Annotated in this window: 88 protein-coding genes, 2 tRNA genes and 1 pseudogene (2 of these 91 running past the window's edge); 61 read left to right on the top strand and 30 right to left on the bottom strand. The window is 44.8% G+C overall.

What is annotated here, in order from left to right; translation table 11 throughout:
• The 3 genes in view from H8S64_RS08280 to H8S64_RS08270 are tightly spaced (at most 12 nt apart) and all read left to right on the top strand, a layout consistent with a single transcriptional unit that may run on beyond the window.
• Positions 1–1,107, top strand: the 3' portion of a protein-coding gene (locus tag H8S64_RS08280; RefSeq protein ID WP_366482539.1) for a M48 family metallopeptidase. 159 nt of this gene lie to the left of the window's left edge; only the last 1,107 of its 1,266 coding nucleotides appear in the window; its start codon lies off the left edge, out of view; its stop codon occupies positions 1,105–1,107.
• A 12-nt stretch (positions 1,108–1,119) separates the two neighbouring features.
• Entirely contained in the window at positions 1,120–2,358 is a 1,239-nt protein-coding gene (locus H8S64_RS08275; RefSeq protein ID WP_186975701.1) for a competence/damage-inducible protein A, read from the top strand.
• Positions 2,345–2,755, top strand: coding sequence for a DUF3795 domain-containing protein (locus H8S64_RS08270; RefSeq protein WP_222621162.1), 411 nt, complete (start codon positions 2,345–2,347; stop codon positions 2,753–2,755). The genes H8S64_RS08275 and H8S64_RS08270 overlap by 14 nt, the downstream gene beginning before the upstream one ends.
• Before the next feature lie 198 nt (positions 2,756–2,953).
• Here H8S64_RS08270 and H8S64_RS08265 read toward each other — a convergent pair whose 3' ends face one another.
• The 3 genes from H8S64_RS08265 to H8S64_RS08255 all read right to left on the bottom strand — a co-directional run bounded on the left by H8S64_RS08265 (position 2,954) and on the right by H8S64_RS08255 (position 6,229).
• Positions 2,954–3,727, bottom strand: coding sequence for a class I SAM-dependent methyltransferase (locus tag H8S64_RS08265; protein ID WP_186975700.1), 774 nt, complete (start codon positions 3,725–3,727; stop codon positions 2,954–2,956).
• Positions 3,728–4,027: 300 nt separating this feature from the next.
• Positions 4,028–5,110, bottom strand: a complete 1,083-nt coding sequence (locus tag H8S64_RS08260) for a TFIIB-type zinc ribbon-containing protein (RefSeq protein WP_186975699.1) — start codon at positions 5,108–5,110, stop codon at positions 4,028–4,030.
• 3 nt (positions 5,111–5,113) lie between these two features.
• On the bottom strand, positions 5,114–6,229 hold the full coding sequence (locus H8S64_RS08255) for an SPFH domain-containing protein (protein WP_186975698.1): 1,116 nt from the start codon (positions 6,227–6,229) through the stop codon (positions 5,114–5,116).
• Between the two features lie 361 nt (positions 6,230–6,590).
• On the opposite strand from H8S64_RS08255, the gene H8S64_RS08250 reads away from it, so the two are divergent.
• The 6 genes from H8S64_RS08250 to H8S64_RS08225 all read left to right on the top strand — a co-directional run bounded on the left by H8S64_RS08250 (position 6,591) and on the right by H8S64_RS08225 (position 15,742).
• The gene (locus H8S64_RS08250) at positions 6,591–7,172 is read left to right on the top strand and encodes an RNA polymerase sigma factor (protein ID WP_186975697.1); all 582 of its coding nucleotides are present in this window, start codon (positions 6,591–6,593) and stop codon (positions 7,170–7,172) included.
• 61 nt (positions 7,173–7,233) lie between these two features.
• Positions 7,234–8,346, top strand: coding sequence for a FecR family protein (locus H8S64_RS08245; protein WP_255469478.1), 1,113 nt, complete (start codon positions 7,234–7,236; stop codon positions 8,344–8,346).
• A 170-nt stretch (positions 8,347–8,516) separates the two neighbouring features.
• Positions 8,517–11,909 carry a SusC/RagA family TonB-linked outer membrane protein gene (locus H8S64_RS08240; protein WP_186975696.1) on the top strand — a complete coding sequence of 1,131 codons (3,393 nt, stop codon included), beginning with the start codon at positions 8,517–8,519 and terminating at the stop codon, positions 11,907–11,909.
• Positions 11,910–11,927: 18 nt separating this feature from the next.
• Positions 11,928–13,424 (top strand): RagB/SusD family nutrient uptake outer membrane protein, encoded by a 1,497-nt coding sequence (locus tag H8S64_RS08235; protein ID WP_255302050.1) that lies wholly within the window; start codon positions 11,928–11,930, stop codon positions 13,422–13,424.
• Positions 13,425–13,440: 16 nt separating this feature from the next.
• Positions 13,441–14,136: a DUF4843 domain-containing protein gene (locus tag H8S64_RS08230; protein WP_176555090.1), complete on the top strand. Its 696-nt coding sequence runs from the start codon at positions 13,441–13,443 to the stop codon at positions 14,134–14,136.
• A 16-nt stretch (positions 14,137–14,152) separates the two neighbouring features.
• Positions 14,153–15,742, top strand: coding sequence for a PKD-like family lipoprotein (locus H8S64_RS08225; protein WP_186975695.1), 1,590 nt, complete (start codon positions 14,153–14,155; stop codon positions 15,740–15,742).
• A 29-nt stretch (positions 15,743–15,771) separates the two neighbouring features.
• Here H8S64_RS08225 and H8S64_RS08220 read toward each other — a convergent pair whose 3' ends face one another.
• The gene (locus tag H8S64_RS08220; protein WP_186975694.1) at positions 15,772–16,329 is read right to left on the bottom strand and encodes an RNA polymerase sigma-70 factor; all 558 of its coding nucleotides are present in this window, start codon (positions 16,327–16,329) and stop codon (positions 15,772–15,774) included.
• A 350-nt stretch (positions 16,330–16,679) separates the two neighbouring features.
• Between H8S64_RS08220 and H8S64_RS08215 the strand changes: the two genes are divergently transcribed.
• The 9 genes from H8S64_RS08215 to H8S64_RS08175 all read left to right on the top strand — a co-directional run bounded on the left by H8S64_RS08215 (position 16,680) and on the right by H8S64_RS08175 (position 29,831).
• Positions 16,680–17,837: a FecR family protein gene (locus H8S64_RS08215; protein ID WP_186975693.1), complete on the top strand. Its 1,158-nt coding sequence runs from the start codon at positions 16,680–16,682 to the stop codon at positions 17,835–17,837.
• 78 nt (positions 17,838–17,915) lie between these two features.
• On the top strand, positions 17,916–21,557 hold the full coding sequence (locus tag H8S64_RS08210; RefSeq protein WP_255469477.1) for a SusC/RagA family TonB-linked outer membrane protein: 3,642 nt from the start codon (positions 17,916–17,918) through the stop codon (positions 21,555–21,557).
• A gap of 12 nt (positions 21,558–21,569) precedes the next feature.
• Entirely contained in the window at positions 21,570–23,120 is a 1,551-nt protein-coding gene (locus H8S64_RS08205) for a RagB/SusD family nutrient uptake outer membrane protein (protein WP_186975692.1), read from the top strand.
• Between the two features lie 21 nt (positions 23,121–23,141).
• Positions 23,142–24,284, top strand: a complete 1,143-nt coding sequence (locus tag H8S64_RS08200) for a hypothetical protein (protein ID WP_186975691.1) — start codon at positions 23,142–23,144, stop codon at positions 24,282–24,284.
• A gap of 73 nt (positions 24,285–24,357) precedes the next feature.
• Entirely contained in the window at positions 24,358–25,464 is a 1,107-nt protein-coding gene (locus tag H8S64_RS08195) for a TlpA disulfide reductase family protein (protein ID WP_186975690.1), read from the top strand.
• A gap of 5 nt (positions 25,465–25,469) precedes the next feature.
• Positions 25,470–26,585, top strand: a complete 1,116-nt coding sequence (locus H8S64_RS08190) for a TlpA disulfide reductase family protein (protein ID WP_186975689.1) — start codon at positions 25,470–25,472, stop codon at positions 26,583–26,585.
• 353 nt (positions 26,586–26,938) lie between these two features.
• Positions 26,939–27,775 (top strand): AraC family transcriptional regulator, encoded by an 837-nt coding sequence (locus H8S64_RS08185; RefSeq protein ID WP_186975688.1) that lies wholly within the window; start codon positions 26,939–26,941, stop codon positions 27,773–27,775.
• Between the two features lie 91 nt (positions 27,776–27,866).
• Complete coding sequence (locus H8S64_RS08180) at positions 27,867–28,454, top strand: DUF417 family protein (protein WP_186975687.1); 588 nt, start codon at positions 27,867–27,869, stop codon at positions 28,452–28,454.
• Positions 28,455–28,460: 6 nt separating this feature from the next.
• Positions 28,461–29,831 (top strand): FAD-dependent oxidoreductase, encoded by a 1,371-nt coding sequence (locus H8S64_RS08175; RefSeq protein WP_186975686.1) that lies wholly within the window; start codon positions 28,461–28,463, stop codon positions 29,829–29,831.
• Positions 29,832–29,875: 44 nt separating this feature from the next.
• Here H8S64_RS08175 and H8S64_RS08170 read toward each other — a convergent pair.
• Positions 29,876–29,949 (bottom strand) — tRNA-Asp (locus tag H8S64_RS08170).
• Positions 29,950–30,305: 356 nt separating this feature from the next.
• Between H8S64_RS08170 and H8S64_RS08165 the strand changes: the two genes are divergently transcribed.
• From H8S64_RS08165 to H8S64_RS08115, 11 genes are all read left to right on the top strand, one after another.
• Positions 30,306–31,478: an OmpA family protein gene (locus tag H8S64_RS08165; protein ID WP_227214931.1), complete on the top strand. Its 1,173-nt coding sequence runs from the start codon at positions 30,306–30,308 to the stop codon at positions 31,476–31,478.
• A 133-nt stretch (positions 31,479–31,611) separates the two neighbouring features.
• Positions 31,612–32,157: an FKBP-type peptidyl-prolyl cis-trans isomerase gene (locus H8S64_RS08160; RefSeq protein WP_099292802.1), complete on the top strand. Its 546-nt coding sequence runs from the start codon at positions 31,612–31,614 to the stop codon at positions 32,155–32,157.
• A 165-nt stretch (positions 32,158–32,322) separates the two neighbouring features.
• Positions 32,323–33,390 carry a chorismate synthase gene (aroC, locus tag H8S64_RS08155; protein WP_099292800.1) on the top strand — a complete coding sequence of 356 codons (1,068 nt, stop codon included), beginning with the start codon at positions 32,323–32,325 and terminating at the stop codon, positions 33,388–33,390.
• Positions 33,391–33,637: 247 nt separating this feature from the next.
• Entirely contained in the window at positions 33,638–33,928 is a 291-nt protein-coding gene (locus H8S64_RS08150; RefSeq protein WP_099292798.1) for a hypothetical protein, read from the top strand.
• 66 nt (positions 33,929–33,994) lie between these two features.
• Positions 33,995–34,708: a M48 family metallopeptidase gene (locus H8S64_RS08145; RefSeq protein ID WP_255469476.1), complete on the top strand. Its 714-nt coding sequence runs from the start codon at positions 33,995–33,997 to the stop codon at positions 34,706–34,708.
• A 12-nt stretch (positions 34,709–34,720) separates the two neighbouring features.
• Complete coding sequence (locus H8S64_RS08140; RefSeq protein ID WP_186975685.1) at positions 34,721–35,257, top strand: NUDIX domain-containing protein; 537 nt, start codon at positions 34,721–34,723, stop codon at positions 35,255–35,257.
• Between the two features lie 4 nt (positions 35,258–35,261).
• Entirely contained in the window at positions 35,262–35,777 is a 516-nt protein-coding gene (locus H8S64_RS08135; protein WP_099292794.1) for an O-acetyl-ADP-ribose deacetylase, read from the top strand.
• Between the two features lie 26 nt (positions 35,778–35,803).
• Positions 35,804–36,886, top strand: coding sequence for an Mrp/NBP35 family ATP-binding protein (locus H8S64_RS08130; protein ID WP_099292792.1), 1,083 nt, complete (start codon positions 35,804–35,806; stop codon positions 36,884–36,886).
• 105 nt (positions 36,887–36,991) lie between these two features.
• A complete protein-coding gene (locus H8S64_RS08125; RefSeq protein WP_186975684.1) occupies positions 36,992–38,014 on the top strand; it encodes an HPP family protein in 1,023 nt (340 codons plus the stop codon).
• 409 nt (positions 38,015–38,423) lie between these two features.
• Positions 38,424–39,065, top strand: coding sequence for a DUF6266 family protein (locus H8S64_RS08120; RefSeq protein ID WP_186975683.1), 642 nt, complete (start codon positions 38,424–38,426; stop codon positions 39,063–39,065).
• A gap of 12 nt (positions 39,066–39,077) precedes the next feature.
• Entirely contained in the window at positions 39,078–39,704 is a 627-nt protein-coding gene (locus H8S64_RS08115) for a DUF6266 family protein (RefSeq protein ID WP_186975682.1), read from the top strand.
• Between the two features lie 120 nt (positions 39,705–39,824).
• Here the strand turns inward: H8S64_RS08115 and H8S64_RS08110 are convergent, their stop codons facing one another.
• From H8S64_RS08110 to H8S64_RS08100, 3 genes are all read right to left on the bottom strand, one after another.
• Positions 39,825–43,016 carry a golvesin C-terminal-like domain-containing protein gene (locus H8S64_RS08110; RefSeq protein WP_186975681.1) on the bottom strand — a complete coding sequence of 1,064 codons (3,192 nt, stop codon included), beginning with the start codon at positions 43,014–43,016 and terminating at the stop codon, positions 39,825–39,827.
• Between the two features lie 136 nt (positions 43,017–43,152).
• Positions 43,153–43,542 (bottom strand): fibronectin type III domain-containing protein, encoded by a 390-nt coding sequence (locus tag H8S64_RS08105; RefSeq protein WP_186975680.1) that lies wholly within the window; start codon positions 43,540–43,542, stop codon positions 43,153–43,155.
• A gap of 68 nt (positions 43,543–43,610) precedes the next feature.
• Positions 43,611–44,000 carry a fibronectin type III domain-containing protein gene (locus H8S64_RS08100; protein ID WP_186975679.1) on the bottom strand — a complete coding sequence of 130 codons (390 nt, stop codon included), beginning with the start codon at positions 43,998–44,000 and terminating at the stop codon, positions 43,611–43,613.
• A 107-nt stretch (positions 44,001–44,107) separates the two neighbouring features.
• Here H8S64_RS08100 and H8S64_RS08095 point away from each other — a divergent pair, with 107 nt between their 5' ends.
• Entirely contained in the window at positions 44,108–45,244 is a 1,137-nt protein-coding gene (locus tag H8S64_RS08095) for a hypothetical protein (RefSeq protein ID WP_255469475.1), read from the top strand.
• A gap of 82 nt (positions 45,245–45,326) precedes the next feature.
• Here H8S64_RS08095 and tpiA read toward each other — a convergent pair whose 3' ends face one another.
• The 3 genes from tpiA to H8S64_RS08080 are packed head-to-tail and all read right to left on the bottom strand — an operon-like array spanning position 45,327 to position 47,935.
• Entirely contained in the window at positions 45,327–46,097 is a 771-nt protein-coding gene (gene tpiA / locus H8S64_RS08090; RefSeq protein WP_186975678.1) for a triose-phosphate isomerase, read from the bottom strand.
• A gap of 29 nt (positions 46,098–46,126) precedes the next feature.
• Positions 46,127–47,374, bottom strand: a complete 1,248-nt coding sequence (locus H8S64_RS08085; RefSeq protein WP_222621161.1) for a BT_3928 family protein — start codon at positions 47,372–47,374, stop codon at positions 46,127–46,129.
• Between the two features lie 24 nt (positions 47,375–47,398).
• Positions 47,399–47,935 carry a DUF1599 domain-containing protein gene (locus tag H8S64_RS08080; protein ID WP_186975677.1) on the bottom strand — a complete coding sequence of 179 codons (537 nt, stop codon included), beginning with the start codon at positions 47,933–47,935 and terminating at the stop codon, positions 47,399–47,401.
• 102 nt (positions 47,936–48,037) lie between these two features.
• Here H8S64_RS08080 and folP point away from each other — a divergent pair, with 102 nt between their 5' ends.
• Positions 48,038–48,868: a dihydropteroate synthase gene (gene folP / locus H8S64_RS08075; protein WP_186975676.1), complete on the top strand. Its 831-nt coding sequence runs from the start codon at positions 48,038–48,040 to the stop codon at positions 48,866–48,868.
• Here the strand turns inward: folP and H8S64_RS08070 are convergent.
• On the bottom strand, positions 48,811–49,386 hold the full coding sequence (locus tag H8S64_RS08070; RefSeq protein WP_099292774.1) for an RNA methyltransferase: 576 nt from the start codon (positions 49,384–49,386) through the stop codon (positions 48,811–48,813). The genes folP and H8S64_RS08070 overlap by 58 nt on opposite strands.
• 138 nt (positions 49,387–49,524) lie before the next feature.
• On the bottom strand, positions 49,525–50,856 hold the full coding sequence (miaB, locus tag H8S64_RS08065; RefSeq protein ID WP_186975675.1) for a tRNA (N6-isopentenyl adenosine(37)-C2)-methylthiotransferase MiaB: 1,332 nt from the start codon (positions 50,854–50,856) through the stop codon (positions 49,525–49,527).
• Between the two features lie 318 nt (positions 50,857–51,174).
• On the opposite strand from miaB, the gene htpG reads away from it, so the two are divergent.
• The 10 genes from htpG (at position 51,175) to H8S64_RS08015 (ending at position 66,530) form a co-directional block, all read left to right on the top strand.
• Positions 51,175–53,226, top strand: a complete 2,052-nt coding sequence (gene htpG, locus H8S64_RS08060) for a molecular chaperone HtpG (protein WP_186975674.1) — start codon at positions 51,175–51,177, stop codon at positions 53,224–53,226.
• Positions 53,227–53,324: 98 nt separating this feature from the next.
• Positions 53,325–53,939 (top strand): HdeD family acid-resistance protein, encoded by a 615-nt coding sequence (locus tag H8S64_RS08055; protein ID WP_099292758.1) that lies wholly within the window; start codon positions 53,325–53,327, stop codon positions 53,937–53,939.
• Positions 53,940–54,026: 87 nt separating this feature from the next.
• Positions 54,027–54,683: a uracil phosphoribosyltransferase gene (gene upp / locus H8S64_RS08050; protein ID WP_176555087.1), complete on the top strand. Its 657-nt coding sequence runs from the start codon at positions 54,027–54,029 to the stop codon at positions 54,681–54,683.
• A gap of 72 nt (positions 54,684–54,755) precedes the next feature.
• Positions 54,756–55,076 carry a hypothetical protein gene (locus H8S64_RS08045; protein WP_176555086.1) on the top strand — a complete coding sequence of 107 codons (321 nt, stop codon included), beginning with the start codon at positions 54,756–54,758 and terminating at the stop codon, positions 55,074–55,076.
• A gap of 98 nt (positions 55,077–55,174) precedes the next feature.
• A complete protein-coding gene (gene secA, locus H8S64_RS08040) occupies positions 55,175–58,465 on the top strand; it encodes a preprotein translocase subunit SecA (RefSeq protein ID WP_186975673.1) in 3,291 nt (1,096 codons plus the stop codon).
• A 138-nt stretch (positions 58,466–58,603) separates the two neighbouring features.
• The gene (gene lgt, locus H8S64_RS08035; protein ID WP_099292750.1) at positions 58,604–59,440 is read left to right on the top strand and encodes a prolipoprotein diacylglyceryl transferase; all 837 of its coding nucleotides are present in this window, start codon (positions 58,604–58,606) and stop codon (positions 59,438–59,440) included.
• A 17-nt stretch (positions 59,441–59,457) separates the two neighbouring features.
• Positions 59,458–59,931 carry a nucleoside deaminase gene (locus H8S64_RS08030; RefSeq protein WP_186975672.1) on the top strand — a complete coding sequence of 158 codons (474 nt, stop codon included), beginning with the start codon at positions 59,458–59,460 and terminating at the stop codon, positions 59,929–59,931.
• Positions 59,932–60,162: 231 nt separating this feature from the next.
• Positions 60,163–62,262, top strand: coding sequence for a KamA family radical SAM protein (locus tag H8S64_RS08025; RefSeq protein WP_186975671.1), 2,100 nt, complete (start codon positions 60,163–60,165; stop codon positions 62,260–62,262).
• A gap of 61 nt (positions 62,263–62,323) precedes the next feature.
• Positions 62,324–63,958 carry a beta-N-acetylhexosaminidase gene (locus H8S64_RS08020; RefSeq protein ID WP_186975670.1) on the top strand — a complete coding sequence of 545 codons (1,635 nt, stop codon included), beginning with the start codon at positions 62,324–62,326 and terminating at the stop codon, positions 63,956–63,958.
• Entirely contained in the window at positions 63,951–66,530 is a 2,580-nt protein-coding gene (locus tag H8S64_RS08015; RefSeq protein ID WP_186975669.1) for a beta-mannosidase, read from the top strand. Before H8S64_RS08020 ends, H8S64_RS08015 begins: the two co-directional genes overlap by 8 nt.
• A 43-nt stretch (positions 66,531–66,573) precedes the next feature.
• Here H8S64_RS08015 and H8S64_RS08010 read toward each other — a convergent pair whose 3' ends face one another.
• Positions 66,574–69,405, bottom strand: a complete 2,832-nt coding sequence (locus H8S64_RS08010; RefSeq protein WP_099292740.1) for a TonB-dependent receptor — start codon at positions 69,403–69,405, stop codon at positions 66,574–66,576.
• Positions 69,406–69,519: 114 nt separating this feature from the next.
• Positions 69,520–70,092, bottom strand: a complete 573-nt coding sequence (locus H8S64_RS08005; RefSeq protein ID WP_255469474.1) for a phosphatase PAP2 family protein — start codon at positions 70,090–70,092, stop codon at positions 69,520–69,522.
• Between the two features lie 118 nt (positions 70,093–70,210).
• On the opposite strand from H8S64_RS08005, the gene H8S64_RS08000 reads away from it, so the two are divergent.
• Positions 70,211–70,283 (top strand) — tRNA-Thr (locus H8S64_RS08000).
• Positions 70,284–70,467: 184 nt separating this feature from the next.
• A complete protein-coding gene (locus H8S64_RS07995) occupies positions 70,468–71,091 on the top strand; it encodes a DUF4923 family protein (RefSeq protein ID WP_186975667.1) in 624 nt (207 codons plus the stop codon).
• A 10-nt stretch (positions 71,092–71,101) separates the two neighbouring features.
• Here H8S64_RS07995 and H8S64_RS07990 read toward each other — a convergent pair whose 3' ends face one another.
• Both H8S64_RS07990 and H8S64_RS07985 read right to left on the bottom strand, forming a co-directional pair.
• Positions 71,102–71,410: a DUF3784 domain-containing protein gene (locus tag H8S64_RS07990; RefSeq protein WP_186975666.1), complete on the bottom strand. Its 309-nt coding sequence runs from the start codon at positions 71,408–71,410 to the stop codon at positions 71,102–71,104.
• Positions 71,411–71,422: 12 nt separating this feature from the next.
• On the bottom strand, positions 71,423–73,000 hold the full coding sequence (locus H8S64_RS07985; protein WP_186975665.1) for a peptide chain release factor 3: 1,578 nt from the start codon (positions 72,998–73,000) through the stop codon (positions 71,423–71,425).
• 449 nt (positions 73,001–73,449) lie between these two features.
• On the opposite strand from H8S64_RS07985, the gene nfo reads away from it, so the two are divergent.
• The 6 genes from nfo (at position 73,450) to H8S64_RS07955 (ending at position 81,648) form a co-directional block, all read left to right on the top strand.
• Complete coding sequence (gene nfo, locus H8S64_RS07980) at positions 73,450–74,295, top strand: deoxyribonuclease IV (RefSeq protein WP_186975664.1); 846 nt, start codon at positions 73,450–73,452, stop codon at positions 74,293–74,295.
• Positions 74,292–75,509 carry an exonuclease SbcCD subunit D gene (locus H8S64_RS07975; RefSeq protein WP_186975663.1) on the top strand — a complete coding sequence of 406 codons (1,218 nt, stop codon included), beginning with the start codon at positions 74,292–74,294 and terminating at the stop codon, positions 75,507–75,509. The genes nfo and H8S64_RS07975 overlap by 4 nt, the downstream gene beginning before the upstream one ends.
• Before the next feature lie 89 nt (positions 75,510–75,598).
• Positions 75,599–78,673, top strand: a complete 3,075-nt coding sequence (locus H8S64_RS07970) for an SbcC/MukB-like Walker B domain-containing protein (RefSeq protein ID WP_186975662.1) — start codon at positions 75,599–75,601, stop codon at positions 78,671–78,673.
• Between the two features lie 99 nt (positions 78,674–78,772).
• A complete protein-coding gene (locus tag H8S64_RS07965) occupies positions 78,773–79,261 on the top strand; it encodes a metallophosphoesterase family protein (RefSeq protein ID WP_186975661.1) in 489 nt (162 codons plus the stop codon).
• A gap of 95 nt (positions 79,262–79,356) precedes the next feature.
• On the top strand, positions 79,357–80,946 hold the full coding sequence (locus H8S64_RS07960; protein WP_186975660.1) for a S41 family peptidase: 1,590 nt from the start codon (positions 79,357–79,359) through the stop codon (positions 80,944–80,946).
• Between the two features lie 90 nt (positions 80,947–81,036).
• Positions 81,037–81,648, top strand: a complete 612-nt coding sequence (locus H8S64_RS07955; protein WP_099292716.1) for a porin family protein — start codon at positions 81,037–81,039, stop codon at positions 81,646–81,648.
• A 71-nt stretch (positions 81,649–81,719) separates the two neighbouring features.
• Here the strand turns inward: H8S64_RS07955 and H8S64_RS07950 are convergent, their stop codons facing one another.
• Positions 81,720–83,324 carry an OmpP1/FadL family transporter gene (locus H8S64_RS07950; RefSeq protein WP_186975659.1) on the bottom strand — a complete coding sequence of 535 codons (1,605 nt, stop codon included), beginning with the start codon at positions 83,322–83,324 and terminating at the stop codon, positions 81,720–81,722.
• Positions 83,245–84,429, bottom strand: a complete 1,185-nt coding sequence (locus H8S64_RS07945; protein ID WP_186975658.1) for a hypothetical protein — start codon at positions 84,427–84,429, stop codon at positions 83,245–83,247. The genes H8S64_RS07950 and H8S64_RS07945 overlap by 80 nt, the downstream gene beginning before the upstream one ends.
• Before the next feature lie 256 nt (positions 84,430–84,685).
• Here H8S64_RS07945 and proS point away from each other — a divergent pair, with 256 nt between their 5' ends.
• The 3 genes from proS (at position 84,686) to H8S64_RS07930 (ending at position 88,456) form a co-directional block, all read left to right on the top strand.
• A complete protein-coding gene (gene proS, locus H8S64_RS07940; protein WP_186975657.1) occupies positions 84,686–86,161 on the top strand; it encodes a proline--tRNA ligase in 1,476 nt (491 codons plus the stop codon).
• Positions 86,162–86,263: 102 nt separating this feature from the next.
• Positions 86,264–87,487, top strand: coding sequence for a peptidase T (gene pepT, locus H8S64_RS07935; RefSeq protein ID WP_186975656.1), 1,224 nt, complete (start codon positions 86,264–86,266; stop codon positions 87,485–87,487).
• 96 nt (positions 87,488–87,583) lie between these two features.
• Positions 87,584–88,456 (top strand): DUF3078 domain-containing protein, encoded by an 873-nt coding sequence (locus H8S64_RS07930; protein WP_186975655.1) that lies wholly within the window; start codon positions 87,584–87,586, stop codon positions 88,454–88,456.
• A 632-nt stretch (positions 88,457–89,088) separates the two neighbouring features.
• Here the strand turns inward: H8S64_RS07930 and H8S64_RS07925 are convergent.
• Complete coding sequence (locus H8S64_RS07925) at positions 89,089–90,648, bottom strand: peptide MFS transporter (protein WP_099292696.1); 1,560 nt, start codon at positions 90,646–90,648, stop codon at positions 89,089–89,091.
• Positions 90,649–90,763: 115 nt separating this feature from the next.
• Here H8S64_RS07925 and H8S64_RS07920 point away from each other — a divergent pair, with 115 nt between their 5' ends.
• The 4 genes from H8S64_RS07920 (at position 90,764) to H8S64_RS07905 (ending at position 95,617) form a co-directional block, all read left to right on the top strand.
• On the top strand, positions 90,764–92,296 hold the full coding sequence (locus tag H8S64_RS07920; RefSeq protein ID WP_186975654.1) for an NAD(P)H-hydrate dehydratase: 1,533 nt from the start codon (positions 90,764–90,766) through the stop codon (positions 92,294–92,296).
• 11 nt (positions 92,297–92,307) lie between these two features.
• Entirely contained in the window at positions 92,308–93,420 is a 1,113-nt protein-coding gene (locus tag H8S64_RS07915; protein ID WP_186975653.1) for a DUF4831 family protein, read from the top strand.
• Positions 93,421–93,444: 24 nt separating this feature from the next.
• The gene (locus H8S64_RS07910) at positions 93,445–95,232 is read left to right on the top strand and encodes a chloride channel protein (protein WP_099292693.1); all 1,788 of its coding nucleotides are present in this window, start codon (positions 93,445–93,447) and stop codon (positions 95,230–95,232) included.
• A 163-nt stretch (positions 95,233–95,395) separates the two neighbouring features.
• Positions 95,396–95,617 carry a DUF2795 domain-containing protein gene (locus tag H8S64_RS07905; protein ID WP_009135471.1) on the top strand — a complete coding sequence of 74 codons (222 nt, stop codon included), beginning with the start codon at positions 95,396–95,398 and terminating at the stop codon, positions 95,615–95,617.
• A gap of 257 nt (positions 95,618–95,874) precedes the next feature.
• Here H8S64_RS07905 and H8S64_RS22515 read toward each other — a convergent pair whose 3' ends face one another.
• The 10 genes and pseudogenes from H8S64_RS22515 to H8S64_RS07860 all read right to left on the bottom strand — a co-directional run bounded on the left by H8S64_RS22515 (position 95,875) and on the right by H8S64_RS07860 (position 109,273).
• Positions 95,875–96,411 carry an NUDIX hydrolase gene (locus H8S64_RS22515; protein WP_255469489.1) on the bottom strand — a complete coding sequence of 179 codons (537 nt, stop codon included), beginning with the start codon at positions 96,409–96,411 and terminating at the stop codon, positions 95,875–95,877.
• Positions 96,412–96,915 (bottom strand): annotated as a pseudogene (locus tag H8S64_RS22510) (septation protein IspZ); the annotation flags it as partial. It abuts the gene before it with no gap.
• 97 nt (positions 96,916–97,012) lie between these two features.
• Entirely contained in the window at positions 97,013–99,463 is a 2,451-nt protein-coding gene (gene pheT, locus H8S64_RS07895) for a phenylalanine--tRNA ligase subunit beta (RefSeq protein WP_186975651.1), read from the bottom strand.
• Positions 99,464–99,710: 247 nt separating this feature from the next.
• Positions 99,711–100,637 (bottom strand): quinolinate synthase NadA, encoded by a 927-nt coding sequence (gene nadA / locus H8S64_RS07890; RefSeq protein ID WP_099292690.1) that lies wholly within the window; start codon positions 100,635–100,637, stop codon positions 99,711–99,713.
• 9 nt (positions 100,638–100,646) lie between these two features.
• Positions 100,647–101,483 carry a carboxylating nicotinate-nucleotide diphosphorylase gene (gene nadC / locus H8S64_RS07885; protein ID WP_186975650.1) on the bottom strand — a complete coding sequence of 279 codons (837 nt, stop codon included), beginning with the start codon at positions 101,481–101,483 and terminating at the stop codon, positions 100,647–100,649.
• Between the two features lie 27 nt (positions 101,484–101,510).
• Entirely contained in the window at positions 101,511–103,109 is a 1,599-nt protein-coding gene (gene nadB, locus H8S64_RS07880) for an L-aspartate oxidase (protein WP_186975649.1), read from the bottom strand.
• Positions 103,110–103,304: 195 nt separating this feature from the next.
• The gene (locus tag H8S64_RS07875; RefSeq protein ID WP_186975648.1) at positions 103,305–104,717 is read right to left on the bottom strand and encodes an AfsR/SARP family transcriptional regulator; all 1,413 of its coding nucleotides are present in this window, start codon (positions 104,715–104,717) and stop codon (positions 103,305–103,307) included.
• Positions 104,718–104,956: 239 nt separating this feature from the next.
• Entirely contained in the window at positions 104,957–106,456 is a 1,500-nt protein-coding gene (locus tag H8S64_RS07870; RefSeq protein WP_186975647.1) for a potassium/proton antiporter, read from the bottom strand.
• A gap of 20 nt (positions 106,457–106,476) precedes the next feature.
• Positions 106,477–107,736: a DEAD/DEAH box helicase gene (locus tag H8S64_RS07865; protein ID WP_186975646.1), complete on the bottom strand. Its 1,260-nt coding sequence runs from the start codon at positions 107,734–107,736 to the stop codon at positions 106,477–106,479.
• A 136-nt stretch (positions 107,737–107,872) separates the two neighbouring features.
• A complete protein-coding gene (locus H8S64_RS07860) occupies positions 107,873–109,273 on the bottom strand; it encodes an alanine/glycine:cation symporter family protein (protein WP_186975645.1) in 1,401 nt (466 codons plus the stop codon).
• A 792-nt stretch (positions 109,274–110,065) separates the two neighbouring features.
• Here H8S64_RS07860 and H8S64_RS07855 point away from each other — a divergent pair.
• The 5 genes from H8S64_RS07855 to H8S64_RS07835 all read left to right on the top strand — a co-directional run.
• A complete protein-coding gene (locus tag H8S64_RS07855) occupies positions 110,066–110,782 on the top strand; it encodes an ABC transporter ATP-binding protein (protein ID WP_186975644.1) in 717 nt (238 codons plus the stop codon).
• Positions 110,783–110,792: 10 nt separating this feature from the next.
• Positions 110,793–112,067, top strand: coding sequence for an ABC transporter permease (locus tag H8S64_RS07850; protein WP_186975643.1), 1,275 nt, complete (start codon positions 110,793–110,795; stop codon positions 112,065–112,067).
• A gap of 2 nt (positions 112,068–112,069) precedes the next feature.
• Positions 112,070–113,329 carry an ABC transporter permease gene (locus H8S64_RS07845; protein WP_099292683.1) on the top strand — a complete coding sequence of 420 codons (1,260 nt, stop codon included), beginning with the start codon at positions 112,070–112,072 and terminating at the stop codon, positions 113,327–113,329.
• A gap of 276 nt (positions 113,330–113,605) precedes the next feature.
• Positions 113,606–114,709, top strand: coding sequence for an efflux RND transporter periplasmic adaptor subunit (locus tag H8S64_RS07840; RefSeq protein WP_186975642.1), 1,104 nt, complete (start codon positions 113,606–113,608; stop codon positions 114,707–114,709).
• A protein-coding gene (locus H8S64_RS07835) for a TolC family protein (RefSeq protein ID WP_410025539.1) crosses the window boundary here: on the top strand, positions 114,709–115,343 show its 5' end (the start). 685 nt of this gene lie beyond the right edge of the window; 635 of the gene's 1,320 nt are visible here — the first part of the coding sequence; the start codon lies at positions 114,709–114,711; its stop codon lies off the right edge, out of view. The genes H8S64_RS07840 and H8S64_RS07835 overlap by 1 nt, the downstream gene beginning before the upstream one ends.

The following is a 115,343-nucleotide window of genomic DNA, read 5'->3' as shown; positions in this document are numbered from 1 at the left end:
GAGAGGGAATACGGGCGTTTCCAGTCGTACAAGCGGGAAAACGGACGGTTGGACAGTTGGAGTTCCGGGTTCGGCTTTGCCGTGATGATGATTTTCCTTCTGGCGGGCGGTTTCGGGTGGTACAATGATTGGGTGGTGTCCGTGACCGATAGTGCCGTGTGGCAGACGCTTCTTTTCGTGGTCGGGTTGTCTTTGGCTTCATCCGTGTTGGATATCCCTTTCGATTATTACGCTACCTTTCATATTGAAGAAAAATACGGGTTCAATAAAACCACGAAGAAGATTTTCTGGCTCGATGCCGTGAAGGAATTACTGGTTTCTCTTGTCATGGGAGGCGTGTTGCTGGCACTTGTCGTGTGGTTCTACACGTGGGCGGGCGCTTCTTTCTGGCTGTACGCTTGGGGAGTCGTGATCGTGTTTTCGCTTTTCATGGGGATGTTTTATTCCCAGTTGATAGTGCCTCTGTTTAATAAACAGACTCCTTTGCCAGAGGGGAGTTTGCGGGATAAGATTCAGGCGTTTGCCGGGAAGGTGGGATTCAAGTTGGATAATATATACGTGATCGACGGCTCGAAACGTTCGACAAAGGCTAACGCTTATTTCACGGGACTGGGGCCCAAGAAACGGGTGGTGTTGTACGACACGTTGATTGACGATTTGACGGAAGAGGAGATCGTTGCCGTGCTGGCGCACGAGATCGGGCATTACAAGAAACGGCACACGTTACAGTCCATGGGACTTTCGATAGTGCAAACGGGTATTATACTCTGGCTGTTTTCCCTGTGTGTCAACAATGCGGCATTGTCCGGGGCGTTAGGAGGCGATAAGGCATATTTCCAGTTGGGATTGATGGCTTTCGCTATACTTTATTCTCCGGTTAACTTGATTTTGAGTATCGGCATGAACGTGTGGTCACGGAAGAACGAGTACGAGGCGGATGCTTTCGCCGGGACTCATTACGAGGGGGAGTATCTCGTGTCGGGATTGAAGAAAATATCGGTGAAGTCTTTGAGCAATCTGACGCCTCACCCGCTGTACGAGTATATTCATTATTCTCATCCTTCTTTATTGAAACGGATTAAGGCAATTAAACGTATTCACGAATAAAAATGTAAATCCATGAAAGCGATCATTATTACAATCGGTGATGAAATCCTGTTAGGACAGATACTGGATACCAATTCACAATATATTTCGAAACAATTGACTCGCCTCGGGGCGGAAGTGATTGATATTTTATCTATTGCCGACGATCGGGAGGAGATATGCCATTGGGTGGATTACGCCATGAAGCGGGCGGAGCTGGTTATCGTGACCGGTGGGCTCGGACCGACGAAAGATGACGTGACGAAGAAGGTGTTGGCGGATTATTTCAATACCCGCTTGGTGATGAACGAGGAGGTGTTGAAGTGGATCGAGAAGTTGTTGGAGAACGGGGGAATGAGTATGAATGAGGCGAATCGCGGTCAGGCTCTTCAACCCGAATCGGCAAAGATTCTGTTCAACCGCAAGGGGACGGCTTCCGGCATGTGGTTCGAACGGGACGGGAAAGTATTGGTTTCTTTGCCGGGCGTGCCTTTCGAGATGGAGGATTTGATGATGCAAAGTGTGGTTCCCGGGTTGCAACACTTGTTCCCGCACCTGCAACTGGATTACAGGATGCTGAAGGTGTATGATATCCCGGAGTCGGAATTGGCTATCCGATTGAGTCAATGGGAAGAAACGCTTCCCGAGGGATTCAGTCTGGCTTATCTGCCTTCCCCGGGATTTGTTATGTTGCGATTGACGGCTAAGGGAAAGCAGGTGTATAATTTGGATGCCCGTTTCGACGGGTTGAAAGAAACACTGGAGGGATTGCATTACACGGAAGGAGAGAACGGGGGGACGGAGCGGGAATTGGGAGAGTTGCTGTTGATGAAAGGAAGGACGATCGCTACCGCCGAGAGTTGCACGGGTGGGAATATTGCCGCCCAATTGACTTCCATTGCCGGGGCTTCGGCTTATTTCAGGGGAAGCGTGGTCGCTTATGCCAATGACGTGAAGGAACGGGTGCTTGGAGTGAGCCGGGAGGATCTGGAACAATTTGGTGCCGTTAGCGAACCCGTGGTGCGACAAATGGCAGAAGGTGTACGCCGCCTGATTGGAACCGACTACGGGGTGTCCACGTCCGGCATCGCGGGGCCCACGGGTGGTACGCCGGAGAAACCGATCGGTACGGTCTGGATCGGTGTTGCCGGACCGGGAAGGACGGTCGCCCGCAAGTTTACCTTTTCTTTTACGCGGGAAAGGAATATCGGCAAAGCTACCGTGAAAGCGATAGAGTTGGTTATTGAAGAAATTCGCGGTGGAAATAGATAATTTTTTCAAGGAAAATTCGGTTGCCCCGTGTGGGGTGAATTGTGGGGTGTGTATGGCTTATTTGAGAAAGAAAAAGCCATGTAGGGGATGTTGGTCTGATGGTGTGAAGATGAAACATTGTACCTCCTGTCGTATTAAGAATTGTCTTCTTTCGCGGGAATCCGGGGGGCATTATTGCCACGAATGCGAGAAGTTCCCTTGCTTGTCGGTGAAAGGATTGGATAAACGATACCGGACTAATTACGGGATAAGTCTTATCGATAATCTTAGACGGGTGCAAGAAGTTGGTGAAGTTCGTTTCTTGGAAGAGGAACGGGAAAAATGGAGATGTAAAGTGTGTGGGAATGTCCTGTCCGTACATTTGAAAGCGTGTATGTTTTGTGGTGGAGAGAGATGAGAAAAGTGGGTGTCAAAAGTCATTTTAAAACTCCCTCCCCCCTTCGGGGTACTCCCTCTATAAACAGAGGGAGAGCTAAAATACTCACCGTCTTCGGTAAGTGTCACCAGCTCCTCCTCTGTTTATAGAGGAGGTGGATGCGAAGCAGACGGAGGAGTTTTTAGAGGTAAATGACTTTTGACACATTCTTTTGGTATTTTAATTTTTTATTCCGATGTAGAATACATAACCGTAATACGATTTGTATCGTTGATAGAGATTGCTCTCGTTCAATTGTCCGGTCACGAAGGTTTTGGCGTCATCGCTGTACTTGTATTTTTGCAGGAATGATTCCGCATGTTCTTGCGCGGGACGGAAGAAGTTTTCTGTCCAACAATTTTCGGGTAACACGAAATGTGCCGCGGGAGTATATCCCGCCTGTTCCATTTGTTTTATTTTGGTCGAGATCAAATCGATTTCACTGTAATGGAATGTCCAGAAACGGTCTATTTCTTCGGGACGTGTCGGCGTGAACCATGATGCTTCCGAAACGGCAATTATTCCCCCCGGTTTTAGAAATTTTTTCCACTCGTTCAATCCTCTCTCGTACCCGATGTTGTAAATTGAACCCTCCGCCCAAATCAAGTCCAGTTCGTTTTCTTTAAACGGTAATTCTGCCATAGAACCCGTGATTCCGGATACCCGGTCGCTGAATCCATGTTGTTTCATGCGATCGTTTACTCTGGCAATCATCTTGGGTAGTAAATCAATAGCCGTGATTTTCCCTCGCGTATTCGCCGCGAGGGTTAGGGTTTGTCCTCCCGCCCCGCAACCGATATCGGCGATTTTTGATTCCGGGGATAGATTCCCGACGAAGCTTAACGCCAGTTTTGTTACCTCTTCACTTCCGGGACCTTGACGATCCAATGGTGAGAAAAAGTCTTCGATCATGTTCATGTCGAAGTCCGCGATTAATTTCAATTCTTCTTTCATGATGTACTTGTTTTTTGAATAATGAATAATATGTTTTGAATCACGTGCTTTTCGGGCACAAGGATTCAAATGATGATTTTCGAGGCACCCGTGGATGTGCTTCAAAACCTTAAAAGTATTTTCAATAAGAAATCATTCCGGGTGGAATACCCGAATCGAAAAGCCCAGTCTGAAAAGATTACAGACTGTTAATTACGCATTTATCTTCTTAGAATTTGTTGTTTTCAAAAAGCAATTGTATTATTTCCGGGAGTAAAGATAGTGCTTTTTGGGTTATTTCCAATAGTATGTGTCATTTACTTACCGGTTGTAGTATATTATTCCCCCGATTAGCAAAAGTCCCAAGAGGATTGTGAACACGATTTTCAGGGTACTGTAGGGGCGATCCCCCGTGACTTCTCCCGTTCTTCCGTTCACGAAGAAGTGGTATACTTTTTTGCCATACAAGTAAGACGACATGTAAACAGGCAGTAATATCAATTTGAATTTGATGTTGTCGTACCGTGTGTTTTTTGATAAAATCCGCTGTTTGTCGCCACCGATGTCCCGTCGGATGGCAGAGTCTATTTGTGTTGCCATTTTGCCTTGGGCAATCTCGAATCCTTGGGTGAGGTTGATGATGTATTTTTCCGTGATGAACCCGCTTAGGAAACGGTTGTCCATTTCCACGAGGTTTTCCGTGTCCCAGTCTTCGATTTTTGCCACGGTTCCCGAGGCGATTAATTTGGACGCCGGAACCATTACATCGTCGAAAAAGAGGGATATGTTTCCGTCGCGGTAACTCCACGCCGTGCGGATTACCGTGCGTCGGTTTTTGCCTGTTCCTACCGAGGTCGTGTAGGTAACACCCCGTTGTCCCGTGTATTGGGTTTCCGTTTGTGCGTCGTATGTCCAACAAGGGATATACACGCCTTGCATTTTTTCGGAGCAACGGGCTTGTTGTTTCAAGTTACCGGGTGCGAACCATAATTTCCGTAACCATTTGTGGAGGCAGGCATCGATTTCCTTGCCGGAGATTTGGAACGGTAGCAGGTAGGATGGTTTGAACAGTCGTTCATAATGCGCGTCGGCTTCAATCAAGGGAGTACCGCAGTAGGGGCACTCCATGGATTTCACGTTTTCGTCGAATGTCGATTCGGCGCCACATTTCCGGCATTTGATGATGTTTGTGTTGCGCGTGTTGAGTTCTTCAACGTGCCGGATGTGTTGCATGTAGTCCAGTTCGTTGATATTGACCACCACTTTCGTTTGGATTGGGGTGTCCGCCCCGCAATATTCACAATGCAGGAATGTTGTTCCCGGTTTGTATTTTAGCACGGCTCCGCAACATTCACACGGGAATGTGTCACCGATCGTCCGGTTGTCCTCGGTTTCTTCCGTCATACTTTATTTCTGTTTTGGAAGCGGCGGGGGTGTTGTTGTCCATAAACTCTGTAAGTCAGCTTGCTCTCCGGCCGGAACCCACTCCGGTAATCCGTTTTTCCATACCAGAGACTCCCGGTTCAGAACTTGTTGCTTTACCAGTTCGAGTAATCGCGCGAGGTTATAGGGACCGGACTGTTGACCGTTGATGGCGACGTAGTACAGTGTTTCTCCCGGTAATGGCGGGGGGGGGGCAGGGGTATTCTGCCCGTTTTGTCTGTCCGACGGGTTCATCATGTTTTGAGTCATCTGTTGGGCCATTGCTATACCCGCTCCCAGACCGACGCCCATTCCGGCTGTGCCCGACGGATTCTCCGCGGCTGCTTCCATGGCTTTGGCGGCTTTTAGTTTAGTCAATTTATCCAAGTCGATTTTTTCCAGACGGCTGAGTTCGAATATTTCTTTTTTCACATCTTCGGGCATAGAGATGTTTTCAATCAGGAATTTCGTTACTTCCATGCCGTAGGCGGCAAAGTCACTTTGCATGTAACCGAAGATGGCTTCCGATAATTCGTTCAAGTTGGAAGCGTAACTCTCGATCGGTAAATTTGACTCTCCCGTGGCATCGGAGAAACGGGTGACGATGATACTCTTCAATTGTTCGCTGATATGCCGGGTGGTAAACGATTGGTTTGTGCCCACGATCTCCCGGATAAAAACGGGAGCATCGGTAATCTTGAACGAGTATATTCCGAATGCCCGTATTTCAACCATCCCGAATCGATTATCGCTTAGGATAATGGCGTTTTTTGTTCCCCATTTCTGGTCTAAGAAGTTTTTCGTGCTCACGAAGTAAACTTCAGCCTTGAACGGGCTGTTGAAACCGTATTTCCAGCCCTTCAACGTGCTTAATACCGGGAGGTTCTCGGTGTTAAGGGTATAAGTTCCCGGGGTGAATATATCCGCTATTTGTCCCTCGTTGACAAAAACAGCCGTTTGTCCTTCCCGGACGATGAGTTTAGCGTTGTTTTTTATCTCGTTGCCATGTCTTTCGAAACGGTACACGATGGTGTCTTGGGTGTTGTCCAAGAATTCGATGATGTCAATAAACTCGCCTCTAAGTTTACTAAATAGCCCCATGTGTTTTATCTTTAGTGTTATTTTAATTTCACGTCAAAAGTATATTTTTTTGTGCAATGTTGTCGATTTGCTTTCTGTAAATTTATCTTTTTTCACGGAAATTCTCTCGTTATCCTAAGGTAATACTACCTCAACTTGCTTATCAGCCGGATGTAAGGCGGTTATCGCGTCCTTTGCCAACGGGGAGATAAGAGGGGTAGAAGTATTTTGTGACGGAGTAGGGGTTGTATTACGGTAGGATTGCCTTGGAAATTCAACAGGTAGATTTATTGAATGTAGACAAGAATTTTCTGTTTAACAGATGTTGGTTATTGATATTTAAAATTTAATTTTATCTTTGCTTTTCCAAAGAATGTTGGATATGACAGATGAACAAAATACGGTGCAGCGACTGATTGCCGGGGATGTGAAGGCTTTCGAAAAAGTGTTTCGTGATTATTCCCGGGAGTTGTATTTTGTCGCGTTGGGATTAAGTCGTGATCAAGCGGTGGCGGAAGATGCCGTGCAGGAGAGTTTTGTTTATTTGTGGAGTCACCGGGAACAGATAAACGTGAAACATTCGCTCGTGAATTACTTGCGGAAAATGGTTAGGAATTACGTGTTGAATTATATGCGTCACCAGAAGGTGCGGGCGGAAAAGGAAGCGGATATTATTCGGGAACAGGTGTTCCTGAACGAAGAGGAGGAGGATATAACGCCAAAGATCGAGGCTATTCGCTCGGTGGTTGATTCTTTGCCGGAGGGATGCCGCAAGATATTCGTGATGGCGGTAATCGAGGGAGTGAGTTATGCCGAAACGGCGGAATCCATGGGAGTTGCCGTGAATACAGTGAAATCTCAGGTCAGGATAGCCTATAAGAAAATAAAGGAGTCGGTGCAGAATAATCCCGATAATACGGCGCTTACTATGTTATTTTTACTTTCCTTGAAAAAAATGTTATAATCTTTTCACCCTTTCGGGCAGTTCGAGTGCATTTATTATGCAACGAAAAATGAATGTATTCATGAAAACAAAGGATGAATTGTTCGAGAGTTTATGGAATGTGTTGTATCCCAAGGAGTATTCCCCGGAAAAGAAGATAGATCCGGATGTGCGGGAGGCGATAGAGAAGCTGTATGACTTGACGTCTATGCCGGAACCCGATTATGACAGGATATGGAATCGGGTGGTGAAAGACCCGGTTATCGTGCGGCGTCACAAGATACGGCGGGTATTAAGGTATGCTGCCGTGATTATTTTGCCGTTTATATTACTTTTAAGCGGGGTATTCCTGTTAAATCGGGATAAGCCGTCCGGTGAAATGGCAGTGTCGTTTGAGCGTCCCAAGAATGCTATTCTTCTGACATTGTCCGACGGTTCGGAGTTGAATCTGAGGGAAATGCAACAGAAGTATCTGACGAGAGAGAGTATGGTGGAGATACGGCAGGATAGTACGAAGGGATTGGTTTATGAAACAAAAGCCGAGGATGATACGGTTCGGCGATATCATACTCTTGAAATTCCGGTAGCTGCCGATTTTCGTTTGCAGCTTTCCGACGGGAGCGTGGTGTATTTGAATTCCGGTAGTAAGTTGAGGTACCCGGTGACTTTCGGGGGAGCGGAACGGAAAGTGTACTTGGAGGGAGAAGGTTATTTTGAAGTGGTCAGAGATGAGGAGCATCCTTTTAAGGTGGAAGTCCGGAATATGGAAGTGGAGGTGTTGGGAACGAGTTTCAATATAAATGCTTACCCGGAAAAACCGGATGTACAAACCACGTTGGCGAGCGGTAAGGTACAAGTGACGAGCGGAACGAAACGGGTGGTATTGTCGCCCGGGGAACAGGCCGCGTGCGTGAATGGCGATATTCACGTGAGGGAAGTCGACGTGCGGGAGTATACCAGTTGGAAAGACGGTATGTTTATTTTCAACAAAATGTCGCTACGGGATATTATGATTCAAATGGAGCGTTGGTATGGTTTAAAGGTTACTTTTTTCGGTAGTGGAATCGAGGAGTACACTTTTACGGGGATGATTGATAAGAATCTGCCGGCAGCGGAAACGTTCAAGGTGATCGAAAAGGTGGTAGATGTTCGATTTTCTCTGAAAGACAGGAATGTAGTCGTCACCAGACTGTAATATAAAAAATTACCGATAGTTGTTGGTAGCGTCTATCGGTAAGTTTCATGTTCCGGTAATTTGTTGGTAGCAAACCCGGATATTGTCTAACTTTAAAGTTCAAATTTATGAAAAAAAAGCAATTACACGTTGCTAGGTCAAGTTTTTTATTAAAAAAAATGCTTCGTGTTATGAAATTAACATTTTTTATTCTGTGCGTGTGTTTTATACACGTGAGTGCGGCAACTTACTCTCAACAGCAGAAAGTGTCGCTAAAATGCGAGAACGAGGTACTTTCGAAAGTACTGAAAGAATTGGAGAAGCAGACGAGTTTGTATTTCTTTTTCAATGACAAGGCGTTGGACGTGGAACGTAAGGTTTCGCTTTCCGTGGAGGACAAGGAGTTGGGAGAAGTTTTGGGAAAGTTACTGGGAAAAGATTACCGGTGGGAGATCATGAATAATTTGATCGTGGTGACTTTCAAACCGATAACGGATGAGAAGAAGGAGATAAGGATCGTGGGGAAGGTGACCGACGAGAAGAAACTGCCACTGGCGGGCGTGACCGTTTTGGTGAAAGGATTAACCGTGGGTACTGCCACGGATATGGATGGTAAATACGCTTTGACGTTACCCCGGATGGATGGTTTTTCTTTACTTTTCTCGTTTTTGGGTATGGAGACTCAAGAGGTGAAATACTCGGGAAAAGACACGATCAACGTGGTGATGCGGGAGGATGTGAAAAGCGTGGAAGAGGTGGTCGTGACGGGATATGCCAATATCAAGAAATCCAGTTTCACGGGTTCTGCCACGCAAGTGAGCCGGGAGGAGATATTGAAAGTGTCCTCTTTTAATTTGATAAGTGCCTTGGCGGTATTCGATCCTTCGTTGCGGTTGGTCAAAAATAACGAGATGGGTTCCGACCCGAATACTTTGCCGGAGTTTTACGTGCGGGGGCGTTCGGGAATAGCCAGCGTGAAGGAGTTGGATGAGATGGGAAGTTCTTCCAGTGTTGCGAAATTCGCTTTGACGAGCAATCCGAATATTCCTATTTTTATTTTGGATGGTTTCGAGGTGAGTGTTGAGAAGGTGTATGATTTTGATATTAACAGGATTGCCAATATTACGATTCTGAAAGATGCGGCGGCAACAGCCATGTATGGTTCTCGGGCTTCCAACGGGGTGATCGTGATCGAATCGGTGGCTCCTGCCCCGGGAGAGTTGAGGATTAGTTATAGCGGGAATTTGAGTATTACCGCCCCGGATTTGTCGTCTTACAATATGATGAATGCCAAGGAAGCCTTGGAAACCGAGGTGGCAGCCGGGTTGTTTGATTATGATCCGGGAGATGCTTCTCAGACACCGATAGCGCAGATAAGAATAAAGAATCAATATTATATAGAGAAACTCAATAAGGTTTCCAAGGGGGTGGATAATTATTGGTTGTCGCAACCTTTGCGGACGGAGGTTAATGCTAACCATAGTGTTTATGTGGAGGGTGGAAGCGAGAGCGTGCGTTTTGGTATAGATTTGCGTTATAATAATCAAAACGGTGTGATGAAGGATTCCTACCGGAATCGGTTGGGTGCCGGGTTTGCGTTGGATTACCGGTATAAGGGATTGCAGGTGAGGAATCAAACGACTTTCGATATCACGCGTACGAAGGATTCTCCTTACGGTACTTTTGCTGATTATACCCGGCGTCACCCGTATGACGAGTGGGTGGATAAAGACGGGAATTATGTACAAACGTTGCCTAGCTATGGTTTGACCGGAACAATAGAGAAAAATCCTTTGTACGAGGCAAGATTGGGAAATTATTCCAAGGCAGGGTATAAGGATTGGACGAATAATTTGACGATAAACTGGTATATCAGTAATTATTGGCAGATTAAGGGGCAGTTGGCTTTGAATTATAATATTTCGGATACGGATAAGTTCACGGATCCGGCTTCTTCCTCTTATAGCGTGACGGCTTCCGCTTTTACCAAGGGAGAGCGGAATCTGACCGAAACGAAGAGTTTTGGATGGAACGTGAATTTATTTACATCGTACAACCGAAGTTTGGGAAAGCACAATGTTAATCTGTCGGTGGGTATCAACGTGAAGGAGGATCAGAGAGAATTCGAGGAGTCCGCGTACAAAGGTTTTCCCAATGCCAAACGTCACGCGATTTCTTATGCCTACGAGATCGTGAAGAAACCCACGGTAACGGATAATAAAACCCGTTTGTTTGGTTTCTTTACCACGTTGAATTATAGTTATGATGATATTTATTTGTTTGATTTTTCTTTCCGGGGTGACGGTTCGTCCGAATTCGGGAGCGATAAGAAATGGGGACCTTTCTGGTCTTCCGGTGCCGGGGTGAATATCCACAAGTACGCATTCGCCGAACAATGGAGTTTCTTGGATCAATTGAAGGTAAAAGCTACTTACGGGCAGACGGGTAAGTTGAACTTCCCGCCTTATGCCGCCCGACATTCTTTCGAAACCAAGCTGGATCAATGGTATCCTACCGGAATCGGGGCAACTTTGATTGCCATGGGAAATGATAAGTTGACGTGGGAGAAAACGCTTTCTTGGGATCTGGGGATGGAAGTCGGTGTTTTTCATGGAATTTTGTTCGGTCGGTTTAACTGGTATAACCGGAAGACGATTGACGGTATCACGGATGTTTCTTTACCGGCTTCCGCAGGTTTTTCCAGTTACAAGAGTAATGCCGGAGAGATCCAGAACAGGGGTATGGAGTTCTATCTGAACGTGAAACCTTATACTTCCAAGAAGTTGGATATCGTGATATACGGTTCTCTGTCACATAATGAAAATAAGATTCTAAAGTTGTCTAAGGCTCTGGAGGAATATAATGACCGGGTAGACGAGCATTTTAAGAAATATGCCAATGCCGATGCCAATTCCCCGTTGACTTCTATTCTGTGGACAGCGGATGATAACCGGGTGTACTCGAAGCCGGTGATGAAGTATGAGGCGGGTAATTCAACGACGTCGATTTACGGGATGAAGTCAAAAGGGATAAATCCGGCTGACGGGCAGGAAATCTATCTCAAGCGTGACGGAACTATCAGTTACGAGTGGTCAACTTACGAACAACAGAAGATAGGGGATACCGAACCTTGGGGAAATGGTTCGCTGGGTATTAATGTACGGTTTATGAACTTTACTTTCTATACCACATTTATGTTTGAATTCGGGGGTGACAAGTATAACCAGACGTTGGTGGATAACGTGGAAAATGTCAATTTGTGGCGGAATAACGCAGATCGCCGGGTGCTTTCCCAACGTTGGCAGAAGCCGGGGGACGTGACTTCTTTGAAGTCTTTGAAGGATCGTTATTATATTACCCGTCCGACTTCCCGGTTCGTGCAAAAAGACCGTACTTTGACGTTCAATTCGTTGAACGTGGGATATGATTTCAATCGTGGTTTAATTCAACGTATCGGTCTGGATATGTTAAGGCTTCAGTTTAGCATGAATGATATAGCCACGGTTTCTTCTATCAAGCGGGAGATGGGGTTAAGTTATCCTTTTGCCAGAACCTTTACTTTTACTTTAAATGCAAGTTTCTAATCTAAAAAATAGAGTGAAATGAAAATGAAGAGATTGATGCAGTGGTTGTTGGCGGCGATGGTGTTGACATCGTGCAATGATTGGCTGGATATAAAGTCCGACAGTGTGTTACTGGAAGAGGAGATTTTCGGCGATTATACCGGGGTGCAAATGGCAGTGAACGGTGTGTACCGGGAAATTAGTGTTACGAATTTGTACGGGAAGAACTTGAGCTGGGGATTTACCAGTGCTTTAGCCCGGAATTACCTTACTTCGGGGTTGCCCACGGAGTTGGTGGAGGCTTCTAATTATAATTGGAAAAATTCGAGTGTACAGGAGGTGACGGAAAGTACATGGGCGAAAGCCTATAATGTGATAGCTAGTTGTAATAATATCATACAGCAGGTGGAGAAGAAGGATAGTTCTTTTTTTAATAACAAGGATATAGAGAAACAGTTGATTCTTGCCGAGATGCGCGGCTTGCGGGCGTTGTTGCATTTTGATATGTTACGCTTGTTTTGCCCGGTGCCCTCGGGAACGAATCAAGGCAGTCCGGCAATTCCTTACGTGACGAGGTATCCGGAGCATCAGCCGGAGCGAATGACTATGGAGCAAGTGCTTGAGAATATTGTTTCGGATATGGAGTTCGCGCAGGAGAAGTTGGGACCTTTGGATACCTTGAAATTCGTGGCATGGACGAAAGGAAGGCAACATCGTTTCACGTCGGGAGCTCATGCAACCCCGTTAGGAGGAGATGATTTCCTGAATTACCGGGGATTGCGAATGAATTATTGGGGTGCAACCGCATTGTTGGCACGGATATACATGTGGATGGGTAACGAGGAGATGGCTTATAAAAATGCGGAGGCTATCAAACGATTCGTGGATACGGGATGGTTTAAGTGGACACCTGCCAATAATCACGGGAATTATGATGCGTATCCGGAAATGTCCGATCCCAAACGCTGGGAAGAGCTTCTGTTGGGATTCTATAATAAAGATAATCTGGAGAATTTCGAGAAGGCAGCTTCGTATGATCATTATTTTAGAATGAATGAAATGGAGAAACTTTTCGGGTTGGAAACGGATGATTATCGTTATAAATTTTATAACCGGTATAATGATAATCACCGCTATCTGGTGTGGGAACGTCCTATCGCATCTATAACTAATATGAGTGGTACCGTAACCACGAATATTACCCATCAGTGTCCGCTTATTCCCGTGGTCCGTTTTCCGGAGATGTACCACATCATGATCGAGTGTCTGATTAACAAGGGACAGATCGTGGAGGCGAAAGCGTTGTTCTCCACGTTGAGAATCCAGCGGGGCGTGAAGGAGTATGCTTTGCCGGATGATCCGGATGACTTGAAGGAAAAGTTGGTGTACGATATGATTCGCGAAGGGTTGACAGAGGGGCAAACGTTTTTCATGTACAAGCGATTGAATCATGATATTTTTAACGGGGATAGGGATATTCCGATGACAGCGGATAAGTTTATTGCCGAATATCCTAATAATGAAACGTCTTATTAATTTAATGGAAGAATTTATGAAACGAATACTATTGATATTAGGAATGTTGTATCTCTTCTCGGGTTGCGAGCGGGAACATATCATGACTTATGGTAATGATGCCTACATTCAGTTCACGGGTAAGATGGCGGATTCTTTAGAGTTTTCTTTTACTTTTTACCCGAACCGGGATACGATAGATTACGGTTTAGGCGTGAAATTGGTCGGGCTTCCGGAGGACAGGGAGAGAGAGTACAAGGTTGTTGTCGTGGATGATTACACGACTGCCGCCTCGGGAAATTATATACTGCCGGAACGTTGTGTGCTGGGAAAAAACGAGGAACAATGCGAGTTGGTTGTGAAACTTGTTAAAACTCCGGATTTACAAACGACACCGGTAAGACTGACCGTGCGTCTGGAACCGACTCGGGATTTTATGCTTGGGGAAACATCCCATATCGCTCGCATTATTTGGATAAATGATAAGATTTCTAAACCGGATTGGTGGAATAGTGTAATCGTGAATAGTTATTTGGGTACCTATTCAGATGAAAAGTATCGTTTGTTTATTGAAATTACCGGGGTCGGGTATTTGAATCCGGAGGATGCCGTGGACTGCCGTTTCAACGCGTTGCTTTTGAAAAAACATTTGAATGAAAAAGAGGCAAACGATGAAACCGTGTACGAGAAGGACGGGCACACGAAAATGACTGTTACAGTAATTGGAAGTTGATTAAATGGAATATATGATGAGAATAGCGATTATATTTTTGGGAATAGTGTTTTCGTGGTTATTAAGCGGATGCTACGAGGACAAGGGAAACTATGATTACGCGGAAGTTAACGAAGTGATTGTTAATTTGAAACCGGCGAATACGTACACGATTTACGGTTATCTTGGTGAAGAGCTTGTGATTGTTCCTGAATTGACATTCCAAAACCCGTCGGATACGTTAGAGTTTGATTACACTTGGAAAATCGATACGATGGTTATTTCGCGTGAGCGTGTGTTGAGATACACGCATCAAGGGAAATGTGAAATTTATTCACTAAATCTGTTCGTGACAGACCGGAAGTCCGGGCAGGTGTATTATGATCGTAACGGGGTGGCCTTGCAGATAGACTCCCCGTATAAGTATGGCTTTGTTCTTTTGGCAGAAAAGAGCGACGGGGCGACTGAGCTTCATTATTTGCGATTGGAAAAGCCCACGGATGAGCCTTTTTACTATCTTCCTTTTTATAATCTTTACAGTTCCTTGCATCCGGGCGATCCTTTAGGACGGAAACCGTATTATATCACGGAGAATTTTACAACTCCTAATAATGGAGGGGACGAGTTGACGATACTTCAAGAGGGAGGTGGATGTGTTTCTTTGAACGGTACGTTGTGGAATAAAGAGGTTGCTTTGGAAGAGGAGTTTTATGGAGGTTATCCGGAGGGTGTGTATCCGAAACTTTTGTTATTCGGTAATGTTGTCGATTTAATGATAGGTGATAACGGGAAGGCTTATTCCCGGTATATTTATCCACAATCAAGTCAGCCGACAGGTTTTCATCTGACTCGTTTTATGAATATTCCTTTTGATTTCGATAAGCCCAATACTTATATTGACAGGATAATACCCGCTACTTATTTTTGGGTGGGTTTGCAGTTGATGCACGATAAAGCGAATAACAGATTCGTGGCTATCGCTGCCAATGGAGATCCGTCTGCGGGGTTACAGGGGGTCATTCGGGATAATTCGACAGATCCTGATGAGTTCGTGGATTTGACGGATTTTGGTGATTATTCCTTGGTTTGGGCGACATGCGAGAGAGGTGATTACGGTACCGGGCATTACCGGTGTATATTCAAAAAAGACGGTGAGTATTATGTTCAAAAGTTCTCGTTGTCCAAGGACTATTATTACGCGACGATGAACGTGTCGAATAGAGGTAAGTGGCTGTTTGCCGGTTCTGATATTGTATCCGATCAAGCGGTGTATGCTATGTTGAGAAGTGGAAATTACATGTACTTCGCGGAAGGGAAGTCGCTGTACTATTGTGAATTTCGTAATGAAGCAGGGGGAATACGACAAATCGTGAAGAAAATTCATGATTTTGATAAGAATGTTACACATTTAACCCCGGATTACAATGGCGATCGGTTGTTGATAGCGTTGGAGGGAGGAAAAATCTTTATTTTCTACACGATTGATCAAGTGTTGGGTTCACCGGATCCGTGGGCAGCGGGAAATATGTACGAATCACCTGATAATGTTGATTTGGGAGAGATTAAACAGGTGATATTCAAGTACGGTAATTTTATGAGTAGTAGTGGCGGAAGTGCCCCATGGTAGCAAGGATGAGGGGGGAATACCCCCTCATTTTATAATAATGTTTCCAGATATAGTATCACGGCTATGGATGATAGGTTCCCCAGTTCATCTTGTAAACGTTTTAAGGCTATCGTTTTTTGTTTTTTCACGGTGTCCACGGCAAGGTCTAATTCTTGGGCGATTTCGGAAGGTTTTTTCCCATCGAGTGTCATGAGGCAGATTTTTTTGCATTGCGGGGGGAGATGGTCAATTGAATTTAATAGCTGACGATATACTTCTTCGCGAATGAGAACGTGTAACACGGAAGGATTTTCTTGCTCTTCTATTTCATCGGATATTTTTTTCTCGTGTTGTTGTTGAATCTTTTGCTTTCGGATGTGGTTTATACATTTGTGTTGTACGGAGCGATATAAATAGGTACGGAGAACTAATTCATTTGTGAATTTGAGTTCCTTTTCCCAAAGTTGCACGAATAAATCTTGAACTATATCCTTTGCAGCCTCGTTGTCGTTGATTATTTGAAAGGCGAATTGCACTAAAGGGGTATAAAATTCTTTAAATAGAATCTCATATTCGGACTCGTCGTATATGTTGCGGAAGTTTTTCATTATCAGTTTAATCCACCTCTGAAGTGTAATATGAATAAATGTTCATTTAATAATACTCTTTTCGTGCTTGAAAATCATTAGTTGAATTTTGATATCAAGTAAATGAAAGACTTTGATTATGAAATAGATCGAAAATACATTCATACACTTGTTTAGAAATAAAAAAACACTAATTTTGAATTTTATTAAATGAACGTTTTTATATATTATCTGTATGGTTTCTAGCTTATTTTATTTTTTTAGAAATCCGATCTATTGGAGTGATGTATCGCTATAATCTATGAATTTTTTGAGTTTCTTTTACCACTTTTTATCTCTTGATGTGTTTGTATTATAAAGAGAGATAAGAAATGGATAAGAATTTTGAGATTGCAGATATAATAGTTGCTTTTATCAAGAATGAGGCGACTCCTCGACAGATAAGCGTGTTAGATGATTGGATAAATGAATCGGAGGCTAATAAACGCTTGTTTATTTCATTATTGGATGAGGTGGCATTTGAACAAAGGCTGAGTAGTCCGAGTATGTTGGAAGTGGAAGATGCGTTTGGAAAGGTGCGTGCAAGAGTAAGAAAATCCAAACGCGGCTATTGGCGATATGTTGCTGTAGCGGCTTCTGTTGCAGTGGTTGTTGCTATCGGTGGCATTATGGCATATTGGGTAGGAATACCGGAGAAACAGGGTATTGTCACTCGGCAACAATCTATATCCGTGGGGAAGAGTCGGGCATTTTTAACTTTGGGTACGGGTGAAAAAGTGGCTTTGGAAAGTCAGGATACATTGTTGAGGGGAAAAGCAATGAATATCCGGATACAGGAAAACGGGGAAGTCTTTTACGAGATGGCGGATTCCATTGCACCCGCGGAGGTTGAATACAATATAATGGAAACACCGCGGGGGGCGGAATTTCAATTGGTGTTGTCCGACGGGACAAAAGTGTGGTTAAATGCCGGGACAAAATTACGTTATCCCGTGAAATTCATTGGAAAAGAGCGAAGAGTGGAGTTAACGGGAGAGGCTTATTTTGACGTGACTCGTGACGAGGATGTGCCTTTTGTCGTGGAGACTTCCCGCTCTGCTGTGACTGTTTTGGGGACGGAGTTCTGCGTAAGGGATTACGCGGGTGAGGCAAATCTGACTACTTTGGTGCAAGGGAGCGTTTCTGTCGAAGATCAGCGGGGCAATGCTTATCTGATACGTCCGGGGCAACAAGTGAATATCGGCAAGGAGGATTCTCGGGTATTGGACGTGGAAACTATTTATTTTACTTCATGGAAAGACGGGTATTTTATATTTAACGAGGCGACATTGAGCGAAATTATGAGCGAGTTGTCTAAATGGTATGATTTCGATTGTTTCTTCCTCAACCCGGATGCCGGTAATGAAAGACTAACTGCAAGACTGAAAAAATATGATGATATAAGCGTTATTCTGGATATTTTATCCCGGACAGGTAATATACAATTTACCCAAAAGGGAAGAGCTATTACGGTAAGAAGCGCTTGGTAAGAAAAACTTCGGGGAACAGGCACCACCCAAATTCCCCGTAAGTAATTATTAATTAACGTACAATTAATACGCAAATTTATGAAAAAAACGGAGAATGCGGGTAAATGCCCGCGAGAAAAATTGAAACATCTGATGAGGCTCTTGAATGTCTTGTTGCTGATGACTTTATTATGTATGCCTTCGCGAGGATTCTCGCAAGAAAAAAGGTTCACGTTTGAATTTAAACATGTGCCGGTGAGTACGGTTTACCTTCACATCGAGAAGAATAGTGATTATTCTTTCGTGTACAATACCCAAGAACTTCAACGGATCGGGTTGAAAGATTATAAATTTGAAAATGCCACGATTCAGGAAATTCTGGATTATTGTTTGAAGGGAACCGATTTGAAATACGAGATTCGGGACAAACATATTATTATCAGTCGTACGCGTGAAATTCGGGGGCCGGAGGATATGCAGCAAATTCGGGGAAGGGTGATCGGTAAGGATAGCATTGCACTGCCGGGAGTAACGGTTATGTTGAAAGGAACGACCATGGGAATCACGACTGACCAAAGAGGGTATTACTTTTTTTATATCCCGAAGCGTGATGATGCCGTGTTGGTGTTTTCTTTCGTGGGAATGAAAACACAAGAAGTTCCTTGTAAGGGGAAAAATATTATAAACGTGGTCATGGAGGAAGACGTGGCGCAAATGGAAGAGGTGGTCGTGACCGGGTATCAGACGATGCGGAAAAGTGATGTCGTGGGTTCTGTCACTACAATAAAGGCTTCGGATATCATGATGCCAGCCTATACTTCAATCGATCAGATGTTGCAGGGGCGTGTTGCCGGAATGATGGTGATGAACACGAGTTCCCGCGTGGGGACGAGTCCGAAGATTCGGGTTCGGGGAACTTCAACTATTTTAGGTAATCAAGACCCGTTGTGGGTAGTCGATGGGATTATTCAGCCGGACCCGCTTCCCATAGACCGGAGTGACGTGATGGTGGATGATTTGAAAAATATTCTGGGGAATCAAATATCATGGTTGAATCCGGCGGATATTGAAACGATCACGGTGTTGAAGGATGCTTCTGCAACAGCGATTTATGGTTCAAAGGCGGCAAACGGGGTTATCGTGATAACGACGAAACGGGGGCAACAAGACCGTATGACCGTGAATTATAGTGGTACTTTTTCTTTTAGAGCCCGTCCGAATTACGGTTTGTTCAATTTGATGAATTCCAAGGAACGAATCCAGTTTAGCCGGGAAGCGTTTGACGAGGGTGCGATTTACTCATCGACACCTATTGGTTCTATGGCTACCTACGAGGGAATTATGCGTTTGTTCTATGACAGAAGAATAACTAAAGATGAAGCCGAAGAAGCAATATTAAAATTAGAGAAAACGAATACAAATTGGTTTGAATTGTTGACTCGAAATTCTTTCAGTCACAATCATAATTTGAGTATTTCGGGTGGAAGTACGAAAGTTACTTATAACGCTTCCTTGGGATACAGCGATCAAGCCGGAATAGAATTGAATAATGATGCAAAGAATTTAAGCGGGAGAGTGAATGTCGGGGCACAATTACATCCTAAAGTTCACGTGGATGTGAATTTGATAGGTTCAATTAATAAAACGTGGGGGTACGCGGCGGAAGTAAGCCCGATGAAATACGCGACGGAAACAAGTCGTTCGGTATTGGCTTATGATGATAATGGTGATCGTTACTACCAGCAGAAACGCGGAGGATATCGATATAACTCGGACGAACACTATTTAGGCTATAATATTTTGAATGAAATAGATCATAGTTATTCAAGAAATAAGACATCCCGTTTAGACGGTTCTTTAAATTTCTCGTGGGAAGTGTTACCGTGGTTGAAATATGAATTTGTCGGGGGGGTGAGTAATAGTACCGGAACCAGAGAGTCTTATGCCGGAGAGCAAACGTATTATGTCGCAAAGAACTATCGAGGCTATGATTATGAATCTGAAATGTACGGTTCGGATAAGTATAAAGCGGCGATGTTACCATTTGGCGGGGAATTGTTGAATGGAGTAAGTGATATATTTAGTTGGAATATTCAAAATAAGGTATCTTTCTCGAAAACAATACAGGAAGATCACCGGATAAACGTATTATTGGGTACGGAGGTGATATCAACTCGAACTCAAGAACGGTCGCAAACGATATTTGGTTATGTCGCGGAGAGAGGAGAGCAAGTTGTGCAACCGACACCAATTAAGGATATTGTGCCTCTCGGACAAGGTGGAGCCGTTTATAATTGGGGTATTTTGGACAAGCTTTTTAACGGACAAGGTTGGGCGCGTAATTCTGTGGTTTCCAATCAGTTTTCGATATTCGCTACTTTGGCTTATTCTTATAAGAATCGGTACGTTTTGAATGCCAGTATGCGTAATGACGCTTCTGACCGTTTCGGGCAAGACCAGAACAAACGTTTTGATCCGACTTATTCATTCGGTCTTTCATGGAATATTGCCCAAGAGCCTTGGTTGCAGAATTTTTCAAGTATATTGAATCAATTTAATTTGCGAGCCTCTTACGGGATTCAAGGAAACGCAGTGAATTCCATTAGTCCGGAACTTATTTTAAGAAGAGATATGATAAAGCAATATTATGGCGAATACATGTCCAAGATATCCCGTTTACCGAATCCGGATTTGAGTTGGGAGCGCACGAAATCATGGAATTTTGGCGTGGATATTCAGTTGTTGCAATGGATTACCATGAATCTGGAATATTACACGAAGTCGTCCAATAATATAGTGAATCAAGCTATCGCTCTGGAATACGGACGTGATGGAATGGAAATTAACGGTGGACGGATCACAAATTCCGGGGTGGAGTACACGTTAAGCATAACTCCTATTCGTTCTAAAGATTGGGGATGGACGATCGGGTTAAATTCTTCAAAAAACTGGAATACGGCGAAAACACAGTCTATAAGTGAAATACGATTGGATGATTATTTGAGTGGTGCCACGGATAAGGTGTTGAAAAAGGGATATGCGCTGTCCAGTTTCTGGTCTTATAGTTACAAGGGAATAAATCCCGACAATGGTTCTCCGGAATTTAATTTGATTTTCGAGGAAGATGAAAACGGTAATTTCGTGAGGTCGGAAAACGGAAACCTTGTATTGAGAGAAATCTCAGAATTAACGGATATACTCGTGTATTCGGGAAAGACAGAGCCGGATTTCACGGGAGGTTTAACGACCAGATTGAGATGGAAAGGTTTGACATTCGGGGCAAATTTCTCCTTGTTATTGGGAGCGAAGAAAAGATTGCCCAATCCATATCCGTCCAATGGTAATATACCTCTTTCGGACGTGAATTTGAGTAAAGACTTAATCAAACGTTGGAAAAAGTCCGGAGATGAGAAATACACGGATATACCCGGTGTTTACTCGGGACGGATTGCTAATTATATAAATCTTCAGGATGGGATATCTCATAATTATTATGAAATGTGGGGTAGGTCGGATTTGAGGGTGGTAAGTGCCTCTTTTTTGCGTTGTCAACAGATGTCTTTAACGTGGAATGTCAACTCCGTGTGGTGCGCAAAGGTAGGTATAAAGAGTTTGTCACTGAACACGATCATAAATAATGTATTTGTTATCGCTGATAAAAAGTTTGACGGGTTTGATCCGGAATTAGGTGATAGTGTTCAGCCTAAAACTTATTCTTTTGGTGTAAATATCGGTTTTTAAAAATGAAATCTTATGAATAGAATATTGAAATATGGTTTTTGGCTTATTGTGTCGGTTTTGACTTCTTGTCATGATTTTCTTGAGCCGAAATCACAAACGGAATATGTACCTAAACTGGTGAAGTCTTTGGACGAATTACTGTTGGGAGAAGTTTACATGGGACCCGGGATAGGAGATGGGGCATTTTATAGTGTATTAGGATTGTTTGATGATGATGTTGCCATTCGGAAAGAGTGGAACGCGAACAATGAGGAAGCGGGATTGAACAATATACGCTTGACTTACACGTGGGCAAAAGATATGAAGGATAACTTTAGTAATTATAATATTTACGGGGAAGTCTATAAAAAAATCGTGGGATGTAATTCCGTGTTGGATTATATTGATGATGTGCAAGGAACGGAGATTGAAAAAAATAGAGTGATGGGACAAGCGTTAGCATTCCGGGGGTATTTTTATTTTCATCTGGTGAACTTGTACGGTCAACCTTACTCTTTTAACAAAAATGCCTTGGGAGTGCCTTTGAAATTGAACTCGAAATTGTCAACGGGAGGGATGCCCCGGAATACGGTGGAGGAAGTGTACACGCGAATAGTGAAAGACTTGCAGGAAGCAGAACGTTTATACAAAACCCTGCCGGAGGATGAACAGAACCTTCATAATAATAGAATTAATCTGCCTTGTATACAGTTGATTTTGTCCCGTGTGTATTTATACATGGAGAATTGGGAACAGGCATTAGCTTACGGGGAGAAGGTGATTAAAGACTATAATTACGAGATAATGGATTTAAACTCTTTGCCATTGCCCGAACGGTATAACGATCCGTCCTATATGAATTATTATACTTGGGAAAATCCGGAGGTGATGTTTTTGTTTGGTAATCAGGGTGATGTGTTGGCATTGCCTATGACAACGGTTCAGTACACGGAATATAGCGAATCCGGCAGACCGACTTACTACACTTATAATCTTTCTGTTGTATCCGATAGTCTGGTTAATGCATATGAATCGATAGATTTGCGAAAAAAGCATTATTTAATATGGGAGCAAGTGGGACGAGAGGAAACTCCTCACTATTATAGACCGATAAGTAAATATGAGGTCGGATCAAATTATGGGATGAGTTGGGGATGGAGTGCCGGGAACTGGGGGATTGCCTTTAAAGTGACAGAGGCGTATTTGAATGCGGCGGAAGCAGCGGCATGTTTGTATAAAGAAACCGGAAAAGGGGAATATTTAACGAGAGCCGGGGAGCTTGTGGATCAATTAAGATTGAAGAGGATTGTTGCAGGTGCTTTTCGGGATTGTTCGATAACCGATCCGGATAAATTAATCTCTTTTGTTCGGGATGAGCGTCGCCGTGAGTTGTGTTTCGAGAATCATCGTTGGTTTGATTTACGGCGTTACGGGATGAATGAATTGAAACACGTTTGGTACGATAAAACGGGAAATTCGACGGAGTACGTGTTAGAGAAGAATGATCCCGGTTTTACTTTACAGATACCTGAAGAGGCATTTGAACATAATCCCGCTATGGTACAGAATGAACCTAGAAAATAGTGTAATTTAAATTGTATTGTTATGTTGAAAACGCAAATATATTGGATATTATTGCTATCTCTACTGGGATTGGCATCGTGCGGAGATGATGACAACATCGGATTCGTGGAGAAGTTTGATTTACAACAGTTCGATTTTCCACAGGGAGATAACCCGTGGGATAAAGAAATCGAGCAAATAGCCAAGGATTGGGGTATGTATATTATATACAAGGATGTTGATAGTACTCATCTGAACAAGATGTGGACAAGTCCTATTTATTATGATCCGATCTATGTTTGCAAGACGCCGAGTGATGAAGATGTTCAGGTTTATCTGGAACTTGTAAAAACGTGGTTGTTGGGAAGTTTGGATAAAAATAAAGATTCGGATAGAAAACAATTGCCTTTTTATTTATATCTGGTAAATGATTTAAACGATGGTAATCCGCGATCGCAAACATACGGGAAAAAGCATATCCAGTTTAAAAAAGACGGGTTAGATTATTGGAGCCTCAGTTTTACCGGCGAGGAATTGGAGGCGGGCTTAACTTCCGAGATTATTCATAATGTGGCTTGTTCTTTTAGTTACCCGGGTTTGAAAGTACGTTTTTCGAGCGGTGAGTATGAAATACCGGATGAATTTGCTGTAATGTCTGACTATGAATCGAGAATCGGTATTCGCTATTACTCTTTGGAGCAATTTAAAATAGATAATCCGTGGGCTCCTGACTCTTACTACACGGAGGATGTTATGGTGCACCCGAATGAAAAAGATCCGGAGAATGCTTTTCAAAGACGAGGGTTTGCCCCGGAAATAGGAGAAGATTTTAAACCGGTGACTGTTGTTGGTTGGTCAAAGACGTATGGGGCTCCCACGTGGATGCCATGGATCGTGAAAATAATAGAAACTCCCTATGGATCTTTCGAGGACGATCGCAATCCCGGACCTGTTGCGGAAACTGTTAAAGAAAGAGTTTTACTGGATTTCATGAATATGGTTCGTTTGGCTATGACTTACCCGGAAACACAGATACGTGAAGATTTTCCCCTTGATGCGGAAGATCCCCTTGAACAAGCAGGTAATCAAATTATCAATGATAAATATGATTTGGTTGTAAAATACATGAAAGACACTTATAATGTTGATTTGCCCAAGTACGCGGATATTTTAGACGGCGAATAGTGTTAAGAAGAATGGGGCTGTCGGAAGTGAATCTGACAGCCTCATGTAAATTTAATAAATAAACAAAACAGGTATGCGACGAATTTTATTTTTAATAATTCTTATCGGAGGGATTTTGCATGGATGCAGAGCCTCTGGAGGATACACGATTAACGGTACGGTAGAGGGAATCGAGGTCGGGAAAGTGTTTATACTGAAACAAAAATTCACGAAAGAGAATTGGGATACTTTGGCGATAGGAACGGTAAAGGACGGAAAATTTGTGATAAAGGGAAAAGTACAAGAACCGACAGCCGGATACGTGGTTATGGAGGGAATGATGGGGGCTATCGTTTTTCTTGAAAATGATGCCAAGTATGATATTCATATGGCATCGAGAGAAGTGCCGGTTGTTACCGGGGGCGGACAAGAACAGAAAATATACCAAGGATACGTAGATATAAGTACCCGAATGACAGAAGAATATCATAAATTCTCTCCAGACATGATCAAAGCACTTCAAGAGAATAATGAAGAGAAAAAGCGTGAATTTGAAGAGAGAATGGGCAAGATGCGGGATGCGTTTGAAAAAGAACAGGTCGCTTATTTGAAACAGCATGGTAATTCTTTTTTCGCGTTGTTCAAATTGGCGACGAGAGCCTTGGGGATGGATGTTGCGAGCGTAAAGAAAGATTTTGATTTATGTAGCGAGGAATTGAAAAAGACGGAACCGGGACAATATATCAGTTCACTATTACCACGTTTAGCCAAAATTGCTATAGGTGCGACTGCACCTGATTTTACGGCGAAGACGCCGGATGGGGATGACGTGTCACTATATGGGACAAAGGGAAAAGTGAAATTGTTGGATTTCTGGTCATCTAACTGTGGAAAATGTCGGGAAGAGATTCGAAAATTTATTCCGATTTATAACGAATACAAGTTGCAAGGATTTGAAATTCTGGCTCTTTCCCTTGATAAAGACAGGGAAGCATGGGTGAAAGCTATAAAGGAGGATGGAGCACCTTGGGTGCAGGTGTCTGATTTGAAAGGTTCGAAGTCCCCGTTGAACGAGATTTACGGGATTTGGACGTTGCCGTCGAATCTACTCTTGGACGAAAATAATAAAGTCCTTGCCCGAAATATTAGTAGTGAACAGTTGAAAGAAATGCTCCCTGAATATTTGAATTTGAAACAATAGAAATTATGAGAAAATTATTGGTAATGATAACATTTATCGGAATATGTTTTGTTGCGAAAGCTACAACGGATGGATATAAAATAACAGGTAAAGCTTCCGGGACGAAGAAAGCGACAGCTTATTTGATCACTTTTTCGAATTATGTTGCGGATACGATTGGTCGGGCAGAAGTTACGGATGGGGTTTTCGAGTTCAAGGGAAAGGTTCACGAGATTTTACCTGCCTTGTTGTTTTTATCCAATCAGTCAATGGGAGGTGTTCCCGTTTATTTGGAGAATGAAGATTATCAAATTGAGATCGATCCTGATTATATATATTTCAGTGCTATAAAAGGTGGTGGTGAAGCGCAAAGACTATCCAACGAGTATCGGGATATAGAGATAAAAGGTCGTGAACAAACAGAAAAATATCGGGATGAATTTGTATCATTGAAACCGGGAGATGCTCGTTTTCAGGAGTTGTCGTTAAAATTTGATTCTATAAACCAGAAAATAAGATCAGACCGGGAAACTTTTATGAAAAAGCACGCGGATAGTTATCTGGCACTTGATTTCTTGGCAGCGGGAGCACAAAAAAAGGAGTTGGAAGAATTGAAAGATGAATACAGTAAATTCAGCCCGGAATTGCAAAAGAGTTTTGCCGGTAGAAATATATCCGATTGGATTGCCAAACAGGAAAAAGCGGGAATCGGGAAGAAAGCGCCGGATTTCACTGTATTTGACCCGAAGGGAGAGAAGTTTAATTTTTATTCGGTAAAAGCTAAAGTCAAATTGATTGACTTCTGGGCATCATGGTGTAGTCCTTGTCGGGCTATGGTTCCGGAGTTAAAGGAAATTTACAAGGAGTTTCATGATAAAGGATTAGAGATAGTGAGTATATCTATGGATAAAAAGAGAGATTATTGGCTGAAAGCCCTTGAAGAAGAAGCCATGCCATGGGTACATGGATGTGATTTTAAAGGTAATGAAACGATGGATATTCCTCTCATGAAAGCCTATGCTTTTTGGGGTGTTCCTTACATGGTATTGGTGGACGAACATAATCGAATTATTTCGCGTGCCAGCGGTGCAAATCAACTACCGGAAATAAGGAGCGCTCTTTTGGATATTTTGGGTAAATGATACTTTTGCCATTTTCAATTTGCAATTATTTTGATAATAAGAATAATCGTAGTATTTTTTTATAAAACGGCTGTAATAGCCTTTTTTGAGTGTTTTGAAAGCGGTTGGTTGCGTTTATCAGTGCACACATTTTATTCCATAGACATACACCTCGCCAACTGCTTTCTTTCTTTTCCTTGAAAATGTAGTTCATATCCATGTAATTCTCGTGGGAGTATTCGTGTCGGTTGTATCTAGTATCGCGTGGTAATCCTTGATTTACGCTTTTTCTCCGGTTGATTTCCCCGGAATGTGGTGGGGTATGTACAAATAAATGATTTTATTCTGTATTTTTGTTTCAAAATAGGATCGGGATGGAATATTGTCTTAATACACGATTGAACGGGAATGTCGCTATGACTTCCAATTTTCACGAGAATGAATCTTTAAAGCGAAACAAGAGCCTGTACAAGTTGATATGGGTGCAGAAAGGGTCGTTGGTGATAGAAATAGATCATGTTGCGGTGCGAATCGACGAGAATGAACTCATATCGCTGACGCCTTTGCATCATATCGAGGTGAAGGAGGTGGACGGGGAATACTTGAGTTTACTCTTTAACAGCAATTTTTATTGCATATTCGGGCATGATAGTGAAGTGTCGTGTAACGGGTTCTTGTTTAACGGTTCTTCCAATGTCTTGAAATTGAAGTTGACACCGAAGCAAGTTATCATGCTGAAGGATATTTCGGGTATATTCATGAATGAATGTGGCGTGCAGGATGACTTACAGGAGGAGATGTTACGGATTATATTGAAACGTTTCATTATCACTTGTACGCGTATCGCCAGAGAGAAGTTTTTCGTGGATCGGAAAAAGGAAAAGAGATTCGATATCGTGCGACAGTATTACGTGTTGGTGGATAAACACTTTAAAGAGAAAAAGCAAGTACAGGATTATGCCGATATGCTGTGCCGAACCCCGAAGACATTGTCCAATTTGTTTTCGGAATACGGGTTCCCGCCTCCTTTGCGGGTAATCCATGAACGTGTGGAGGCGGAGGCAAAACGGCTATTGCTCTACACGAGTAAAAGCGCGAAAGAGATCGGTAATATTCTGGGATTTGAAGATTTGGCTGCTTTCAGTCGCTTTTTCAAGAAAATGACTCAAGAAAGCATATCCGAGTACCGGAAAAGGAAAAAACAGGAATAATCGCCAACTAATACGGAAAAATCGCCATTTTTTGAAAGGGAAAAACGAACGAATTTTGTGTCATACGTATAACCCTTAAATTTAGATTAAAATGATGGCGAAATTATCTTCTTTGTTTGTTACGTTTTCGCGTGTTGCTGCTTCAAGTCAGAAATTAGGTATTAACCTGATACGGGTAGCTATTCTTGTGATTTTCATGTGGATTGGCGGACTGAAATTCTGGAATTATGAGGCGGAGGGAATAGTGCCTTTCGTGGCTAATAGTCCTTTTATGAGTTTCTTTTACACGAAGAGCACCCCGGAATATAAAGATTATAAGTTGAAAGAGGGAGAGTACAACGAGGTAAAACATCAATGGCACGTGGCAAACAACACGTACGGTTTTTCTCGCGGGTTGGGAATTTTGATTATGGCTATCGGCATCTTGACCTTCTTGGGTATTTTCTCTTCCAAGATTGGTTTGATAGGTGCCGTGCTGGCTATTATCATGACGTTAGGTACTCTCTCGTTTCTCGTGACTACTCCCGAAGTATGGGTTCCCGATTTGGGAAGCGGTGAACACGGTTTCCCGTTGTTGACGGGGGCGGGACGACTGGTTATAAAAGATACGGCTATTTTGGCGGGAGCGCTTGTCGTGCTCTCTGATAGCGCGAAAAGAGTTTTGAATCAATTAAAATAGAAGGTTATGAAAGAATTTGATGCGATTATTATCGGCTTCGGCAAAGGCGGAAAGACGCTTGCCGCTGATCTGGCAAAACGAGGATGGACTGTTGCCATGATCGAACGTTCGGATAAAATGTATGGAGGTACATGTATCAATATCGGATGCATTCCCACGAAGGCATTAGTATATCAAGCGAAATTCGCTACCCGGTTAAAGGACTCGTCTTTCGAGGAAAAAGCAGAATTTTATCGACAAGCAATCGCGATAAAGGAAGATGTTACCGGTACTCTTAGAAATAAAAATTTCCATAACTTGGCGGATGATCCGAATATCACCGTGTATACCGGAACGGGATCATTTGTATCACCCGAGGTTGTTGCCGTGCAGATGAAAAATGAAAGAATGGAATTGAAATCAAAGCATATATTTATCAATACCGGGGCGGAAACAGTTATTCCGGCGATAGAAGGAATCGAGAACAACCCGTTCGTGTATACCAGTACCTCGATAATGGAAGTTACCGGGCTCCCCCGCGAGTTGGTTATCGTCGGTGGCGGGTACGTCGGGTTGGAATTTGCATCGATCTACGCGTCCTTCGGTTCACGGGTAACTGTGCTGGAAGGCTTTCCCGAACTTATACCTCGTGAAGACAGGGATATCGCGGAAGAAGTGAAAAAAGCCTTGGAGAAGAAAGGGATTGTATTCCGCGTGGGTGCGAAGGTGCAGTCTATCGTGAACACGGGGAATAAAGCATCGGTTAAATTCATGGATACGCGAGCGAATGTGGCGTTTAGTCTGGAGGCTGATGCGGTATTATTGGCCACGGGGCGCAGACCTTACACGACAGGGCTTAATTTAGAGGCAGCCGGGGTAAAGATTGATGATCGGGGCGCTATTATTGTAGATGAACATTTACGGACTACACAACCTGCTATCCGTGCCATTGGTGACGTGAAAGGCGGATTACAATTCACGTACATATCATTGGATGACTATCGAATTATCCGAGAGGATCTATTCGGTAACAAGGAGCGTGACCAAAATGACCGTTTGCCAGTGAGCTATTCCGTGTTCATTGATCCGCCCTTGGCTCGTATCGGGATAAATGAAGACGATGCCCGTAAACAAAACCTTGACATTATCATTAAGAAATTACCCGTGGCAGCTATCCCGAGAGTGAAAATATTAGGAGAAACCAACGGTTTATTCAAAGTCATTATTGACAAGAAAACCAATAAAATTCTTGGGTGTACTTTATTCGGTCCGGAAGCAAGCGAAGTGATTAATCTGGTCGCTTTGGCGATGAAAGCGGATTTGGATTACACGTTTTTGCGGGATTTCATTTACACTCACCCCAGTATGAGCGAGTCGATGAATCAGTTACTTTCGTGAAAAGGCATAAAAAAACTTCGGAATTAATTTCCGAAGTTTTTTTGCGGTCTGGACGGGACTCGAACCCGCGACCCCATGCGTGACAGGCATGTATTCTAACCAGCTGAACTACCAGACCTAATTTTGAATGCGTGAAAACAACCTCTGTTATTTTCTTTTGCGGTTGCAAATATAATGCATGTTTTTGATTCTGCAATGGTGAGTAGAAAAAAAATGAAGATCGTGTGACTCGTGAAGTTTTCAGGATTCGTGTGGGAATATCATGTGTTATTATATGATTAATAAGTTGTTGGATTGTTTATTTTTGTTTTTGGCTTTAGGAGGTAAAGGGCATGAATATGTTAAAATATACTTTAACACAATTTTTATTTGTGTTTTGTGTAACGTTTTTACAGGAGTTACCGTATTTTGAGGTATGATAAACAAGCTATATATTAGCAAATAATCGACAAAATTATAAATAATGTAGAGAGTATGAAAAAGACATTTTTTATGCTGCTGGTAGTGGTTTTGCCTTTAATCGCTTCAGCACAACAAGTGAAAGAGACTGTTATAGTAGAAGAAGAAGCCGGTTCATGGCGAGGATTCGTTACTAATCGCTTCTGGGATAATTGGTTTATTTCGGCAGGTGCCGGGGGACAGGTTTACTTTGGGGAACGTGATCACCATAGCCGTTTTGGAAGACGTATCACTCCGGCGTTTAATATAGCCGTGGGGAAATGGTTCATGCCAACTTTCGGTGTGAGATTGCAAGCCGGGGGATTTACTTTAAAGGGATTAACGGATGATCCCAATAATATTTATGCCAAAGGTGCGCCGGATAATCGCGGGTTGTACAAACAGGAATGGGATCAATTTAACATACATGTTGACGGTATGGTGAATTTAGCCAACTGGATAGGCGGTTATCGTACGGATCGTTTTTATGAAACTGTATTTTTGGCCGGTTTTGGTATGGCGCACGCTTACACGGGAGGCGGTAGTACCAAATTTATGTTCGTGAGTGGCATTAATAATAAATTCCGTATTTCGGATGCTTTCGATTTTAACTTGGATATCAACGGGCATCTGGTGCCGCAGGAGTTTGATGGTCAGGTGGATAATCATCGGGCTGAGGGATTCGTGAGTGTGACCGTCGGGTTTACTTATAAATTCAAGGATCGTTTCTTCAGAAAAGAAAGAAAGGAAATCGTTAACACGGGTGTTTCTCCCGCGATGTTGACTGCGGCTGAATCTCGTTTGGCTGATGCTATCAGTAGAATAGGACAATTGGAGGATGAATTGGCACAAGCTCGCCGGAAAGAACAGACCCCCGTGGTAAAACAAGAGGTGGAAGCCCCCGCTTTGTATGTATTCTTTGCTATCAATAAAGCAAATATCGACAAACGTCAAATGGAGAATTTGAAATCTTACGCCGAGATCATCAAGAAATCTCCGGACAAGAAATACAAAGTATTTGGTTACGCGGATAAAGCCACGGGTTCGGCTGCATTCAATCAGGCATTGAGTGAAAAACGGGCTCGTAACGTTGCCGATATTCTCGTCAAGAAATTTGGAGTGAATGCAAACCAACTTCAGGTTGTCGGCAAAGGCGGAGTCAGCGATTTCTCGGACAAAGCAATGAACCGAGTTGTAATAGTGGATTAGTAGGGTATCGGGTAAAAACGGGCAAAAATATCGGGGTGTCTTGACATCCCGATATTTTTTTACCTGTTTTTTAACTTTCCGCTTTCGGCTTTTAATTGTATCTTTGCAACTTGAATAATTAAATAACTGAGAAATGATAACAAAAAATAAGCATGTGACCGTGAGCTATGAGTTGAGAACGGCAGCGGATGCAGAACCAATCGAGATCGCGGATGCAAGTACTCCGTTGGAATTTATTTGCGGACAAGGACAGACTCTCGAATATTTCGAGATGAACCTGTTGAACTTGAATACCGGAAATTCTTTTGATTTCAAGATTCCGGCGGCTAACGGGTACGGGGAGGTAAACGAGGACATGATTGTAGAATTGCCTAAAGATATATTTGCCGAGGTAGAGGCTGACGAATTGCAACCCGGTAACACGTTACCGATGCAGGATAGTCTGGGACGTCACTTGAACGGTACGATTGCCGAGGTGGGCGATGATTTCGTGAAAATGGACTTCAACCACCCGATGGCAGGTAAAGATTTATATTTCAAGGGTAAAGTATTAGCGGTAAGAGATGCGACCGACGAGGAACTGGAAGCCTTGCATTCACACAAATGCGGCGGGTGTCACGGTTGTGGCTCTGACGACGGCGGATGCGGTTCAGGTTGCAGTGACGGTTGCTGCCACTGATACAATTGAAAATGGAAAATTGAAAATGGAAAATTAAGATTCACGTGATCTTGATTTTCCATTTTTTTTCATACATTTGATTCCCTTATTAACCCTTGGAGATTGTATTATTGACAGTGATTCGTTCATTTTCAATTTTCAATTTTCAATTTTCAATTGCATTCAATGAACACGATCGGGAAGTTATACACGCTGACATCATTCGGGGAATCGCACGGGGAGGCGATGGGAGGTATCGTTGACGGTTGTCCGGCAGGGTATATCCTGTCGCCGGAGGAAGTGCAGCGAGAACTGGACAGGCGCAGACCCGGACAATCGGATTTGACAACGGCACGGGCGGAGCAGGACCGTGTAGAGTTTCTCTCCGGCATATTCGAGGGCAAGAGCACGGGGATGCCGATAGGGTTTATCGTGCGCAATCAAGACCAAAGAAGCCGGGATTACGAGGCGCTGAAAGAGGTGTATCGCCCTTCTCACGCGGACTATACCGTGGAGGCAAAATACGGGATTCGGGATTACCGGGGAGGAGGACGTTCTTCTGCCCGTGAACACGTGGCTCGTGTCGTGGCTGGTGCCATAGCGAAACAGGTACTGCGGACTCGCGGTATTTCGATTCAGGCTTACACCTCTCGAATCGGTAGCGTGGAAGTGAATAAACCGTACACGGAATTGGAACTGAACCGGATAGACGAGAGCGTGGTACGTTGCCCCGACGAGCGGATTGCCCGGGAGATGGAAACTTTAATACGGGAAGTGAAGGCGGACGGGGATAGCGTCGGGGGCGTGGTGAGTTGCGTGATCCGGGGACTTCCGGCGGGAGTCGGTGAACCCGTGTTTGATCGTTTTCAAGCTCGTCTGGGGTATTACATGATGGGAATAAATGCCGCTAAAGGATTCGAGTACGGGGAAGGTTTTCATGCCGCCGCGATGCGGGGAAGCGAGCATAATGACGTGTTCGTGACCGAGAACGGGCAGATTAAACCGCTGACCAATCATGCCGGGGGAATATTAGGCGGTATCACCAGCGGGGCGGACGTCTATTTCCGGGTAGCTTTCAAACCGGTAGCGACAATCGGGAAGGAACAGCAAACCGTGAACCGTTCGGGCGAGGAAATCCGGTTTTCCGCTCACGGGCGGCATGATCCTTGCGTTGTGCCTCGTGCGGTTCCGGTGGTCGAATCCATGGCGGCTATGGTGGTGCTGGATATGTTGCTGGAGGCGGGGCGGTTTTAGTTAGTTTATAAGGTTCATAAAGTTTATAAAGTTCATAAGGTTTATAGACCCTGCGGGCGCTTGGTCTACGGCAGCAAAGCTGCCGATAAATATTGTCCGAAGGACACTCGTTACTTTATGAACTTTATAAACCTTATGAACCGTGGCAAAAGCATTTTGACACTTTTGCCACGTAATTTTTAGTCGTCCGTTTGTTTGATTTGGATATAATCTTTATTACTTTTGTAGAAATTAAATATCATTTGTTATGGCAAGTATAAGAAGATTGAAGAAAGATGTTGATTACTTGACTTTCGCGGTAATCGCTGATTGTATGAACTACAATTCTACCACGGAGAAGAATGACCCTGAGGTTGTCAATATCGTGAAGGACATGGTTGAATATAGAAATGAAGTGAGAAGCAAGATTTCCGGTCGTAAGTCTTTTAACGACAAGAAAGAAGCGAAAGCATACTATAAAGGGATTTCTATCGATTTGTTGAAAACGATAGATGGCGAATTTACTCGTTTGAGCGAGCTTATCAAGAAGAATGCTTAACTAATCGGGAAGACCTTATAGACTTTAAGGACTGAAAAGAGGCTTTTAAACGGCCTCTTTTTTTAAATGATGCAGGACGAGATTATTTTACCGGGAATAGCGAAAGTGAAAGTGAGGCGGGGTATGAATATCCGTTTCCTCTCGGTGCGTATGGCACCGGGCAGAGGCGTGTGGGTGAATGTTCCTTACGGGGTGAGTGGGCGGAAAGTGGAAGAATTTGTCTTTTCGCAACAGGAATGGATCAAGACCAATCTCGCGAAGATCAAAACTTACGAGAAAGACACGGGGGTGGGACTGGGAATGGATTCCGAGGTGAAGACTAAATTCCACGTTTTGAAGGTACTCGCTTGTGACGAGCCGCATCCCCGCTATAAGATAGAAGGCACGGAAATTCGGTTGTATATTCCCCGCGATACCGATTACGCGAAAATAGCCCCTTACGTGGAGAGTTTCCTCGTGGAGGTATACCGTATGGAAAGCAAACGATATTTGCCGGGCAGGGTGAAGGAATTGGCGGAGCGCTTCGGTTTCCGGTACAGGGATTTATCTTTCCGGAACAATATATCGAACTGGGGAAGCTGTTCCGCCGAGGATAACATCAGTCTGAACGTGAAACTCATGAAGTTACCCGACGAGATTATCGATTATGTCATCCTGCACGAGCTTTGCCACACGGTGGAGAAGAATCATTCCGCCGACTTTTGGGCGTTAATGAAGAAAGTTTGTCCCGATTGCATGAAACTTCGCGGGCGGTTGAGGGAGTATAATACACGGGTATAAATGAATTTGATTATGGAAGAAAAATATTGTTATCAATATCCTCGTCCGGCGGTGACCACCGATTGCGTTATTTTCGGTTTTGACGGGCAAAAGTTGCAGGTGTTGCTTATCGAACGGGGAGGCGAACCGTTCAAGGGAAGGTGGGCTTTCCCGGGAGGCTTCCTGAACATGGACGAAACGGTTGAAGAGTGTGCTGCCCGCGAACTGGAAGAGGAGACCGGGATGAAAGATGTTTTCGCGGAACAGTTCCATGCTTTTTCGGCGGTAGACAGGGATCCCCGGGGAAGAACGATCACGGTCGCTTTTTACGCTTTGGTGGATCCCCGCGGTATGAAAGTTTCGGGACAGGATGACGCGGCGGATGCCCGCTGGTATGATATCCTCGAGATGCCTTCTTTGGCTTTTGATCACGAGGATATGTTCCGGAAAGCGCTGCAACAATTGAAAGTGAAAGTTTATTTGCAATTAAGTGGTTTTGAACAACCGGACAAGCGTTTCGCCGCGTTCGATTTGAAACGGGTACAAACGTTGATTCCTGATAAAATATAATCCTATGGAGAGATTGAAAATTATAGAAGCGGATATTACCGTGTTAGACACGGACGCTATCGTGAACGCTGCCAATTCTTCGTTGTTAGGCGGTGGAGGTGTCGATGGAGCCATTCATCGGGCGGCGGGAAAAGAGTTGCTGGCTGAATGCCGGACTTTAGGCGGGTGCAAGACCGGGGAGGCGAAAATCACGAAAGGCTATAACTTGAAAGCCCGACACGTGATTCATACCGTGGGACCGGTTTATTCGGACGGGCAACACGGGGAACCGCAACTTCTGGCTGCTTGTTATCGCAACAGTCTTGAGTTGGCGGCGAAGAACGGGTTGAAAACGATAGCATTCCCCTTGATTAGCACGGGTGTTTACGGTTACCCGATGGAGGATGCCGCCCGGATAGCACTTCGGGAAATAATGACTTTCCTGATAGCACATCCCGATTTTGAACAGGTCGTCGTGGCTTGTTACAATCATCGGGCACGTGAAATCGTGGAAAGCGCAAAAATGAACATGCAAATTTAAAATCTTACAATAACATATTGGATATTATGCAAGAACTTGTAAAAGAGATACGTGACGTGTTGGCGGAGGTGAAATATCCCGGAACGTCGAAAAGTATCGTGGCACTGGATATGGTGCAGAATATTAAGGTAGAAGACGGGCAAGTGAGCTTCCGTCTGGTATTCCAGAAAGCGAACGACCCGTTCGTGGGTGCGGTAAGCAAGAAATGCGAGGCTTTGCTGAAGGAAAAATTGAATTACACGGGGGTACGGGTTGAAACGGTTTTCGTGCATGACTTGGAGAAACCTTTAGCGTTGGAAAAAGTGAAACATATCTTGGCCGTTTCTTCCGGCAAAGGGGGAGTCGGTAAATCTACCGTCGCTTCCAATCTGGCGGTTGCTCTGGCTAAATTGGGTTATAAAGTGGGACTAGTGGACGCGGATATCTTCGGTCCTTCCATCCCGAAGATGTTCGATTGTGAAGATGCCAGTCCTTATATGGTTGAAGTCGGCGGGAAAGAGTTGATTGATCCCGTGGTTAAATACGGGGTGAAATTACTTTCTATCGGTTTCTTCGTTGACCCTAATTCCGCTACCGTGTGGAGAGGTCCGATGGCTTCCAATGCCTTGAAACAGATGGTTGAGGGTGGTTTCTGGGATGAATTGGACTTCATGTTGATAGACCTTCCCCCGGGAACGAGCGATATTCACTTGACGCTGGTACAGACGGTAGCCTTGAGCGGGGCGATCGTGGTGAGTACCCCGCAGCAAGTGGCACTGGCGGATGCCGTAAAAGGTATTAATATGTTCGAATCCCCCGGGATACAAGTTCCCGTGTTGGGAGTGGTTGAAAATATGTCGTGGTTTACTCCTGCCGAATTGCCGGATAATAAATACTATATTTTCGGTAAAGAGGGCGCGAAGAAACTGGCTGACGAGAAAGGATTGCGTCTGTTGGGACAAATTCCTATCGTGCAGAGTATCATGGAAGGGGGAGAGGCAGGTACACCCGTCGCCTTGGACGAGAACACGGTTACCGGCGAGGCATTCCGGGATTTAGCCCGCAATGTCGTGGCGGCGGTAGAGGAAACCGGGGAAACCGCTCACCGGGTTAGAGTAACTAAAGGATAAAGAATAAGAGGAGTAAGGTTTATAAAGTCCCGATACCTGTATTCAGGATGTTTGGTAACTTTATAAACCTTATAAACTTTATGAACTTTATAAACTATTTCATTCATGGTAATTAGAAGTGCTGCCGGAAAACCTTTGTTTGGAGATGTTATACAGCGTAAGCGTTATTTTTATGCTATGTTGATGATATTGCTGATGATCGGTGTGGCAGAATGGTTGGGAGAGAAGGAAATTATATTTCCGGAAATGGCGGCACTGACAATCGGTATGTGGATCGTGGATAAGCGGGTATGGCAGGTGCGTCGTTTGCTTGTTGTCGTGTTAATGACGCTTGGTGCCGCGGCCGGAGTTTGTATCGTGCGTTATTCGCCGTTGCCGTTGATCGGAAACCTTGCTTTAGCGTTTTCTTGCGCGGCAATCGGGTTGACTTTGACCCGTTCCACGCTTGTCCCTTTGGTGTCTGCCTGTATGTTGCCCGTGTTGTTGGGAACGGAGAGTTGGGTGTATCCATTGGCGGTACTCGTGATGTCTTTGATCGTGATTTGCGGGCAATGGTGGATGGAAAGAAAAGAATTGAGGACAATGGTAGAGTTTGTTCCCGCGGAGAGGGGGCGGGGGGAGCGGTTGCAACGTTGGTCGCTTTTGCTTGTCAACATGCTCGCCGTTGCTTGGTTAGCGATTTACACGACGAATCTTTACTTTATTCTTCCACCGTTGATTGTTACCTACGTGGAATTTGCCAATTCTAAAGCGGGGTTTCGCGACAGACCGGTGCAAGTGTTATTAGTTCTGTTTGTGGCGGCAATACTCGGCGTGACATTCCAGTTTATCGGGCATTATTATTTCGGTATCCCGGAATTTATAGTTGCTTTTATGATATTTGTTTGCCTGTTCACGCTTTTCGAGTTCCTTGGAAAGTTCTTTGCTCCCGCCGGAGCGGTGGCTCTGATTCCGATGATTATTCCCCGGGAGGGGCTGTTGTGGTTGCCTTTGCAGGTACTTGTAGGGGCTGCAATGTTTATCGGGTTGGCGATGATATGTTTCCAAAGATGTCTGGCTTGGCCTAGGGCACAGTTGATAGTCTGTCTGATTCCCCCGTTTATTCGGGATCTTCGGAAAAGAATATGATGATTTTATAGGTTTTATGGACTTTTGTACCGGAGAGTTTCATTGCAAACACGGGTGATATCTTTGTTTTCCCGTGCAAATTTTTAAGATGCAAAACTTTTTTTTGAAACACAACAAAGAGAAATTTCACGCTCGATTCCTAAATAGTTTCTGTTAAAATAAGCTATATGATATAAATTATATATTATTCATATTTATAGTTTCTTTATAGTATCTCCTATTCAACTCCCATTCAACTCCTATTCATCTCCTATTACAATTATAAAAATATAGTATTTTATTAGGAATTGAATAAAATTTGTTATATATTTGTTACCTGTTATTTTAAACTAGGATAATAGTATAATTGCCGTGTATCGCAGGAATACTTGAGGTGTACGGCAGCATGTTTAACGAAATAAAAGAAAGAATGGCGATATTGGACGGCTCTATTTTAGATGGTGCTTTAGGTAAACTTGATGGTTACGTGATTTACAAGGTCGGGAAGAAAACGCACGCGCGCAAGGCACCCAAGACCATAGCGAATCCCCGGACAGAGGGGCAGACAGCGCAACGCTCCAAGTTACCGGGAGCGCAGACGATGCACCGGGCGACGAGGGGAAGCGTGCTGGAACGGGTGTACACGATCGTGGCACGGGAAGAGGAACGGCGTTCGGGCTACCATTGGTTCCTACACGCGAACATGAAAGTGTTCGGGGTGAATGATTACGTCGATTACCCCCGTCTGGTTCTGGCGGACGGTAGTTTACAATTGCCGTTCGGGATGCGAATGGTGAAAGGGGATGCGGGGAAGGTGGAGATGGAGTGGCTGGATAATACCTCGACTGTCACGGCACAATCGACAGACCGGTTGATGGTGGCAGCTATTTTTGACAACGAGCCGTATCAACCCGTGGTGTTGGAGAACGTGACGGGATGTCGCGCTGACGGGCGGGGTGTCGCGAGTATCCCGGGAGGGGAATGGAACGAGGTTCACCTGTACTGTTTCTTCGGGGCGGCTGACGGACGGCGTTATTCCTCGTGCATGTATTTCTCTGTTTGTAAATCTTAAATCATCACGGTTATGGCTACATTCAATCCTACTATATTTCAAGATATCTCGGGTTCCGTGGGGAACGTGACGACGTACAAGTTGGGCGACAAGCACGTGGCGCGGGCAAAGGCGTTCGAGGTGAAGGATGCGAAGACGCCGGCGCAGTTGAAACAGCGTACTCGGGTGAGCGTGATCACGAAACTGCGGCGTAGTTTTAACGCTGCTTTGGAGACAGGGTATTGTTCTTCCTCGAAGAAGGTTTGCCTGAATTGTTTCATGAAGGATAATGTCGGGAAAGTCAAGGTGGACGATGATATGAACGTGACCTTGGATTGGTTATCGCTTTCCCTGTCGGGTGGAGAACTCGACATTCCCCGGGTCGGGGCAGAAATAGAAGCGAACGAACGGCAAGTGCTGTTCCGGTGGGAACGGCAACCGTTGATGCCTCGTGCCGCGAAAGACGATCGTTTGTTCGGCGTGGTGTACGAGCGGGTGTTGCAACGAAGTCGGCTCGTGGAGTTGGGAACGAGGGGAGAGAGTGGCGAATTGGCATGGATGCTGCCCGAGGAGTGGGACGCAGGGCAACTGGTCGTTTACGGGTTTGCCGCCAGCGCCAACGGGCGAAAGGCATCGGGGACGCTGGGAATATTGGGGTAATATATAAATAAGGCTTTATCAGTTGAATTTCAGTGATAAAGCCTTATTTTATGCTTAAAAATACTATCTTTAGGTGTGCTCTGTGGGATAGATATAATTTACTTTTGGGCGATCTCGTTATTATTTAATTTTTACCCATTTGACGGCGTCGGCTACTATTAATTGATCATGTTTTATTACTCCTCCATAGCTCTTCTCCTCGATAGAGACTCCCCGATCGTCCAGTACGACACGGGATTCCCCTGCCGGAAGGGTGAAGTTGCCGAGGGATACCCAAACGGGATCACCTTTTTCGATTTCAAGAACGACTTCCTCTTTTTTCTCTGGCGTGTAGACCGTATAATAATTTTTCATTCCCGGATAATTATTGTCTCTGAACTGAGGTCGATAGATAAATATTTCGTATTTACCTGCTTCCGGGAGGTTTGCCACCCATTCTGCCTTGAACTTTCCCGTGCCGGCTTTTTTTGTAAAAGCGCTACGGACACTTTCTCCGTAATATATTGGAAGCAAACTAGGAAGTCCCCATGTATTCGTTTTGTTGTTGGTGTGCATGACCATATATTCTCCCTTTTCTTCTTTTTGGAACAAATCAGTCAATCGCAAGCGATTGTTTGCGGAATCAATCAAGCGGAAGTTTTCGTCTTCGTTATCAACAATAATCTCTCCTGGGGGATAGAATTGCTCTCTCTCGAGCAAGGTGACCCCTTCTTTGGGTATCTTGCCCGATAATTGAGATGCTTCTTCTTGGTGAAGTCGAATTGTTTTTGGTAAATTGCCTGAGAAGTTAGTGTTCAATTCGATGCTGCCTTTCGCATCTTCATGGACGATGATGCGTTTACATTCCCCGGGTTTAATCTGGTAGCTTCTCCAGTTTTTTATTATATCGTTTTCAAATCCATCTACATCATGTTTAATGATTACTGAAATAATACCGTCCGTTTCGCTGAAATTACCCACCTTGAAGTCCAGAATGTGTGTTTCTTCTGTTGTTTTATGAGTCAGGTCTTTTATTGCCAACGAGGGGATCTTGTGACTCGTGTACCATTCATCCATGTAAGCCTGGATGTTCTGCCCGAAACGTTGTTCGAAATCATTAATAAATGAATCGAAATCAATTTCCCGGAAATGGGCATGTGTGTTAAATTCCGCTATAAACCGGTTCAGGGAATCCCAGGTGGTGATCGTCGTGAGGTGTGCCAGCAAGTGGGATACTTTTAGGTGAATGGCAATACTTTGTTCCAAACTATATTCTTCCATGATGCTTTCTTGCAATCCTTTTTCCACAATACGAGCGAGTGACTTCGGATTTACAGAAAGTCCCGACGATTTTAACGGTTTTAGCATTTGGTTGTATATTAAGTCCATTCCCAAGTACCTGTCGGACGTTACGCTGCGGGTGTGCCCCGAGAAGACACGGGCAATATTCATATTGCTTAAATGCCAAGGAATGCCCTGTGTCAACAGGTATTCATGCACATTTCTGTTTTGGGAAATACCTAAGGGAAGATTACTAGGGTTATTATCAGAGATTGTGGCAAGCCGTTCCTCGAAAAAGACGATCTCCGGTTGTGCGTTATCACTAGATATGCTTCCTTGCAAAAAGGACGGAGGGGTTTCAATTAGTTTGAAATGCTTGAAAGGATAAGGATTGAGTTGGCGCTCCTCGATTCGATGTTTACATTTTTCGGATACTTCCTTTAGTTTTTTCGGTTGTTTCAAGGCTTTCCATTCATCGAGAGCTTTCATGTAGAAGTCATTCTCCGGGTAAGTGTATAATTCAACTGTGACGGAATCAATGGTGATCACTCTCCTTTGGTAGTTTCCCAAGCAGAGGCTTAGCCCGGTGAGGTTTTGTACGTTATGGAACGTGACACTTTTTCCCTCTCTCGCGGGGGCGCCTTGGGACAAAACGGTTTGTTCTCCCGGGTTCTCTACACGAAGCGTGTAGCTGGTGAAATTGACCTCTTTGGATGCCTGTAATGCTATCGGGGCAACCGCCATCGGGTACCACATCACCTCCGGAATAAGCAAGGTGAAGTCACCCGAGAGGAAAGCGTAGCGTTTCCCGTAATTTTCGGTGTACGAGGTGAAAGTTACGGGGGCAAAGTAATCCTCGTCGGGGATGTTTACCTGGTAAATATCCTCGTCGATGTTTCCCTCGTATTCTATTTCAAGTTCAATGTTTTCATTCGGGGAGAGGGGGCGTTGGATGACTATTACTTGGCAGTTCCTGTGAAAGGGAACGCTTTGTCCGCCGGATTCTATTTTGTTGATAGTGAGTCCCGGGTTTAAAAAGAGCGGAAATTGATTTATTTTTGTTTTTCGCTGGTTGGCGATTTTCATGTGGCTTGTCGCAGAGAATTTATTCCCGTTGGGGCGATACGTGATATCGTGGGTGAGTATGCGTGCCGTGGGGTACTCGTTGTATCTCTGGAAAGTTTCACGATATGCGATTCTGTTTTCCAAACGGGTCTGAAACTTTTCAACATAGAGGTATCCCATGCACAAGGAAAGCACTAGCAACAGGGAGGCGGGAATGATATAGTAAGGATTACGACCGGGTATGCCGGGGAGTCTTTTCGTGAGAGGTGCGGCAAAACAAAGAAAACTAATTCCCAACAGCAAGAATGTACTTCGCTGGAGCATGTAATCCTCTATATGCATGAACCCGGCTATCGTGGAAAAAGAGTCAGGCAGCCAATATCCTCGAAAATCCAGTATCCCGTGAAGAGGTGTTGTCAAGTAATTATACGAGAAATAAAGAAAACCGGTCAGGATAAGCCAACTGATCAAAGGGAGTTTGACCACCTTGTTTATAAGCAAGGACAGCCCGGTGATAAAAGCAAGCGAGGGTAGCACACGAGTGAGAAGATAAAAAAGATTTACCCAGAGATTAACGGGGGAGTCGGGCGTGAATATGTTGATAATGACGCAGGCGATCATAAAAATAACATCCACCGACAAAAACGGGATAAGAATACCCAGAAATCCCCCGAAGAAGGATTCGCCGTTGCCAATAGGTCGTACGGAAAGCACCTCTCGCGTTTCGGCTTTTTTCTGTTTTCTTTGGATATCACAGACAAGAAAAGTGACGATTAGTGATTGAAACAGGTTCAAAAAGTAAATCCCGCGCAAGGGAATGGATGACGCAAATGCAATATCCTTCCATTTAAAGGAAAAACTATCCCATGGAATCAAAACACTTATCGTGTATCCCAACACCCCAAGGATGAAAAGGTAAAATAACCAATTCCTTCTCACCAGCTTGCTCTCGTACGAGATTGCCGTTTTTAAAGCTGTTATTTCCATGATTATAAGATTTATTTTTAGTACGTAATAAATATTGAATAGAAATAGTGTTGTGCAATAGAGAGCATTTTTTATATAGAAAAACACACCCGAAAATCGTGTTAAGGATTATTCGGGTGGTTGTATTTTATAACAATTAGTGTTCTCTAACTGTTATGGGATCACAAGCTTCTGATACTGGACCGCGTCCTGCTGCATTTATTGCGTAAACACGAAATTGTACCTGCTTTCCTTCGGTCAAATTATCAACGGTATATTCAAGTTCGATAATAGGGCGTAGGTTTATTAGAGTCCACCTTTCCTCCGATATATATTTTTTCTCGACAAAATATCCTATTATTGGTGCTCCTCCATCTCTGAGGGGTGCACTGTATTTTATTTTACAGTTGTCTTTATGCATCTCTATAACAAGGGGTATTCCTGGAGGATCAGGAGGGGAAATAGATACTTTTGCACTAGTAAATACAATCGCCATGATTATACCTAAACTGGCGAATAATAAAGTTTTTAACATGTTTCTTTTCATAGTCTTTTAAATTTAATGATTAATAATTAATAATAAAGTAATTATTTGTGTGTTTTTATTTTATGTAATTAAAACCTACCTCTAAAAGTTATAAAATCAGAAATACCTGAAGGGTTACTTATTCCGGCTGAATTGGATGCGCTAACACGAAATTGTGCATTCGTATTTTCTTTCATTTCTTTGAATTGATATTCGGTAGTTTTAGATATTCCCCTGAATTTCCACGACAAATTCCATTGGTTCCTGTATTCAATGTAATAATTTGCCACGGGGTTCCCGCCATCATTTTTGGGTGCCCGGTATTTAATTTGGCATCCCGTTTCCCATATATTAATAGCTAACGGAAATCCCGGTTTGTCGGGAACGGTAATTGCTGTACTTGCTCCTGCAAACGTTAGCGTTGTGATACCCAAACCTAAAAAAGCAAATAACAACGATTTTAAAATATCTTTTTTCATAACTATTATTGATTGTAAGTTGCATAATTCGGATATATCATTTGCAAAATTAAGAATATAGTTTATATTTGCAAATAATTATCAATATTTTTTCAAAGAAAGCAACTATGAAAAAAGAAATTTTATTTTTATTGATTTTAGTTGGTGTTACTTTTGGGAGTTGTAATAATACTGCTAAGAAATTGACAATCTTCGATATGGATACAGATTTCCCTGTTACCGAGAAGTTGGAATTTAAGCTTTCTAATGAATTGGCAATAAGATCTTTTGATAGATATTCTATTGCTGAAAGTGGTATTTGTGTGATTGACGGTTCCGTGCTTTGGTATGTCGAGGACGGGAAGGATGATTGCGGTGCTTGCTATGATTTGAATACAGGGGAAAAGTTAGCCGTGATAGCACGGAAAGGAACTGCCGCAAATGAAATAAATGAATTGACAGGATTCAAGGTAACGGAAGATGCTGTTATGCTTTACGAGGGGCGAAACACGATAAAGACTTTTGCTAAAAAGGATATATTGGATGATATTCCCGTGGAGGAGAGAAAGGTGGTTGTAGCGACAGCCCCGGAAAACCTTTGGGTTTCCCGCATGGCGAAACTTCCCAACGGTTCTGTGCTTGCGACAATACGTCCGCCCTTTGAATTCGAGAAAGGAAAAGTGGATGAAATCAATAAAAAATCGGTTGCCATATTTGGTGATAATGGGGTAAAATCTTACGAAACAATCCTGTATGATAGTTTTGATGTCAAGAAAGCATCAGATACGCAAATCGATGCAGACGATTTGATAAAATGGACTTACGCTCAAGGTTTGATTGAAACTAAGGGTAATGATAAGGCTGTTTTCGCGGCGAGCGACCAATTTATATTGTATACCCTTGACCTTAACAACGGAGAGGTGGTAAACGAGAAGAGATATTCGTCTATCCGGCGTACCGAAGAGGAGATGTCGTTCGCCACTACAAATGATATGATTTTGAGCGTACAGGCGTTGCAGGCGAATGATAAATATATCGTGTGCAAGGTGGAGGGGTATTTAAGTAAAGAAGATAAAGAAATTGAATTACGAAAAGAGGCGATATTCGTGTTTGATTGGAATTTGAAGCCAGTCAAAAAGTTCGAGTTGCCGGACCCGGAGGAAAAAATGGGTTATTATATTATATCGAATGATGGTAGCTCGGTTTATTTTTGCGAGTATCACGAGGAAGGTGTCACGTTGTATAAGGCGGATTTGGGGATTTGAGCGGTGAGAGGTACAATCAGAAAAACAATCAGGGGTTGTCAAAAAAGTAATTGACAACCCCTGATTGTTTATTTAGAGGTTATTAGTGTCTTGCCCGTGCTTTGATGATTTCGAAGAAATCGGCTGCTTTCAGTGAAGCACCCCCGATTAATCCGCCGTCCACGTCAGGGTTGGAGAATATCGCATCGGCGTTTCCGGCGTTGCAGCTCCCCCCGTAAAGGATAGAGGTATCGTCGGCAACGGTTTGCCCGTATTTCTCGGCTACCACGGAACGGATGAAAGCGTGCATTTCTTGTGCTTGGTCGGGAGTGGCGGTTTTGCCGGTTCCGATAGCCCAAACAGGTTCATAAGCGATAATCACGTGAGCGAATTGCTCCGGGGTTAAGTTGAAAAGACCGTCAACGAGTTGTTGTTTTACCACTTCAAAATGTTTACCCGCTTCTCTCTCTTCCAGTACTTCACCCACGCAGAAGATGATTTCCAGTTTGCTGTCCAATGCTTGTGCTACTTTCTTCACGAGAACAGGGCTTGTTTCCCCGTAATAACTTCTTCTCTCGGAGTGTCCTAGAATCACGCATTTTGCCCCGGTGGAAGCAACCATTTCGGCTGATACTTCACCCGTGTAAGCCCCGGATTTTTCGGTTGCGCAATTTTGCGAGGAAACCATGATCGAGGGTTCCGTGATATTGTGAGCCACCTTTGCCAAATGGATGAAAGGGGTTCCAAGAACAACCAACACGCCTTCTGCACCTTCCTTGTATCTCACGTAGTCGTTCACTTCTCTTGCCAATTCGACACCTTCAGCGAAGGTTTTGTTCATTTTCCAGTTACCTGCTACAATCTTTTTTCTCATGTCTATAGATTTAAATCGTTGTGTTTTATTTAGTTTCTTCTTTTCTTTATACGGGGAAAAAGTAAATATGCTACAAAGAAAAGAAGGATAAAGGAGTAAACCAAATAATTCCGTTGCATTTCTTGTTGACTCTGCAAGCAATAGGCTGCCAAGTCCGTGTCTTTTAAATCTTTGATATCCGGGATATCTTTCCCCGCGCGTTTGTCCAGAATGGTTCCCTGACGTAAAATAATCACGCCGGGATTGGAACGGAGCATGGTTTTCAACTGTATCTCGTCTGCCGCGCAGAACTCGTACGGCACGTGATGGCGGGTTCGGTAGGCTTGGATATCCTTTCGCGAGGAAGAAGTTAAACCGTAGAACCTGTATCCTTTTTCCCGCGCCAGATTTGCCAATCGGTTCAAAGCGGGTTGTGCATCGGCGTCGCTTTTGTTGATATTATAGGCAACTGCAAGTATCGTGTAATTGTCATCTTCAAGTATTTCTTCCGTGATGTTGCCCAATTCCGGGTGTTCGATCACGAGATCGTGTATCGGGGTGATGTATCCTTTCTTTACCAAGCGTTCCGAACTACTCTCGTATTCCCAGTTCACGGTATCCTGCCAAGGGTAGTTCTCCTCGGTGAATGATTGTATTTCTCCGGTCTGCCTATTCTTGTATTTTAGAGTCACCTCGTACTGGTCGGGTTCGGCTCCCTCCGGTAGCCGCATACCCTCGGCAATATTTTTACCGATCGCGTAGGGGCGGAAGTCTATCACGGGTAAATGACGGTAACAATAGACGGACAGACACAACATTCCAGCTCCCGCGAGCACGAGCATCGAGAATTGCCCCAGCGGGGTAAGTTGGGGTTTGTACTTTTCGCGATAAACAAAGACCACGATGGCAAATAATAACAAGACGATATTCTTCCAGAACGTTTGCCAATTGGTCAGTACGAGGGCATCCCCGAAGCACCCGCAATCACTGACAGGATTCGTCAAGGCGAGCGCTAATGTCAACGGCGTGAAAAATGTCATGAATAGTAAAGCTCCCCAAGCGAGGCGGGATACCCACAGGTTGAACAGTAACGCTATCCCGATCAGGAATTCTGCCAACGAGAGGGCAAAGGAGAAAAATAGTGTCGTGGCATTCATCCAACTCATGCCGAACGCGTTGAAGTAGTCGGTGAATTTATAATCCGACCCTAGCGGATCTATCCCTTTCACGAAGCCGGAGTAGATAAATACGATACCGACGACGATCCTGCAAAGATTTTGAATGAATTTGCTTATCATGTTTACTTTTCTAGTTTTCAGTCTTTAATTCTCCACGACTAGGCGAATTAACCCGAACACGGCGTAATTCACCATGTCGAAGTAGTTCGCATCAATACCTTCCGATATGATTGTCGCTCCTTGATGATCTTCGATCTGTTTGGTCCGGTTGATTTTCATCAGGATTAAGTCCGTGTACGAGCTGACGCGCATTTCCCGCCACGCCTCGTCGTAATCGTGGTTTTTGGCGAGCATGAGTTCTTTCGCTTGCAGGAAATAGTTCTGGTAGAGATGCAATATTTCTTCTTGCGGGGTGTCGTTGCCCGGACCGAGTTGCAATTGAATCAATCCCATGATGGAGTAGTTGATGATGCCGATAAATTCGGGAACGATACCTTCTCCTACTTTCGTGACTCCTTTCTCTTCGATACTCCGGATTCGGTTCGCTTTGATATATATCTGGTCAGTGATCGACGTCGGGCGGAGTATTCTCCACGCTGTCCCGTAATCCTGCATTTTTTTCACGAAAATATCCTGACATATATCTATCACTTTATCATATTCTTGCGCTGTGTTTGGCATAATTCTATCGTTTTTTAGTAACAGAATTTGAAAAATAAGTTGTTTCTTTGAAGTGTAAAATTAGTCAAATAATTCAAAACCGGAAATTGAAATTGGAAAATTATGATGGAGATCGTTTTAGGAGATAAAAAAGTTAGTTTGGAGCGACCTGTCGTGATGGGTATTTTGAACGTGACACCCGACTCTTTTTATGACGGGGGAAAGTACTTGAGTGAAATCGGGGTAATCAAGCGTATCGACGAGATCGTGGAGCAAGGGGCGGGGATTATTGACGTGGGAGCTTATTCCACTCGTCCCGGGGCTGCTTTCGTGAGCGAGGAAGAGGAACTTTCACGGTTGAGTTTTGCCGTCGAGCTAGTGCGTAAATACCATCCCGAGGTTCCGGTTTCGATAGATACGTTCCGGTCGGGAGTGGCAAAGGAGATTAATCACTGTCTGGGACCGGTTATCGTGAATGATATTTCCGGCGGCACGATGGATGACAGGATGTTCGAAACGGTTGCCGGGATGGGGGTACCCTATATATTGATGCACATTCAAGGTACGCCGCAAGATATGCAAGTAAACCCACGCTATGATGACGTGGTACGTGAGGTTGGGGAGTTCTTCACGGAGCGTATAGCCCGTCTGAATGCCTTGGGATTTAATAATATTATACTGGATCAAGGTTTCGGTTTCGGGAAGACTGTGGCACATAATTATCAATTGATGGATAAAATGGAGTCTTTTCTCGATTTTGGATATCCTTTACTCGTGGGTATTTCTCGCAAAACGATGATATGGCGTTTATTGGATATTACTCCGAAAGAGGCACTGAACGGTACTACTGTGCTCAACACGATATCGCTAATTAAAGGTGCTCACATCCTTAGGGTTCACGATGTTCGTGAAGCCGTGGAGGCAGTGAAGATCGTGGAGGCGATGAGAGGGTGAATCACTTGCCATAGCACGATTCCGGCAGTGACGGAGATATTGAAGGAGTGTTTTGTCCCGAATTGCGGTATTTCAATGCAGTTGTCCGAGAGGTCGATGACTTCCTGCTGCACGCCTTTCACTTCGTTGCCGAACACGAAGGCGTATTTTTGTCCGGGAGTGATGGTAAAGGTTTCGAGAGAGATGCTGTTCTCCGCTTGCTCCACGGATAGAATGGTGTACCCCTCGTTTTTCAATTCTTTCACGGCATCGGTAGTTTCCTCGAAATATGCCCAGTCTACGCTTTCTTCTGCGCCGAGGGCTGTTTTGTGTATTTCCCGGTGGGGTGGGGTGGCGGTGATACCGCAAAGGTATATTTTCGATAACCGGAAGGCGTCCGACGTGCGGAATACCGAACCGATGTTGTTCAGGCTGCGCACGTTGTCAAGAACTACCACAAGCGGGAGTTTTTCAGCCTCTTTGTATTCTTCCGCGGAGAGGCGGTTCAGTTCTTCGTTGAGGAGTTTGCGATGGGACATGAAATTGAAAATTGAAAATTGAAAATTGAAAATGAGGGTGAGTCATTTCGATTTTCAATTCGGGGTTATTAATGATAGTTTTTAGTTTATTTGAAGATTGAATATGTTTTTTGAGTTTTAATTTTCAATTTTGCATTTTCAATTTTCAATTGTTTTGCCGAGTAAGGTGGCTGCCGTGCATTCGGTTACTCGAACTTGAACGAGGTCGCCGACTTTAGCGCCATTATCCGGGAACACGATCACTTTATTTTGGCTGCTACGCCCGAAAAGTTCGTCCGATTTCTTTTTGGAAACACCTTCGACCATAACTTCGAAGACTTTACCCACGTCTTTCAAGTTACTTTGATGAGATATTTCTACTTGCATGTCAATCAGTTCTTGCAGGCGTCTGCCCTTGACTTCCTCGTCCACGTTATCCGGTAAGTTACGGGATGCCATGGTGCCGGGGCGTTCGGAGTACTTGAACATGAAAGCGGAATCGAACATCACTTCTTTCATCAAATCGAGAGTTTGCCGGTAATCTTCCTCGCTCTCGTTGTGGAAGCCCACGAACACGTCGGTAGATATTCCGCAATCCGGGACAATCTCACGGATGGCACGGATACGGTCCAGATACCATTCACGGGTGTATTTCCGGTTCATGTCTTTCAACACGGAGTTACTGCCGGATTGGAAAGGCAGGTGGATGTGTTTGCAGATATTGGGATAAGTGGCAATTGCCCGAAGTATGTCGTCATTCATGTCTTTCGGGTGTGACGTGGCGAAACGGATACGCATGTCCGGTACCGTTTTTGCAACCATGGCAAGCAACGCCGGGAAGTTCATTTCCGTGTTATCTCCCCGCCACAAGTACGAGTTCACGTTTTGCCCGAGTAGGGTAACTTCTTTATATCCTTTTGAATGGAGGTCGAGTACTTCGTTGATGATGCTTTTCGGGCTGCGGCTGCGTTCGCGTCCCCGCGTGTAGGGCACGATGCAGTAGGTACAGAAGTTGTTGCATCCCCGCATGATAGACACGAATCCGGAGATGGCCGTTTCGTCTATGCGGGAAGGGCAAATGTCTTTATAGGTTTCGGTTGTCGATAATTCGATATTGATGGCTTTTTCTCCTTTTGCTGCTTTTTCTATCAACAAGGGAAGGTCCATGTAGGCATCCGGTCCCACGACGATATTCACGTTTTTTTCCTGTTCGAAGAGAGCGTCGCCCAATCGTTCCGCCATACATCCCATGATGGCAACCAACACGTGCGGTTTTTTCTTTTTCACCTCGGTGAAGCCTTGTACTCGCCCGCGTACCCGTTGTTCGGCGTTTTCACGAACGGAACAAGTGTTCACCAGAATTAAATCCGCCTCGTTTTTGTCTTCGGTTCGTTTGTATCCTTTATCTTCTAGTATGGCTGCCACCACTTCGCTATCCGCCACGTTCATCTGGCAGCCGTATGTTTCTATGTAAAATTTCCTTATCTCCATTCTCAAGTTTTATTTCCGAGGTGCAAAGGTAGTGAATTTCGTTCAAAATCCTACCGTATTCCCAAGGTAATCCTAGGGTAATAATATCTCTCCTTGCTTGCAACCCAAGTGTGTGGCACTTCTAGCATCGTGGGGAAACGGTGGGATAAGCGTGTTGCGAGTGGTCGGTAAGGGGTGTGAGGTAGTAATACGGTGGTATTACCGGGGGATTAGTCAAAAATGAAACTGTCAAATCGGCAGAGAACATTTTTTGGCATAACTATTGTCATTTAGTTGTCGTAAAAATTTGAAGTACAATTAAATTAAAAATATAGAGTTATGTCAACAGGAAAGATTGGAGTTTCAACAGGGAATTTATTCCCGATTATCAAGAAGTTTTTATACTCGGATCATGATATCTTTTTGAGAGAAATTGTATCGAATGCCGTGGATGCTTCACAAAAGATGAAGGTGCTGGCTTCGAACGGGGAGTTTAAGGGTGAACTTGGTGAGTTGAAGGTAAGAGTGAAGGCTGACAAAGCGGCAGGTACGTTGACGGTATCGGATAACGGTATCGGAATGACGCAGGAAGAAGTGGAGAAGTATATCAATCAGATTGCTTTTTCCGGCGCGGAAGAGTTCATGAACAAGTACAAAGATAACGCGGCGGCTATTATCGGTCATTTCGGGTTAGGCTTTTATTCTTCGTTCATGGTGAGTGACAAGGTGGAAATCGTGACGAAATCTTATAAAGAGGGGGCGAAAGCGGTGAAATGGTCGTGCGAGGGGAATCCGGAGTACACGTTGGAAGAAACGGAGAAAGCCGAGAGAGGTACGGACATTATCATGTATATCAACGAGGAAGAGAAGGATTTCTTGGAGGATTCGAAGGTAAACGAGTTGCTGACGAAATATTGTAAGTTCCTGCCTATCGAGATTATTTCCGGGAAGAAGAAAGAGTGGAAAGACGGTGAGTACAGGAATACGGACGAGGATAACGTGATAAATGACACGAATCCGGCGTGGACACGTAAGCCCGCGGACTTGAATGAGGAGGATTACGAGAAGTTCTATCGCGAGTTGTACCCGATGGCTCAGGAGCCGTTGTTCCATATTCATTTGAACGTGGATTACCCGTTCAACCTGACCGGTATTTTGTATTTCCCGAAGATTGATAATAAGTTCGAGATTCAGAAGAATAAGATACAGTTGTACAGCAATCAAGTGTACGTGACGGATTCAGTGGAAGGAATCGTACCGGAATATCTGACATTACTGCACGGGGTGATTGATTCTCCGGATATTCCTTTGAACGTGTCGCGTTCTTATTTACAAAGTGACCGTAACGTGAAAAAGATTTCCAGTCATATCACGAAGAAGGTTGCTGATAGTTTGACCGATATATTCACGAACAAGCGTGAGGATTACGAGAAGAAGTGGGATGATTTGAAGATATTTATCCAATACGGTATGCTGACGGACGAGAAATTTGACGAGAGGGCAAAGAGTATTTTCTTGTTCAAAAATACCGAAGGGAAGTATTTCACGTACGAGGAGTACGAGAATTTGATTAAAACTAACCAGACGGATAAGGATAATAAAGTGGTATTCTTGTATGCCACGGACGAAAAAGAGCAATACACGTATATTGAAGCCGCGAAGGGGAAAGGTTACGATGTGTTGTTGATGGACGGTCAGTTGGATACGCACTTTATCAATCATTTGGAGCAGAAGAATGCGGAACATCGTTTCGTGCGGGTAGACTCGGATGTTATTGATAAGTTGATACCGAAGGAGGACGCTAAGGAAGTGGCTTTGAGTCACGAGGAGCAGGAGGAATTGCGTGCCGTGTTCTCGTCCCAATTGCCTAAAGACGGGGGGATGTTCATGGTGAATTTCGAGGCGATGGGTGAGAATGGTGATCCGGTGATCGTTACGCGTTCCGAGTTTATGCGTCGTATGAAAGACATGGCGGCAATGAATCCGGGTATGGGATTCTATGGAGCTATGGGAGATCAGTATACTTTGGTCGTGAACACGGATCACAAGTTGGTGAATGATATTCTGGAGAACGAGAAGAGCGAGATGCAAGCCAAGTTGGAACCGATTTACTTCGAGATTAAGGAAACCGAGAAGAAGCAGGCGGAGTTGGATGAATTGAACAAGGGCAAGAAAGACGAGGAAATTCCGCAGGTAGATAAAGATAGAAAGACTGAGTACAATAAAACTGTTTCCGATTTACAGAAGCAGAAGAACGAGCTGTTGGAAGAATATGGAAAAGGTAATAAGGTTGTAGGTCAGTTGATTGACTTGGCTTTGTTGGCAAATGGGTTGTTGAAAGGAGAGGCTTTAAACAGGTTTGTCAAGCGAAGCGTGGAGTTGATAAAATAAAAAAGTTAAGCCGGACGTTTGTCCGGCTTATTTATTTCAGAAAAAATCATTACTTTCGTTGGATGAATTTGATTGAAGTTACTTAAAAATATAAAATTATGCAGGTTATTTTTTCTTCCGGGACATATAAGAGAACGATGGTAAGGTCTATCGTGGCAATCGTGACAGGTATCGTTTTGGTGCTTTGGCCGACAGAGGTGTTGAATTACACGGTTAAGATTATCGGGGCGGTGTTCTGTCTTGCCGGAATCGTGTCTTTCCTCGTGTCTTTGCGGGATCAGGATGGGAACTCGCCGAGAGGTTTGATTTCTTTTAACGGGATCGGGAGTATTATTCTGGGTATTCTGTTGTGGGTAATGGCGGATACTTTTACCAATATATTGATGTACCTGCTTGGTTTTATTTTGGTTGTCGCGGGTATCGGTCAATTGGTTGTTCTTACTTCTGCAAGGAGATTCGGGCAGATAAGCGGGATGAGTTATTTGTTCCCGATAATCGTACTTTTGGCGGGTATTGTTATTTTCGCGAATCCGTTTTCCGCGAAAGAAGGAATAATCACTTTTTTCGGGGCAATTTCTATATTTTACGGGATTACCGATTTGATTAATCAACGCCGGATTAATCAGTTGAGAAAAGAGGCGCATGAGGCGGAACAACAACAGAAGTTGGGTGGGGGTGAGATTGAGGACACGGAGTATGAGGAAGTTGAATAACTTTTTTAATTTCGGATTTACGATTTCAGATTTATGATTGAAGAGGAGTTTGTGGGCTTAGGATAGTATTATTTAAGAATAGATATAATGGTGTATATTATTAATAAGGAGGATTCGGTTTATAATCGTTTTTTAGCAGAGCTTAGAGATAAAGAAATACAAAAGGATCCTTTGCGCTTTCGACGGAATTTGGAGAGAGTCGGTGAGATTATGGCTTACGAGATCAGCAAGACTTTTCACTATTCGTCGCGAAAGGTGCAAACCCCGATAGATGTGGCGGACGTGAGGTTGGCAGATGATGAAGTGGTGGTGGCTTCTGTTTTGCGTGCGGGGCTTCCTTTTCATCAAGGGTTTCTAAATTACTTTGACCGTTCGGGGAGTGCTTTTATTTCCGCGAGAAGAAAATATAAAGAGAATCATATAGATTTTGAGATTCGTTTCGATTCAATTTACACGCCTAGTCTGGAAGGAAAGCAATTGTTGCTGGTAGATCCTATGCTGGCAACCGGAGCGTCTATCGTGGTTGCTTATCATGAGTTGTTGAAGCAAGGTGGAAGACCGCTGCACACGCATATTGCAGCTATCGTGTCCAGTCGTCAAGGTGTGGATAAAATTACCGAGGCGTTGAAAGATGAGCCGGTTACGATATGGACAGGTGCTGTGGACGAGAGATTGACGGAGAGTTGTTATATTGATCCGGGAATTGGTGATGCCGGTGATTTGGCATTTGGAGAGAAATTGTGAAAACTTAAAGATAAAAACTAAAAGCTAAAAGTTGAAGGTTCAGATTAAAGCATTATCTTTGGCGTCATGGAAATGAACAAATATTTAATAGCTGCCTTATATGTGTTTGCCGGTTGTGTGGCAACACTCCCGATTGGGGTGCGTGCCGGAAATGTTCCTGTTGCCAATGACAGCTATCGTTTGTTGATTTCTTCTCCCACTGAAAAAATTATAACCGTTTGCACGGATAAGAGGACCGCGGATGATTTGGACTATGGTGTTTTTAGTCATCAGAATTATTTAGCCTCTATTGATAGTGTAAAGGTTTATTATACTTACTCACCTTTAGTGCTTCCGGGTTGGAAAGTACCCGAAGTAACAGCTAATCCCATACGAGCGCCGGGGAGATGCTGATAATTTTAAATTTATGATTTTAGATTTACGATTGAAGGGGTAAACTATGTTTTATCATTTTCAATTTTCATTTTTCAATTTTTCAATTATAAAAAAGTATGGGATTTAATGATATATTAAAAAGTATGTTCGGTAACAAGGCAGATCGGGATATGAAGGAGTTGTTACCGGTAGTTAAGAAGGTGAACGCAGAGTGGGAGAAGATTAAAGGATTGAGCCATGATGATTTGAGAAAGGTGTCTGCTGATCTGAAGGTGAAGATACACGCTCATGTAAAATCAGAGGAGGATGAGATCGCCGCGTTGAAAGCAAAAGTGGAAAACGAGAAACCCTCTATCGAGGAGAGGGAGGAAATATATAACCGGATTGATAAGCTGGAAGAGCAGATTGACAAGAAACTGGAGGATATTTTGAATGAAATATTGCCAGTAGCTTTCGCGGTGATTAAGGATACTGCACGACGATTTACCGAGAACAAGGAAATCGTGGTAAAGGCCACGGATTTTGATAGGGATTTAGCGGTTAGTAAAGATTTCGTGGAAATAGACGGGGACGATGCCGTTTATTTTAATTCATGGCTTGCCGGAGGTACGGAGATAACTTGGGATATGGTACATTACGATGTGCAGTTGATCGGAGGTTCCGTGTTACATCAAGGGAAGATTGCCGAGATGGCTACCGGTGAAGGTAAAACGTTGGTGGCAACTTTGCCTGTTTTCCTGAATGCTTTGACAGGGCGAGGCGTACATGTGGTAACGGTCAATGATTACCTTGCCAAACGTGACTCCGAATGGATGGGACCGTTGTATATGTTCCACGGTTTGTCAGTAGATTGTATTGATAAAACGGAGCCTAATTCTCCCGAGAGAAGAAAGGCTTATCAAGCGGATATCACTTTCGGTACGAATAACGAGTTCGGTTTCGACTATTTGAGAGATAATATGGCGATACACCCGGAAGACCTTGTGCAACGGAAGCATAATTATGCTATCGTGGATGAGGTGGACTCCGTGTTGATCGATGATGCCCGTACTCCGTTGATTATTTCCGGTCCTGTACCCAAGGGGGATATCCAGATGTTTGACGAGTATAAACCCCGTGTGGAGAAATTGGTTCGTATGCAGCGTGAGTTGGTTTCACGGATTTTTAACGAGGCGAAGACTTTGCTTGCCAGCGGTGACCGGAAACAGGAGGAACAGGGTGCTATTCTGTTATTGAGAGCGTTTAAGGGGTTGCCCAAGTACAAGCCATTAATCAAGTTCTTGAGTGAACAGGGAAATAAGGCGACTTTGGTAAAGACCGAGAATATATACATGCAGGAAAACAACCGTCGTATGCCTGAGATCACGGACGAATTGTATTTCGTGATCGACGAGAAGTTGAATTCAATAGATTTGACGGATAAGGGGCATGATACGATTACGGCGGCGGGAGAGGATCCGAACTTCTTTATATTGCCGGATATCGGTTCCGAGTTGGCTGAAATAGACAAGATGAATTTGTCTGACGAGGAAAAGGTCGAGAAAAAAGACCAGTTGGTACAGAATTATGCCACCAAATCGGAGCGGGTACACACGGTGAACCAGTTGTTGAAAGCGTATACTTTGTTCGAGTTGGATGTGGAATACGTGGTGATGGATAATAAAGTGAAAATCGTGGACGAGCAGACCGGACGTATCATGGAAGGTCGCCGTTATTCCGACGGTTTGCACCAAGCTATCGAGGCGAAGGAGAACGTGAAGGTGGAGGCTGCCACCCAGACATTTGCTACAATTACTTTACAGAATTATTTCCGTATGTACCACAAGTTGGCGGGTATGACCGGTACGGCGGAAACGGAAGCGGGAGAGTTCTGGGATATTTATAAATTGGATGTCGTGGTTATCCCGACGAATAAACCGATTATCCGGAAAGACGCGAACGACTACGTGTACAAGACGAAACGCGAGAAGTATAACGCGGTAATAGAGGAGATTAGCCGATTAGTGGAATTGGGACGTCCCGTTCTGGTGGGTACGACTTCGGTTGAGGTATCCGAGTTACTGAGCCGTATGTTGAAAATGCGCGGTATCAAGCATAACGTGTTGAACGCTAAGTTACATCAGCGGGAAGCTGATATCGTGGCTGAAGCCGGTAAATCGCAAGTTGTTACTATCGCTACCAACATGGCCGGTCGTGGAACGGATATCAAGTTGAGCCCGGAGGTTCGTGCCGCGGGTGGTTTGGCAATTATCGGTACGGAGCGTCATGATTCCCGTCGTGTTGACCGTCAGTTAAGAGGTCGTGCCGGACGTCAAGGGGATCCGGGTTCATCACAATTCTTCGTGTCATTGGAGGATGATCTGATGCGTCTTTTCAGTTCCGAAAGAATTATTCGTGTTATGGACCGTTTGGGACACGAGGAGGGGGATGTGATTCAACACTCGATGATCACGAAATCTATCGAGCGTGCGCAACGTAAGGTGGAAGAGAATAACTTCGGTATTCGTAAGCGTTTGCTGGAATATGACGACGTGATGAATTCGCAACGTGAGGTTATTTACAAGAAAAGACGCCATGCATTACTCGGGGAGAGAATCGGGGTGGATATTGCTAATAACATGTACGATGTTTGTGAAACGTTGGTAGAAGTACATAAAGATAGCAACGAAGTAGAGGATTTCCGACTGGATGTATTGAAATATCTGTCCGTGAATTTTGATATAAAGGAAGAAGAATTCCAAAAGACTTCCGCTTCGGAATTGACCGAGAGATTGTATAAAGAAGTGAGAGAAACCTTTACCCGCAAAGTAGAAGGAATTTCGAAACAGGCATTCCCGGTGATTAAGAATGTATTCGAGCAAAGGGGTGAAATGTTTAAGAATATCGTGGTTCCTTTCACGGATGGCAAGAAAATGTATAATGTGGTCACGAATTTGGAAAAAGCATATAAGACAGAGGGGGAAGAATTAGTACGTGCCTACGAGAAATCGATTATGCTTGCTCATATTGATGATGCATGGAAAGAGCATTTGCGGGAAATGGACGATTTGAAACAATCAGTTCAGAATGCCACGTACGAGCAAAAAGACCCGTTATTGATCTATAAATTCGAATCGTTCAATTTGTTCAAGACGATGGTGGATAAGATCAACAAGAGTGTGGTTTCTACTTTGATGAAAGGACAAATTCCGTTCGAGGCTCCGGAGGAAGTAAGACAAGCCGAGGAAAGACGTACGGATATGAGCAAAATGCGCACGGGACGTACGGACGCTCCCGCGGCACAGACAAATCAAGGACCTCGTAAAGTGGAGCCGGTGAAAGTCGGTCCTAAGGTGGGACGTAATGATCCTTGTCCTTGCGGAAGTGGTAAGAAATACAAGAATTGCCACGGTAGAGAAGAAAATTAATTTTAGATTTTAAATTTTAAATTTTAGATTGCTTTGACGCATTGAGTTTAAAATTGAGATTTAGAATAAAATATAATTGTAGGTTTTAGGTTGTTGATAAATAATTTAAAATCTACAATTTAAAAATTTAAAATTATTATGGTTTCATTATTTATCAACTGGGATGTCAGTCCCGAGATTTTTAATTTAGGAGGCTTCTCTATCCGGTATTACGGTTTGTTGTTTGCGTTGGCGTTTGTTTGCGGATACAAGGTAGAAGAGAAGATGTTCAAATCAGAGGGATTAAGTCAGCAATGGTTGGACAAATTATGGATATATGTTGCCGTGGCAACCGTGATCGGTGCTCGATTGGGACATTGTTTCTTTTACGGGTGGGAATATTATCAGAACCATTTATTGGAAATTGTTTTGCCATTTCAGCTCAGTCCGTTTAAATTCACGGGTTTCCAAGGGTTGGCGAGTCATGGTGCCGCGATAGGTATTATCGCGGGATTATGGTATTATTCCAAGAAAGTGAGTAAAAAATCAATCTTTTGGATATTGGATCGTGCCGTGATTCCTATTGCTCTTGCCGGTTTTTTTATCCGGATGGGGAATTTGATGAATTCGGAAATAGTCGGACTTCCGACCACTTTGCCGTGGGGTTTTATTTTTATCCACGGGCATGGGATTGAGAATCCGGAATTACCTCGTCATCCGGCTCAGTTGTACGAGGCAATTTGTTATTTAATCAGTTTTGCCGTGTTAATGCATTTGTATTGGAGAACGAACGCGAAAGATAAACAGGGTTTTCTATTCGGCATGTTTTTGATCTTGATTTTCGCAGCACGTTTCTTTATCGAGTTCGTGAAAGAGGATCAAGAGGCTTTCGAGGCTTCGATGACATTGAATATGGGGCAATGGCTGAGTATTCCTTTTGTCCTTGTGGGTATCTATATGGTATGGAGAAATAAAACGCCGTTGAAAGCGAAGTAATTTATGACTAAGTGAATATGGGTTACGATAAAAGATTCATGAAAGAGGCAATTCGAATTGCCGTGGAGAATGTGAAGAATGGGACGGGAGGTCCTTTCGGGGCTGTTGTTGTGAAAGGCGGGGAGATTATTGCATCTTCCGGGAATACGGTAGTACCGGATAATGATCCGACAGCTCATGCCGAAGTGAATGCTATTCGTAAGGCATGTAGAAATTTGGACTCCTTTCAACTGGAAGGGTGTGAGATCTATTCCAGTTGTGAGCCTTGTCCGATGTGTTTGGGGGCAATTTATTGGGCTCGTCCGAAAGCTGTTTATTATGCTTGTACGAAAGAGGATGCGGCTGAAGGCGGATTTGATGATTCTTTTATCTATAAGGAAATCATGTTGGATGGTTCGCGACGTTTTATCCCGTTCGTGAACGAGAAAGAAGAGGGTGCCGGGGAGGAATTTGAGCTTTGGCGTGAGGAAAAGAATAAAGTCAAGTATTAGATCTCTGTTCTATAAAGTTATAAATAGGGCGTGTTTTGAGAAGGATACGCCCTATTTTTATGTCTTATTTCCAAATATTTCTTGCTGTTTTTCTCTTTTTTTATTAAATTTGTAAACCTCAGGTATTTGCTTTCTGTATAAATACATGTCACTTCTTGGCATTCGAGGGCGTTTTCGGACGCTACAACATTTTATGTTGTGTTTTTGTTTAACTTTTGAAATAGGAGGAACGTGGAGCTGAAAAATGTACTGAAATATTCGTATACCGAATTAATAGATTTATTTGAAAAGGACTTCCCGAGTATATTGCATAACGCAAGGATAAGCGATGATTGGAGAGTCTTCGAGCAATTTTTGAAAGAATATATTCGAGCGACTCTAATCAGACGTCCTTCGCCTCTTTCTATACGGCGTTTTTTTCGCATGTTCGTGAATCGTTCCCGTTATATTCATGATTTCTCGACGGGTGAGAAAATCCGGTACGAGCCGATAAAATGGTTATGGGAGGCTTTGCGGGGGGAAGATAATGATGTGCATCAGGACTTTTTGATCGACAGGTATTTTTTGTTTAAACAGTTTCAAAATAGCTTTGATGTTTTGTCAGATCAAGAGCAATGCAAGAATTGGAGAGAACGTTGGGAAGTAGGTACGGATGAAGATGTTGCTGAGGAACGCCGGGAGAATAGAAAGCGAATATCTTATTTGTTAATTCGTAAAATAGAGCGACGGGATAAAATGAATTCCCGTTATCGTTTTGCCGCGGAAACGAGTGAAGAGGACAAAATGAGGCTGATAGACGAATGGTGGAAAGACTATAAATTTCATTTGACGATGGCAATACGGGAACCGGATGAATTGAATCTGTTTTTGAATCATACGTTATCTGACAAAACGATGCAAATCCTGCATGATGCAAAGCGGAAAGGGATACCTTTTTTCGTGACGCCTTATTATTTATCCCTGTTGAGCGTGAAAGAGAACGGGTATGATGATTCCACGATTCGGAGTTACGTGATTTATTCTCGGGAACTGGTAGAGAATTTCGGACATATTCAGGCTTGGGAGAAAGAGGATGTCGTGGAAGCCGGTAAGCCCAACGCGGCAGGTTGGTTATTGCCAAATTCGACAAATATTCACCGTCGTTACCCGGAAGTGGCTATTTTTATTCCGGATTCGATGGGGCGTGCTTGTGGAGGATTGTGTGCTCTTTGCCAACGGATGTATGATTTTCAAAAAGGGCATCTGAATTTTAACTTGGATCGCTTGAAGCCGATAGAAGGATGGGAGAGAAAGATGGAGCGGTTGATGACTTATTACGAGTATGATTCTCAATTACGGGATATTTTGATCACGGGAGGTGATGCATTGATGAGTCAGAATTCGACGTTGGAGAAAATTCTGGATGCCGTTTACCGGATGGCGGTTCATAAACGGGAGGCTAACAGGGAGCGGACTAAAGGAGAGAAATATGCCGAAATCCGGCGGGTGAGATTGGGTTCTCGTTTATTGGCGTATTTGCCGAGTCGGATTGATGACGGATTGATTGATGTCTTGAAACGTTTTCGGGAGAAAGCCACTCGTGCGGGGATACAACAATTTTTTGTGCAAACGCATTTTGAATCGCCATTGGAGATCACGGAAGATGTGGTACGTGCGGTACGACGCTTGTTGGATGCCGGATGGATTATAACGAATCAACTCGTGTTTACCGTGGCGGCATCCCGCCGGGGACACACGGCAAGGTTGAGGGAGGAATTGAACAAAATAGGAATTTTGACTTATTATACTTTTTCCGTGAAAGGCTTTGGAGAGAACTATGCTCTGTTTGCCCCGAACAGTCGCTCCATGCAAGAGGTAAAGGAAGAAAAAATATACGGTCGTTTGTCCCCGGAATTGGAGAAAGAGGTGTTGGATATATTGAAGCGTCCGGAATTGCTGAATCCCGGTTTGGTTCGTTTATTAGAGAAATATGGTCAACCCTTCTTGGCTACCGACCGGAACGTGATGAATCTGCCGGGGATAGGAAAAAGTATGACTTTTGTGACAGCCGGTTTGACTAAACAAGGGAAGCGAATTTTACGTTTTTCCTTGGACGCGAATCGTCGACATAGTCCCGGTGTGGATAATATCGGGGATATTTATATCGTGGAGAATAAATCTATCGCGGCATATTTACGCCAGTTGGAGGAATTAGGAGAGGAGGTAGAAGACTATTTTTCTATATGGCATTACTCGGAAGGGCACACGGAATCCCGCTTCGCTTTGTTCGAGTATCCGGAGCAATACACGGGTATCACGGATGATTTTACAAATTTGATCATAGAGTCTTAAAAAGAATTGCGTATTTGTAAATTTTAGGCTATCTTGGCTGTTGTGTTTAAAAAATACGTTTATGAAAAAGATCAATTTAGTTTCAATCGTAGTATTGTGTATTATTTTGCTTGCCGGATGTGCCGGAGAACCTAATCAAGAGGTGAATATTATTCCTCAACCCCAGAGTGTGGCTGTTGAGGATGGTGGTTTCAAACTATCCCCGAAAACGGTGATTAACGTTGTGCAAGGAGCGGAGGATTTGACTCCCGCTTGTACTTTCCTTAGTACATTGACTGAAAAATCTTTCGGGACACCTTTAAAGATCGAGAAAGGTGCTGCCAAGAGTAATGCAGTGAACATTACTGTTGATCCTTCCATGAAAGCTGATGCTTATGAGTTGACCGTGAGTGAGAATGCTATTCATATTCAAGGTGGAAGCTCAAAGGCCGTGTTTTACGCCATGCAGAGTTTGCGGCAGATGATGCCTGTCGGGATGGAGAAAGGGGAAAAAATGAACAAGATAAGAATCCAGAATGTACGGATTCAAGATGAACCTCGCTTGGGATACCGGGGTACGATGTTGGATGTTTGTAGACATTTTTTCACGGTGGATGAAGTGAAGACTTTTATCGATATGCTGGCGTTACATAAATTGAGCGTGTTCCATTGGCATTTGACGGATGACCAAGGGTGGCGTATCGAGATTAAAAAATACCCGGAATTAACTCGGATAGGCAGTCAACGTAAACAAACCGTGATAGGTAAAAATACCGGAAAATATGACGGGAAGCCTTACGGGCCGTATTTCTTCACGCAAGAGGAGATAAAAGATGTCATTCAATATGCGGCTGACCGCTATATTACAATTATCCCGGAAATCGAACTTCCCGGGCATGCTTTGGCTGCGTTAGCAACTTATCCGGAATTGGGATGCACGGGTGGTCCTTACGAGGTTTGCCAGATGTGGGGTGTTTTCCCAGAAGTTTTTTGTCCCGGAAACGAGAAGACATTTGAGTTTTGGGAAGGGGTGTTGACCGAGGTTGCCGAGTTATTCCCGTCTGATATCATTCATATCGGGGGTGACGAATGCCCGCGGGACGAGTGGAAAAAATGTAAGAAATGTCAGGCTCGAATGAAAAAGGAGAATATGAAGGAGGAGTACGAGTTGCAGAATTACGTGGTTCACCGGATTGAATCTTTTTTGAAGACGAAAGGGAAAAGGATTATCGGTTGGGATGAAATTTTGGAAGGCGATGTTTCCAAGACTGCTATCGTTATGTCGTGGAGAGGTAAGAGCGGTGGTATAGCCGGAGCGAAGAGGGGGAACGAGGTGATTATGGTACCGAATGATTACGCTTATTTTGATTATTATCAAGCGAAACCGGTGGAGAATGAGCCTTTCGGTATCGGTGGCTACGTACCCGTGAAGAAGGTGTATAGCTTGGATCCCACGGAAGGGTTGACTCCCGAGGAGGCAGCAAAAATCATCGGTGTGCAGGCTAATTTGTGGGCAGAGTATATCACGACTTTTAGCCACGCTCAATACATGTTGTTGCCTCGTATGGCGGCGTTGTCAGAGGTGGCTTGGACTCCGCAAGCGCGAAGAGATTATTCGGGTTTCTTGAATAGAGCCAAGTTGTTAACGCAACGTTATGACGCCTTGGGATATAATTTTGCCAAACATATTTTGCAGGAGCCGAAAACGAATGAATAAGATATTATGGTTTGCCTTTTTCTGTTGTAGCATCGGGGGGATTCTCGGATGCTCTTCGGAAAAAGAGATAAGAACGGAGGTTTCTTCCGGTTGGCAATTCCGTCAAAAGGATAGTGGCGACTGGCTTCCGGCAACTGTTCCGGGGACAGTGCATACGGATTTGCTGGCAAACGGGAGAATAGAAGATCCTTTTTACCGGATGAATGAACTCGGATTGCAGTGGATTGATAAGAAGGATTGGGAATATAGAACCGAGTTTTCGGTTGATGATGAGCTGATAGGCAAGAAAAACCAATATCTCGTTTTTCAAGGATTGGACACGTATGCCGATGTCTACTTGAACGGTGAGTGTATCGGTTCTGTGGATAATATGTTCCGTACGTGGAAATTTGATGTTTCCGGTAAATTGAAAGTCGGGGATAATGAATTGCGTGTTGTACTCGCTTCTCCCACTGCGAGAGGATTGGAAGAGATGAAGCGTTACGGTTTGAGATTGCCGGCAGATAATGATCAAAGTGAAAGAGGGGGAATGGGACAAGACCGGGTAAGCGTGTACACCCGTAAGGCTCCTTATCATTATGGTTGGGATTGGGGACCTCGTTTGGTGACTTCGGGGATATGGCGTCCGGTTATCATCGAGGCGTGGAGTGGTATGAAAGTGGAGGACGTGTATATAAAACAAACGGAGGTCACGAGGGAGTTGGCAACTTTAAGTGCGGATATTCGCGTGAAGGCGGATGTCGGACAAGAGGTCGAAATTGAGATTACGAGTGACGGGAAAGTCTTGGCTTCCGGTAAGAAGAGCTTGGAACGGGGAGAAAACAACGTTTCCGTGCCTTTTGAGGTGGAGAGTCCTCGGTTGTGGTGGAGTAACGGTTTGGGGGAGCAAAACTTGTATTCTTTTAAAGTGCGGGTGACGGGTGTCGAAGGTGTTATTGCCGAGAAAGAGGTGACGACCGGATTGCGATCATTGAAATTGGTACGGAAGAAGGATCAAGGGGGCGAATCGTTCGGTTTTGAATTGAATGGTGTACCCGTTTTTGCCAAAGGGGCGAATATTATACCGAATGATGTTTTTCTGCCTCGTGCGAATCGAGAGGTGTACGAGAAAATGGTTTTCGATGCCGCGAATGCTAACATGAATATGTTACGGGTATGGGGTGGCGGAATATACGAGGATAATGTTTTCTTTGAATTGTGTGACAAGTACGGGATTATGGTGTGGCATGATTTTATGTTTGCTTGCGCGATGTATCCGGGGAACAAGGAGTTTTTGGATAATGTTCGGGAAGAAGCTATTGATAACGTGGTGCGGATGCGTAATCACCCGTGTATAGCCCTGTGGTGTGGTAATAATGAAAATGCATTGGCATGGCGTCACGGTTCTCCCGGCGGGTGGGGATGGAAACAGCAATTCACGAAAGAACAACAGGATACCGTGTTTAAGGCTTATTATGACGTGTTTCACGATTTATTACCGCGCGTGGTGAGTGAATATATGCCCGGGTGCGATTACTGGCCTTCTTCCCCTATGGCGGGACCGGAACCGACTCAGCACGGGTTGGATGGAACGACTTCCGGCGACCAGCATTATTGGGGTGTTTGGCACGGTTTCCGTCCATTGGAGAGTTATGACGAGGTGACTACTCGTTTTTGTAGTGAATACGGATTCCAGTCTTTCCCGGAAATGAGTACTATACGTACCTATGCTTTACCGGAGGATTATGATATTAACTCGGAAGTGATGAAATCACATCAGCGGAGTTATATCGGTAACGGGCGTATTTCGGATTACATGAAAATGTATTACCGGGTTCCGACTGATTTCGAACAGTTTATTTATATGACGCACGTCTTGCAAGGGCTTTCGACGAAAATGGCTATCGAGGCGCATCGCCGGAATAGGCCTTACTGCATGGGGTCGCTTGTTTGGCAATTGAATGATTGTTGGCCTGTCGCCAGTTGGTCGACCACGGATTATTACCACAAGTGGAAAGCGGCGCATTACGTGATGCGTGATTGTTTTAAAGAGATCATTGTTGCCCCGAAGTGGCAGAATGACAGTATGCTCGTGTATGTTGTCAGCGACCGTTTGCAACCCGTGGAAGCTGAATTGAGTGTTGATGTGATGGATTTCTCGGGGAAAATTATCTATTCGGAGAAGTCCAATGTTGAAATTCCGGCTAATACATCAACTGTTTTAACGGGTATGAAGCGTTCTTTTTTACTTCGGGGGGCTAGTGGAAAGGATGTCTTTGCCGTGGTTCGTTTGACAGCGGGAGGAAAGAACGTGGATGAGAAAAACGTGTATTTCGAGTATCATAAAGATTTGAATTTGCCCCAAGAACCGGAATTGTCGATTCTGGCTCGGGAAGAGGGGAAGCAAAAGTATATTTTGGTAACGGCAGATAAATTGGCATGTAACGTGCTGTTTGTTTTGCCGGATAGTACGGCTTTCTTTTCGGATAATTATATCGATATACTGCCGGGACAGACGTATAAAATAAACGTGAAGACAGATATTCCTCTTGCGGAGATTGAAAGACGGATACAGTACCGTTATCTACGATAAAAAATAAGAGCCGTGTATTTTTGAACATGGCTCTTGTTTTTTATTAAAATTCTCCGAAATATCCCGGGGGAGAGTTTTCTCCTGCTCTTTTTCTATCGGCTTTTTTACTTCCCATCGTGTTAAAGCGGTAAGATATCGTCAGCATGTAATAATTCTGGGTATTTGTACTGTATCTGGTTTGCGTGTAAAGGTCTTGGATGCTGTAATTCAATAAATTCCTTTGGCGCAATAAATCCATTGCTTTGAATCTTACTTGAAGTTGTTTCCGTTTTAAGAATTTCTTCCCGATCTCCATGTTTAACATGCTATTGGATTGGTTGATATTCCCGCCTTTTTTACTTAGCGTGTAGCTATAAGAATAATCTCCGGCGAGAATGAATTCTTTCCAGAATACCCATTTAACGTTAGCGTTGACGGATTGACTGAAAGAACTGGACCCTTCCGTTGTCGTGCTTGTTGAAGAAGTGTAAGAGGTCGAAGATCGAATATTGTAATCCAAGTTTTCTGAAACATTACTCGTGATCCCTAGATTGAATGAGGCCCTGTGTGAATTGGTAATATTCTTGATATTATCGTAGATCGACGGGCTTCTGGAATAACTGTAAGATAAGGAGGGGCTTAATCTTAATTTGAGAGCGTTGATCCCGAACGAGTAACTGGAATTCATGGAGATACTCCATTGACCATTTAAGTTTATAGGCGTGGAAAGCCGGGCTCCGCGCAATATCTCGTAACCATTGATAACCGTATCGTTTTCGATAAATTGGGTAGCGGTGGCTATATTATTGAACGAGTTATTGAAATTAAGCCCTACATTTAGAAAGTTGAATTTTTCTTCTGAAATTTTTGAACTGCTGAAACTGAGAGAGGCTGATTGTGAAAATGTTTTTTTCAAATCGGGATTACCTTTGGATACACTTAACTGATCACTGACGTCCAATACATCTTGCAGTTGACTTGCACTGGGTGAACTTGTATTTCCATTATAGCTAAAGTTTAAATTGCTTCTTTCTGTCAGAGAATAGTTGAAATTGAATTGAGGAGAAAGATTCAAGTAATTATTTTTCACGAGTGAATCCGGGGCGTTTAAATACTCGTATTTGTTTTCTTCACTGGATAAATTAATGGAACCACCCCCGTTGAACGAGAATTTTTCTTTGTAATAGTTGTAATTGACCCCGATACTGTTATTTATTCTGGTATTACTGATTTTGTTCGTGAGAGAGGTGTCAATACCTATGATTTCGGTAAAAAGAGCGTCTTTATAAGATATACTCTCTTTATCCGATTCGTCCTGACTGTAGCTTAACGAGTAATTGAAAGATAAACGGGCGTGTTCGGTCAAAGGTTCGGAATAGGATACGGAACCTGTTAATGAATTTGAAAAACTTTTTGTACTGTTGATCAGGTTACGCAAAGTATCTCTTTTGTTGATAATACTACTGTCTTGTTGTATCCCGTCGCTTTTCGTGTCGCTGACATTTATATTTCCGTTTATCGTTAATGTCCGTCCTCTTTTGGCAAACCCATGCATCCACGAGAAATTTCCACCGAAAGAATAAGAATCGTTATGGTTTTGGCTTTTGGCATTTGTGATATTTAATGTATCACCGTCTTGAATACTATTTCCCAATCTGATGGAGCGGCTATCCGATTTGCGTAACGAGAATGACGGGGAGAAGCTGATCCTGTCTTTTTCACTGATTTCATAACTGAAGCGGGTATTGACGCTATGGCTGGAACTCTCGGACCAAGAGTGATTCTCGTTCTCGTAAATTTTACTTTGGTAACTTTCTGATGGGAAATAATCCTGTCGGGTAGAACTGGCAGAGTAGGATTCGTTATCGCTACCACTATAACCGCCGGTTAGTTCCAGACCTTTTTTGAAAGTATTGAAAAAGTCCATGCCGAAGTTTTTACCCCTGTTATGTCCCCCTTTTCCCTTGTAAGAGGCGTTAGGTAAATCCGAACCTTGATTCGTGTTACGCAAACTTCCCCGGATAGAGAATCTGCGTTTACGATTGAACGCGTTCGCGTTTGCGTCCAGATTGTAGTTGTTGTTTTTGAAAGAATCTTCGACATCATCCGATATGCCGTAACCTAATCCGGCTTTACCGAATATTTTTAATTGATCCGGATTCTTGGTTTCAATATTCAAAGAGCGGAATTTCTTACCGTCATTGTAACCGGAGAAATTCGCTTCCTCACTTTTTCCGTCAAACATCTTGATTTTAGAAACGATATTTGCCGGTAAGGTTTGTAGGGCTGCCATCGGGTTATCAAGGAAATATTCCGTGCCGTCAATATAGATGCGTTTGACTTCTTCTCCGTTTGCCATGAGTTTGCCGTCCACGAGTTCAAACCCCGGTAATTTTTTTAATAAATCTTCCAGTTCCGCGTCTTCCGGGACTTTCACGGCTGCCGCGTTAAATTCGGTTGTATCGCCTCTTTGGATGATAAGAGGCGGTTTTGCCGTGATAACAACTTCATCCAGTTCTTCCGGTAAAAGTTTAATAATCCCCACGTTTGTATCCGCTTTTACCAGATATTTTTTGGTCGTGGGTCTGAATCCGACATAAGAGGCGGTAACGATTACTTCCCCTGCCGGTATATCCTTTAGCGTGAATTCGCCCATGGCGTCCGTTACCGTGGTAGGTTTCTTTTCGGCTCCCAAGTATATATGGGCTCCCGGTAATGTATCGTCATCCGAATCCCCGACGATAACACCTTTAATCGTGTGTACGACGGTTTTCTTTTCCTGTTGTTTGACAGTATCTTTTCTTACCGTATCCCTTACCTGCGTTTGAGCCAGTAGTGACACGGGACTAACGGTCATCAGTAAAATAAAGGCTATTTTGAAAATATGGTGTAGCATGATTTTTCTTTTCTATTTTAAACAAAAATAGATATAATATTATGGAACAGCCATAATAAAAGGCGGGTTTATGATTTCTTTAAATACTGTTTTAACAAATAATTTAGAAGTTTGTTAGAAAGTGATACAAGCGTGTATTCCCGGTCGTTTTTCGATAATCGTGGGAGAGAGGGAGATGCTGTTCCTTCCGTATGGCTTCGTGAATATATAGCTACTTCCGACACCGATGGCAGCCCCGCATAGAATGTCCCACCAGTCATGTCGGTCACAATGAGTTCTGGTCCAAGCCACGTATCCCGAAAGGAGATAGGCGGGGATTCCGAATTTCCAGCCGTAACGCCGTTGTATAAATGAGGCTCCTTGAAAAGTAACTGTCGCGTGTCCTGATGGAAAAGCGTGATGATCGCTACCGTCGGGCCGCTTTTTCCGAATGGTATGTTTTAGAATATAACTTACTCCCACGGCGGTCACGGCGGAAAAGACGAATTGTTTAGTGCCTTGGTAGTCTTTTTTCAATAATGTTGTTGCTAGGCAAGCGACAGGAGTCGCGTAGTAAATGATATCACCGGAAGTTTCTATCGCTTTCTTTTGGGCTGATAGACGGGGGATAAATATTATATTCAAGAGAAAAAATAGGCTACAAAATAGACAGAGTGATTTTTTTTTCGCGAAAGGCTGTTGTTTCATCTTGTTGATTATTAAAAACTCACCGCGAATGTATAAAAAAATGTGCGACAAGAAGTCGAAAAAAAATGATTTATCATTTCCAAATTTCAAAAATAGTCGTACATTTGCAGCCGTTATCGCCAATTTAGCTCAGCTGGTAGAGCAACGCATTCGTAATGCGTAGGTCTGGGGTTCGAGTCCCCAAATTGGCTCACGAAAGAGAGATTGTTTATGTTGAAAGCAATCTCTCTTTTATTTTTGTATTAATTCTTACTTTGGAATAATCCAAATACTGGTGTATTTTCGTGTGACAAGTAAATTTATTACATTTGTATCCGAGAAGGACGCGGATTTTTAAGTCTGGATATACTAATTTATACATATTTACTTGTGTTTATGAAAAAAGGAAGATTATTTTTGAGCCTGTTGGCTTGTTGTGTGTTACTTGGGGCAAAAAGTGGAAATGCCCAGTCGTGGAAAGATATTTTGAATTCTTCCGCGGTAAAGGATGTGGTGAATACGCTCACGGGAAACGTGATTAAGTTTTCTGATTTGCAAGGGAATTGGAATTACGTGGAACCCGCTTGCAAGATGACGAGCGATGACAAATTGAAAGAGGTGGGAGGGACGCTCATGTCTTCCGCCTTGGAAAAGAAAATCACGACGGTTTACACGAAAGCGGGCATCGTTCCCGGTAAGTTCTCGTACACGTTTAATAGTGACAGTACTTTCACGAATGTTATCGGTAAGAAGACGTTGAAGGGAACTTATTCTTTAGACGAGAAAAATAAGGTACTTGTATTGAGTTACAAGTTGGGAAACGCTTTCACCGTGAAGCGGACTGAAGTGCAACTGGCAAAATCGGGAGAGCAGATTTCGATGCTTTTTAATGTCGACGGGTTGATGAAGTTTGTCAAGGTGTTGTCGTCGATGGCGAAAAAGTCTGATTCATCTTCATCCTTGTCTTCTTTACTGGAAGGGTATGACGGGATGCTTCTGGGATTCGAGATGAAAAAATAAATTTGGAAATTTATTTGCGGAACTTTTCTCCCCCTCGAGTATGTATGAGATAAAAAATAATACAGAGAGGAATACCAATGCCTCCGGTTAGGCTTAGATACGATAGATTAAAAATATCGGCGGCAAGAATAAATAACATGCAGAGAACAAGGGAAAGTATGAGTTTTCCTGTACTTTTACAAAGCGCTTTGGAATCATACTTTTCCTTTTCTTCTTTTGTCATTGTGTTATACCCGGCGATAAGGAACGCTCCTTTACCGCATAACAGTAAAATAGCGAGAATTAAAAAAATGGCAATAACACAAATCAAAACAATCATCTTTTTCTTGTTTTAAAATTCCGAGGTAAAGTGGAATATTAACTTTTTATAATTGCTTTGTGCCATTTGGAGCATGTATTGCGATTCGGCAAGAAACACGTCCCGTCCCCATTTGTCCTTGGCAAGATACTGTGCTTTATGAAGCTTGAAATCTTCCAGTTCCTTGTCGTCCAATGCTTCAATCCAGCAAGCCTTGTAGAGGTTGATCGGTTCCCAGCGACAAGCCGCACTATACTCGTGAAGCAAACGATATTCGATGACTTCAAACTGAAGGGCACCCACTGTTCCGATGATCTTCCGGTTGTTGAACTGGTTGACAAAAAGCTGGGCGACACCTTCATCCATTAGTTGGTCGATGCCTTTTGCCAGTTGTTTTGATTTCATGGGATCTGCATTCTCGATATACTTGAATAATTCCGGCGAGAAACTGGGTATTCCCTTGAAATGTAGTTTTTCTCCTTCCGTGAGGGTATCGCCGATTTTGAAGTTTCCCGTGTCATGCAGCCCGACGATGTCACCGGGATAAGCCTCGTCGATAATAGATTTCTTGGAAGCCATGAATGCAGTCGGAGTCGAGAATTTAAGGTTTTTACCTAATCCCACGTGGAGGTAATTCGTGTTACGTTTGAATGTACCGGAACAAACTTTCACGAAAGCGATACGGTCACGGTGGTTCGGGTCCATGTTGGCGTGTATTTTAAAGACGAAACCGGTAAATTTCTCTTCTTCCGGCGACACGATACGTTCCTCTGTTTCACGCGGGAGGGGTGTAGGTGCTATTTCGATAAAACAATCCAGCATTTCCCGGATACCGAAATTGTTCAAGGCAGAACCGAAAAACACGGGTGCCAGTTGCCCCTGCAGGTAGGCTTCCCTGTCTGCGGCGGGGTAGACTTCACGCACGAGTTCCAAATCTTCACGCAGTTTGGAGGCTGATCTTTCACCGATATGGCTATCCAGTTCATCGGAATCTATATCGTTAATTTCAATCCCGTCTTGTATGGTCTGCACGCTGGCGGAGTAAAGGCACAAGTTTTCTTTGTGTATATTGTATATACCCTTGAAGACGTCTCCGTTGCCGATAGGCCAGCTCAGAGGGGTTACCTGAATTTGAAGTTCTTTTTCTATTTCATCCAACAGGTCGAACGGGTCCTGTCCCGGGCGGTCGAGTTTGTTGATGAACACGATGACCGGGGTTTTGCGCATCCGGCATACTTGCATGAGTTTGCGGGTTTGGCTCTCGACACCTTTGGCGGAGTCAATCACGATAATTACGCTGTCGCAAGCCGTCAGTACCCGGAAAGTATCTTCGGCGAAATCTTGATGGCCGGGAGTGTCAAGAATATTGATTTTAACGTCTTTGTATTCAAAACCCATAACGGATGTGGCAACCGAGATTCCTCTCTGGCGTTCTATTTCCATGAAGTCGGAAGTTGCCGTTTTCTTAATCTTGTTTGATTTTACGGCACCCGCTATATGGATAGCACCCCCGAATAACAATAGTTTTTCCGTTAATGTAGTTTTACCCGCGTCCGGGTGGCTGACAATACCGAATGTCCGTCTTTTCAAAATCTCTTCCTTGAAACCCATTTGTCTTGATGATTTTAGATTTTATTTTAGCGGGTGCAAAGATAGAAATAAATTTTAAATTTATACCCGGGGTGCGTGGGGAGATGAGGTAAGTTTCTGGCGTGTTCAATAATCTTCTTGTTATTATTTGTATTGATATAATGTATCTCGTAGTTATCAAATTTTATTCAATTTCAATTAATTTTCTATTATTCTACCTTTAGAATAGGGTATGAATAGGAGTTGAATGGGAGTTGAATAGGAGATGATATAAACCAACTACAAATGATATTTATATTTTGTATATCTTATATGGCTTATTTTAACTTAAATACCGGAGAAAAAGGATACTTGCATTCACTCGTTTGTCTCGGGAAGAGATAGGGTGCTCTTGAAGGGACGAACTTTTTGTCGTGGAATTTAACTTTTGTCTTTTAAAATCGTAGTTTTGTAAAACTAAAATGGAAGATATGGAAAAGTATATAGGAGCACACGTGAGTGCATCGGGAGGAGTTGAAAACGCGCCGGTTAACGCGCACGAGATTGGGGCAACGGCTTTTGCCCTGTTCACGAAAAATCAAAGACAATGGAAGGCTGCCCCCCTGTCGGCAGATAGTATAAGGCTGTTTCGGGAACGTTGCGAGCAGTATGGTTACACGGCTAAACAGATATTGCCGCACGACAGTTACTTGATTAATCTCGGGCATCCGGAAGCCGTGAGTTTGGAGAAGTCCAGAGAGGCATTTTTCGATGAAATGAAGCGTTGCGAGGAGTTGGGTTTGGACAGGTTGAATTTTCACCCGGGAAGCACGTTGAAGGAGATTAGCGATGAGGCTTGCTTGACCTTGATAGCGGAGTCGATTAATATGGCATTGGAACGGACGCGCGGGGTTACTGCCGTGATCGAGAATACGGCAGGACAAGGTTCTAACTTGGGCTACAAGTTCGAGCAGATTGCCTATATCATCGATAAGGTGGAAGATAAAACCCGTGTCGGGGTTTGTATTGATACTTGTCACTCGTTTGCGGCGGGGTATGATTTGGCAACTTCTTCCGGTTTCACGGAAACATTCGAGCATTTCGATAACGTGATCGGGTTTAAATATTTGCGGGGAATGCACTTGAACGATGCCAAGAAAGAGTTGGGTTCCCGTGTCGATCGTCACGATAGTTTGGGTAAGGGAACGTTAGGTATCGAGCCGTTCAAATGGATCATGCAAGACGGGCGGTTTGACGGGATTCCTTTGATTCTGGAAACACCGGATGAATCGTTATGGCCGGAGGAAATCAAGATGTTGAAAGGATTTGTAAAATGAAAATATTACATACTTCGGACTGGCATTTGGGAAAACGCTTGAACGAGCGGGAAAGGATACAGGAGCAGGTAGAAGTAATGGATGAAATTGTGCGAATCACGGAAGAGGAGAACGTGGATGTTGTTGTTGTTGCCGGGGATTTGTTCGATACGTTTAATCCGTCGGTGGAGGCGATAGAATTGTTGTATCGCGCGTTGCATCGTTTGGCGAACGGTGGCAAGCGGTTGGTGGTGGCTATTGCGGGAAATCATGATTCGCCCGATCGGGTGGATTCGCCCGACGTGTTGGCTCGTCAGCATGGAATCTTTTTCGTGGGTAGCCCGAAGGTTCATTTTAATTCCACGGTGACGGACGGGGGGATTGAGTTATCGCGTTCGGAAGAGGGAATTTCCGAATTTCGGTTGCCGGGATACGAGTATCCTTTGCGGGTGATGCATACCCCTTATGCCAATAGTCTACGCTTGTGTCGATTTCTTGGAGTCGAGGAGCAGGAGGAGGGATTGCGTGCCGTGCTTCGGGAGCATTGGGGTGTGTTAGCCGCAAAGTATTGTGATAACGCGGGAGTGAATTTGTTGGTGACGCATCTTTACGTGGCACGGGAAGGGGGAGATATGCCGGAGGAACCCGAGGATGAACGTCCGATTAATATCGGCGGGGCGGATGCGGTGTACACGTCATTGATACCCGACGGGATACAATATGCGGCGTTGGGGCATTTGCATCGCTGGCAAGTGGTGGACACGGTGCCTTGTCCGGCGGTGTACAGCGGTAGTCCTCTGGGATATAGTTTTAGCGAGGCGGAGCAGAATAAATATGTCACGATCGTGGAGGCGGAGCCGGGACAAGAGGTGCGTTTCGAGAAGCGGCGTTTGACAAGCGGGCGTCCGTTGGTGCGGGTGCGTTTCGAGGGGGTGGAGCAGGCTGTGGCTTGGTTGGCGGGGCATCCCGAGGCGTGGGTGGAATTGACGGTAGCGACCGATACTTACCTGACTGCCGCTGAAACGAAGTCGATACACGAGGCGCATGACGGTATCGTGTGTTTGATTCCGGAGGTGAAAGAAGCGTCGGTTTCCGATGAACGGGTGGCGTCGATACATGATTTGCGTTCTGACGTGAACGCTCTTTTCGCCGAGTATTTTCGTCGTCGTAAAGGGCAGGAACCGAATGACGAGATTATGGCGTTGTTTAAAGAAACTTTATCAATTGAAAATTGAAAGTTGAAAATGGAAAATTATAAAAAGCTATCAAATCGAAATCAAGAGTTCTCATTTTCAATTTTCAATTCTTAATTTTCAATTATATTATGGTTCCGGTTAGATTGACATTAGAAGGTATATATTCGTATAGAGAAGCGCAGACGATAGAATTCAATCGGCTGACGGAGGCTAAGTTGTTCGGTATTTTCGGTCCGGTGGGAAGTGGGAAATCGACGATTTTGGAGGCGATGATTTACGTGATTTACGGGGTGATCGATCGGTTGAACAACGAGGTGAAGTATAATTTGATGAATCTTCAGTCCGATCGCTTGTTCGTGGATTTTGAATTCAAGGCGGGCGAACAGGGACGGGATTTTAGAGCCACGGTCGAGAGTAAGCGGAACAAGAAAAGGTTTACCGATATCTCTGTTCCGAAATTTTTATATCACGCGCGGAAGGACGGGGAATGGATGCCGTGTACCCGGGAAGATGTTATCGCGGCGATAGGGCTTAACGCGCAAAATTTCAAGCGGGTTGTGATTATTCCTCAAGGTAAGTTTCAAGATTTTCTTATGCTTCGGGATAAGGAGCGCACGGAGATGATGATGGAGCTTTTCGGGGAGTTGCGCCGTTATGATTTGGGCGGTAAGGTGGCTTATCTGGAGGGGGAAACCAACAAGAAAATGATTGATCTGAAAGGACAGTTGACCGGATTGGGAGAGGTTAGCGAGGATGCATTGGCAGAGAGCAAGAAACGATTGGTGGGATTGCGGGAAGATGCGGAACGATTGAAAAAGGCGTTGCAAGAGGGGACGGAACGGGAAAATCAATTGAAAAAAGTGAAACAGCTGGTGGAGGAACGGGGTGTTCGGGAAGAGGAGGAAAAAGGTTTGTTGGGACAAAAAGAGAGTATCGCCGAATTATTGAAACAGGTCGAGAAGTACGAGTATTGTTTGCAATATTTTCAACAACCGATCAATCGCTGGGAAGATAGTTCCCGCCGTTTGGCGGAATCTGAAAAAGCTTTGTCCGGGTATCGGGAACGGTTGGTTGGCAAACAACAGGAGTTGACTTGTTTTAAAGAACAATATAATGAATTGAAGTTGAGATACGAGGAGCGGGATCAGTTGAAAGTGCGGGCGGAGCGGTTGGAAGGGGTGATTCGCTTGCGAAGTTTGACGGTGGAACAGAAGGATTTACGGGAACGGCATGCCAAAGGGGAGGCTATGGTGGCTACCACACGAGAGGAAGTCGAGGTTTTGAAACGTCAATTGGCGGAGCGGAAAGATAGACTGGAGAAATTGGTGCAGTCTATCCCGGATATGAAGTTATTGTCTGACATTCGGGAGTGGTATAGCCAGTATCATCATTCGCGGGAAGAAGAAACACGGGTGCGGGAGGAGTTGAAGCAGGTTGAAAATGAGCTGTTGAAAGATAAGGAAGTTGTTCTGTCCCATAAGCAAAAATATTCCTTCTTCGCTGACGCGGAAAGCGATACGTCAGAAGAGTTGTTGGAAATATCTGAAAAAAGGAGCCAACAGATAGAGCGGGAATTAAAGGGTTGTCGGGATGAATTGATGCATCTGAATACTCGTCAGCGTTTAGTCGATTTTGCCAAAGAATTGAGCGAGGGGGAACCTTGCCCGTTGTGTGGTGCGTTGTCACATCCCGCACCTTTGCACGCGGAGGAGATGGAGGGCGTGATGCGTTTGACCGCGGAGAGAATCAAGGCGTTGGAACGCGAGCGGGAGGAATTGAACCGGTGGAGTTCCGTTTTAGCCATCGCGGGTGAACGAAAGCGCTTGAATTTGAACAGACAGGTACAGGCGAAGATAAAGCAAGAAGAAATACAACATAAATTGCAGGAGCATTTGTCCCGTTTTGTATGGGAGGGTTTCGCCCCGGATGACGCGCGACATCTTAAGGAAGAGATCGACAGGGCGGCGTCTTTAGGGAATGAACGGAAACAGTTGGAGGCGGAGGTGAAGCAGACGGAGTCGGAGATTGAATTGAAGAGAGGTCATTTGGAAAAATACAGTAAACGGTTGGAGGAGATTGACCGGGAAGTGGTGCAGCGTGAAACGCAGATGGAGTTGTTGCGGGAACAGTTGAAAGGCTTTGACGTGACCGTGTACATGGAAGCCGGTCTGGAGAGTTTGAAGGAGGAGAAAGAGAAGTGCCTCACTGTTTTTGAAAAATTGGGAAAAGATTACCGGGAGGCTACCGAGCGATTGCAGCTTATGGAGAACGAGTATCGAAAGTGGGAAGGCGGCGCGGAGGAAAAAGAGAAAGAAATCGTGTTGCTCCGAGAGGAAAAGAAGAGTGGAGAAGAGAAATTGAATGCGTTGTTAAGGGAGAGTGTTTATAAAGATATAGCGGCGGTGCGTGGAACTCTGGACAAGAAACTGGATTTACCTGCCAGCCGAAGTAGGATAAATCGATTTAATCAACAATTGCACGTCGTGCAGGTAAGGAAATTGGAATTGGAGAAGTTGCTTGCCGGGGTGGAGTATCGGGTGGAGGAGCATGAGGCATTGGTGTGTCAACTGGAAGAGTACCGGCTACGGGAGAGAGAAGTGTTGGCAGAACATGGTGCGTTGGCAAATCAAGTCAAAGATATGGAAAACCGTGCTGCGGCACGGGTGAAGATCGGGAAGGAGTTGGATGTTCTGGACGCAAGGCTTCGGAATTTGCTGGTGTTGAAAAGTTTGTTCCGCGGGAATGATTTCGTGAAATTCGTGTCGTCGATTTATTTGCAGAATTTGTGTAACGCGGCGAACGAGCGTTTTTATCGGATGACTCGCCAGCGTTTGAAGTTGGAGTTGGACGAGGATAATGATTTCGTGATCCGGGATTACATGAACGAGGGACGAACCCGTAGCGCCCGCACGCTTTCCGGGGGACAGATATTTCAAGCTTCTCTTTCGTTAGCGTTGGCGTTGACCGATAATATCCGGCATTTGACGGGGAGTGACCAGAATTTCTTTTTCTTGGATGAGGGGTTCGGTTCTCTTGACAAAGAGTCTTTGCGTGTCGTTTTTGAAACACTCAAGTCGTTGCGGGAAGAGAACCGGGTTGTCGGTCTGATTTCTCACGTGGAAGAGATGCAGCAGGAATTACCGGTATGCGTGTTCGTGGAGAACACGGCGGAACGGGGAAGCGTTGTGATAATTGACAATTAAATTAATTTGTGATTTATGATTCGCGATTTGCGATTAAAAAAGCCTTGGCAAGTGCCGTTGGAATCATAAATCTAAAGTTATAAATCATAAATCTAAAATATGAAAGTCGGTTTATTATCAGATACCCACGGGTGGTTAGACCCGAAGATTGTGGAGTTCTTTAAAGCGTGTGATGAAGTGTGGCATTGTGGGGATATCGGGGATGTGGCGGTGACGGATGCTTTAGCGAAACGGTTTAAGTTGCGTGCCGTGTACGGGAATATTGATGGGGAATTGTCGCGTAGAATGTTTCCGGGGACGGAGGTTTTCCAATGCGAGGGGGTGAAGGTGGTGATGACTCATATCGGAGGATATCCCGGTCATTATGACAAGAAGGCGGCGGATGTTTTACGACGGGAACGACCTAAATTATTTGTTTGCGGTCATTCGCATATCGCGAAAGTGAAATATGATGAATTGTTGGATTGTTTGCATATCAATCCGGGTGCGGCGGGGAAATTCGGTTTCCATACCGTGCGAACAGCCGTGCGTTTTGAAATTAACGGGGAGCGGATTGAGAATCTGGAATTGATAGAGTTGGAAAAATAATTAATTTAAGACTCTGTTAATAGAATTAATACTTTCGAGGTGTTACATTTGCAAATGTTACTCGTAGAAAAGAGAGAATACTAAATATATATTATATGAAAAGAGTTTTACTATCAGCGGTTGCTCTGTTAATCGCTTGTTTGAGTTGGCAAAGTGTTTCGGCACAACGGGATATGCAAGCCGTGCGGGAACAATCTATCAAGTATCAACAATTAATGCAATTGATAGCCGGATATTACGTGGATACGGTTAATTTGAAAAAGGTCACGGAGGATGCTATCGTGAAAGTGTTGGCTGACCTTGACCCTCATTCCGTGTATATACCCCGGGAGGAGTTGGAAGAGGCGAACGAACCCTTGGAAGGAGGTTTTTTCGGTATAGGGATACAGTTTAACGTGCTTCATGATACGTTGACCGTGGTTGACGTGGTCGCGGGAGGACCTTCTGAAAAGGTCGGGTTGCTCGCCGGTGACCGGATTACGGAGGTTGACGGGGAGAATATAGCCGGAATCGGTATCAGTAACACGGACGTGAGGAAGCGTTTGAAAGGGGAGAAGGGAACCGTGGTGAAGGTTAAGGTGAAGAGAGGGAATGAATGGATTGATTTCAATATCGTGCGGGACATGATTCCGATTTACAGTGTCGATGCTGCGTACATGATTGACAAGAATATCGGGTATATCAAGATTGCCCGTTTCGCTGCCACGACTGTCGAGGAGTTTGAAAAGGCCGTGAAGCAATTGCAGGCAGAAGGGATGAAAGATTTGATTATAGATTTGCAAGGTAACGGCGGCGGTTACATGGGGGCGGCTATCGGTCTTGCCGACCACTTGTTGGACGGGCGAAAAATGATTGTGTACACGGATAGTCCCGCTTATGGCAGGGCTGAAGAGTTTTCTACTCCCGCTGGATTATTCCAAGATGGTCGGGTTGTCGTGCTTCTTGACGGTAACTCCGCTTCTGCCAGTGAAATTTTGGCAGGTGCCGTGCAGGACTGGGACCGCGGGTTAATTGTCGGACGCCGTTCTTTCGGTAAAGGATTGGTGCAACGTCAATACCCTTTGGCAGACAAGTCTGCTATTCGCCTTACGATATCCCATTATTTTACCCCGTCCGGACGGGGTATCCAAAAACCGTACAAGGGAAAAGATTACCAGATAGAATTGTATGAACGTTACGCTAACGGGGAGTTGCTGAATGCCGACAGTATCGCATTGACGGATTCCACGAAATACTACACGAAGAAGGAGCATCGTTTGGTTTATGGCGGGGGTGGTATTATTCCCGACGTGTTCGTGCCGATTGACACGAACGTGAATTACAGTTATTTCAATCGTTTGTTGGCGAAGGGTGTTATCGGTGAATTTACTTTGAATTACGTGGATAAGAACCGGGATGCTTTGAAGAAAAAATACCCGAAGTTCGAGATGTTCAAGAAGGATTTTCAAGTGACCGACGCCATGGTGAACGAGATTGTGCAGAAAGGGGAGAAACAGGGTGTGAAAAAGGACGAGAAACTGTTGACTCCGGTTATTCCGGAAATAAAATTATTCGTGAAATCCTTGATTGCTCGGGATTTGTGGAATATGACAGAGTTATACAAGATTTCCAATGAGCAGAACAAAGTGTTAAACGCGGCTGTAAAGACTTTACAGGATGGGACTTATAATAATACAATAAAATAAGTATTGTTTTGGTCTGTTTTTTGATAGAGTTGTTACGTAGTGTTAATACATTGTGAGCTATTGTAATTGAATAATCTAAAATTTGATGGAATGAAAAAGTTTTTATTAGTGGTGATCGCTATGGTCACGTTAGGAAGTGTTCATGCTCAGACCGCGTTCAAGAGCAAAGTCGAAGGTATAACCGGTACGGAATTTTATTTCGGTCCGAAATTCGGATTCAACGTGGCCGGTATAAGTGATGGCCCGAATAAAAGTAAATTGAGTTTCCTTGTGGGAGCTTTTGCCGAATTCAAGTTCAATGATTTATTTGGTTTGCAAACCGAGTTGATCTATTCCCGGCAAGGTGATAAAGGGAAAGAGGGAGGTACTAAATATTGGATGAGGGTGAATTATTTGAATATTCCCGTTTTGGCGAAGTTCTACGTGTGGGAAGGTTTGAGTGTTGATCTTGGTCCGCAATTGGGATTTGCCTTGAATGGAAAGCATAAAACAAAGCATGGAGGAACTGAAACGAAATCCACTATAAAACATTTGAATACGGTAGATTTGAGTTTCGGAATGGGATTGTCCTATGATTTCGATATGGGATTGGTTTTATCGGCTCGTTACAATTTGGGATTGACTAACGTGGTTGAAAAGGATAAAACTTACGGTAATAACCAAAACCGTGTATTCCAGTTATCTGCCGGATGGAAGTTCTAGGAACTGACAATATAATAAAAATGCCGTCACAATCTTTGCGACGGCATTTTTATTATATTACAACTCTTTATTTAGAACCGGAAACCTAATGTAAGTCTGAATTCGTTGTTTTTGAATTTCGTGTTGAATTCCGGGGATTCAATTACACCGGAAGGTGCTTCATAGTAATAGAACAACCCGTTGATGTCAGACTTCTTGTGCATGTAAGAGGCATCGGCATAGAATGAACCGAGATTTACCCCTAAACCGCCTGAATATATTTGAATGTCATTATCTTCATTCATTTCACCCTTTTTATAAGGAGAAGCCGAAAGAGCGTATCCGCCACGGAGGCAGAAAACACTGTTGAGTCTAAACTCGGCACCTGCTCTAAAATTATGGGTGGCTTTGTAGATGTCTTTGATTGCGTTGTTGGTTTCTAAGTATTCATTTTTTGCATCATCATTTGTGAATTTTGCTGCCGTGTAGTCCACGTACTCGTAATCACCACTAATGATTGCCCGTTGCCCGAGAACGATAGCTACGCCTGCCATTACCCGCCATGGGGTTTTCAGCTTGTATGAATAATCTGTATAGGCAGTCCATCCATATTCAAAGCCGGGCTTTGGTTCTGCATCTTCTACTGGTAGTTCAGAGAATTTAGCCGATACATTATTTTGCGCAAATGCATCTAAATTATAGTATGTCGGGGTGTGAATTGCCGCACCGATACGAATAGCCGGAATCGGACGGAATATAAATCCTGCTTTGAAATTTAATCCAGTACCGCTTGATGTGAAATCTTGATACATACTGAATTTTTCCAGTTTATTTGTTATGTCTTTTCCAATTATCTCTTCTGTATAAACTGAATATGATTTATAGTGCAGGGATTGAATTCCGAGCGTTGCCCCGAAATAGAATTTATCACTGAGATTACCACCGAGCGATATGGCATATTCACCTTGGAATCCTCGTTCCCTCGTGTATTTATAGTGCTGCAGTTGATCTGTTTCCCGAATGGGATTCTCGTAATTATAATCCTTGTTTTCGATAGCTTCTTTGCTTAAATAAAGCATATAAGCGTCATAAGCTAATCCTGTAGTGAAATCGTTCAACTGTTGAGGCGATTTTCCGTCTGCTTCTTCTTTCCACACGTTTGCTAAGGATGAATTACCGTCTGTTTCGTAATATCCTTGGAAAATATTCCTGTTGAAGTTATTCAAGGTCGAGTAGTTGAAACCGACATTGAAATTCTTTAATATTCTATTATTAGGACTAAAGGATAATACCAATCCGGCATTACTCATGATAAACATGTTTTTTTCGTTATCAATTCCTTTTGTTTTGGCATGGGCGAAATCCATCATCGGAGTAAAGCTAAACTCGGATTTACGGAACACCCCTATACCGGCGGGATTCATTGATAAGGTTGTTAAATTACCACCCAGTGCTGTGAAAGCTCCACCCATTGCAGTAACCCTTGCGGAACCGAATGGGACTATTCTGGAGAATCTAAGTGCATCTTCCTCGTTTTGTGCTGAAGCTGATAATGTGAAGAGGAATAGAACCGGGAGTATATATAATATTTTCATATCCAAAAGTATTAATTTAGAATTATCTTCTGCTGCCCGTGTTTGTACGTTCAACTGGTCCGCTACCGCCACCGCTTGAGCGGGAACTGGAACTGCTACCATATGATCCGCCGCTGCTATTGCCTCTGGAATAACTTCCGGAACTGTATGACGGATTGTAGGTTGAGCCTGAATTACCGCGGTCGAAGCTACTGCTTCTGGTTGTGCCGGAACTTCTCGAAGAGCGGGAGTACGTGCTGTATGACCGGGCGTTACGATTTGTCGTGTACTGTTTTTTAGGAGCGTAACGGGTTGTTGAAGCCGTTGGTCTTTCCACTGCACCACCCCAACCCGGACGATGATGTCCCCAGTTCGGTCCGTGGTGTCCCCATCCCGGGCGATGTCCCCAGTGCGGATAACCCCATCCCGGGTAGTAACCGTAATTTGGGCCCCATGAATTCCAACCCCAAGGGTCGTAATACCCGTGATAATACCCGTAGTTATTCCAATAAGGATCCCATCCCCACGAGTTACCCCATCCGAAAGAACCTCTCCATCCCCAACGATCCCAACCGAATGCCACGCGGTTGCTCCACGCGAAACTGTCGAAACGGGGATCGTTCCATGCTACTGTCCAAATGTATTTCGGGTAATTACCGAAGATCATTTCGTTATATAATGAAATATTCGAGTTGCTGGGGAACCACCAGTAACGACCGTTTAACGTGAAAACGTTCCAGTCGGAGCTGAATGACAGGTTTTGGGCGATTTCATACCCGTTGCCGAAATAAGCAAAGCCTTCCGGGTAACGGTTCATGATGCGCACGCATTCTTCCAAGTCGTTATCGGAGCCTCTGAAGCCCCCGATCCAATACCCGTCGCCTTCCGAAACTTCAATTCTTGTCACGGGTTGTCCCGTTCTTTCTTCTTCTTTCTGTACTTGTTTTTCAGTAGCGTAACGTGCCATTCCTATGGCGTGAGATTTAGGATTCACGCTGTTGTCTTGTTCTTTAGGATAGACTTTATCGTTTGCTGTATTCTCTTTGGAAGATGAGTTCTTGTCCGCTACGATGTCCACGCCCGTTTTCTTCTTGATTTCCTGCGCGAAAAGAGAACGCTGCCCGGGAACATAGTAGATATCGTCTTCCTGCGCTCGTGTGAAATTTTGCGAGGAAGAGCAGGCACCGAAAATGACTGCTAATGCTGAAATGTATAACGCTATCTTCATGGCTGTAAATTTATTTCTTTCTTGTATGACAATTTTTGAGTGTCTTGGTTTATTCTATAATATAACAAATTGCGTACCACGCTATGTTTATTTCTCCTACTTTCATGCTAACAAGTCATAAACTTGTCAATCTGTCGGTTGCATTTTGCACGAATAAAAGGCAAAATGCCTATTATCATGATAAAAATAGAAAATAAAAATCGGAAATCCTAGTTTTTGTTGTAAATTTGCGCTTGTTTTATCAAAAAATAATGAGATGGCTAAGTTTTTAACTTCAAGAGAAGAGAATTATTCACAATGGTACAATGATCTGGTCGTGAAAGCCGGATTAGCAGAGAATTCAGCAGTAAGAGGATGTATGGTGATAAAACCTTACGGTTATGCCATATGGGAGAAGATTCAACGTCAGTTGGACCAGATGTTTAAAGACACCGGGCATAGCAATGCTTATTTCCCATTGTTGATTCCCAAATCTTTCTTTTCCAAGGAAGCTGACCACGTGGAGGGATTTGCCAAGGAGTGTGCGGTTGTAACTCATTATCGATTGAAAAATGATCCCAACGGGGGCGGGGTAGTTGTTGACCCGGCTGCTAAGTTGGAAGAAGAATATATTATTCGTCCGACTTCCGAGACGATTATTTGGAATACTTACAAGAATTGGATTCAGTCGTACAGGGATCTTCCGATCTTGTGTAACCAATGGGCTAACGTGATGCGCTGGGAGATGCGTACGCGTATGTTCCTGCGTACTGCCGAGTTCTTGTGGCAAGAAGGTCACACGGCTCACGCCACGAAAGAAGAAGCTGTCGAGGAGGCTCATAAGATGGTACGCGTGTATGCCGAGTTTGCCGAGAAATGGATGGCAATGCCCGTTATCATGGGACACAAGAGTGAAACGGAGCGTTTCGCCGGGGCTTTGGATACACTGACGATCGAGGCCATGATGCAGGACGGGAAGGCTCTGCAATCGGGTACTTCTCATTTCTTGGGACAGAATTTTGCCAAGGCTTTTGACGTGCAATTTACCACGAAAGAGGGGAAACAAGAGTACGTGTGGGCTACATCTTGGGGAGTTTCTACCCGTTTGATGGGAGCGTTGATTATGGCTCATTCCGATGACAACGGTTTGGTGTTGCCGCCAAAACTGGCTCCGCTTCAAGTGGCGATAGTTCCGATTTACAAGAGCATGGAGGGATTGGAGAAAATCCGTCAAACGGTTAGTGGTTTGATCGAGAAACTGAAGAAAGCCGGAATCACGGTTAAGTTCGATGATCGGGACACGCAAAAACCGGGTTGGAAATTTGCCGACTACGAGTTGAAGGGCGTTCCCGTGCGTTTGGCCATGGGAGAGCGTGATCTGGAAAACGGAACGATTGAAGTGGCTCGCCGCGATACTTTGACCAAGGAAACGTTACCCTTGGAAGGTATTGAATTACACATCGAGAAGTTATTGGACGAGATTCAGGAGAATATATACAAATTAGCACTGGAGCGGCGTAACAATTGGATCACGAAAGTGGATTCTTACGAGGAGTTCAAAACGTTGATTGACACGAAAGGCGGGTTCTTCTTGTGTCATTGGGACGGAACCCCGGAAACGGAGGAGAAGATCAAGAACGAGACGAAAGCCACGATTCGTTGTATCCCGTTTGATGCTCCCGAGGAAGAAGGCAAGTGCATGGTGACAGGGAAGCCGTCGCGCAGGAGGGTGTTGATAGCGAGAGCTTATTAATTTTAAATTTTAAATTGTAGATTTTAGATTGCAATGGCAGTCTGAGTCGAAATTGGATAATTTAAAAGTTAAAATTTGAAGTCTAAAATTTAAAATTGTTTTATGTTGCCAGTAGTTGAGCGTTTTCTCAGGTATGCGAAGATACACACGGAATCGGATCGGGAAACCGGGTTGGTTCCGAGCACACCGGGACAATTGGAATTTGCTTATCTCCTTTCAGAGGAGATGCAAGCAATGGGTATGCAGGACGTGTCGGTAGATGATTACGGGTATGTGATGGGATTTGTGCCCGGGAACACGGACAAGGAGTGTTCATCTATCGGGTTTATCGCCCACATGGATACTAGCCCGGATATGACGGGTAAACACGTGAAACCACAGATAATCGAGAACTACAAGGGTACAGATGTTCTTTTAAATAAAGAAAAAGGGTTTACTTTGTCGCCGGATGATTTCCCCGAGTTGAAGAATTACGTGGGGACGGATTTGATCGTGACGGACGGGAATACTCTTTTGGGAGCGGATGATAAAGCGGGTATTGCCGAGATTTTGACGGCAATGGAGTATTTGATTCAGCATCCGGAAATCAAACACGGGAGAATTGCCGTTTGCTTTACCCCGGACGAGGAGATTGGAGAAGGAGTTGACCATTTTGATTTGAAGAAATTCGGGGCTAAGTTCGCTTATACCTTGGATGGGGGTGAGATCGGGGAATTGGAATACGAGAATTTTAATGCGGCTTTGGCTCGCTTGACGTTCAAGGGAAGGAATTTCCACCCTGGTTACGCTAAAAACAAGATGGTTAATTCTATCAAGGTAGCCAACGAGTTCATGGCAAGTCTGCCGAAAAAGGAGGCTCCCGAGTATACTTCCGGTTACGAAGGCTTTTTCCATATTTATTCCATAAAAGGAACCGTGGAAGAAACAGTACTTGAGATATTGATTCGTGATTTTGATAGAGAAACTTTCGAGTGGCGCAAAGGGGTAATCGAGAACGGTGTTCGGGAGTTTACCAGAAAATACGATTTGCCGGTATTGTTGGATATGAAGGATCAGTACGCGAACATGAAAGAACGACTTGAACCTGTACGGTACATCGTGGATATCGCCAAACAAGCCATGGTGGAGTTAGGCATCAAACCTTTGTTTGTGCCTATCCGGGGAGGTACTAACGGCTCGAAATTGTCTTTCATGGGATTGCCCACCCCGAATTTGTCTAACGGGGCACATAATTCTCACGGGCGTTACGAGTATATTCCCGTGTCATCCATGGAGAATGCGGTTAAATTGATCGTGAAGATATCCGAATTTTGTGCTAAAGTTTGAGTTTATGAACTTAACGTGTAACAAATTTTCATTGTTTCACGTTTCATGTGATAAAGTTACTTTGTAGAATTATATCACGAATTATTTAAAAAGAATATGATGAGAGGATTTTTATGTATTGCCTTGTTCCTGTTGGGATGGGGGCAATTGGATGCGCAGCCCGTAAGGGATACGGCTTGGACTAAAGCGGGATATTTCGGGTTGAAATTGACACAGGTTAGCTTGAGTAGTTGGTCTGCCGGAGGTGAGTCCGCGATGGCATTTGATAGCCAGATAACGTACAGTGCCGATTTTAAACGCGATCGTCAATTATGGCAAAATCGTTTGGAATTGGGATACGGTTTGACCAAGAATGACGGGAAAAGCGCCCGGAAGACAAACGCTAAGATCTATTTCGCCTCTACATACGGTTATCAGATGTATAAAGCTTGGTACTGGAGTGCCTTGTTGAACTTTAACACGCAGTTTGCCAAGGGTTATGATTATAATATCGAGGATTCTGATTTTATATCTAAATTCTTGGCGCCCGGGTATTTAGTGATTGGTGTTGGTGCCACGTGGAGTCCGAATAAAATATTTACGGCGACCATTACCCCTGCTTCATGGCGGGGAACTATCGTGGCAAACAAACGCCTGTCGGATGAAGGTGCTTTCGGCGTGGACAAGGGAAAACATTTGCTATCAGAATTCGGTGCCAACTTGAAGGCCGAAGTAAACTACGAGTTTTTGCAGAACATGACGATTTATTCCCGATTGGAATTGTATTCCAATTACTTGGAAGACCCGCAGAATATTGATGTCCGTTGGGACGTGCAGTTGAATATGGCTATCAATAAATGGTTTTCAACCACGTTGTCTACCAACTTGCTGTATGATAATGATGTGAAGATCGCGCAGAAAGACGGAACCGCCGGACCGCGGGTTCAGTTTAAAGAAGTGTTGGGAGTGGGGTTGCAGATTCATTTCTAGGAAGATTAACCAAGATTTTGTGTAAACGTGGAATACGGAATGCTTGCAAGGCACCGTATTCCACGTTTTTTGTTTTCTTCTTGCAATCGCTCAATTGTTGCTTGCAGACGTTCAATTGAAACAGTAGGTGAAGGAATTTTATTATATGCCGCATCGAAAAAGCCTATTAATTCTATACGAGAATGACGATATGAACTGAATGAATAATCATAGGGAAGTAAGGCAATAATGTACTTTTATTAAATATGTCTGTCCTTTAGAGCAATCTAAATACAAGGGATTGGCTTGATTAGTTCAATAATCGTGTTTAATTATCCTTACTTTAACCGCAAAGCCGAAGAGAAGTAATCCTAAAGCTACTGTTCTTACCGTGCTTGAGGTGTTTGTGCATCTATATTGCCCCTATCTTACATGGAGCAACATAAATGCACGAACGGAACGAGAATGGTAAGAAGGGTAGCTTTACTGCGGTTTTACAGTGGCTCTTCAATAGGATTACACTTGTTCATGCGAACCAGAAAGCCAACGATGATAATTATTATTCTGTAACCGCCGTAACTGTTACGGCGGTTACAAAGATACAAAAAGAGGCTGCATCGTGCAGCCTCTTTTTATATGAATAAAGTTGTTGCTTATTTTGTAACTCTTTCAAGCCATTTCACCATACCAAGCATAACGCCCATGGATACAAGGCATACGATCAAGAATACAGTCCAGCATTGCCAGATTGGCCACGCGTTGTACATAAGGGGACCAATCCAAAGTAGAAGGTTACCGAGAGCGGTAGCCGCTAACCATAGACCTTGACATAAACCGAGCATGCTCTTGGGAGCAACTTTTGACACGAAGGATAATCCAAGAGGAGAGATAAACAACTCTGCAACTGTCAAGAAGAAGTAAGTGGCGATAAGAACCCACCAGTGAGCCTTGCTTGCCATTTGCTCCGCGATAGGCAGTAATTTGAATGAATCTGCTGAAGGATAACCTTTCATCAAGGAGAAAATTGCAAGGAACAAGAAGGCCATACCCGCGATGAACATACCGATAGCGATTTTGCGGGGAGTTGAAATTTCTTTACCGCGTCTTGCGAGAGCCCCGAAAATAGCCATGATAATGGGGGTAAGGACAATCACGAAGAAGGGATTGATTGCTTGCCATACTTCAGGAGCGACAGCAGAGGAATCCACGAAGTCGCGGGCGAAGAATGAAAGTGACATACCGTTCTGGTGGAATGAGAACCAGAAGAAAATAACTATACCCAAAACAGCAAATAACGCGTACATTCTCTGTTTAATTTCTTTAGCCATAGCAGCTTTCTCCTCCGGGGTGTAGTCTACGCTTTGGGCAGTAGCCTTCTTCGCGGGATTCGGGAAAGTCTTTTGGGAAACAAAGAAAATAACAAGAGAGATAAGCATGGCTGCAACAGATGCAATGAATGAATAGTGAATACCTTCATTGAAAATTTGCAGGTATTGGCTGCAAGATGCGGTCAGGTCGGAAACGGCTCCACCAGCAGCAACCATAAGTTGTTGTAAGTTGGCAAGAGCTTCCGGTGCCATAGCGGCAGCATTGTTAATATACTCGTGGCAAAGTGCCGGGAGTTGTGCGTTGTAAGTGAATCCGTTTGTTCCCAACCACCATTGGCGTAAAACCGGAGCGATGAACGGGGCAATCAAACCACCCACGTTGATAAACACGTAGAAGATTTGGAATCCTGAATCCCGCTTGTCTTTCGCGATTTTGAGAGCTTCCGGACCTTGTTTGGCGGCGTCTGCCTCGAAGTTATCGTACATCTGACCCACGATAGCTTGCAAGTTACCTTTGAACAAACCGTTACCGAAGGCAATGAGGAACAGGGCAACGCAAGTGAGCGTCAACAACCAAGTCGTGTTTGCCGCGGTAGCGAGGATTGGAATGGACAGGATAATGTATCCTAATGCCATAATTACAAGACCGGTCTTAATGGTACCCTTGTAGTTTTGCGTGCGGTCAGCAATAAGACCTCCGACAAGGCTTAAAATGTATATACCGGCGTAAAAGAAAGAGTAGATAGTACCACTGGCAGCTTCACTCAAACCAAATTTAGAACATAGGAACAACACGAGTACGGCATTCATGATGTAGTAGCCGAAACGTTCTCCCATATTACTTAGAGCCGCGGTAAGCAACCCTTTAGGATGATTTTTAAACATAACTTTTGTTTTTGATTCGTATTGATTAATATTAAAATTATTTCATTCACGCTAACAGCACGCAAATATAATTTATTTTTTTATCTTTAGTCCTTGAAAACGTTTGAACTCTGTTATGAAGAACGAATATAGAAAAATTTTCAAGACATCCGAACTGCGGGAATTGGATGAATATACGATTGATAATGAGCCGATAACGTCGTTAAATCTGATGGAAAGGGCGGCTAGTTTATTGACACAAAAATTATTGATTTTTTTTTCACGTGGTCATATTTTTAACATTCTGGCGGGGAGCGGGAATAATGCCGGCGACGGGTATGTCGTGGCTAGGTTGTTGAATGAAAAATGGTTGATAACCAAGGTGTTCGATTTGTGTCCGGGGAAGCAATTATCGCTCGACTGTGCCGTGAACAGGGAGCGTTTTGTACGAAACGGGGGAGTGTGTATCGAGGTGGAAAAAGCGGAAGATTTTCTGCCGGATGAAAACAGTGTTATTATTGACGCGATTTTCGGTGCCGGGTTGAATCGTCCGGTAACCGGATTTTTGGGGGATGTCATTCGAAAGGTGAACGAGTTGCCTAATACAGTTGTGGCAATAGATATTCCTTCCGGTTTACTCGGTGAAGATAACCGGGAGAATGACGGGGCTATCGTGGAGGCTGATTACACTTTTACATTTCAATTTCCTAAACTGGCATTCATGTTCCCGGAGAACGGGAAGTATGTCGGGGAAGTAGAGGTATTGGATATTCATTTGCATCCGGGTATTTTGCGGGAACGGGATTCTTCTTATTATTTTTTGACCGAGGAAGCGGTGGCCTCCCGTTTGCTGATGCCGGAAAAGTTTTCCCATAAAGGGACCTTGGGGAATACCTTATTAATAGCGGGGACTCCCGCGATGCCGGGTGCCGCCGTGTTGGCGGCAAGAGGAGCCATTCGTTCGGGAACGGGATTGTTGACGGTGCATGTGCCTCGTTTCGTGAAAGAGATGATCCATTTTGCCGTACCCGAGGCATTGGTGGAGGTGGACTCGAGTGACTACTGTTTCTCGGGCGTGAACGATTTGTCTAGGGTACAGGCTGTCGGGATCGGACCCGGTTTAGGGACGAGTGATGTGACGAGGTACGGGATGCGTCGGTTGCTGAAGGCATGGCGGGGGAAAATGGTGATTGATGCCGATGCCTTGAATCTGCTTGCTGCCGACGCGGAATTGTTGAGTATGGTACCCCGGGGAGCCGTGTTGACGCCTCACCCGAAAGAATTCGAGAGATTGGCAGGAAAAAGTGAAAATGATTTTGATAGATTAAATAAATTAAGCACCTTTGCAGGTCTACACCAACTGTATGTAGTATTGAAGGGTGCGCGCACGGTGATAGCCTCTCCCGACGGTAATTGTTATTTTAATATGACAGGAAACCCGGGAATGGCAAAAGGAGGGGCAGGAGATGTGTTGACCGGAATCATTGCCGCGTTGCTGGCAAGCGGACACGAGCCGTTGGATGCAGCCGTTATCGGTGTTTACGCGCACGGTAAGGCGGGTGATCTGGCAGCCGCGGAATTTGGAATGAGGGGAGTCCGGGCGGGCGACATCGCGGATAAGCTGGGGTTGGTGTGGAAAACGTTGGAAACATATAATATTGCTAAGTAGTGATAAACGAAATGAAACGACTTTTATTGATTATCGGGTTGATGGGATTAGTATCCCTGTCTGTTTTAGGACAGAAGAAGAGAGAATTAACGACTCCTGTATCTGTGAATTATGCCTTGCCGAAGATCGGTTATGATATAGTGGTCACGATGGAGTGTGTGGAGGCTGTGCCGGGACCTTTCCGTAAATATGCCATGCAGCAATTGGGGGTGCAGCCGGAAATCATGACGCCGGGAGAGGAATGGACGATCAAGAATATCCGTTTCGTGCCGAAAGCGTTGCCGGATACCAAAGCGATGTACACGCTGAATGCCGCGGGTGAATATAATTCGATAACGGTCAACGTGACCCCGGAAGGTTTTTTGGCCGGATTGGGAAGCGGGGCTACCAATAATAGTCACGACGGGAAAATGGTGTACGCGCCGGATAAAGAAGCCGCGGATGCCGATATTGATTACGTGCGTTTCGGGTTGCGTTCCACGCAAAAAGAGGTGTTGGATTCCAATTTCACGGAGATGGAAGTAGAGGGAGAGATTCGTAGAGTATGGGACCCGATCGAGCGTCATGTGCTGAAGGAAGAAAAAGATTACGTGAGCGAAATCACGGAAGATTTATTTGCCATACGGAAAAAGAGATTGGAACTTTTAACCAACGGAACGGCTACTGCCGAGGCTCTAAAAGCGTTGGATAAACTGGAACAGGATTATATGAGTCTTTTCATGGGTAAGAAGGTGCGGAGTAAAGTTGTTCGTACATTTACCTTTGTACCCGAGAAAGCGGACGAAGCTGTTGTTTTATTCCGTTTTTCCGCGGAAGACGGGATAACGGCTAAGAATAATGTTTCGGCACAGCCTTATATCGTGGAACTTCGTAATTTGTTGGTTCGGAAACAAGACGCACCACAAAAAGAGTCTGCCCGTCCGGTTCCCTCGTTGTTTTACAGAGAGCCGGCAACCGCTGACATTTACCTTTTGAAAGGTAAAGAAGTACTAATGACGGTAAGCGGTGTTATTCCACAGTTAGGCGTGATCAAGCAATTCCCGTTGGATGTGATCAATAACGAGGGGATAGCCCTTGAATTTTATCCGCTATACGGTTCGTTGAAAAGTGTGATAAAAAAATAATTTCAGGTATTTACAATTCTATTTATGGCGGAGGTAAGCGATAAGGGGTTACTTGGGAGATTCTTGGTGTGGCGTGTTCGCAATATCAAGGAGAAACAGTTCATCGTGATCTTGAGTATCTTGGTGGGTATTGTAACCGGGTTGGCGGGAGTGGTGTTGAAAAATATGGTACATTACACTCACGTGTTCTTCACGGAACGGATGCAGGTGGATAGCGGTAGCTTGTTTTTCTTCGTGTACCCTGTTATCGGTATTCTGCTCACGACGTTGTTCGTGAAATTTTTCGTGAAAGAGGGAATCAGTCACGGGGTGACGAAGGTTTTGTACGCTATTTCTCGTCGGAATAGTATGATAAAACCGCACAACAATTATTCCTCAATGATTGCCAGTACGTTGACTATCGGGTTCGGTGGATCTGTCGGAACGGAGGCAACTATTGTATTGACCGGGGCGTCGATCGGTTCGAATCTGGCGCGTATGTTCAGGATGAACTATAAGGTAATGACATTGATGATCGGGTGTGGTGCGGCCGGTGCTATTGCCGGAATATTCAAGGCTCCTATTGCCGGAATTGTGTTCACGCTGGAAGTGCTGATGCTTGATTTGACGATGGCTTCGTTAGTACCTTTAATGTTTACCGCTATTACCTCGTATGTCGTGACTTTCTTCCTGATGGGCGACGGTTTCGTGTTCTCGTATCAGATTACCGATAAGTTCGTGATGGCTAATTTCCCGTACTATGTTATTTTGGGTGTTTTTGCCGGGGTATTGTCCGTGTATTTCGTTCGGATGAATATCCGGATAGAGCAGTTGATCGGGCGGGTGAAAAATATCTGGAAACGGGTGGCTATCGGTGGAGCGTTATTGGGAGTGGTGATTTTTATTTTTCCCCCGCTATACGGTGAAGGTTACTCGGCGTTGGATGATTTGATGGCTGGGCATTCCGATAAATTATTGAATAACACGTATTTTTTCGGTTTTCGGGATAGTACGTTGATGTTGATTCTTTTCGTGGTCGGTTTAATTTTCGTGAAGGTGATCGCCACGGCACTGACGAATGGTAGCGGTGGAGTAGGTGGTGTATTCGCACCGAGTTTGTTCACGGGTGGTGTTGCCGGATTCTTGGTTGCCATGTTGATAAACCTGAGTGGTATCCGTCACGTGGAACCGAGCCATTTCGTGTTGGCGGGTATGGCGGGCACGATGTCGGGAGTAATGAAAGCACCTTTGACGGCGATGTTCCTGATCGCTGAAATTTCGGGGGGATACGCTTTGTTCCTGCCGTTGATGCTGACGTCAGTTATCTCTTATCTGACGAGTCAAGGCATGGAACCTTATTCTATTTATGCCCGTCGGTTGGCTATACAAGGCGATTTACTGACTCACAACAAGGATAAGGCCGTGTTGACTTTGATGAAGTTGAACAAGGTCGTGGAAACGGATTTTAAAACCATCGGGGTGGATGCCACGTTGGGGGATCTGGTAAAAGTCGTATCCAAATCGAGCCGGAACTTGTTCCCCGTGTTGAATGATCGACAGCAATTATTGGGCATCGTGTTATTGGACGATATTCGTAAGGTGATGTTCAATCAGGATATGTATTCCAAGACTTACGTGAGGGATTTTATGACGACGCCTTCCGTGGTGATTGATATCAATGATTCGATGGAGGTTGTCATGAAAAAGTTCGAGGATTCCGGGGCATGGAATTTGCCCGTTTTACAAGATCATCAATATCTCGGTTTCGTGTCTAAAGCAAAGATATTCAATACTTACCGTAAAGTGTTAATTCACTTCTCCGATGATGAATAGAATTTATATGTAACTATTTAGCCGTATTCCCGTTATTAGTGAGTGAAATATTTTACTTGTAATGTTTCTAAATAATTCCTTCTATATTGTAAAGAGGTTGTATTATTAGAAATAAAGTATATATTCGCGGCAAAATAGAAAAAACTATATAAACGATATAACTATGTATTGGACACTGGAATTAGCCTCAAAATTGGAAGATGCACCTTGGCCTGCATCAAAAGATGAGTTGATCGACTACGCCATTCGCTCTGGGGCGCCTATGGAAGTGATTGAAAATCTTCAGGATATTGAAGATGACGAGGAGATTTTCGAGAGTATTGAAGATATTTGGCCGGACTATCCGAGTAAAGATGATTTCTTCTTTAACGAGGATGAGTATTAATTGATGGTTGTAATGAATAAAAAGGATTGTCTAAGAAATTAGACAATCCTTTTTGTATAATCTTCCTTGCAGGTGTTGTGGGATTCTCCGTGTTTTACAGAACCATACGTTACCCTTGCTTAACCTCAAAGACGTATCATGGACGTAGCATGAACGTAAATTTGCGTTTATGATGTGTTTATGCTATGTAAATATAGCCTCTTTGGGGGTAGGCAAGGGGGAAGAACGGGGCGTGCAACAACTTTGCAAGTGTAAGGTTATTTTTTCAGTAACCGATAATACTCGTGCAAGAAATTGGGGGTGAATATGGAGGTGTTGTCAGGATTCTCGATTTCTTCGCGAGTCCAGAAACGTCCTTCGTCAACTTCTTCGTTATGGATGTCTATGGCGTCGTGTGCGGTACAGAGGAACGAGAACACGAGTTCGCGTTCACGGGGACTTTCCCACACGTAAGAACCGAGGAACCGGGCTTTGAATTTAGTGATTCCCAGTTCTTCCTGTGTTTCCCGTTTTAAGGCATCTTCAATTTTCTCCCCGAACCCGACATGTCCGCCGACTGCCGTATCCCACATACCCGGCAGGAAGTCTTTTTTCATGCTTCGTTTTTGCAGGTAGATATCTCCTTGTTTATTCATGATGTGGAGATGGACTACCGGGTGGAGGAGCATGGAACCGGAGTGTACACTGCGGCGGGTGGCTTTTCCGACAACTTCCCCTTTCTCGTTGACCACGGGCAACCATTCGTCGTCACGTGCCGCTTTGGCTAGAAGACGATTTTTGACAAAGAAGGTCAGGAAGAATAAGGCGAGCAGGATGTATAATAACGGTCCTTCTATAAAACCGTGTACTTCTTCATTACAGAGAAAGGCAGAAGCGAAAGCGACAGCCGTGTGAATGACAAGCAGATAGAATAACAATCCGAGCATCCTGTGCATGGCTTGTTGCTGTTCCGGGGTGATTTGTAAGGTGTTCCGGTATGATTCGGGCAATGTCTTCGTCATGTCGGCTTTCGTGAAAGCGAAAACGCCTAACAATACACACATGGCGGCTTCCACGATGGTTTGTTGTATTCTTTCAAAAGATGTTCCTTCCAATAACACGGCGATTACTCCCAAAGCGATGAAAAATAGGGTATTGGCGAGAGTCGTTTTGTTTATTCTCTTTTCTTTTATCCACGAGTAGAAAAATTCTCCGGCACCAAGTATGATGACGGCAATCAAACCGATTCGCGGGCCAAAAAATTCTTCGGCTATGAAATACAGGATAATCAGTACAAAAGAGGGGAGAAGGGAACGCATAACAATTGAAAATTGAGGATTGAAAATTGAAAATGATAGGGAGTTGCAGGTTACAAGTTAGAGGCTTTGCCTGTACTTGTAACCTGCTAACTTGTGACTATCTGATTTCAGCGTTGAAGAGGTGTTTGTAAGTTCCCATCAACTTGTTCATGATCTTGTCGATCTGTTTGTCGGTGAGCGTCTTTTCCTCGTCAAGCAGGGTGAAACTTACGGCATATGATTTCTTGTCGGCACCTAGTTTTTCGCCCTCGTAAACGTCGAATAAGGTGACGGATTTCAAGAAAGATTTTTCCGTGCGGAAAGCGGTATCCTTGATTTCTTTGAATGTCACTTTCTTGTCCAGTAAAAGGGCAAGGTCACGTTTCACGGAAGGGAATTTCGGTAGCGGCACGAAAGTGACCGTTTGGTTTTTGATCGCTTTCAATATATTTTCCCACGAGAATTCAGCGTAATAGACTTCTTGGCTTACATCCGTTTTCTTCAAGGGTGTTTTGCTCACGATACCCATGGAAACAATATGTTTGTCACCTGCCTTGTAAGTCAATCCTTCGCGGAAGATATCCCGGTCGCTTGCCTCTATTTTCAAGTTATCGGGTTGCAACCCGAGCCGGTTCAATATCATTTCGCAATAGGCTTTCAGGTAGAAGAAGTCTGTTTTGGCTTCTTTGGCGTTCCATGTCGTGATATTTTTATTACCCGTGATGAAAAGAGAAAGCATATTTTCTTCTTTGTATTGCTTTTGAGGATCGTCGGTACCTTCTTTCTTGTGGAAGGTATACGCTTTCCCGAACTCGAACAATTTCAAATTGTGGTTCTTCCGGTTGATGTTGTACGCTACGTTTTCCAACCCGGAGAATAACAGGGATTGGCGCATGGCTCCTAAATCGGCGCTGAGCGGGTTGAACAGCATGACCGTCCGTGTCGGGTCGAAGGAGGTGAGGTCCTCGTAATAGCTGGCTTTGGTCAACGAGTTGTTCATTACTTCGTTGAATCCGTTGGCGGCTAACAGGTCGGAAATGATATTTTTCAATTGGTAATCATCCGGTTTTTCGCTGTAACTTAACGTGGACTTCACGCTATTGGGTACTTCCACGTTATTGAAGCCGTAGATGCGAAGAATGTCCTCGATCACGTCGGCTTCCCGTTTCACGTCCACGCGGTAGGGGGGGACATGTAATAACATACCCTCTTCGTCTTCTTTCACGATCTTCATCTCGAGAGAACGAAGGATGTTTTTGATGGCGGAGTGATCTATTTTTTTACCGATCAGACGGTCGATATGGTCGAATTTCACGGTCACCTCGAAATCTTCCACGGGTGTCGGGTAGATGTCTATCACGTCGGATGTGATTTTTCCGCCCGCTACTTCTTTGATCATCATGGCTGCCAGTTTCAAGGCATAAATCACGATATTCGGGTCTGTTCCCCGTTCGTAACGGAAAGATGCATCCGTGTTCAAGCCGTGGCGACGAGCCGTTTTGCGAACGAATACCGGATCGAAACAAGCACTTTCAAGGAATACGTTCGTCGTGGTTTCCGAGATGCCGCTTTCCTGTCCCCCGAATACTCCGGCAATACACATGGGAGCCTCGCTGTTGCAGATCATCAGATCGTCCTCGTGCAATTCTCTTTCCACGCCGTCCAGTGTGGTGAACTTCGTGCCTTTGGCAACACTTTTGACAATCACTTCATCTCCTTTTACTTTATCTTTGTCGAAAGCGTGCAGGGGTTGTCCCAGACCGAACAGGATATAGTTTGTCACGTCCACGATGTTGCTGATGGGATGCAACCCGATCGCTTTCATCCGGTTCTGTAACCATTCGGGAGAGGGTTTTACTTGAACGCCTTCAATGCAGATTCCGGCATACCGACGGCAGGCTTCCGGTCTTTCCAGACGTACCGATATCTTGGCTCCCGTGCTGTCCGGCTTGAAGCCTTCCACGGAAGGAAGCGCGTACCGTATGTCTTGTGTCTGTTGCAGGTAGGCTGCCAAATCCCGGGCTACACCGAGGTGTGAGGCTCCGTCGATACGGTTCGGGGTGATATCCACCTCGATAACGGTATCCCGGTAAACGTTGAAATAATCTGCCGCGGGTATCCCGACAGGGGTGTCTTCCGGCAATACCATGATTCCGTCATGCGATTCGCCGATACCTATTTCATCCTCCGCGCAGATCATTCCGTTAGAGGCAACTCCTCTGATTTTTGATTTCTTTATCACGAACTCTTCGTCACCTTTGTAGAGGGTTGTACCGACAGTAGCTACTACTACTTTTTGTCCGGCAGCGACGTTGGGTGCACCGCACACGATTTGCTCCGGTTCTCCCGTTCCGAGGTCAACCGTGGTCACGTGCAAGTGGTCAGAATCAGGGTGTTCTTCACAAGTCAGTACTTTACCGATAACCAGCCCTTTTAATCCTCCTTTCACGGCCTCAAACTCCTCGTAGCCGCCTACTTCAAGTCCGATACTTGTCAGTATTTTGCAAATCTCTTCAGTGCTTTGGTCTATCTTCAAATAGTCTTTCAACCAGTTCAGTGATACGTTCATATATTAATTTTAGATTTATGATTTATGATTTATGATTTTAGATTGAACTCCCTCTATCCATTTTAGATTTAATGATTGTAGATTTTAGATTTCTCCCCACTTGCCAACACTTCTTTTATTTCAAATTCTACACTCTTAATTTCTAATCACTGTCTTTGACTAGTGCCACCAGCTCCTCCTCTGTTTATAGAGGAGGTGTCTGCTTTGCTGACGGAGGAGTTCATTTTCAATTCTCCATTTTTCATTTTCAATTGATATCTAGCATTCTCTGGATCGGTAACCACGCTCTCTGCCTTAAATCTTCGGGGAGGCGTACCTCGTGTTGTTCTTTTTCAAGGGCGTCGAGGACTTTTTCAAGGGTTACTTTTTTCATTTGTCCGCAGATTGCGGTTGGATGAATGGGGATAAATTCTTTCGTGGGGTTATCCGCCTGTAACTTATGAATGGTTTCCAATTCGGTTGCGATGATAAATTGCTGCTTCGGTGATTCCTTGGCGTGTTTGATGATTCCTGCCGTGGAATACATGAAAGCTCTGGGATGATTCAATACGCGATCGTCGTGTGAACAACTGGACTCCGGGTGTATCAACGCGTCGGCATCCGGGTATTGTTCCAGTTTATCCAATATCATTTGGGCATCGATACGGTCATGCACGCAGCAATCGCCATTCCAGATTTCCATTTCCCGTCCCGTTACCTTTTGGATGTAAGCACCGAGGTTTTTATCGGGAACAAACAGAATCTTTTTGTCTTTCGGCAGGCTTTGTACGACTTTCAAGGCGTTGGATGAAGTACAGCAGTAATCCGTGTACGCTTTCACCTCGGCGGTCGTGTTCACGTAGCTGACGATAAGACCGTCCGGGTTTGCCTTTTTCCATTCCCGCAAGTCGTACCCGCTGACGCCTTCTGCCAGAGAGCAACCGGCTCCTTCTGCCGGAATCAGTACTTTTTTGTTCGGGGAGATGATGGAAGCGGTTTCAGCCATAAAATGAACCCCGCAGAAAACGATAATATCGGCATCCGTTTCTCCTGCCATGCGGGAGAGGCCCAGTGAATCACCCAAATAATCGGCAACGTCTTGAACTTCCGGGCGGGTATAATAGTGCGCCAGAATAATAGCGTTTTTTTCTTTCTTCAACTGTTGTATCCTATCGACAATTTCCTTGTGTGTCATAACCGTGTATTAGTTCATTTTGATGTTCATGCTAATGTCCATTGCCGTGACCGAGTGTGTCAACGCTCCCACGCTGATGTAATCTACCCCGGTGGCGGCAACTTCTTTCAGACGGGGGATGCTCATGTTTCCCGATGCTTCGGTTTTGGCTCTGCCCGCGATGAGTTTTACCGCTTCGGTCATCGCTTCGTTGCTCATGTTGTCGAGCATGATGATATCGGCTCCTGCGTCAAGTGCCTGTTGTACTTCTTCCAAAGTAGTGGTTTCCACTTCCAGTTTGATGCTGAGAGGGAGATGGGCACGCGCTTCTTTCACGGCGTTGGGGATACCTCCGGCAATCTTGATATGGTTGTCTTTCAACATAATCATATCGTATAATCCCATCCGGTGGTTGGAGCCTCCGCCGTGGTGTACAGCCATTTTATCCAGCACTCTCAATCCCGGTGCGGTTTTACGGGTATCTAACAAGCGGGTACGCGTTCCTGCCAGTTCTTTCATGTAACGGGCTGTTTCCGTGGCAATACCGGACATCCGTTGCAAGATGTTCAACGATAATCGCTCGCCTAACAAAAGAGTACGATAGCTTGCTTCGATTCGTAGAATGATATCTCCTTTTTTCACGGCGGTTCCGTCGTTTACTAACGGTTCCCATACGATATCTTTTTCAAATTTCTCGAATACTCGTTTAGCGATTTCCAACCCGGAGATAACTCCGTCGGCTTTTGCCTTCATCTCGGCAACTGCTTTTGCCTGCACGGGAATGATTGCATTGGTCGTGATGTCCCCCGTGGCGATATCCTCTTCAATGGCGAGGTCGATTAGTCTTTCTATTAGCGAGTCGTACATAACCTGTTGAATTTTAGATTTTAGATTTTAAATTTTAGATTCCAACCGCACGGAACCGGTCATTTTCAATTGTACTGGTAATGTCCTGATTTCCTTTTCCTTTTGTTGAATGATGTGACATACAAAAGCATCTTCCGGGTTCGGGTAGTCGGAGCGGAAATGTCCGCCTCGGCTTTCTTCGCGGAAGAGGGCGGAACGGATAATTAATTCCGCCACGGTGAGCAGGTTTTTACTAACCAGTGAATAGTATTCGTTTGCTTCAAAATTTTCTTTTGCTTTTAATGCTTCCAGACGGTTCAAGCCTTCCTGTAATCCGCTTTTGTTTCGGATGATTCCGGCTTCCCGTGTCATGATGTCGGCGACTTCGGTTTTAAGTTGCAGGTAAGCGTCGAGTTTTCGCGCATCCAAATGGAATCGGGGAGTGATCTCCGGAACCGGGGCTTCCCGTTTGTTCCGCACGGAATCTTCCACGGCACGTTTACCGTATACCAGACATTCTATGAGTGAATTGGATGCTAGTCGGTTGGCTCCCATGATGCCGGATGAAGCGAGTTCCCCGCACACGTAAAGGTGGGGGATATTTGTCCGCCCGTTCAAGTCGGTTCTGACACCTCCCACGGTATAGTGGGCGGCAGGTGCGACTGGTATGCGGTCAGTCATGTCGATGCCTAGTTCCGCGCACTTTTCAAATATATTCGGGAAGCGTTTCTTTATCTTTTCCGGATCGAGATGTTTCAATGACAGGTAAACGTAGTCCTGATCGTTCTGTTTCATTTGCAGGAATATGGATTGCGCCACGATATCCCGCGGGGCAAGTTCGGCAAGCTCGTGTTTCCCTACCATAAAGCGTTCGCCCTGTTGATTCAACAGGTGGGCACCTTCTCCCCGGACAGCCTCGCTGACCAGATAAGCCTCTCCCGAGGGCGTGTAGATAGCGGAGGGGTGGAATTGGATAAATTCCATATCCGCGATTTCGCATCCTGCCTCGAACGTGAGAGCCAGTCCGTCACCGATCGTGGTGTGGGGATTGGTCGTGCGTTTGTATATCGCGGAGGTCCCGCCGGAGGTGAGTAACACGTTGTGTCCCGTGAATACCTCTTCCCGGTTTTCGTTAAAATCCCAGCATCTGACGCCGTAGCACCCGTGTTCGTCTTGTAACAGGGCGATAACAGCATGATTGTCGAATACTTCCACCGAGGGACAATGTTCCACTTTATCAATCACGAAATTGGTAATCATCCTCCCGGTCGCGTCCCCGCCGGCGTGTAGTATCCTTTTTTGGTGGTGTCCGCCTTCCAGACCGAGTGCAAGTTCCCCGTTCTCCGTGTCGAAGTGCATACCGTCGTTAATCAATTCTTGTATGCGAACGGGTCCTTCGTTTACTAAAACATGAACGGCAGGATAGTCGCACAAACCTCTTCCTGCCGTGATCGTATCTTGGAAGTGAAACAACGGGGCATCATCTTCTCCGGTAACGGCAGCAATTCCACCTTGGGCAAAATAAGAATTACTTTCCCTGATATTGGATTTGGTTAACAATGCTACTTTCCCGTAAGCTGACGCACGATAGGCCGTATAAAGACCTGCTAAACCACTTCCGACAATAATATAATCGTAACTACGCATTTTTTTGTCATGTAAATTGATGCGAAAGTAGTAATATTTTTTATCTAAACCAATAAAAAGTAAGGTCATAAGGTTCATAAAGTTTATAAAGTTCATAAAGTGAGGGATGTCCTTTGAAAAGGGGGGAGCGGTAACATGAGTTGCCGTGGACAAAAGACTCGCGGGGTACGGTGAACTTTATGGATGAGGCGTTGATTAGCGAATGTCGGTAAACGACTTGGAAAACTTCTCGCCGTAGGCATTGAGGTATTCTTTCGTGAACTTCTCGTAACTTTTCTTGGCAAGGGAGTGTTTGCCTAGGGCAGCGTAAGCGTTTACCCGTAATTGGAGCGCGTATTCGTTAAGTTGATCGCAAAGGGAGATCGAATCGGCTATCTGTAATGCCAGATCGGGTTCTGTCTGAATATTCACGGAAGTTTCCGTGTAACTCACGAGGGTATCGATAATGTAATCCGATACGGTCGATTTGTAGCGGTCTAGCCACTCGTAATCCGTGTCGAACAAGAAGGCGCCTTGCTTGGATAGTTGCAGCAGTTTCAGAATATCTTCCCGGGCGGTTAATTTACCTTTTGCCGACAAGGAGAGATAATCGTAATAGTCCGTGTATATCTGTTCCGGGGTAAGGTTGAGAATCCAACTTCCGGTTTTATTGCTGACCTCGTTTTCCCCGAGGGTATCCAGTAGGCTTCGTAATTTGCCAATGTTCACCGCCCGGTTGTTTTTGGCACTCTGTTCGGTCTTGTCGAACCATAGTAATTCTTTCAATCGCTCGGAGGTGATGCCTTTTTCCGGTGTATGTATCAATAACAACAAGAAAAGTTCTTTCAACAAGGGGGTGAATTTCTTCGTGATATTGTTTCCTTCGGCATCGTAGATATGAAAGCCGCCGAACAGGTAAACGGCGTTTACCGTTTGGGGTATGTGTACCGGAGATTCGTTGTTGGCGATTGTAACTTCATTTTCCAGCCGGGATGCTGAAGCGGATTGTTTCCGGCGCAAAAGCCTTTTACGCAATTGTACACCGCCGAACACGAGTAAGTCCACGATAAGTATAAAGATAAACCAATACCAGAAAGTAGCGGAGAATTGTTTGTCCGTGGTTTCGATAAAATGAATATTGCTGATCTGTAATGCCGGTTTTCCGTCCCGGTCGAGTACTTTCTCTTTGTCGGCGATAAAAGCAAATTTATACCCCGCCTTGGGATCGAACCCGAGGTTGTTGATCGTGTATAATGTATCGCCGATTTGAATCGTAAATTCTTTTTTCTGTTGGAACAAGGTCAGCTTTACCTTAAATTCCGGGTTCGGAGAGGAAGAGGGGATAGGCAACTTTCTCAGGTTCTCTCTGGAATACACGATTAATTGTTGTAATTCCCCTTTCCGGTAATCCAGAAAAAGGTTATAATACTCGTTTTCGTTCGAGTTGATTTGTAGCAACGGGCCGAAATAAGTTTGTTGGTGTGCTTGTAGAGTAATATCGAAATCAATCTGTAATCGTTTCTTCAAGTAGATGTACCGGTTTTTGTCAGAAGGTACCGTGTCATTTTTTTCTGTGTTATTGTAATCCGATTGCGCGAATATCTTCCCGGTCGGAAAAACTGACATCATGAACATGAAACTCACGATTATAAGGTGTCGCGAGCTAAAGTGAAAGGTTGTATGTTTTCCGGTGTTTTTCATCCACTGCAAATATAGCATTTGCTGATGAATTATAAAATAATAATTTTACTCCCTGAAAGAAAGTGGCTGAGGGTATGTTTTGCAAGGTCACGGGTGTCCTCGTCAAAATGCCCACAGGGTACCCGTTACTTTATGAACTTTATAAACCTTATAAACTTTATAAACCCTTATGCGTTTTTCTGAATCGAATAGTCCGTGATGCCAAGACTCTCGTAAGTCTTTTTGAGGGCTTCATCGTCGTCAGTGATCACGAGGAGTTTGTCGCCCGTGTTGAGTTTGGTTTTACCCTTGGGTACGCAATAGGCGTCATTCTTTTTGATAAGGGCTACCAGCGTGTTGTCCGGTAATATCAAGTCCATCAGCCGATCGCCCTTCGTGAGCATGGAGGGGATCACCTCGATTTCGGACATGGCGGTTTTGATCTCTTCGGGTAATTCCACGTTAAATACATTCTTGCGGGTTTCCGGGGTAGACAGTCCGAGTAGTTTAGCCATGAAACTGACGGTTGTCCCTTGCACTACTAACGACAGGATCGTGATAAAGAACACGACGTTGAATATCAGTGAAGCGTGCTGTACGTTCGCGATGAGGGGGTATGTGGCAAAAATGATAGGGACTGCTCCGCGCAATCCTACCCATGAAACATACACCCGTGCTTTGGTGGTCATCTTCCGGAAGGGGAGAAGGCAAAGGAAAACGCTAAGCGGGCGGGCCAGTATAATCATGAATATCCCGACTAAAATACCCAGCGAAGCGATAGGCAACAGTTCTGCCGGGTTCACGAGTAATCCCAGTGTGAGGAACATCACGATTTGGAACAGCCACGTGATACCGTCGAAGAATGTCGTAAGACTCTTTTTATGTATCATCTTCTTGTTGCCCACCACGAGTCCGGCGATATAAACGGCGAGATAACCGTTTCCTCTCAACAAGTCGGTGAAGGAGAAGATAAAGAATACAAAAGCCAACAAGAGAACAGGATAGAGTGATTGATTGATATTCAGTTTGTTGATGCTGTAAACTGCCAATCTTCCCAACAGGAATCCTGCCACGGCACCGATGCTCATTTGCATCACGAATTGTAACGCTGTATTCACGAGGCTACTTTCCCCGGATTGGATCATTTGAATCAATAGAATCGTCAACATGTACGCCATCGGATCATTACTACCACTCTCCAACTCCAGCATGGGACGCAGGTTTTCTTTTAGTCCCTGACGTTTCGACCGGAGTATCGAGAACACGGAAGCCGAATCCGTGGACGACATCACCGAAGCGAGTAAAAGCGATTCAATGAAAGTGAGGTTGATAAAACTGTCCCACAGGTTAGTGATATAATATATAAAATATCCCGTGAGCAGGGCGGTCAACATCACCCCGACGGTAGCAAGTATTATTCCTTGCCCCAGAACGGGTTTTATTTCCGAGGCACTGGTATCCATACCACCGGAGAACAGGATAATACTTAACGCGATAACACCGATGAATTGTGCTGTCTGGGGATTGTTGAATTCGATTCCCAATCCGTCTGTCCCGAAGAGCATACCGACTCCAAGAAAGAGCAACAACGCCGGGACGCCGAATCGGAAACCGGCTTTTCCGACAACAATACTAACGAATAATAAAATAGATCCAATAAGTAAGATGTTTCCAGCGTCTAAAGTCATAAGCGTTTCTTTTTATCAGTTTAATTTTGTGGGCTTCCGCCTCGTTTGGCGTAGTTCTTCTTTTTAACGAAAGAACGGTTACCGGGTTTGCCTCCCCGCCCTTTTGACGATCCGTGATTGAATGCTTTAGGGTTATACGCGGGTGCTTCTCCGAGGTTGGCGGGAATGGGAATTTTATAGACCTCTTCCCCTATAAATTGTTCTATACGATAGAACTTGCCCTGTTCCGCTTCGGAAACGAAAGTTAAAGCCACGCCCTCGGCATCAGCTCTCGCCGTACGCCCGATTCTGTGGATATAATCTTCCGGGTCATGCGGTACGTCAAAGTTGATAACCAATCCGATATCATCAATATCTATGCCACGTGACACGATATCCGTGGCAACGAGGATGTCTGTTTTATTGTTTTTGAAATTCATCATGACGGCTTCCCGCTCCGGTTGTTCAAGATCGGAGTGCATGGCGGCCACGTTGAATTTTTTACGTTTCAGGGTGAAAGCGAGGTCTTTTACTTTTTGTTTGGAAGAGGCGAAGATAAGTGTTTTGTGTAACACCGGTTTGTTGAACAATTCTTCGATGATCCCCATCTTCTGGTACTCGCGGCAAATGTAGGCGGCTTGCATGATCGCCTCGTTGGGTTTGGATACGGCAACGTTGATTTCCACGGGGTCCCGGAGGACGTTTTGTGCCAGTTGTCTGATTTTCGGTGGCATCGTCGCCGAGAAGAGAATGGTTTGTCGATCCTTGGGCAACTTGTTCACGATCTGCATGATGTCGTCGAAGAATCCCATGTCGAGCATCCGATCAGCCTCGTCCAGTATAAAATATTTTACCTGTGAGAGATCGACATCGCTGTGTTGCAGGTGGGCTATCAGACGCCCCGGTGTCGCGATAGCCACGTCCGCACCCATGCGCAACGCTTTTTTCTGTTGATCCCACAATGCCCCGTCACCGCCGCCGTACACCACTACGGTGGATACGGGAAGAAAATAAGAGAATCCCTCGAATTGCACGTCTATCTGTTGTGCCAGTTCCCGCGTGGGAGCCATGATTACGGCTTGTACCGCGTCGTTTTTCTTCTCGTCTTTCACCAGTCTGTTCAGAATGGGGAGGGTATAGGCGGCTGTTTTGCCGGTGCCTGTTTGCGCGCAGGCAATCAAGTCTTTTCCCTCCAGTATAACGGGTATAGTTAATTCTTGTATAGGTGTTGTTTCCTGAAAATTCATTGCATCCAATCCTTGCAATACTTCATCCTCTAGTTCCAGCTCGTCAAATCTCATCTTTTTTAACTCTTTCTATGTTTTAAAGTGCGCTCTCGTGTCCCTCGAGAGGCCGCGGCAATCCGGATATTTCCATGTCGCTTGTCACGTTTAACGTTTCCATCTTGTTGATGCAAAGTTAAGAAAAAAATTGTTTCTATTCCCATTCACTTGTCGAATCTTTCAATTCGGGAATAGAAGATGCTTTAAAGACAATGTTTTTTTTGCTGATACGGCGTTGCCGCTGATAATCCTGCAAGGCTTTCAGCGCGACTTTACCCAGTAGCACGATAGCTGCGAGATTGATGATCGTCATGATTGCCATAGCGAAGTCCGCCAAATTCCACACGAGATCGAGCGCGGCGATTGAACCGAACATCACCATGCCGCCCACGGCGATACGGTATACTTGCAGGTATTTCTTGTTCTTCGAGATAAAGAGCAGATTCGTTTCGCAATACGAATAATTGCCGACAATGGAACTGAACGCGAAAAGCAGTATGGCGATAGCGATAAATTGTCCGCCCGCGCTTCCGATTTGGTGTGTCAGTGCCATTTGCGTGAGTTGAATGCCTTTTATCGAGCCATCCAGCGGCACGTCCGAGAGCAGGATGATGAAAGCGGTACAACTGCATATAATCAACGTGTCGGTAAACACGCTCAATGCCTGTATCAATCCTTGCTTCGCCGGGTGGCTCACATCGGCGGTAGCGGCGGCATTCGGCGCGGAACCCATTCCTGCCTCGTTGGAAAATAATCCCCGCCGTATGCCTTGCATGACGATAACCCCAAGTCCGCCACCGGCGAATTGCTCGAAACCGAGAGCGTTGGAGAATATCATGCCGACCACGTGCGGCAATGTGCCGAGGTGCGTGAACAGGATGTACACGGCGAGTAGGATATACGCGATAGCCATAAGTGGAACGAGTATCCCGGAGATAACGGCGATACGGTGTATTCCCCCGAATATCACGAGGAAGGTGAGTGTGGTCAGTATTATCCCGAACCACATGCGGTTTACCCCGAATACTTCGTTAAAGGCGAAAGTCACCGTGTTCGCTTGCACGGAATTGAATACCAACCCGAACGTGATCGTGATGATGACGGCAAAGAGAATACCCATCCACCGTTTTTTCAGTCCCCGTTCCATGTAGAAAGCGGGACCGCCGATATACGTCCGCTCGCCTTTCGTCTTGTATATCTGTGCCAGTGTCGATTCGATAAAGGCGGAGGCAGAACCCACCAAAGCGATCAGCCACATCCAGAAAATAGCTCCGGGTCCCCCGAGCGCAAGAGCTGTTGCCACCCCGGCGAGGTTTCCCGTTCCTACCCGCGAAGCGGTTGCAATACAGAAAGCCTGAAAGGAAGAAACCGAGTTCTTGTGGCTACCGCCTGCGATGCCGTCACCGAGCAACCGGAACATCTCGCGGATATTCCGAAATTGCACGAATTTACTCTTGAACGTGAAATATAGCCCGATGATGATCAGTGCGGCAATTAATATGTACGTGTAGATAAAGTCATTTACCGATATAATCCAATTATTCAATGTTTCCATGAGTACCTTAGTTTTTATAAAATACGCTTTTTATACGTTAAAATTAGGGATTGGGTTGCCGGACAATTGAAAATTGAAAGTTGAAAATTGAAAATGATTTGTTCGCTTTCGGCGAGTACCCAATTAATTATTTGCGTTAGGGACTGTATTCCAGCTCCTCCTCTGTTTATAGAGGAGGTGGCTGCGAAGCAGACGGAGGAGTTTATGGATTCAGTGATTTCGTGATTTTAGATTGAATGATTCCAGCCGCACAAGCAACACTTCATTAATCACGGAATCGGCAATCACTGAATCACTAAATCGACAAACTCCCTCCCCCCTTCGGGGTATTGAGCCCGAAGCGGTCTCGAACTGGCTCTCGTTCGACAGACAACGAGCAAGCTCTCTGTCTGTTCTCTCTTACTCGCCAGTTTCCTTCTATAAACAGAGGGAGAGTTGAATTACAGTCTTACTTCGGTAATCATTTTCAATTTTCAACTTTCAATTTTCAATTTCTTGTACCCCGATTTTCCTGCCTTTTCGTTCTTCATCATGAATGCGTATTCCATTCGTTGACGAGTGTGACGGTTCTTGGAAGTATGTGTTATAAAGTTTTTAAAAAGTTATAAATATGCAATTTTAACAATCCATTGAATTGTTGTTAAATTTAATACATCCATGAATTGTAGATGTAATTGTTTGATAAAATGGCATGTGTATTGATAAGGAATGCTAATTGTTGTGCGAATATTTATTCAGAAAAAATGTATATATATGAGAAAAAGCAATTCACTAAACTAAACAACTAACGGGATGATTCACTTAGAAGGCATAAACAAAACGTATTACAACGGTGCGCCGTTGCACGTGCTGAAAGGCATAGACCTCGACATCGAGCGGGGGGAATTTGTATCAATCATGGGCTCGTCCGGCTCCGGCAAATCTACGTTACTCAACATTCTGGGGATTCTCGACAATTACGACACGGGAGCGTATTATCTGAACGAGGTATTGATCCGTGACTTGAGTGAAACGAGAGCGGCGGAATACCGTAACCGGATGATCGGTTTTATTTTCCAGTCTTTTAACTTGATCTCTTTCAAGAATGCCATGGAGAACGTGGCGCTTCCATTGTTCTACCAGAACGTGAGCCGTCGCAAGCGTAACGCGTTGGCGTTGGAATATCTTGACCGTCTTGGCTTGAAGGAGTGGGGGCACCACATGCCTAACGAGCTTTCCGGGGGGCAAAAACAGCGTGTGGCGATCGCGCGGGCGTTGATCTCGCAGCCTCGCATCATTCTTGCCGACGAACCCACGGGGGCATTGGACAGCAAGACGTCGGTCGAGGTGATGGACATATTGAAAGAGGTCAACGACACGGGTATGACGGTCATTGTCGTGACGCACGAGAGTGGTGTTGCCAACCGGACAAACAAGATTATCCGCCTTAAAGACGGCGTGATCGAGGCGGTGGAAGACAACCGTAACCACGACGTGTTGGTGTTCGGCAAAGAGGATCTCATGAAATAAACCGAACGACATGAAAATAAGATTTGACATTTGGTACGAGATTATCAGTACCGTCCGCAGGAACAAGCTGCGTACCTTCCTCACGGGCTTTTCCGTCGCGTGGGGAATATTTATGCTGATCGTGTTACTCGGCTCCGGCAACGGGCTGATGAATGGCTTTCAGAGTAACTTCGCCGATCGGGCGACAAATTCCATCAAGGTATACGGTTCCCGCACGAGCAAGACTTTCGAGGGGATGCAGAAAGGAAGGGTGATACAACTTGATAACACCGATATGCTGAACACGGAAACCAAGTTCCCCGCGCACGTGGGTGTGGCGGGGGCTATCCTCAAGATGAACAATCGTACGATCTCCAAGGGCGACGAGTACGTCGTGTGCAGTCTTGTCGGCGTGGAGCCCTCGTACGTGGAAATCGAGCCGTACCGGGTAGCGGAGAATAACGGCAGGTTTATTAATAAATTAGACCTCGACGAACGGCGCAAGGTGATCGTGATTCATCCGCGGACGGCGGAAACCCTGTTCAAGGGACGGAACGCCGTCGGGGAATACGTGAACGTGAACGGCATCGCTTACAAGGTCGTGGGAGTCTACGTGCAGAATAAGGAACGCAATGACCAAGACGCTTTTGTCCCTTTTACCACGGCGCAAAACGTTTATATCAAGGGTGACAAAATCGACCAGATTCTATTTACCACCAAGGGATTGGATACACGGGAGAAAGGCGATGCTTTCGAGCAGAGCTACAAGGAAGTACTTGCCGCGCACCACCGTTTCGACCCGACCGACCGTAGTGCTGTCTGGTTGTGGAACCGTTTCACGTTTTTCCTGCAATTCCTTGACGCGCAACAGATCATACAGATCGCAATCTGGGTGATCGGGATATTCACGTTGCTTTCCGGTGTGGTCGGGGTGAGCAATATCATGTTGATCACCGTCAAGGAACGCACGAAAGAATTTGGTATCCGCAAGGCTTTGGGTGCGTCCCCGGCGTCAATCCTGTGGCTGATAATCCTTGAGTCGATCATTATCACGACCTTCTTCGGGTATATCGGTATGGTCGGCGGTATCGCTCTCACGGAATGGGGAGCCCGCCTGTTTGACGCCCAAGCCGTGGCGGAGTCTACCGATTTCCTGCAATTCACCATATTTAAAGACCCCACCGTGGGATTGGGCACCGCCCTTTCGTTTATCGTGCTGCTCGTCATCGCGGGTACGCTGGCGGGATTCTTCCCGGCACGCAAGGCGGTACAAATTAAACCGATTGAAGCACTTAGAGCCGATTAACTATGAGAAATATAATAGACTTAGACCGTTGGGAAGAGATCATGATGACGATCACCCGCAACAAGACACGGAGCATACTGACGGCGTTCGGGGTATTCTGGGGGATATTCATGTTGATCGTTCTGATTGGCGGGGGAAACGGGATGCGGGTACTTATCGGGCGTTCGTTCAGCAGTTTTGCCACCAACTCCTGTTTTGTCAGTTCCCACCCGACAAGCGAGGCGTACAAGGGATTCCGCAAGGGACGTTACTGGAGCCTCAACGTGAAAGACGTCGATATCCTGCGCTCCAACATTCCGGAGATTGCTTACATCGTCCCGATGCTCTTCAGTCGTCGGGGGGATAATAATATATTGTATGAAGACAAGTTTTTTACCGGGGGTGTCAAGGGCGTGATGAAGGATTACGAGAATATTGAGCATCAATCTCTCGTGTACGGGCGTTTTCTCAATGACATCGATGTCAACGAGCAGCGTAAAGTTTGCGTGATCGGTATTCGTATTTACGAAACGCTGTTTGCCAAGGGAGAAGATCCCACGGGCAAGTATATCCGCGTGGACGGCGTGTATTACCAAGTGATTGGCGTGGTCGAAACGATCGACAGTGACATCAATATCGGTGGGAATGCCGAAGAAACCGTTATCCTGCCGTTCACGACCATGCAGAATACCTATCAGACGGGCAACTCGGTACACCTTATTGCCATGACGGGCAAGCCGGGCGTGAAGATTCAGACGATAGAGTCGGCGGCGGAACGCGTCGTCAAGCAGAACCACATGATTGCCCCGAATGATGCGCAGGCGGTACTCCTTATAAATGCGGAGAAGTTATACAAGTTGTACGAGAACCTGTTTATAGGTATCGACCTGTTGATATGGATTGTCGGCTTGGGAACCTTGTTGGCGGGAGTGATCGGGGTGAGCAACATCATGATGATCACCGTGCGCGAGCGTACCGGGGAGATTGGTGTGCGGCGTGCTATCGGCGCCCGTCCTTACGATATCATGGGGCAGGTTATCAGCGAGAGCATGGTGCTTACCGGACTGGCGGGTATGCTGGGTATTTCCCTTGCCGTCTACGTCCTCGAACTGATGAACGTCGGCGTGACTTCTGCCAAGGGCTATTATGCCGGTTTTGAAATCTCGTTCTGGACGGTTGTCGGTGCAACCTTCATCCTGTTATTGCTCGGCAGCCTCGCGGGACTGGCTCCCGCGTTTCGTGCCATGAATATAAAACCGATCGACGCGATTCGGGAAGAATGAAACAATTGAAAATGGAGAATTGAAAATTGAAAATGAACTTCTCCGTCGGCTTTGCCGACACCTCCTCTATAAACAGAGGAGGAGCTGGTGATAGTAACCGAAGACGGTGAGTAACTAAGCTCCCCCTCTGTTTATAGAGGGAAACTGGCGAGTAAGCGAGAGTAGCGGGGAAACTTGTTTCCACGTTACCGAGCGAGAGTCAGTTCGAGCGATAGCTCAATACGGCGAAGCCGGGAGGGAGTTTAAATCTAAAATCTAAAATTTAAAATCTAAAATATGAAAAAGCTCTTTAAAATCTTTGTGCTACTTTTGATTGTAGCTGTATTTATCGGGACGTTCGGGTTCCTGTACGTGAAGTCGCAACCTAAAAAGAAGGTGTACGAGATAGTCACTCCCGTTGTCACTGACGTGGAGAAAAACACGGTGGCGACGGGTAAGGTGGAGCCTCGTAACGAGGTATTGATCAAGCCGCAGATATCGGGTATCATCGCCGAGGTCTACAAGGAAGCGGGACAGCCGATTCGTGCCGGGGAAGTGATTGCCAAAGTGAAAGTAATCCCCGAAATGGGACAGTTGAGTGCCGCCGAGAGCCGCCTGCGTATTTCCGACATCAATTACAGGCAGGCGGTGCAGGAGTTCGAGCGCATGAAGACGCTGTACAAGGACGACCTGATCAGTAAAGAGGAGTTCGAGAAATGCGAGGTTGCCCTGTCGCAATCCAAGGAGGAGAAGGAAACCGCCGCCGATGCCCTTGATATCGTGCGTGACGGTATCTCCCGCAAGAGTGCCTCGGCGAGCAACACTATGATTCGTTCCACGATCGACGGGTTGATTCTCGACGTCCCCGTGAAAGTCGGTAATTCCGTGATCATGAGCAACACTTTCAACGACGGAACCACTATCGCTATCGTGGCGAACATGAGTGACTTGATCTTCAAGGGAAAGATTGATGAAACCGAGGTCGGACGCGTTCACGAGGGGATGCCTATCAAGCTCACGATCGGTGCCTTGCAGGATATGCAGTTTGACGCCTGTCTGGAGTACATATCCCCGCGCGCAAGGGAGGAAAACGGGGCTAACCTCTTCGAGATTAAAGCCGCTATCACCATACCCGATTCCGTTTACATACGTTCCGGGTACAGTGCCAACGCCGAGATCGTGTTGCAGCGGTCGCCGCGGGTGCTGACCGTGCCGGAAAGTTGCGTGGAATTCAAGGACGGTAAAAACTACGTTCATGTCCTTACCGGTACGCGTCCCGAGCAGGTATTCGAGCGTCGTCCCGTCACGCTGGGCATCAGCGACGGCATCAAGATAGAGGTAAAAGAGGGTATCACCGCCGACGATAAAGTGCGCGGCACCGAAAAAACGAACACACTATGATGATGAAAGCGAAATTTGTAATCGTGGCGATGCTGGTCAGCCTCGGGGCGGGGGCACAAGAAAAATGGACACTCCGCCAATGTGTCGAACACGCCCTTGACAACAATATCGAGATCAAACAACGGGAGATTGCCCTCGACCGTCAAGAGATAGAAGTTCATACCGCCAAATTCCGCCGCCTGCCGAACTTGGGGGCGAGGGCGGGACAGTCGTTCAGCTATGGGCGCGTGGCGTCCCCGCTGGATAACACCTATTTCGACCGTAACACCCGTAATACCAGTTTCGAGGCGGCAACCAGCGTGTCCCTTTTCTCCGGGATGCAGATCACTCACAATATAGCGTTGGCGAAACTCAACCTCGATGCCGCGATGGAAGACCTCAAAAAAGCGCGTGAAGATGTCAGTATGCAGGTCACATCCCTTTTCCTGCAAGTTCTTTTTGCGGAGGAAATCAGTAAGGTTGCCGCCGCGCAGTTAAAAGTGAGCGAGGCGCAGCACCACCGGATGAAACGCTTGCACGAGGTGGGCAAAGCTTCCACGTCTGTGTTCTATGAAACGAAATCCCGCTTGGCACAAGATCGGGTGACTGCCGTTCAAGCGGAGAACAATCGTAAACTCGCCTTGCTCGATCTTAG

The organism is Butyricimonas hominis (assembly GCF_014287455.1).
Lineage (GTDB): Bacteria > Bacteroidota > Bacteroidia > Bacteroidales > Marinifilaceae > Butyricimonas > Butyricimonas muris.
Note: the sequence above shows the minus strand (reverse complement) of the source record. Positions and strands in the feature narration are given on the sequence as shown.

Excerpts from the sequence above, each read along its gene's own strand:
- pheT (WP_186975651.1), bottom strand. The coding sequence starts at position 99,463 with ATGAACGTATCACTGAACTGGTTGAAAGACTATTTGAAGATAGACCAA.
- H8S64_RS07985 (WP_186975665.1), bottom strand. The coding sequence starts at position 73,000 with ATGGGTTTCAAGGAAGAGATTTTGAAAAGACGGACATTCGGTATTGTC.
- H8S64_RS08215 (WP_186975693.1), top strand. The coding sequence starts at position 16,680 with ATGGATAAGAATTTTGAGATTGCAGATATAATAGTTGCTTTTATCAAG.
- folP (WP_186975676.1), top strand. The coding sequence starts at position 48,038 with ATGATGGAGATCGTTTTAGGAGATAAAAAAGTTAGTTTGGAGCGACCT.
- H8S64_RS07970 (WP_186975662.1), top strand. The coding sequence starts at position 75,599 with ATGGTTCCGGTTAGATTGACATTAGAAGGTATATATTCGTATAGAGAA.
- H8S64_RS08010 (WP_099292740.1), bottom strand. The coding sequence starts at position 69,405 with ATGCTACACCATATTTTCAAAATAGCCTTTATTTTACTGATGACCGTT.
- H8S64_RS08235 (WP_255302050.1), top strand. The coding sequence starts at position 11,928 with ATGAAAATGAAGAGATTGATGCAGTGGTTGTTGGCGGCGATGGTGTTG.
- H8S64_RS08205 (WP_186975692.1), top strand. The coding sequence starts at position 21,570 with ATGAATAGAATATTGAAATATGGTTTTTGGCTTATTGTGTCGGTTTTG.
- H8S64_RS08120 (WP_186975683.1), top strand. The coding sequence starts at position 38,424 with ATGGCGATATTGGACGGCTCTATTTTAGATGGTGCTTTAGGTAAACTT.
- H8S64_RS08240 (WP_186975696.1), top strand. The coding sequence starts at position 8,517 with ATGAAATTAACATTTTTTATTCTGTGCGTGTGTTTTATACACGTGAGT.
- H8S64_RS08100 (WP_186975679.1), bottom strand. The coding sequence starts at position 44,000 with ATGAAAAAAGATATTTTAAAATCGTTGTTATTTGCTTTTTTAGGTTTG.
- H8S64_RS07865 (WP_186975646.1), bottom strand. The coding sequence starts at position 107,736 with ATGAGATTTGACGAGCTGGAACTAGAGGATGAAGTATTGCAAGGATTG.
- H8S64_RS07875 (WP_186975648.1), bottom strand. The coding sequence starts at position 104,717 with ATGATGTCAGTTTTTCCGACCGGGAAGATATTCGCGCAATCGGATTAC.
- H8S64_RS07990 (WP_186975666.1), bottom strand. The coding sequence starts at position 71,410 with ATGATTGTTTTGATTTGTGTTATTGCCATTTTTTTAATTCTCGCTATT.
- H8S64_RS08135 (WP_099292794.1), top strand. The coding sequence starts at position 35,262 with ATGGAGAGATTGAAAATTATAGAAGCGGATATTACCGTGTTAGACACG.
- H8S64_RS07920 (WP_186975654.1), top strand. The coding sequence starts at position 90,764 with ATGAAGAACGAATATAGAAAAATTTTCAAGACATCCGAACTGCGGGAA.
- secA (WP_186975673.1), top strand. The coding sequence starts at position 55,175 with ATGGGATTTAATGATATATTAAAAAGTATGTTCGGTAACAAGGCAGAT.
- nadA (WP_099292690.1), bottom strand. The coding sequence starts at position 100,637 with ATGACACACAAGGAAATTGTCGATAGGATACAACAGTTGAAGAAAGAA.
- H8S64_RS08085 (WP_222621161.1), bottom strand. The coding sequence starts at position 47,374 with ATGATAAGCAAATTCATTCAAAATCTTTGCAGGATCGTCGTCGGTATC.
- H8S64_RS08255 (WP_186975698.1), bottom strand. The coding sequence starts at position 6,229 with ATGGGGCTATTTAGTAAACTTAGAGGCGAGTTTATTGACATCATCGAA.
- H8S64_RS07915 (WP_186975653.1), top strand. The coding sequence starts at position 92,308 with ATGAAACGACTTTTATTGATTATCGGGTTGATGGGATTAGTATCCCTG.
- H8S64_RS08105 (WP_186975680.1), bottom strand. The coding sequence starts at position 43,542 with ATGAAAAGAAACATGTTAAAAACTTTATTATTCGCCAGTTTAGGTATA.
- H8S64_RS07905 (WP_009135471.1), top strand. The coding sequence starts at position 95,396 with ATGTATTGGACACTGGAATTAGCCTCAAAATTGGAAGATGCACCTTGG.
- H8S64_RS08195 (WP_186975690.1), top strand. The coding sequence starts at position 24,358 with ATGCGACGAATTTTATTTTTAATAATTCTTATCGGAGGGATTTTGCAT.
- pepT (WP_186975656.1), top strand. The coding sequence starts at position 86,264 with ATGTTGCCAGTAGTTGAGCGTTTTCTCAGGTATGCGAAGATACACACG.
- H8S64_RS08020 (WP_186975670.1), top strand. The coding sequence starts at position 62,324 with ATGAAAAAGATCAATTTAGTTTCAATCGTAGTATTGTGTATTATTTTG.
- H8S64_RS08180 (WP_186975687.1), top strand. The coding sequence starts at position 27,867 with ATGATGGCGAAATTATCTTCTTTGTTTGTTACGTTTTCGCGTGTTGCT.
- H8S64_RS08045 (WP_176555086.1), top strand. The coding sequence starts at position 54,756 with ATGAACAAATATTTAATAGCTGCCTTATATGTGTTTGCCGGTTGTGTG.
- H8S64_RS07995 (WP_186975667.1), top strand. The coding sequence starts at position 70,468 with ATGAAAAAAGGAAGATTATTTTTGAGCCTGTTGGCTTGTTGTGTGTTA.
- H8S64_RS07950 (WP_186975659.1), bottom strand. The coding sequence starts at position 83,324 with ATGGTAGCAGTTCCAGTTCCCGCTCAAGCGGTGGCGGTAGCGGACCAG.
- H8S64_RS08110 (WP_186975681.1), bottom strand. The coding sequence starts at position 43,016 with ATGGAAATAACAGCTTTAAAAACGGCAATCTCGTACGAGAGCAAGCTG.
- miaB (WP_186975675.1), bottom strand. The coding sequence starts at position 50,856 with ATGGAGATAAGGAAATTTTACATAGAAACATACGGCTGCCAGATGAAC.
- nfo (WP_186975664.1), top strand. The coding sequence starts at position 73,450 with ATGGAAAAGTATATAGGAGCACACGTGAGTGCATCGGGAGGAGTTGAA.
- H8S64_RS07850 (WP_186975643.1), top strand. The coding sequence starts at position 110,793 with ATGAAAATAAGATTTGACATTTGGTACGAGATTATCAGTACCGTCCGC.
- H8S64_RS07965 (WP_186975661.1), top strand. The coding sequence starts at position 78,773 with ATGAAAGTCGGTTTATTATCAGATACCCACGGGTGGTTAGACCCGAAG.
- H8S64_RS08015 (WP_186975669.1), top strand. The coding sequence starts at position 63,951 with ATGAATAAGATATTATGGTTTGCCTTTTTCTGTTGTAGCATCGGGGGG.
- H8S64_RS07930 (WP_186975655.1), top strand. The coding sequence starts at position 87,584 with ATGATGAGAGGATTTTTATGTATTGCCTTGTTCCTGTTGGGATGGGGG.
- H8S64_RS08190 (WP_186975689.1), top strand. The coding sequence starts at position 25,470 with ATGAGAAAATTATTGGTAATGATAACATTTATCGGAATATGTTTTGTT.
- upp (WP_176555087.1), top strand. The coding sequence starts at position 54,027 with ATGGTGTATATTATTAATAAGGAGGATTCGGTTTATAATCGTTTTTTA.
- H8S64_RS07945 (WP_186975658.1), bottom strand. The coding sequence starts at position 84,429 with ATGAAGATAGCGTTATACATTTCAGCATTAGCAGTCATTTTCGGTGCC.
- H8S64_RS08210 (WP_255469477.1), top strand. The coding sequence starts at position 17,916 with ATGAAAAAAACGGAGAATGCGGGTAAATGCCCGCGAGAAAAATTGAAA.
- H8S64_RS07860 (WP_186975645.1), bottom strand. The coding sequence starts at position 109,273 with ATGGAAACATTGAATAATTGGATTATATCGGTAAATGACTTTATCTAC.
- H8S64_RS08005 (WP_255469474.1), bottom strand. The coding sequence starts at position 70,092 with ATGAAACAACAGCCTTTCGCGAAAAAAAAATCACTCTGTCTATTTTGT.
- H8S64_RS07955 (WP_099292716.1), top strand. The coding sequence starts at position 81,037 with ATGAAAAAGTTTTTATTAGTGGTGATCGCTATGGTCACGTTAGGAAGT.
- H8S64_RS08245 (WP_255469478.1), top strand. The coding sequence starts at position 7,234 with ATGAAAACAAAGGATGAATTGTTCGAGAGTTTATGGAATGTGTTGTAT.
- H8S64_RS08225 (WP_186975695.1), top strand. The coding sequence starts at position 14,153 with ATGAGAATAGCGATTATATTTTTGGGAATAGTGTTTTCGTGGTTATTA.
- htpG (WP_186975674.1), top strand. The coding sequence starts at position 51,175 with ATGTCAACAGGAAAGATTGGAGTTTCAACAGGGAATTTATTCCCGATT.
- H8S64_RS07845 (WP_099292683.1), top strand. The coding sequence starts at position 112,070 with ATGAGAAATATAATAGACTTAGACCGTTGGGAAGAGATCATGATGACG.
- H8S64_RS08080 (WP_186975677.1), bottom strand. The coding sequence starts at position 47,935 with ATGCCAAACACAGCGCAAGAATATGATAAAGTGATAGATATATGTCAG.
- H8S64_RS08200 (WP_186975691.1), top strand. The coding sequence starts at position 23,142 with ATGTTGAAAACGCAAATATATTGGATATTATTGCTATCTCTACTGGGA.
- H8S64_RS08095 (WP_255469475.1), top strand. The coding sequence starts at position 44,108 with ATGAAAAAAGAAATTTTATTTTTATTGATTTTAGTTGGTGTTACTTTT.
- tpiA (WP_186975678.1), bottom strand. The coding sequence starts at position 46,097 with ATGAGAAAAAAGATTGTAGCAGGTAACTGGAAAATGAACAAAACCTTC.
- aroC (WP_099292800.1), top strand. The coding sequence starts at position 32,323 with ATGAACACGATCGGGAAGTTATACACGCTGACATCATTCGGGGAATCG.
- nadB (WP_186975649.1), bottom strand. The coding sequence starts at position 103,109 with ATGCGTAGTTACGATTATATTATTGTCGGAAGTGGTTTAGCAGGTCTT.
- H8S64_RS08165 (WP_227214931.1), top strand. The coding sequence starts at position 30,306 with ATGAAAAAGACATTTTTTATGCTGCTGGTAGTGGTTTTGCCTTTAATC.
- H8S64_RS08140 (WP_186975685.1), top strand. The coding sequence starts at position 34,721 with ATGGAAGAAAAATATTGTTATCAATATCCTCGTCCGGCGGTGACCACC.
- proS (WP_186975657.1), top strand. The coding sequence starts at position 84,686 with ATGGCTAAGTTTTTAACTTCAAGAGAAGAGAATTATTCACAATGGTAC.
- H8S64_RS07910 (WP_099292693.1), top strand. The coding sequence starts at position 93,445 with ATGGCGGAGGTAAGCGATAAGGGGTTACTTGGGAGATTCTTGGTGTGG.
- H8S64_RS08125 (WP_186975684.1), top strand. The coding sequence starts at position 36,992 with ATGGTAATTAGAAGTGCTGCCGGAAAACCTTTGTTTGGAGATGTTATA.
- H8S64_RS08115 (WP_186975682.1), top strand. The coding sequence starts at position 39,078 with ATGGCTACATTCAATCCTACTATATTTCAAGATATCTCGGGTTCCGTG.
- H8S64_RS08250 (WP_186975697.1), top strand. The coding sequence starts at position 6,591 with ATGACAGATGAACAAAATACGGTGCAGCGACTGATTGCCGGGGATGTG.
- H8S64_RS08230 (WP_176555090.1), top strand. The coding sequence starts at position 13,441 with ATGAAACGAATACTATTGATATTAGGAATGTTGTATCTCTTCTCGGGT.
- H8S64_RS08030 (WP_186975672.1), top strand. The coding sequence starts at position 59,458 with ATGGGTTACGATAAAAGATTCATGAAAGAGGCAATTCGAATTGCCGTG.
- H8S64_RS08275 (WP_186975701.1), top strand. The coding sequence starts at position 1,120 with ATGAAAGCGATCATTATTACAATCGGTGATGAAATCCTGTTAGGACAG.
- H8S64_RS08175 (WP_186975686.1), top strand. The coding sequence starts at position 28,461 with ATGAAAGAATTTGATGCGATTATTATCGGCTTCGGCAAAGGCGGAAAG.
- H8S64_RS08260 (WP_186975699.1), bottom strand. The coding sequence starts at position 5,110 with ATGACGGAAGAAACCGAGGACAACCGGACGATCGGTGACACATTCCCG.
- H8S64_RS08160 (WP_099292802.1), top strand. The coding sequence starts at position 31,612 with ATGATAACAAAAAATAAGCATGTGACCGTGAGCTATGAGTTGAGAACG.
- H8S64_RS08185 (WP_186975688.1), top strand. The coding sequence starts at position 26,939 with ATGGAATATTGTCTTAATACACGATTGAACGGGAATGTCGCTATGACT.
- H8S64_RS08150 (WP_099292798.1), top strand. The coding sequence starts at position 33,638 with ATGGCAAGTATAAGAAGATTGAAGAAAGATGTTGATTACTTGACTTTC.
- H8S64_RS08055 (WP_099292758.1), top strand. The coding sequence starts at position 53,325 with ATGCAGGTTATTTTTTCTTCCGGGACATATAAGAGAACGATGGTAAGG.
- H8S64_RS08145 (WP_255469476.1), top strand. The coding sequence starts at position 33,995 with ATGATGCAGGACGAGATTATTTTACCGGGAATAGCGAAAGTGAAAGTG.
- H8S64_RS08130 (WP_099292792.1), top strand. The coding sequence starts at position 35,804 with ATGCAAGAACTTGTAAAAGAGATACGTGACGTGTTGGCGGAGGTGAAA.
- H8S64_RS07870 (WP_186975647.1), bottom strand. The coding sequence starts at position 106,456 with ATGACTTTAGACGCTGGAAACATCTTACTTATTGGATCTATTTTATTA.
- H8S64_RS08070 (WP_099292774.1), bottom strand. The coding sequence starts at position 49,386 with ATGTCCCATCGCAAACTCCTCAACGAAGAACTGAACCGCCTCTCCGCG.
- H8S64_RS07975 (WP_186975663.1), top strand. The coding sequence starts at position 74,292 with ATGAAAATATTACATACTTCGGACTGGCATTTGGGAAAACGCTTGAAC.
- H8S64_RS07840 (WP_186975642.1), top strand. The coding sequence starts at position 113,606 with ATGAAAAAGCTCTTTAAAATCTTTGTGCTACTTTTGATTGTAGCTGTA.
- H8S64_RS07855 (WP_186975644.1), top strand. The coding sequence starts at position 110,066 with ATGATTCACTTAGAAGGCATAAACAAAACGTATTACAACGGTGCGCCG.
- H8S64_RS08220 (WP_186975694.1), bottom strand. The coding sequence starts at position 16,329 with ATGAAAAACTTCCGCAACATATACGACGAGTCCGAATATGAGATTCTA.
- H8S64_RS07960 (WP_186975660.1), top strand. The coding sequence starts at position 79,357 with ATGAAAAGAGTTTTACTATCAGCGGTTGCTCTGTTAATCGCTTGTTTG.
- lgt (WP_099292750.1), top strand. The coding sequence starts at position 58,604 with ATGGTTTCATTATTTATCAACTGGGATGTCAGTCCCGAGATTTTTAAT.
- H8S64_RS08265 (WP_186975700.1), bottom strand. The coding sequence starts at position 3,727 with ATGAAAGAAGAATTGAAATTAATCGCGGACTTCGACATGAACATGATC.
- nadC (WP_186975650.1), bottom strand. The coding sequence starts at position 101,483 with ATGTACGACTCGCTAATAGAAAGACTAATCGACCTCGCCATTGAAGAG.
- H8S64_RS07925 (WP_099292696.1), bottom strand. The coding sequence starts at position 90,648 with ATGTTTAAAAATCATCCTAAAGGGTTGCTTACCGCGGCTCTAAGTAAT.